This is a genomic window from Methylobacterium sp. A49B, from assembly GCF_053346215.1.
The window spans coordinates 74,289-188,548 of the sequence record NZ_JBKFBO010000096.1; the positions used below are offsets into that span (position 1 = coordinate 74,289).

Genomic DNA, 114,260 nt, shown 5'->3' on the forward strand with positions numbered 1-114,260 from the left:
CGTCCGGGTCCTCAGTTCGAGGACTTCTCCTTCAGGCGAACGACGCCGGCGTTCTTGGCGTCTTCGGCCTTGTCGTAGACGATCTTGCCGTCCTGCACCTTCCCGAACACGACCATGTTGCGCGAGATCGCGTTGTGGTCCTTGGCGGTGAAGGGCTTGTCGTAGGTGGTGACCACGCCCTCGACCTTCTCGTTCAAGTTCTCGAGGGCGGCGCGGATCTTCGGGCCGTCGGTGCCGCCCGCCTGCTTGATCGCCGCGGCCAGCAGGTAGATCGAGTCGTACGCCTGCGCACCCGCCACGGGGGTCGGGATCTTCGTGACGCCGTAGGTCTTGTAATAATTCTCCAGGAACGCCTTGCGCTTCGGCAGTGTCTGATCCTCGATGAAGGTCTGCGGCATGATCACGCCGTTGCCGTTCGCGCCGGCGATGTCGATGAAGCTCTGCATCGAGGACGGCCAGCTGGTGATCATCGGGACCTTCCAGCCGAGCTTGGCCATGCCGTTGGCGATCTGGGCCAGCTCCGGTCCGATCCCGTAGGCGAGGATCACGTCGGCGCCGGCCTGCTGCGCCTTGAGCAGCTGGGCCGTCATGTCGACGTCCTTGATGTTGAACTTCTCGACGGCGACGGGCTTCACGTTCTTGGTGGCGAGGTACTTCTCGATGTCCTCGCGCCCGAGCTGGCCGTAATTGGTGGAATCGGCGAGGACCGCGATCTTCTTGTGGTTCTGCGCCAGGGCCTCGTCGACCATAAGGCCCGCCTGGAGCACGTCGTAGGCGGAGTTCCGGAAGACGTAGTTGGAGTCGTAATCCGGCTCCTTGAACTGGTTCGTGATGATCGTCCCGGTGGCGACGTTGTTGAAGACCGGAATCTCGGCCTCCTGGTAGAAGCGCTGGGCGGCCAGCGCGACACCGGTGTTGATGAACCCGACGGTGGCGACCACCTTCTCCTTGTTGATCAGCTCCTGTGCGACCTGCGCGCCGACCTCGTTCTTGGCCTCGTCGTCGCGCTCGATGAGCTGGATGGGGCGGCCGAGCACGCCGCCGGCCTTGTTGATCTCGGCGGCTGCGAGCTTGGCGCCGTCGCGCATCGAGACGCCCATCGAAGACGAGCCGCCGGTATAGGGGCCACTCAGCCCGATCTTGATCGGGTCTGCAGCGTGTGCCGGCACCGCTGCGAGCGTGAACAAGAGCACGGCAGCAGCCGTGCGACCTGCGAAGACCATCATTTCCTCTCCAGACGAGCGTTTGCGTCGCGTGCCCTTCGTCGTGGCACTCTGGACGCAGGATCTCTTCGAATCAGGACGGGCCGTCAAGCTGCAAAGCCAACAAGCCCAAGATGATCAATACGGATTGTTCAAGGTCTTCGTTCGAGACCGCAACATGCGGCCGAAATTTCTGCGGCGCGGGGATCGCGTGGATTAAGAGCCGCGCCTGCACGTACAATCCGCCTTGCTGCGTTGTATCGGACTGACACCGCTGTCGCCCTGTCTCGCGCCGTGACCGATTGGCGCTCCGGGCATTTCCGGGGCGACCGAGAATGTCTCCGTCCTGAAGGTGAGGTCCGATCGTCTCGTCCCCGACCGGAGATGGGGCGGTCCGATGTAAGGACGGGTGGCCCGATCGCGCCGGATTCCGCAGGTCCGCTCCAAAACGTCGGCCAGAGCGGTCAGGCCGCTTCCGGCCAGACGCCATCGCAGCATGTTGCGGTCGCTTTCGAAACCAAGCCTTCGGCTTTGCGCGTTGCAGCGGCGCGGCTGCACTGACCTGTAACCCGAAGCGGAACCGTGCCGGAACGAGCGGCTCCGATGTCGAAGAGTACCGCGAGGCATATTTGACATGATTCAATCGGGCGACAGCCTCCAGATCCTCCGGGTGGCCATCGCCGCTGTCCTATCACGCCACAGCCGGCCCCACGGTCAGTGGGGCCGGCGCGGAAGTCAGAGCGATCCCAGGCGCGTGGTGATTGCCTTGGTCTCAAGGTAGTTTGACAGCACAGCCTGCCCCATCTCGCGCCCCCAGCCGGACTGCTTGTAGCCGCCGAACGGGAGCGCTGCGTCGAAGACGTGGTAGCAGTTGATCCACACCGTCCCGGCCCGGAGCCGGTGCGCGACCTGCTGGGCCCGGCCCGTGTCCTTACCCCAGACGCCGGCCGCGAGCCCGTAGACCGTATTGTTGGCCTCCGCGATCAGCGCGCCGTCCACCTCGTCGAAGGGCGTGGCGACCAGCACGGGCCCAAAGATCTCCTCGCGCACCACCTTCATGCCGGGGTTGGTGTCGGTGAGGATCGTCGGCGGCACGAAGTAGCCCTTCCCTGAGGGCACGGCATTGCCGCAGCCGATCGCCCTGGCGCCCTCGCTCTTTCCGGCCTCCAAGTAGCCGGTCACGCGCTCGTACTGGACCGCGGAGACGAGCGGACCCATCTCGGTGCCCGCGTCGAGCCCGTGGCCGAGCTTGATCTTGCCGGCCTCGGCCGCGATGCCCTCAACCACCTTGTCGAAGATCGAGCGGTGTACGAACAGGCGCGATCCGGCGTTGCAGCACTGGCCATGGTTGAAGAAGATCGCCGCGTTGGCGCCTGGGATGGCCAGCGACAGGTCGGCGTCGGGCAGGATGATGTTGGGGGATTTGCCGCCGAGTTCCAGCGACACGCGCTTCAGGTCGCCGGCCGCGGCCTTGACGATCAGCTTCCCGACTTCTGTGGACCCGGTGAAGGCGACCTTGTTCACGTCCGGATGCGCCGCGAGGGCCGCGCCCGCGGTCTCGCCGAAGCCGGCGATGATGTTGACCACGCCGCCGGGCAGGCCGGCCTCCAGCAGGAGTTCGCCGAGGCGCAGCGCGGACAGTGGCGTCTCCTCGGCGATCTTGAGCACCACGGTGCATCCGGTGGTTAGCGCCGGAGCGAGCTTCCAGGCTGCCATAAGCAGGGGGAAGTTCCACGGGATGATCTGCCCGACCACGCCGATCGGCTCGGGCCGCGTCACCGAGAAGAAGTCCGAGCCCGGGGCGGCGAGCGCCGAGATCGGGATCGACTTGCCTTCGATCTTGGTGGCCCAACCGGACATGTAGTGGAACATGTCGGCCGAGAGGGTGACGTCGGCGGCCTTGGCGACCGCGATGGGCTTGCCGTTGTCGATGGCCTCCAGGGCGGCCAGTTCGTCGGCATGCTCCAGGATCAAGTCTCCGATCCGATGCAGCAGGCGGCCGCGGGCCGAGGGCGTCATCCTGGGCCAGGGGCCGCTCTCGAAGGCCCGGCGGGCCGCCTTCACGGCGGCGTCGACGTCGGCCTTGTCGCCCTCGGCGACCTTGGCGATGACCTCGCCGGTGGCGGGATCGGTGACGTCGAAGGTCTTGCCGGATTGGGCGGGCACCCACTTTCCGTCGATGAGGAGCGTGCGGTCCTTGGACAGCCAGTCGCGGATCGCGGGCGGGATGGTCGGCGAGAGGGCCGGAATGTCGGCACGGACGTTCATGGCGCGTTGTCTCCCTGTTTTCATCGTCGACCGGAGCAATGTCCTGGCGGCGAGGGCCAGTCAGCTGCATCCGCGCGATGTACGCAGAAGGATATGGCGGTCCCGCGGGGGAGCAACCGCCTTGGCGCAAGGGTGTGGCGAACGGGAGTGATACACGCGTGGTGGGATCGAGGAAGGACGTGATGGCCCGGCTCAGTATTCGAATCGACTTGGAACCCGGCAACCGCGTCGGTCCGGGCAAGGTCCAGCTCCTGGAAATGATTGCGCAGCACGGCTCGATCAGCGCTGCCGGGCGGGCACTCGGCATGTCGTATCGCCGCGCTTGGCTGCTGATCGAAGACCTCAACAAGGGGTTCGGTCAACTCGTGGTCGAGGCGCAGATCGGCGGCAAGGCAGGAGGCGGCGCGCGGCTGTCGGCGTTCGGAGCTGATCTGGTCGCCCATTATCGCGCGATCGAGCGGGCGGCGGAGCTTGCGGCGGCGCCGTTCCTGGCGCGGATCTCGCCCTCCGCTCAGGGCAGCAGCTGAACGCCCGCCTTCTGGCGGACGGTGTCGCGACATCACGGTCTTCATTTGCATTGGGTCTGGCGGCAAGCGGCGCTGCGGAAGGCAGCGGTTCGGCCGTCTCACGGTTCACAGGGATCGACGTCCGTCGTGGCGGCTTTCTGCGCGGGTCTGGCAAGCATGTCCGAAGAGGGTAGCCGCGTTAGCAGGCTGACCGCACACGCGGATGGGCACAGCATCGGTCCCGGACCGGGGCCGGGCTTTCCATGGCGACGCGGCAGTCCAACGATCCAGCGGTGCGGATGGGTGTGATTGTCGGCCATCCAGCAGAGCTCAGCTGGGATAGGCCCGTCCGGAACGTGGATCGGCTGAGACCGCTCCTGATCGATGACCGTCCAAATTTTGCATCCTCCATATAGATGATGCCGGAGCCGCTTTTGGACTGATATTGGTCCTATCTGTGAGAGGACGCTCTTCCAGTGACGAGGCCGAACTGTGCTCGAAGCGCTCATCGATCGAATTTATGAGGCTGCGGGCTCACCCAAGCTCTGGGCCGAAGCCATACGGTGGTTCAACAATTATGCCGAGGCGGACCGAAGCTCGCTGATCGTCGTCCCACAGTCCGGGTCCGCGCGCTGGATCGCCTCCTCCTCCCCCGAATGCAGATCCACCTCCGTTGTTGCCTCGCCCGCCCTTCGCAATACGGGCCGCAACACGCAATGGCAGACGCTCGCGCATAGCCGGTTCGTTCAGGACGTCGAGGGCGCATTCGTCTGCTGCGGCAGCGAGCTGTGCCGCAGCAACGAACTCGCGTGGCGGGCCGGAACGGCGATCCAACTTCCCGCCGGCGATCTCGCGATCGTCACCGCTGAGCGGCGCGCCGAAAGCGGCCCCTTCGAGACAGGCGCTCTCTCCCGCCTCGACGCCCTGAGGCCGCACTTGGTCCGCGCGTGCCACCTGAGTGCGCAGTTCGGCTACGAGCGCGCGCGGGTCACCGCGGCGGCACTGGACCATATCGGACTTCCGGCCGCCATCCTGACCGCGTCCGGCCGAATCCTGGCCACCAACACATGCTTGCAGGGAAGCCACGAACGAATAGCGTCAGGCCAGCACAGCGAAGTGTTATTCAGGCATTTCTCAAGCAGCAAGTCACTGCACGACGCGATCAGCTTGGTCGCGGACGGCCGCCGCCTCTCGTCGACCCTACCGGTGCGCGCTGTCTCCGATCATCGTGCCTTCATCGCCCACATCCATCGCATCGCGAGGCCGGAGAACGACATCTTCGATGCGTCCGCGATGCAGTTGATCCTGAGGAAGATCGGCGTCCCGCCCGCGCCCGACAACGATCTGCTGCATCTCCTGTTCGACCTGACTCCCGCGGAGGCCCGGCTTCTGCGAGCGCTCGCCGGTGGACTGCGCTTACAGCTTTACGCTGAGAATACAGGTGTCCAAGCCAGTACCGTGCGAAGCCAACTCAGATCGATTTTCATCAAGACGGGAACGAATCGCCAATCGGAACTGCTCAGCATTGTCGCGTCGATCTCGACATTCAGCGGCGCTTCGGCGAGCCTCTGACAGCGGGCTGGCGCCGCGCCGCGTCAAGTCTCCGTAGCGTTCCGCTCCACGAAGGCCGCGAGCGTGCGCGCGGACGGAAAGCTCCCGAAGGCGCCGAAGTGCAGCGTGGTAAGCGCGCCGCACGCGGCAGCGCTCTGCAAGGCGTCTTCCAACGGTTTGTCAGCGAGCAGGCCGGCAATGAGCCCGGCCGAGAAGGCGTCGCCTGCGCCGACCGTGTCGACGGCAGCCACCTCGAAAGCCGATTGATGAAATGGCCGAGCCTGCTTTCTGAAGGCGACCGCACCGCGCGATCCCAGCGTGACGATCAACAGTTCCAAGCCGCCGCCGAGAAGCCTCTCGATCTCGGGTGTGGCCTGCAGCGCCCCGTCACTCTGGCTGGCTGCGCCGAGCCCGAGCGCGTTGGCTTCCACCGCGTTGACGACGAGAATCGATGTCTGGGCAAGAATCGATGGCGCGATCGGGCGAAAGGGCGATGGATTGAGCAGGGTCTTGATTTCTCGCGCCCGAGCTAGCGCAAAAGCTGCTTCGATGGGCGCGTCCGGGCTCTCGAATGTCGCAGCCACGAGATCCGAACGATGCAGGCGCGGAGCGAAGGCGCGGACATCCGCGGCCGTGAGCGCGTTGTTGGCGCCGAGGCACACGGCGAGACAGTTTTCCCCGGCGGGATCGACGAAGGCGACGCCTGCGCCCGTCGAGCCCTCGCGATGCACCAGCATCTCCGACGTGAAGCCGACCTGCGCGAAGGTCGATGAGATGAGGGAGGAAAACATGTCCTCTCCGACGGAGAAGATGCCGTCCACGCCGATGCCCAGGCGGCTCAGCGCGAGGGCAAGGTTGAAGCCTTTCCCGCCAGGCTCCGCCAGGAAGGCCGATCCGCTGAGAGACTCACCCGCAAGCGGCAGCCGTGTTACTTTGACAGAACAGGCGACAACGACGCTGCCAACGACGAAGACCTGCATGTCGCGCTCGGATCCCGATCAGCCTAGGATATAGTACCGGAGCGCGGCAGGAAGTGCGATTCGGAATCCAGATGACAGACGGCGACGCCGGAACTCTCGCTGCGACAGGCAATCGTCCTTCCGTTCTGTCGCTCGTGCGTCTGCGCGACGATACCGCCATGCCGCTCTATCGGCAGATCGAAGAGCAACTGCGCGACCTGATCCTGTCGGGCTCACTGCCGCCTGGCGTCATTTTGCCGGCCGAGCGACAACTCGCCGATCGTCTCGGTGTCAGCCGCATCACGGTTCAGCGCGCCTATGCGGAATTGCGCGACGACGAGCTACTCGTGCCGCGCGGACGCTCAGGCTTCGTCGTGCGGCATCGGCCTGAGCCAGTCCGGCCCGGGATGGACCGCCTCAAGGGGTTCACGGAAGAGATGCGCGAGTTGGGCAAAATCCCCTCCTCGCGCGTTCTGGAGCGGGTGATCACGGAAGATCGTTCCATCGCGTCCATCTTCGGTTTGCCGTCAACATCACCCTTCCTGAGACTCATCCGGGTTCGGTCCGGCGACGGCGTACCGATGTCGCGCGAGATCGCCTGGTACAACGTCAGGGCCGTGCCGGGTCTTGAGACCGGCGACTTGTCGGGTTCGGTCTACGCGTTCCTGGCACAACATGAGGGCGGCCGTCTTGTACGCTGCGACCAGACGGTCGAAGCCACAATGCCAACCCCTGCAGAGTGCGAGATCTTCGGTTTCGACACGCCGATGCCATGCCTGTTGATCAAGCGGCACAGCTACAATCAGCATTCCGTCATGATCGAATATGTTGAAGGTCTATTCCGGGGCGATGTTTATCGATACCGATTGAGTCTCAGTAATTAGAAATCTTGGTGCTTTTTAATTCATCGATCGATATGACCTCCTGCGGAAGCAGGTTGCGAATATGCCGACAATCGAGTCGTCCGCGTTCGCAGCCAAATATGCGCCTGCATCCCAATGAGCCGCATTGCCGTCGCGGGTCGAGGTATCGCGTGGGGACTTCGGCGCGAGGTTGGCCGGCTGCTCCTTCGGGATGCCGTGGAACGGCTTCGCGCCGAACCGGCGCATCGGCATCGTCCGGCTCTGATCGACGGACGCCAACCTCAGACCGAGGACAGGCCGGGGAGCAGCATCATTCGCCGAACCGCCCCCGTGGCGCCATCATCGGCTTCCAAGCCGTCGCCGGTCCAACAAACGGGCCGCTCTCCACATTCGGTCGCGCCACTTGCCCTCTCCCAAACCGCCGCCAAGCCTTGTCGAGCGCCCGCCATCGACGAGATCCCGGGCGACGAAGACGGCCCGCTGGATTCCGCCTGCAATCCTGGCCGCAGGCCTGATCGCGACCGGGTTGAGCACCGCCCTGATCTGGCGGGCGGCGAAGCTGCGGGACCGCCTGACCTTCGAGCACGCCACCGAGATCGAGTTGCGCACGATCGAAGACCAATTCCGCACCTACACGGCCCTTCTGCGCGGCGGCGCCGCCCTGTTCGCTGCGAAGAACGACAGCGTCACGCTGACCGAGTTCCGGGCGTACGTGCAACGGATTGAATTCCAGGGCCTGTATCCGGGTTTCCTGGGGATCGGCTTCACGCCGACCATACCGGCCTCCGAGCGGGAGCGCTTCGCCGCGCGGGCCGATGCGTTGGGCGTTGCCGACTTCCGCGTGCGCCCAATCACCGACAACACGATGATCAGCCCGGTCCTGTTCGCCGAGCCGCCCAACCCGCGCAACCAGGCCGCAATCGGCTTCGACGTGATGTCTGACCCCGTCCGGCGCGACATGGTCGAGCGTGCGCGCGACACCGGCCATCCGGCGGCCTCGGCTCGCATCCAGCTCGTGCAGGAGATCGACGCGAACAAGCAGGCCGGCTTCCTGGTAGCCATGCCGGTCTATGCAGGGGGGATAGTGCCCCCGAACCTCGACGAGCGGCGGCGAAAATTCCTCGGCTTCGTCTTCGGCGCGTTCCGTGCCGACGACCTGTTCGGAAGCATCGTGGCGGCCGAGGCCGGTGAGGACGCCGCCTTCGCGATCTACGATGGTGCGCCGGAAGAGGCGACGCTGCTGCACCGCTCGCGCGGATCGTCCGCCGGAACATCCGGCCGACTGAGGCGAGCGGCAAGCCTCGAACTCGGCGGCCGCACTTGGACGGTCCTCTTCCAGCAACGGGTTTCGCCTCGGCAATCCTCGGCGCTTCCGGAGATCTGGCTCGTGTGCGGCGGCGGCTTGTTCGCGACGACGCTGCTGGGGTTGGCAGCCTATCGGCAGCGTCGCACTCAGGACGAGATCCGTCGGTTCAACGCGTCTTTGGAAGCGCGGGTCGAGGAGCGGACGCGTGATCTCCGAGCCGCGGCCGACCGCCTCCGGGAGGCCGGCGAGGAGCGGGCGCGGATGGAGGACGTGCTGCGTCAGTCGCAGAAGATGGAGGCGGTCGGCCAACTCACCGGCGGCCTGGCCCACGATTTCAACAACCTGCTGGCGGGCATCTCAGGTTCGCTGGAGTTGATCGAGACCCGCATCGGCCAGGGCCGGTCCAAGGATGTGGGCAAATACATCGCCGCCGCCCAGGGCGCCTCAAAGCGGGCCGCGGCGCTGACACACCGGCTGCTCGCGTTCTCGCGGCGTCAGACGCTGGCGCCCAGGACGATCGACGCGAACGCGCTGGTGGATGGGATGCTCGACTTGATCCAGCGGACGGTCGGGCCGAGCGTGGAGGTCCGGCGCGTGAGTGTTGACAGCCTCTGGCCCGCGCTGGCGGACCCTTCCCAGCTCGAAAGCGCCCTTCTGAACCTGTGCATCAACGCGCGGGACGCCATGCCGGATGGCGGCAAGATCATCATCGAGACGGACAATCGCTTGATCGATCGCCACCAAGCGGCCGTGCTGGACATCCCGGACGGTGAGTACCTTTCCCTGTGCGTGACCGATACCGGCACCGGAATGCCGCCGGAAATCGTGGCTCGGGCGTTCGACCCATTCTTCACGACCAAGCCGATCGGCGAAGGCACGGGCTTGGGCCTCTCGATGATCTACGGGTTCGCCATGCAGTCCGGCGGTCAGGCTCGGATCAACTCGACCGTTGGCGCCGGCACCACGGTGTGCATCTACCTCCCCCGGCACCACGGCGTGGCACAGGTGGACGGGTCCGATCCCGTGAAGCGCCCGATCGCCCAGGCCGAGACCGGCGAGGCCGTGCTGGTGGTGGACGATGAACCGACCGTGCGTATGCTCATCACCGACGTGCTGAGCGACCTCGGCTACACGGCTGTCGAGGCTGCGGATGGATCGAGTGGCCTTCGGGTGCTGCAATCGGACGCGCGGGTCGACCTGCTGGTCACCGATGTCGGCCTGCCAGGCGGCATGAATGGGCGCCAGCTGGCCGACGCCGCGCGAGTTGGCCGCCCGCACCTGAAGGTGCTGTTCATCACCGGCTACGCGGAAGCTGCGGTGCTCGGCGACGGTGATCTGGAACCCGGCATGGAGGTGCTGACCAAGCCTTTCGCGGTCGACGTTCTGGCCGCCCGCATCCGCGAGATGCTCGCTCGTCGAACCGCGTGACCCGGCGACACGGCGACACGGCGATGACATCCGCGATGACCGGAGCGGGTCGCCTCATGAAGGTCCGGGAATGCGCCGGGTCGATGCCGTGCCGGGTTCGGAGACGCCGACAGGTCGCTCAGCGCTGGCCAGCCGACGCAGGCGTTCGTGCGGGGTTGAGTGCTTCACCTCGTTCGGCCGCCGGCCCCTTCAAGGCTGCCTCGACGGCCGTCCGGAAGCTGCTGACCGGTACCGCGATCGAGGTGCCGGTCGTCGCACTGGCCACGAGGATGCCGACGATCGCAGGCTCGTCGTCGCGCAGGATCAAGGCCGAGCCGGACTCACCGGGCGCGACACGACAGTAATGCTGGAGCAGCGGCAGGGCGGCGGGTTCGTAACGCGCTTGGCAGCCGCGCTCGACGCTGACGATCTGGTTTGCGTAGGATTTGTAGCCGGCGTGGACGATGCCGATCAGCATCGTGGCTCGGGCGTCCGGGCCGATGGCCCGGCTCAGGCCCAGCGGTTTCAGCGATATCGGTTCGGCGAGTTCCACAATGGCCCAGTCGCGGCCGAGATCCTCGCGGCTGGTACCGAAGCGATAGGCGTCGGGCTTGATGTAGGCCTTGGCGATGGAGTGCGCCGTGTAGCGGCCCTGCTCGTAGCCGGCCACGAAGTGCACACCGGCAGGGTCGGCCCAGCGCTCCCGCGCGCGGTCCCACAGGCAGTGCGCGGCCGTGAGTGCGTGACGCGGCCCGACCAGCGTCGCCGTGCAGTACTGCCGACTTCCCGGCCCGGTCACGACGTTCAGCTTGCCCACTGCACTCAACGGCCAAGTGCGGGGGTCGAGATCGGGCGTGGGTGCCTGCGGCAGCGGCTGCACCATCGACTGCGCTTGCGCGACCGGAGCCGCCGCAAGACAGAGCATCGCATAGAAGACGCCTTGCCAGATGGGTCCCGTGAACGAACGGCGTGGTCGACCTGAACCGGAGACGCAGCACAGGTTCGAACGCAGGGCGTGCCGCCAATATTGCAGCCAGATCATGTCAGCTCCAGCGTGATCAAAGGGCGATCGAAATCGCTCCGGTAGTTCCCCTAGGCTTCGCTTCGTGGGTGTCGGGTCATCGTCGCACATGCCTGTGGCCCGGGCGTCGCGGACGCTTCAGTAGCCGTCCTTGAATCCGAGACTGAGACCGAGTGTAGTGAAGATGCGGCCGCCTCCCAGGGCGGCGTCCAACGTGCCGCATCTGCATCGTGGCGCGGCCGGACTTCATCTCAGAGCCGAACGGCGAGGCCGACGCTTCGTTTGTCGCGCGTAGCCGCTCCGTCGGCGACGCGCATCTCCGCACGTGCCGGGACTGGCGTGGCGATTTCGGCCGAAAGCGGCATGGCTGTCTCTGCGCCGGCCCGCTCAAGATCGATCGCGCTCCCGCCGAGCCGGCAATGTGGCACGGCTTGGTAAAGCGTCCGGTTACAGCCATTCTGCTCGCCGTCGGGACCGCCGTCCCGGTTCGAGGGCTGCATGAAGCGACTGGACGTAGCCGTGATCGGCGGTTCGATTGCCGGACTGACCGCGGCATGCCTGCTCGCACGGGGCGGCCATACCGTGTCGGTGTTCGAGCGCTCGGCGGGACCGCTTACCGGCCGTGGGGCGGGGATCGTCACGCATCCAGGGCTTCGGACGGTGCTGGCGCGCTGCGGCACCCCGGCCGGCGTGGAGGATCTCGGCGTGACGGTGGAAGGCCGCAGGGTCCTTGATCAAAAGGGTCGTGTGATCGCTGAAGGCAGCCTGCCGCAGATCCTCGCGGGCTGGGGCCGACTCTACCGCCGTCTGCTGGATGCTTTGCCTCCGGACACAATCCGCTTCGGCGCGACGCTCACCACGGTCGCGCACGAGGGAAACCACGTCGTAGCGCGTTTCGAGGACGGACATCGGATCGCGACGGATCTCCTGATCGGAGCCGACGGGCAGTTCTCGACGGTGCGGGCCGGATTCCTGGGCGGCGTCGTGCCGACCTATGCGGGCTACGTGGCGTGGCGCGCGGTCGTGGACGCCGCGGTCCTCTCGCGTGCGACCCAAGAGGCGATCTGCGGCCACTTTGCATTCTGCCTGCCGCCGGGCGAGCAGATCCTCGGCTATCCTGTCTCCGGCCTTGAAGACGGTGACGGGGCCAAGCGGTGCTTCAACGCAGTCTGGTACAGGCCGACCCCGGAGACCGCGCTCAACGCGCTGCTGACAGATGCGGGCGGGATCCGCCACGCCCTTTCCATTCCGCCGGGCCGGATCAAGACCGAAGTGCTTGCGGCGATGCGCGCCGACGCGGAGAGGATCCTCGCGCCGCCGTTCACCGAGGTCATGCTGCGCGCCAATGGGCCGTTCCTGCAGGCGATCCTGGACATCGAGACGCCGACCATGGTCCCGGCCCCCGGCGTCGCGCTCATCGGGGATGCCGCTTTCGTGGCCCGGCCCCATGTCGGGATGGGCGTAACCAAAGCCATGGAGGACGCGGCCGCCCTGGCCGACGCCCTCGACGCAGCGGCCGGAGACGTCGAAGCAGGACTCGCCGCCTTCGATGGCCGGCGATGTGGATACGGCGCCGCGATCGTGGCGCGGGGCCGGGAGTTGGGCGCCTACCTGCAGGCGCAGCAGAGGGGCGCAGCCGAGCGGTCAGCGGCGGAACGGTTCCGCAGCCCTGAGGCGGTCATGGCCGGAACGGCGGTCCCACCGGACCTAGCCCCCGGTTAAGGCGCTGCGGATCGGGGCGCGACACGCGCCACGACAGGCGATCCGGAAGCTTTAGCCCATCAAGCTGCGCTTTATCCTGAGGCGCCGGAGCGCGGCGGAGGAGGAGGCGACGGAGCCGCCAGAGGTCGCGCGACTGGAGTAGCCTTCCTTCGAGGCCCGCTGACACCGGCACCTCGGGACGCGGGCTGGACGGTATCACTCCCATTTGGGCGCTGCGCGGATCAGTCCGCAGTGTCGTCGAGTCAGGCTGCGCGACGGGTCACCTCCGCGCGCACCGCGGCTGGAAGGGCGAGGGGCGCGTTGGCGCTGTCCAAGAACTCGACGGTGGTGAAGATCAAATCCGTGTCGCCGATGTTGGCGAGGTCGTGGGTCATCGACTCGCCCAGCCCGAACGACAGGTGCTGGATGTCGCCTGACCGGTAATCGACCTCCGCGACGCGCCCGTCGCCGTAGTGCGAGCGGGCCCGCCCCGCCGTGACAGCGGTCCAGAAGTAATCGAGCACGTGCGTGTGGAACCCGATTCGCTCCCCGGGCGCCAGGACGATGGTCCAGACCCGGCAGCGGGCGTCCTCCGAGAGAAGCCGGGTGCCGACACAGCCGTTGTCCCGCGCCGCAGCGAACTCCTGAGCCAGCTCCGGCGGCAGCGCCGCCGAGCTCGGTTCTATTCCTTGGGTCATGACGTTCCTCCGGCCCGCGAGGCTAATGCAGTTCCCGCGAAAGTCATCGGTGCGGCGGCCCGTTTCGGTAACGCCGCGGGTCGGACCGGGCATCCTGTGATCCGGGGATCCCGGGACGGACCTAGATCGAGTCGTCAGATCGCGCGGCGGTCACAACCCGGCGGTGTGTCGCGAGCAGCCCCGGCAGGGCGGCGTCAAGCATCGCGGCTCGGACCGCGTCGCGGTCCGCCGTTCCGTCCATGCCGTAGACCCGCGAGCGCAGGCCGACATAGACCAGGGCACCGTGGATACCGAACAGGAGCTCGAATTCGTCGGCGGCAAGCGGCTGCACCTCCGGGTCCGGCAGGTTCGACTCGGCGCGCATCCCGGCGAGCAGCGGCGCGAAGATGCGCGCGCGGACCATGCCGAGGTAGCGGCTCGGCAAATCGAACCCCTTGAGACCGGCCGACACGAAGATCCGGAGCCACGCGTAGTCGTCGATCCGGCGCTGGTAGTCGATCTCGAAGCGCCGGAAGCGCTCGAGGACGGGGAGCGCGGGGTCGCGCACCGTCGCCTCCCAGCCGGGATCCCAACGCCTGAGATAGACCTCCTCGTAGATGCGCTCGATCAGCGCCGCCTTGGTCGGGAAGTAGCGGAAGAGCAGCGGCTGCGTGATGCCCAGCCGGCGGGCGAGCTCCCGGGTGTGCCCGTCGAGGCCGACCTCGGCGAAGTAGGCGACCGCGCCCTCGACGATCTGGCGCTCGCGGGCCTCCGGATTCAGCCGCCGGCCGGTCGGCACGCGACCGTCGCTGTCCGCCGGCCTGCTTGACGCCATCTCGGTTTCGCCTTCTATTGAGCGAACGATCAATAAGGGCCACCAGCCTGTCCCATCGGGGCGGTCATGGGCAAGCCCATCGGGAGGAGGACCAGGGCTTGAAGGCGCCCGACTTCGCCTACGCGCGTCCGGCCTCGCTCGACGCGGCCCTCGCCCTGCTCGCCGAGCACGGGGAGGACGCCCTTCCGCTGGCGGGCGGCCAGAGCCTCGTCACGGCCCTCAACATGCGGCTCTCGGCGCCCGGCCTGCTGGTCGACCTCAACGCGATCCCCGAACTCACCGGCATCTCGGAGGCCGGCGGCACCGTGCGGATCGGTGCCATGACGCGCCACCGCGACGTCGGGACCGCGGCGCTCGTGCGCGACCGCCTGCCGCTGCTCGCCGCCGCCCTCCCGCACATCGCCCATCCGGCGATCCGCAACCGCGGCACAATCGGCGGCTCGGTGGCGCTGGCCGATCCCGCCACTGAATGGCCCGCCTGCTGCCTCGCCGCCGGCGCTTCGATCGTGGTGCGCGGCCACGGGGCCGAGCGGCGCGTCCCGGCGGACGATTTCTTCCAGGGCCTCTACACGACGGCCCTGAAGCCCGGCGAGATCGTCACGGCGATCGAGTTCCCGGTTCCGGGGACCGACGCGGTCTGGGGCTTCGAGGAATTGTCGCGCCGCCACGGCGACTACGCCCTCGTGGGCCTCGCGGCGACCGGGCGGCGGTCCGCGGGCGGCGTGTCGGACCTGCGCCTCGCCTTCTTCGGCGTGGCCGACCGGCCGGTGCTCGCCCGCGCCGCCGCGGCGGCCCTGGAGGCCGGCGATCTCGCGGGCGCTCAGGCGGCACTCGCCGGTGAGCTCGACCCGCCGGACGACCCGACGACCAAGGCCGCGACGCGGCTCCACCTCGCCCGCGTGATCCTCGGCCGCGTGGCGGCGAGGATGCGCGGCGGCAGCGCGCAGGAGGGCGGTCCCGATGGCGCCTGAGAGTCCAGACCGCGCGCACGCGGTCGCCTTCACACTGAACGGCGAGGCCGTGCGAGCGCACGTCCCGGCCCGGATGCATCTCGGAGACCTCCTGCGCCAGTCCTTCGGCCTCACCGGCGTGCATCTCGGCTGCGAGCATGGCGTGTGCGGCGCCTGCACGATCCTGGTCGACGGCCGGGCTGTCCGCGCCTGCCTGATGCTCGGCGTCCAGGCCGACGGCGCCACCGTCGAGACCGTGGAGGGGCTGACCGAGAGCGGCCGCATCCGCGACCTGCAGGACGCCTTCCACGCCCGCAACGCCCTGCAATGCGGCTACTGTACCCCCGGCATGCTGGTGACGGCCGCCGAGTTCCTGGACGACGCGGACGCGGCGGCGTCGCGGGAAGAAATCCGCGCGGCGATCGCGGGCAATTACTGCCGCTGCACCGGCTACCACGCCATCGTCGACGCAATCGCGGCGACCGCCGAGGCGCGCCAGCAAGGTCGCAGGAATGCCGGCCGGGAAGCTGCCGAATGAGCGCGGATCCCGCCGGCCTCACCTTCCTCGACCGGCCGAACAGCTATATCGGCCGCTCGGTCCCGCGGCCGAACGCGCGGCGGCTCCTCGAGGGCCGGGGCGTCTACGTGGACGACGTGGCCGTCGCCCGCCTCGGCCACGTCGCCTTCCTGCGCAGCCCCCACGCCCACGCCCGCATCGTCGCCCTGGACACCGCGGACGCCAAAACGATGCCCGGCGTGATCGCCGTGGTGACGGGGCCCGAACTGGCGGCCGTGTGCACGCCGTGGGTCGGCGTGCTCGGCCACTTCAAGGGCCTGCGCTCGGCGCCCCAGCACGCCCTGGCCCTCGACCGGGTGACCTGGGTCGGCGAGCCGTTCTGCGCGGTCGTCGCCCGCAGCCGGGCCGAGGCCGAGGACGCGCTGGCGGCGATCCTGGTCGAGTTCGACCCGCTCCCCGCCGTGGTCGACATGGAGACGGCGCTCGATCCCGCGACGCCGCCGATCCACGCCGAGCTCGGCGACAACCTCGCCTTCGAGCGCGTCCTCGACGTCGGCGACGTCGACGCGGCCTTCCGCGACGCGGCCCTGGTGGTCGAGGAGACGTTCCAGTTCGGCCGGCACACGGGCGTGTGCCTGGAGCCGCGGGCGATCCTGGCCGACTGGGCGGCGGCGGACGGGATGCTCACCGTCCACCACTCCTTCCAGGCGCCGCACATGATGCAGGACATCCTGTGCAAGCACCTCTCGCTGGCGGAAGGCGCCGTGCGGGTGATCTGCAAGGATGTCGGCGGCTCCTTCGGGATCAAAGTCCACATCTACCCCGACGAGATGGCGACCTGCGCGCTGGCGCTGATGCTGAAGCGCCCAGTCAAGTTCGTCGCCGACCGGCTGGAGAGCTTCCAGAGCGACATCCACGCCCGCGACCACCGGGTCACGGCGCGGATGGCCTTCTCGGCCGCGGGCGACATCCTCGCCCTCGACATGGACGACCTCACGGGCATCGGGCCCTACTCGGTCTACCCGCGCACCAGCGCGGTCGAGGCCAACCAGGTCGTCAACCTGACCGGCGGCCCCTACCGACATCAGCACTACCGGGCCCGGGCCCGCGTCGTGCTCCAGAACAAGGCGCCGACCTGCCAGTACCGGGCGGTGGGCCACCCGATCGCTACGATGGTCGCCGAGGGGCTCGTGGACATGGGCGCCGCCCGGCTCGGCCTCGACCCCCTGGCCGTGCGCGAGCGGAACGTCATCCCCGACGACGCCTACCCGTGCGCGGGCGTCTCGGGGATCAAGCTGGAGAAGCTGTCCCACCAAGCGGCGCTCGCCAAGCTCAAGGCGATGATGGATTACGACGGCATCAGGGCCGAGCAGGCCCGTCTGCGCGATAAGGGGATCCACCGGGGCATCGGGCTCGCGGCCTTCATCGAGATCACCAACCCGTCGGCGGCCTTCTACGGGGTCGGCGGCGCGCGCATCTCCTCCCAGGACGGCTGCACGATCCGGCTCGATCCGCAGGGCGGCGTCGTCGCGTCGGTCAGCGTCACCGAGCAGGGCCAGGGCACCGAGGGCATCATCGCGCAGATCGTGGCCACCGCCACGGGCGTGCCGATGGACAAGGTCCGGGTGATCTCGGGCGACACGCAGACGACCCCCTACGGCGGCGGCACCTGGGCCTCGCGCGGGGCCGGCATCGGCGGCGAGGCCGCGTGGCAGGCCGGCAAGGCCCTGCGCGGCAACGTCCTGGCAGTGGCGGGGGCGATCCTGCAGGCCGATCCCGGGAGCCTCGACGTCCGCGACGGCGCCGTGGTGGATGCCGCCACCGGGACCGAGCGCATGTCCCTCGCGGAACTCGGCCGCATCGTCTATTTCCGCCCCGACACGCTGCCGCCGGGGGTGCAGCCCGAATTCATGGCGACCCGGCACTACGTGCCGAAGGACTATCCCTTCGCGTTCACCAACGGCGTGCAGGCCTCCTACGTCGAGGTCGACACCGAGACGGGCTTCGTGCGGCTGCTCAAGCACTGGTGCGTGGAGGATTGCGGTACCGTGCTCAACCCGCTCCTCGTCGACGAGCAGATCCGCGGCGGCATCGTCCAGGGGATCGGCGGGGCCCTGTTCGAGCACTGCCTCTACGACGGCGAGGGCCAGCTGCTGAACGGGTCGATGGCCGACTACCTCGTGCCGATGGCCGGCGAGATGCCTGACATCGAAGTCGCCCACGTGGTCTCGGCCACCGCGTCGTCCGAGATCGGCGCCAAGGGCGCGGGCGAGGCCGGCACCGCCGGCGCGCCGGCGGCGATCGTCAACGCCATCAACGACGCGCTCGCGCCGCTGAACGCCCGTGTCGCGCGCCAGCCGGTGACACCCGAGGTGGTACTGGAGGCGCTGGGTTTGATCTGACATCGCGCACGGGACAAGCTCCCGTCCAATCCATCCCCCTGATCCTGAGGTGACCGCGGAGCGGGCCTCGACGGAGGGCTTCAGGGATCGCGGCGCTGTCTGGAGGACTCCTTCGAGGCCTCCGCTGCGCTCCGGCACCTCAGGATGAGGTCGAGGGTGGGATGGAGGCGAGCACAGGCATCGACGAGGGAGGGGGCACGGTCCAACGAAGAGACCGGTCCCGATGAGGAAACGCCGACGGAGGAACGCAGGAATGGGAACGGGCTTCGACAGGCGCCGGCTGCTTCAGGGCAGCGCTGCCGCATCCGCGCTGGCGCTCGCCGCACCGGCGCTCCTGCGCTCCGCGATCGCGCAGGGAGGCCCAATCCGCATCGGCTTCCCAGTCCCGCTCACTGGCGCCTTCGGCGCCGAGGCGAACGACCAGGTGCGCGCCGCCCAGCTCGCCATCAAGGAGTTCAACGAGGCCGGTGGCTTCCAGGGCCGGAACGCCGAACTCCTCGTGCGCGACGACAAGCTCAACCCCGGCGAGGCAGCGACCCGGACTCTCGAACTCATCGAGAAGGACAAGGTCAACTTCCTGGTCGGCGGCCTCTCGGCGGCCGTGACCCTGTCGACCAACAACGTCGCCCGCGAGCGCGGCGTGATCTACAACTCGATCAGCCAGTCCGACGCGATCAACGAGGCCAAGGATTTCGGCCGCACCACCTTCCACGAGGCCCTGAACCCGCACATGACCGCGGGCGCGGTCGGCCGCTACGTCTTCCCGAAGTCGGGCAAACGGGTCGCCTTCCTCAGCGCCGACTACGCCTACGGCCACGAGATGATGCGCGGCTTCAAGCGCGCCGGCGAGGCCTCAGGCATCGAGGTTGTGGCCGACATCCGCCACCCGATCGGCGCCTCCGACTACTCGGCCTTCCTGCCGCGGATCGCCGCCCTCAAGCCCGACGTGCTGTGCCTGTGCAATTTCGGCCGGGACCAGGTCGTCTCAATCCAGCAGGCCACCGAGTTCGGCCTGAAGCGCAATACCAAGCTGGTGGCGCCCGTCCTTCTCTTTACCGCCCGCAAGGCCGGCGGCGACGCCTTCGACGGCGTGATCGGCGGCACCTCCTACTACTGGCGCCTGGAGGACAGCGTGCCCTCCGCCAAGGCGTTCAATGATCGGTTCCGCGCTGCCTATAACGGTGCCGTGCCGTCCGATTACGGCGCGCTGGGCTATGCCGGCGTCCGCTCGGTGCTGGAGGGGGTCAAGGCCGCCGGGTCGGTCGAGACCGACAAGGTCGTGGCCGCCATGGAAAACCTGAAGGCCGATTTCTACAAGGGGCCGCAGAGCTTCCGGAAATGCGACCATCAGTCGGTGCAGTCGGTCCTGATCGTCGAGTCGAAGTCGAAGGACATGAAGACCCCGGACGACGTCTTCACGATCCTCGGCACCGAGGGACCCGACGAGCGCTTCCTGCGCGGATGCGACGAACTCGGCCACAAGGCGTGAGGCGCGTCCTGCGAACCTGCGGGAGGGCGCGGCCTTGAGCGACATCACGATCGGAGGCTTCCCCCTCGATCTCCTCGCCCTTCAGGTCGTGACCGGCATCGCGCTGGGGGCGATCTACGTCCTCGTGGGCATCGGCCTGTCGCTGATCTTCGGGCTGATGAACGTGGTCAACTTCGCCCACGGCGCCTTCTTCATGGCTGGCGCCTATGTCGGGGTCTTCCTTTACGGCTACACCGGCAACTTCTGGCTGAGCCTCGTCGCGGCGCCGCTGGCGATGGGGATCCTCGGGCTCGCCGTGGAGCGGGTGCTCGTGCGCCCCCTATACGGACGTGGCATCGACGACCCTCTGCTCCTCACCTTCGGCCTGTCCTACGTCATGATCGAGGGTGTGCGCATCGCCTTCGGGCTGACCGGGCTGCCTTTCGGGGCGCCGCCCGAGCTGCGCGGCGCGGTCGATATCGGCATCGGCTACTTCCCTCTCTACCGCCTGTTCCTGATCGGCTTCGCGCTGGCCGTGGTGAGCGCGCTCTGGCTGTTCATCGAGCGCACGCCGTTCGGCCTCGTGATCCGGGCCGGCGCCCGCGACCCGCAGATCGTGCAGGTGCTCGGCATCGAGATCGCGAAGGTCTGGCTTGCGGTCTTCGCCCTCGGCTGCGCGCTCGCCGGGCTCGCCGGCATCCTCGCGGCGCCCCTCCAGGGCGTCACGCCCGAGATGGGGATCCCGGTGCTGGCCGAGGCCTTCGTTGTCACGGTGGTCGGCGGCATGGGCTCTCTGGGGGGCGCCGTGCTCGCCGGGCTGCTCGTCGGCATCGTCGTGGCGTTGACGTCGCTCATCGCCCCCGACATGACCAAGATGGCGATCTTCGCCCTCATGGCCCTGGTGCTGCTGGTGCGCCCCCGAGGCCTCCTTGGACGGGCTGGAGCCCTCGGATGAGCGCCCGCGTCCCTGCTCCCGCCGTCACGGAGGAAAGCGCCTTGCCGGCGACCTTGCCGGCGGCCCGGCCGGGCTCCGGCCGGACCGGCCGCCGGCTGGCATGGTGTAGCCGGCACCGCGTCGCCCTGACGCTCGTCTTCCTTGTCTTGTTTCCCTGGATCGCGCCCTACCAGGCGCTCGCCGTGAACATCCTGGTGCTCGGGCTCTACGCCCTCGGGTTCAACCTGCTGTTCGGCTATACCGGGCTCCTGTCCTTCGGCCACGCTGCCTTCCTGGGCGGCGGCGCTTACGGCTGCGGCATCGCCATCGTCCATTACGGGCTGCACCCGGCCATGGCCCTCGTCGCCGGCACGCTGCTCGCCACCGGGATCGCTGCCGTCATGGGCGTGCTGGCGATCCGTACCCGCGGCATCTACTTCGCCATGACGACGCTGGCGCTGTCCATGTGTGTCTACTACGCCTTCTACCAAGCGGAGGCGTTCACCGGCGGCGAGAACGGCCTGCGCGGCATCAACGTGCCGGCGCTCATCCTGCCGGGCCTGCGCCTCGACCTCCACGACCCGGTCGTGAAGTACTACGCCGTTCTGGCGGTGGTCGGGGTTGCGGTCTGGCTGTTCTCGCGCCTCCTGTCCTCGCCGTTTGGGGCCGCCCTTGAGGCGATCCGCGAGAACGAGGGCCGGGCGCAGGCCTGCGGCTACGACGTGCGCCGCATGAAGCTCGCGGCGTTCGTGATCTCCGGAGCCCTATGCGGGCTGGCAGGCGGGATTCAGGCGATCCACCTCTCGATCGTACCGATCGAGACGATGCACTATTCGACCTCCGGCCAGGCCGTGATGATGGCGCTTCTCGGCGGCATGGGCACCTTCTTCGGGCCCTTCGTCGGAGCCGCAACCTTCGCGCTCCTGCAGGACGGGCTCGCCACCATAACGAGCCACTGGCAGCTCTTTGTAGGCGCCATCTTCATCGGTTTCGTACTCTTCCTGCCGCTCGGCATCTGGGGCGAGGTGCTGGCACGCCTCAGAAGGGCCGGATGGTGAGCGCCGCCCCAGTCATCACCGCAACCGCCATGGCGCCCCATGTGGCACCCCCGATTCTCGCCACGGAGGGGCTCGGCAAGCGGTTCGGGCATTTCCGCGCCCTGTCCGACGTGACGGTCGCGTTCCCTGAGGGCGGCATCACCGCCATCATCGGGCCGAACGGGGCGGGCAAATCGACCTTCTTCAACCTGATCTCGGGCGCCTTCCCGCCGAGCGAGGGCCGCGTGCTGTTCCGCGGGCGCGACATCACCGGCGCGGCCCCGCACGCCTTCGCCCGGATGGGCATCGCCAAGTCGTTCCAGATCACCAACGTGTTCCCGCACCTGACGGTGCGCGAGAACGTGCGGGTGGCCGCCCAAGCGCGACGGGTCCGCTTCGCCTTCTTCCGGAACCGCGGAGCCTATCCCGAGCTCACACAGCGCGCTGAAGAGCTGCTGGGCGAGGTCGGGCTCGGCGCCCGGATGGACCGCCTCGCCCGTGAACTCGCCCACGGCGAGCAGCGCGCCCTGGAGATCGCCGTGGCCCTCGCCGCCGAGCCGAGCCTCCTCCTCCTCGACGAGCCGACCGCCGGGATGAGCCCCGAGGAGACGCGCGAGATGATGGATCTCGTGCAGCGCCTCGCCGAGACGCGGACGCTGATCCTCGTCGAGCACAAGATGAAGCTCGTCATGGGCCTGTGCCGCCGCCTCGTGGTCCTGCACCAGGGCCAGCTCCTGGCCGAGGGCAGCCCCGACGATATCCGCGCCCATCCCGAGGTGCGCCGCGTCTACCTGGGCAACTCGACGGGCAGAACGACGGGCACGACCGCATGAGCGCCGCCCCGCAGTACGACGCCACGCAGCCGCTCCTGGCGGTCGAGAACCTGCGGGCGTGGTACGGCCATTCCCACATCCTCCAGGACCTCTCGCTGGAGGTGCGCCCCGGCGAGATCGTTACGCTGGTCGGCCGCAACGGCGCCGGCAAGACGACGACGCTGAAGGCGATCATGGGCCTGGTGGCCAAGCGGGACGGACGCGTGACCTTTGCGGGGGCCGACATCCTCCACCGGCCACCCCACGAGCGCTTCCACCGGGGCCTCGCCTACGTGCCGGAGGAGCGGCGCATCGTGCCGGGGCTGACCGTGGAGGAGAACCTGCGCCTCGGCATCCTGGCCGCCAGAGGAAAGCGGGCGACGCGCCGCGACGAGGCGCGGCGGATCGAGGTGATCGCCGAGACCTTCCCACGGCTGAAGCAGCGGCTGAAGCAGGAGGCGATCACCATGTCGGGCGGCGAGCAGCAGATGCTCGCCATTGCCCGCGCGCTCATGGCCGAGCCCGTGATGGTGCTCCTCGACGAGCCCTCCGAGGGGATCATGCCGATCCTCGTCGAGGAGATGTTCGCGCAGTTCGTCGCGATGAAACGGGCGGGCACCACGATCCTGCTCGTGGAGCAGAACGTGGAACTCGGTCTCGAAGTCTCCGACCGCGTCTACATCGTTGACGGCGGCGCCGTCGTCTATCACGCCCCCGCGGCCGCTCTGCGGGGCGATCCCGAGATCCAGGCACGCTACTGCGCGGTCTGAACGCCCGCCCCGGCCTTCCGGCGGCGCGGCTTCCCGAGAGGAGACGAACATGGACATCGCCGGCGAGTACCGGATCCCCGCCGCCCGGGAGGCCGTCTGGGCGGCGTTGAACGATCCGGACGTGCTTGCCCGCTGCATTCCCGGCTGCAGGGAGCTGGTGCAGGTCTCGCCGGAGGAGATGAAGGCCAAGGTCGCGCTGAAGATCGGGCCTGTCTCGGCGGCCTTCATGGGCACGGTTCGCCTGGAGGACGTGCGTCCCCCGGAAGGCTATAGCCTTATCGGGCAGGGCAACGGCGGCATGGCCGGCTTCGCCAAGGGCCGCGCCGCGGTGACCCTCGCGGCCGAGGGTGGCGAGACGGTCCTGGCCTACACCGCCAAGGCCGAGGTCGGCGGCAAGATCGCCACCCTCGGCGGCCGCCTCATGCAGGCGACGTCGCGCAAGCTCGCCGACGAGTTCTTCAGCAAGTTCGCCGCCGAATTTGGTGCGAGCGGAGACCCTGCCGGGTCCATGCCGGCCCCAGCCTGAGAACCGCCTGGTCGCACCACCGCGCCTTTCTGGGGGCGGCAGAGGCGCCCGTTTTCATCCGGAACGACGGATGACGGACCTGAGGGCCGAATCCAGGCCCCCTCGCCCTCGTACGACCTCGCTCGCCGTTCCAAGGAAGCGCGGTCGAGCAAGCGGCTGACGGTCAACGTCGCGTCAGCCCCCATCGCAGCCAGATGGCCCCGACTAGGTGGGCGGCTGGATCTCGGCCCTCTGACACCTTCATCGACGGCCGCCGCCCGCTACATTGGCGGCGTGACACCGTCCTTGCCCACAGAGGCCCGTAGCGCCGTGAGCTTGTCGCCGTCACGCGCGGCGATGACAAAGATCTTGGAACCGGCGCGAATGACCGAACGATCGGCCGGCTCATAGGCCACGATCGGAGTTTGGGGCATTACCGCCACCGTCTTCGACTCGCCGTTACCGTAGGTCAGCGTGAGCATCTGCGCGCCATCGGCTGCGCTGCTCCTCGAGACTGTGCCGTTGGTCATCGCACTTTTCACCCTCGGCACTGAACCCGGGGCGGCTTTCACGGTGCCGTTCGTCATCGCGCTCTTCACCCGTTCGCCACCGGTAAGGGTGTCGGGGATCGTGTCCCAGTCGCGGTGCCCCTCCCCGGTCCCTCGCATGGCCTCTGGGAAGATGTGAATTTCCAGAGCCGTCGGCGGGTTGTCGCCTTTCGTGGCGGTACCGACGAACGAGCCGTCCGTAATGGCATCGAGGCTGGATTTCACCAGGGATACGACTTTCGTGTCCGTGGTCAGAGCGATTTTCGCCGTGTCGCCGTCGATGGTGCGGACAGTCATCGCGGTTGCATCGACCGCATCCACCGTGCCTCGGATGCGCTCAGGCGCCGGTGCGGCCAGCGCCGGGACAGGGAGTGCGAGCAGGCTCACGACGGCCGGGACGATGAACAGTCTCACGCGATCCTCCTGAATTGGGTCAGGGGCATGTAGTGCAGCGTCGCATCCATGGTGAGAACGACCGCGCACGCCGTGACGCAGACCACCTCCGGACAGGAAAACGGCGGGGCTCGCACCCCGCCGCTCACCGGCTCGTGGATCGCGGCCGTCCAAGAAGCCGCGTTCCAGCCTCGGTCCTCAGAGCCCCATCAGCACACCGGCTGAACCGGCGATCGTCATGGCGATACCACTCAGGAAGGCACCGATCATCGCGTAGGAGAAGCCTTTCAGGACCATGTCGTGCACTCCTTTCATCGAGCGACAGGCTCTCAGCGGAGCCCAGCAAAACCAACTGCAATGAAGATGCCGAATGGGACCGGCGCGTGCGGTGCGGTACGTCACGCCGCACTGCGGAACCAATTTTGAGATCCCGAAAGGTGACTGGCGGCGAAGAAGCTATGCACGAGGAGTGGGGAATCTGCCCCAGAGGACGCACGCACGTCCCCGATTGGCTGTATTGACTCGGTAGTTCCCCAAAGGCGGCCTCCTGCGGCTTGCGTTCGGACGCATCGGCCGATGGTCCCGGCCGCCATCCGGTCGAATGCCGAGATCCCAAGTCCCGCACGGTTATTTGCACGCTGTCGACGTTGGCGACCTGTTCCGGCCTGCATAAACGTGGAGAGGAATGCGACGCCGCCTTTGCCGGCGTGGACGATGGCGAGGCGCGGCATCCCATCGTGTCCGCCTCACCCGCTCGCTTGAAGTAGGATCCGCGGGCTGCAACCAATCGGCTCGGAACAAGGTTTCTCGAAGCTCAAGCGTAAGCTGGACACGGGATAGTCCGGTCCATCGATGCGATAAGCTCAACTCGACCGCTCTGATTCGACGGTCGGCGCATCTTCTGAGGTGTCCGCTTGGTCCACCGTTTGTCACTGTCCGCAGCGGGTGCCTGTCTCGCGCTCCTCGTCGCCACACCGTCGCGCGCGGCATCGGATATCACTGCGGCGGCGATTGCCGTAGGGCGCCTGTATGTCGTCGGCACCACGGATCAGCCCCACACGAAGGTGAAGCTCGACGGCAAGTTCGAGACCGAATCGGACGATAAGTCTCAATTTCAGTTCGAACTCGTCTACCATCCGGCCGGCTGCATCGTCAGAGCGGCGATCGGCGACAAGATCGTCGAGGCTGTCGTCGGACAGTGCGGCGATGTCTGCCAGCCGAGCGGGTGGCCCGCGAAGGGATCTCCCACGTCCCAGCAGGGACGAAACGCGCTCGTCGACGCTCAAGCTCCGCCGACAACCAGCGCGCTGGTGGCGCCGCCAACATCGAACGGTGAGACCAGATCGATACCGAATCCGCCCCTCCCACCGGTGCGCCCCGACGAGGCGGCCCTGTTTGCGATGGGTTATGATCCGCGTCCGGCCGCGGTACCGAGTATCAGACCGATGCTCGAACGGGCGCCTCGGGAGAGGCCGAAAGCCCCACCCGGCCCGGCTGAGCGTAGTTCAGACTGGCCCGACGACTGACGCCATGGGCCGGGTCTCGGCGCGGATCGGCACGTTTCCTGAAGGCAATACTGGATCGTCATGGCGCTCGTCCCGAGCGAGCGGCCGGTGAACTCGAAACAGGCGGCGATCTCGACGGGCAAAGCGGGCGCGAAAAAGCCCGCCGCGGCGAACCGGGCGGGCTGAAGGAGTCCTTGGGAGGAAGCTGAAGTGTAGGGCGGTGAAGACTGGCATGCCAGCGCTTCCAGCGCATGCCAGGGATGCCGGAACGCCGTCGCATTGCCGGGATGAATGCACGATTGGCTTCCGCTCTGGCCTCTTCAGTGGAAATTATCGAGGATGCGGCCCTTTCCCTCGGCCCGAGCGAGTTCGACGCCGACAGCGTGCAGAATATCTTCCATCAGGGGTCGGAGGCGATCCGCATCCGTGTGCGCGATGAGCGTGTGAGCCGTGAGCAGGTGGTCGGCGATCGCCTCGAGCGCGGAGGCTTGCTTCGTCGTGGATTGGGGCCGCGGCGGTGCGAAGCTCCCGATCGAGCCTTGAGCGCGCAGATCCGTTGTCCGATCCTCTGCGATCGGAGTGATCGAGCCGAGAAAGCCGAGAAAGGTCTGATCCGGGGGCCCGAAGGATGGGACTGCCCCGGCCGCCACCCAGACGGCCTGACCATCGGGGGTCATTATCCGGTAGCGCAGGCTGAAGGCGCATTGTGCCTGGATGGCATCGGCAACGGTCTTGCGGGCGACCTCGCGATCCTCCGGGTGCACAACAGTGGTCCAGCCGAAGTTCACAGCCTCCTCGAGGGCTTGGCCGGTGAACTCCGTCCATTCGCGGCCGACGAAGGTCGCCTGACCCTGCGCATTCGTGACGAAGATCATGGCTGCGCCGAATGGAGGTAGCCCGAAACGGTCCCGTTCAAATACGGCGGCGTCTTCCAGGCCTTGGCGAGGCCAAATCGGGTCGCCCACATCCGTAGCCATCTGACTTGTTCGGGAAGGTCAGACGGGTAGACGGCCGTGTTGTCGAGCAAAGCTTCCGGCCAGCCAAGCGCGCGGGCAGCGCCTCGGATCGCACCGTGCTGCGCTGTTGGAGGTCTGACGAGTGGCTTCATGACACCGTCCGACAAGGCGCGCCTCCTCGCATCCCGCAGCTTCTTCATGATGCGACTTTGCTACACCTCAAGCTGCAGCCATGGACGCGCTCAACCTGTGGGCGACGTGCTGTATGTTGGATATGAGCCATAAGTGCAATTGGTGTCGCCGTGCGTGCATGACGCTCCAGCCATCCGGTCTGAAAAGTCTGGAGCGACGTGGCAGGAACACGGTCGCCATTCTGACAGCGGAGGCCAAGCGATTTTCACGGATCCGTGCGACGGCGCGTCAAGCGACTTGCACACAGCCCCGTCGTCGAGCACGCGTCGACCTGGGTATCTGTTCTCAAACGGCGACGCTGATCGGCACGATTTACACAATCATTCTACGGCACCGCGGGCGTGCCTGGACCCCGAGAGTCACGCCGCAGCCGTACGGTCCGGAACCGCTTACGGTGCAAGGCTTGGGCACGCCGCTTTGGTTCGCAGCGGCCGCAGCGGTCGGCCTGTCCTCCGATTGCCGGCGGACATCCTCCGGAGAGGTTGCGACACGCCCGGCAACCACGGCATCCGCCGGGCGGCCCCGTCTGCCGCACCGACCGGTCCCTAGACGCCACCGACAGTGATCGATGCGCCGCCACTCGCGCGCGAGGCGCCACCCTCCTGGGTCAGGCCGTCTCCGGCGTTCCGACGGGCGTGACGCTGCCGTTCGACGTACAGCCTCTGACCGACGGACATGGTCGCGTCGGTCAGCAGCAGCCGAAGCCCGTCGCGCCCGGACCGGCGCAGGGACCGGATGACGACAACGCGACCCTCAGTGAATGCGATGCAATTTTGGTGTTCTCGCGCACCAAACCATCCAATCTTAGTACCCGCTGGCGCAACCGGCAACGAATTCTCCGTACCGGCGTGCGGAGCCGCACGGTTCCACTTTCTGACAGTTCTAAAACTCTTTCGGGCGCCAAACTGCAGGCGCCGTGGGAGGGCAATACCATGCGATATGAAATCAAGATGCCCGCTTGGTTAAAGCGTCGAGGCTATTCTTCACCGGTAAAGGCTCGCATAGGACGCTCGAAGGCCGGGCGACCGGATCTCGTACAAATCGATCCGGATCGCAGGACTGAACTGGCCTGCGATGGGAAGGCCATCCAACTTCAGCAATACCTGATCTGGCGGATGACCCGGATAGATTGAACTGGAGCGAGTCGCTGCTCCGATAGGGTCCGGCAGATCGCCCGGCGCGCGGCTGCGCAGGACACGTCCGGTCTCGGCGCCGGTCGAACCGAGCAGCGTCTCATCCGTTTCCGAGCCACGGAAGCACGGATAAACGCATGTTCCGCATCACGATGACGATGGCCGGCGCGTTGACCATCGCCTTGGCTAACCCCGCCGAAGCTCAGGTGGTCACCGGAGGCGCAGGCAACACAGGTGTAGCGCCACCGGCTACGGTCGGGGGCGTCACTCGCGGAGCCCGGAACCTGAGCTCCAGCTCGACGGCGCCCGGCAACATGGCAAACCCCAGCAACGCGCCCGTGCCCGGCACGACGCCGGGCGTCAGCATCGGCGGCACCCCCACTAGTGGGCCGCCCGGGAGCGGTGGAACGTCGGGCGGTCCGTCGCTCGATCGCTGACGGCAGGTTCCAGGGCCCCTGCTTACCTGCAGACATGCGGGCTGGCGATGGATGAGGCGCTTTAGTCCGGCCCCGTCCGAGTTTGAGGTCGAAACACCCTCACCGCACCCTCAGGCGCGAACTTGAGGATCGACACGCTTCGCGCCGCAGGAGTGGCCCCCACTCCAACTGCCGCAATACTGCGTACGCACCTCGATCGGGCGACAAGCGCTCCTATTTCAGATGCATCGAGCTTGTGCGGTTAAGACCATGTCGCACGGTCAAGCGCATATTCAGCATGGATCGGCCCGGGGCGAAGCGCTCGTCCAGGCGTGGAACCGCTCGGACCGGGCCTACGTGGTCGCGCAGCTAGCCGACACCGTGCGGCTGGAGGCCGGGCGCCCCAAGATGCCAGGGTCGGCCTCGGTCTTCCGGCTGACGACCAAGGCGGCGTTCGAAGCGGAACTGGCGGCGTTTCCTGGCGCCTTGCCAATGTTCAGGATCGTCGGCCTGTTCGAGGGCCTCAACACCATCTGCCTGGTTCTCGAGGATACGGACGGCGACGCTCTGGCCGTGACGATCGAGATGGACGAGGACGGCAAGATCGCCTGCATCGTCAGCTACAGGGAGGGTGCCACGGAGGCGTGACGCGTGGTGGACTGGGAGCGGGATATGAGCTTCGCACGGAGACGCGATGCTCTACTTGGATCTCAGAGCTTGATGCCTTCAAGATAGCCGCGGTTCCAGGTGGGACTGATCAGAATCTCGTTGACACACACGGTCGTCGGCATGCGGGCGACGAATAGAATCGTGTCCGCGAGATCGTCCGCCTGCAGCATTCGGCTCTTGTCATCCGCCGTGACGGGCACCGGCCGTTTGTCAAGGAGAGGCGTCGCGACCTCACCGGGGCAAATGCAGCAGGAGCGGATGCCGTGCCCGCATTCCTCCTGGTTCAGGCTCTCCGAGAGCGCCACCAGCCCGTGCTTGGCCGCGGAATAGGCGGGCCCCGTCAGCTTGGAGACGTAGCGGCCGGCCCACGAAGAAATATGGATGATCAGGCCGCTCCGCTGGGCGCGCATCGTCGGCAGCACCGCCCGCGACGCGTAGAAGGGCCCATTGAGGTTAACCCCGACCACGGCGTCGATGCCTGCCGGCGTGATCTCGCTCCAGCCCCGCTGAGGCACGTTCAGACCCGCTGAGTTCACCAGCAGATCGCAGCCCCCCCAGGCCGCGTGAACCACGTTCCAGGCTCGCTCCACCTCGGCGGCCACGCCCATGTCGGCGGGCACGACCAGGGCTTGGCCGCCCGCCGCACCGACGAGGTCCGCGGTGCGCTCCAAAGACTCCCGCGCCCGGCCCGTGAGCGCGACACGCATCCCGGCCTTTGCCAGCGCCAGGGCGGCGGCCTGCCCGATGCCGGACCCGGCCCCCGTCACCCATGCGATCTGCCCGTCAAGCGTGCGCATCATCCCGGTTAACCCTGTCCTCAAGGCTTGCCGACGAAGGGGCAGCCACCCTCGGCCAGGGGGCGGAAGGCTTGGTCGGCCGGTATGGTGTCGAGAAGCTTGTAGAGGTCCCAAGGACCCTTCGACTCGGACGGCGCCTTGACCTCGAAGAGGTACATCGGGTGGATCTTGCGCCCATCCGGCCGGATCGTGCCCTGGCCGAACAGCGGGTCATCCGTCGGGTTGGCCTTCATCCAGGCCATCGTCGCCTGAGGGTCGGTCGACTTCGTGGCCGACACCGCCTTCAGGTAGTGCAGGAGCCCGGCATACACGCCCGCTTGGTTCATGGTCGGCATGCTGTCGCCATTGCGCTTGTAGAAGCGCTCGGAGAAGGCGCGGGTCCCGGGGTTGAGATCCCAGTAGAATGATTCCGTGAGCACCAGTCCCTGTGCGGTCTGCAGACCGATCGCGTGGACGTCGACGGCGTAGATCAGCAGAGCGGCGAGCTTCTGACCCCCATCCGTCAGACCGAACTCGTGCGCCTGCTTGACCGCGTTGATCGTGTCGCCGCCTGCATTGGCCAAGCCGACGACCTTCGCCCCCGAGGCCTGCGCCTGCAGCAAAAACGAGGAGAAATCGGTAGCCGGGAACGGCACGCGGGCGGCCCCCAGGACCCGGCCACCACCTTTGTCGATGACGGCTGTGGCCTCGTTCTGCAGCGAGAGTCCGAAGGCGTAGTCGGCGGTGAGGAAGTACCACGTGTCGCCGCCACGCTTCAGCATGGCGCCCGCCGTACCGTGGGCCAGGGCGTAGGTGTCGTAAGTCCACTGGATCGTGTTTGGCGAACATTGCTTGCCGGTCAGTTCCGTCGTCCCGGCGCCGGAGTCGATGAAGATCTTGTTCTTCTCGCGCGTGACTTGGCTTACCGCCAGCGCGACCGAAGAGGTCGGAACATCGAGGATGGCGTCGACGCCGTCGCGATCGTACCACTGACGGGCAACGGCCGCGCCGACATCGGGCTTGTTCTGGTGGTCGGCCGCGACGATCTCGACCTGCACATCCGGGTTTGACTTGGCGAAATCCTCAACCGCCATCCGCGCCGCGACGACGGAGCCTTTGCCGCCGGTATCCGCGTAGACGCCCGACATGTCGTTGAGGACGCCGACCTTGACGCGGATCGGCTCGGCAGACGCTGTGCCGACCATGGCAGCGAGGCTGATCGCAGCTGTGAGCATGCAGCGTCTGATCAACGCCATGACGGACCGTCCTCCCAAATAGATTATTGTTCCGAACAGGAGGGCACGCTTGGCATCCCAGCGTCAAGCGCCCTGCCGCAGTACGGTGCGGGCACTCCGCGACCGCGCGGCGCCGACGCACCCGGCCGCTGACGAAACGAATATCTTCGATCAATCGCCCAGATCTCCAAATTTCTACTGCTGCTTCTTTTACGCGCGGAGACCAGCTCGATGATCTATTTTCGGCCAATGCTGCGCAACCGTTGCCTGCTATAATAGGCTCACAAATCGAATCATGGGTACACCATGATTTCGCCGACTTAGTGATGATTGCCGATTCCCGTCCGGCAATTATCGAGAACTGTATTTATCTCGCTTGCTAGCGCGACAACAGCTATGCCAATCGAGGGTGTGTGCTTCCGCAGGCTGCGCGCGTGAGCTGCCTTGAGGCTGCACGGCGGTCGCGCAAGCCGCGAAAACGGTGTTGTGTCATCGAGCTGCGGAATTGGCGCAGGGACAGTTGTACATGGCGGCGACCTCCCCGAGGCTCGGTGGACTAACGGCAACGGTCCTGCGACGACGGTTCGTCGGGATGGCGCGTGCCGTCGGCTTCGGCCGCGCGCTGGGCGTCCTGGTGCTGGCGGTCCTCGTTCTCGTGCGCATCTGGGATCCCTTCCCTGTGGAGACTGCGCGCCTGCGCACATTCGACGCGCTCCAGACGCTGAAGCCGCGCTCCGTGGCCGAGGCTCCGGTTACCATCGTGGACATCGACGAGGCGAGCTTGCGGGCGCTCGGGCAGTGGCCGTGGCCGCGCACGGTGATCGCGCGCCTGGTGGACCGCCTGACAGCGATGGGTGCGGCAGCCATCGCCTTCGACATTGTCTTCTCCGAGCCGGACCGGACCTCGCCCGCCGCGGTGGCGGCGAGCCTGCCCGATCTCGACCCGCTTCTGCGAACCCGCCTTGCAGCTCTGCCGGGTAACGACGAGCGCTTGGCTGAGGCTATCGCCCGGTCACGGGTCATCCTCGGACAGACGGCGCTGGGCACGCCGACGCCGGAGGCCGCCACCGCTGTCCCGTCCAGCATCGCCGTGCTCGGCCCGGATGCCGCGCCATTCCTGACCGCGTTCCCAGGCCTTCAGCGCAACCTTTCGGTCCTGGAGCAGGCTGCGGCTGGGCGTGGGCTGTTCACGATCGTGCCCGAGCGGGACGGGATCGTCCGCCGTGTCCCGGTGGTGCTGCGCGTGCGCGACACGATCGTCCCGACGCTTACCCTGGAGGTCCTGCGCGTGCTGGCGGGTGGCAACGCCATTCTGATACGCACCGACGCTGTCGGGCTTCAGAGCGTCCGCGTTCCCGGCTTCACGCTGCCGACGGACGCGCACGGGCAGGTCTGGCTCCACTTCGCGGCGCACGACCCCGCACGCTTCGTCCCGGCGAAAGACGTTCTCGACGGGACCGTCGACCCCGAGCGGGTGCGGGACCGCATCATCCTCGTGGGCACCTCCGCGATCGGGCTCCTCGATAGCAAGACGACCCCCATCGACCGCGCGATACCCGGCGTCGAGATCCACGCGCAGCTCCTGGAAAGCGCGCTGTCGGGCGGCCTGCTCGCGGTGCCGAACTACGCGCTCACAGTCGAACTTCTCATCATGGTCCTCGTGAGCGCCGCGATGATCTGGCTTGCGCCAATCCTTGGTCCGGTCGCGCTCCTCAACGTCGGCGCGGTGATTGCGGCGATCCTCGCTGCCCTGTCATGGTACCGCTTCGCCTATACCGGGGTACTGTTCGATGCGACGTACCCGCTCGGCGGAAGCTTCCTAGTCTACGCTGTCCTGGTCTTCACCAACTTCGCGCGGGAACAGTTCGCCCGCGACCGTATCCGGGCGGCCTTCAGCCAGTATCTCTCACCGGCCCTCGTGGACGAACTGGCCCGCTCGCCCGATCGGCTGCGCCTGGGGGGCGAGCAGCGGATGATGACCGTGATGTTCAGCGACGTGCGCAGCTTCACGACCATCGCCGAATTCTACCGGGATGATCCAGCCGGGCTCACGGAGCTGATGAACCGCTTCCTCTCGCCCCTGACGGACGCGATCATCGAGACGCGGGGCACCATCGACAAGTACATGGGCGATGCCATCATGGCATTCTGGAATGCCCCGCTCGACGATGCCGAGCAGGAGCGCAATGCCTGCTTCGCGGCGCTCGAGATGGAACGCCGCATGGCCGAGCTGAACGAGCGGCGCGCTCTGGAGGCGAAATCCGGCCGCCATCCCGTCCTGCCCATCGACATCGGCATCGGCATCAACACCGGACCCTGCGTGGTCGGAAACATGGGGTCGAATCTGCGCTTCGACTATTCGGTGCTCGGCGACGCAGTGAATCTTGCCTCCCGGCTCGAGGGGCAATCGAAGATCTACGGCACCCGCATCCTGTTGGGGACCCGCACTGCGCTGGCGGTCGTCGACAGCTTGGCGATCCTCGAAATCGACCTCGTTCGCGTGAAGGGCAAGCAAGAGCCAGAACGCGTCTTCGCGCTCATCGGCGACTCCGACCTGCGCCGCACGGAACCGTTTCGCGCGCTGGTCGAAGCGCATACGACGCTGCTCGCCGGGTACCGCGCCCAGGATTGGAACGCGGCTGAGCAGGCGATGGAGGCAGCCCGCACCGCCGGGCGCGCCTTCGCCCTCGATACGCTCTACACTCTCTACGCCGACCGTATCGAAGAATTCCGCCTTCGACCGCCCGGCCCCTGCTGGGATGCGGTGTATGAAGCACTGACAAAATGAGAAGCACACGCGGGCAACCGACGCAATTGATAGATCGGGGCACGCAATACTATTTGTGTGTCAGGCGAATCAGACAGCACGCCGCGTATCCGTCCCAGGAAACCGGAGTACGCGGCCTCGATTACGGTCGATACATCGGATGATCCCGTCAAAGCTTATCATTCTGAACCGACTGGGATGCGGCCTTCGTAGTAGGCTTCTGCGGATAGCAGTGCCGTCCAGAAGGTCGCTTCGAGGGCGTCGCGAAGCTCCAGCACGTCAGGATACGGTGGAGGAGCGACGTTGCGCCCGGTCAGCCTGAGTTCGACCGTCGTAGCCCCAACTGTCCTTCGGGACCTCGTGGATCACCACATAGGACACTTCGGCAAGGGCAGTCCCGAGAACATCCTTCAGGAGCTGGCTCGTCTCGGCGATGAACCGCGCTTTCTCCTCGGCCGTGTTTGTCTCCGCACTGATGATCGCATCCACCTGCGCGGCACATGCGACCGGGTGGCGGCCGACGCTCCATCCCGCAAGCGGCACCTCCTCCACCAGCACGCCGGCCAGAGGACCCACCTTATGGAGGATTTGGGACATCTGGGAGGTGATGCCCGCCTGAGGCCGCTCGACTTGGCTCTTCGCAAGCGTCCGGCCTGCCACCTTGACGTTGATGAAGGGCATGTTCGCCTCTCCTACGGTTCGCTACCGCGAATGCGGCACCTCGAGAGAAGCTGCTACAGATGGCCCGAAGTTCGGTAAATTTGAAAAATCGGGATTAAAACTTCCGGATAATCGAACTATGCCCCTGCGGCGAGAATAGGGTCGCCGCCAATCATGTCACGCGACATGCTCCCGGATCGTCTCAAGAAGAATGTCCGTGAGCCGGGCGACGGCCGGCGACAGTTCGGCTTCGGCTTGATGAAGGGTCAACGGAGCATTCGGAAGGGATGGAAGCCCAGTCGCGACCGGATCGAGCACGCTCAGCGTCTTCGGCAGGCTGACCACCGTCCGCGCGGTGATACCGAGCCCGCCCTCGGCGGCGGCCCAGAGACCCGAGAGGCTGGGGCTCGTGAAGACCAGTCGCCAGGGCAGGCCGCCGTCGTTCAGGGCGGTCACCGCCGCGGATCGGAACGTGCATGGCGGCGCGAAGGCCGCGAACGGCAAGGGCTCGTTGCCGAGGCTCGCGAGGCCTGGCCAGTCGGGCTGGCCGATCCAGTGGATCGGCAATTCGGCGACCCGTTGCGCGTGGGGCGCATCGCCGCCGTCACCCCAGACCAGGGCGATGTCGAGATCGCCCTTCAGCGTCTTCTCGACCAGCTGCGCGCCGAGGCCGACCTGGACCTCGATACGCACCCGCGGATAGGCCCGGGAGAACCGCTTGAGCACCGCCGGGAGCCAGTTCTCGGCAAAATCCTGTGCAAGGCCGAGCCGCGCCCAGCCTTCCAGTTCCGTGCCGCGCAGACGGTCGACTGCCTCATCGTTGAGATCCAGCAGCCTCTTCGCGTAGCCCAGCATGCTCTCGCCAGCCGCCGTCAGGGCAAGGCCGCGCCCCGCCTTCTGCACCAGAGGCTGGCCGACCTGCTCCTCCAGCTTCCGGAGTTGCGTGCTGACGGCGGATTGCGAACGACCCAGTCGCTCGGCCGCTCGCGCGAAGCTGCCGAGCTCGAACCCCGTGACGAAGGTCCGGAGCACGTCCATGTCGAGGTTGGTGCGGGTCGCCATCGTTCGATCTGATAGATGAAAGACTTGAAGAGTTTCAAATTTTCAGAACGATGCTGGTGCCGTAAAAAGAGTCCGTCAAGCCCGCTGCAGTGGGGTTTGCACGTCAGAGGAGAAGTTTCATGCCCCTCGTCCGCATCTCGCTGATCAAGGGCAAGTCGCCCGAGCACATCCGCGCCATCTCCGATGGGGTCCATCGCGGCCTGATGGAGGCCTACAGCGCACCGGCCGACGATCGCTTCCAGCTCATCCACCAGCACGCTCGAGACGAGCTGATCTACGATGCCGAGTATCTCGGGCTGCACCGCACCGACGACATCGCGATCATCAACATCATCGCCGGGAACTGGCGGGACACGTCGCAGAAGAAGGCGCTCTACCGGGCAATCACCGATAACCTCGTGGCGAACCCTGGCCTACGCCCTGAGGATGTCCTGATCGTCCTCTCGCCGAACGCCCGCGACGAGTGGTCCTTCGGCAATGGCCTTGCGTCCTACGTCAAGGACGACGCAGCCTGACGGTCTACGGGCACACCGTGGGACATCCGGGGCGCACGCAGGAGACCGGCGGGAGCATTTTCGTTACCGGCGCGACGTCGGGTTTCGGCCTCCCGATCGCGCGCCGCTTCGCGCAGGCCAGCGACCCAGTTGCGACCGCCGAACGCCGCCGCGAGCGGCTCCAAACGCTGTTCGATGAGCTGGGGCCCCACACGATTCACGCCCTCGGACTCGACGTCCGGGACAGGCGGCCGGTCAAGGACGCGACGTCCGCCCTCCCCGCGGCTTTCGCCGCCATCGACGTGCTCGTCAACAATGCCGGCCTTGCAGTCGGGCTCGAACCCGCGCAGGCGGCCGACCTCGACGGCTGGGAGGCGATGGTCGACACCAACATCTTGGGCTCGATCTACGTGACCCACGCGGTGCTGCCGCGGATGGTCGCGCGCAACGCCTGCCACGTCGTCAACGTCGGATCGACGGCGGCGAGCTACCCCTATCCCGGCGGCAACGTCTACGGGGCCACGAAGGCGTTCGTCCGGCCGTTCTCCCTCAACTCGCGCGCCAATTTCATGGGCAGGCGGGCGCGCGTCACCGAGATCGACCCGGGCCTCGTCGGTGGCACCGCGTTCTCCAGCGTGCGTTTCCGCGACTACGACGCCCGGGCGGCGGGCGTCTGCCACGGCGCCGACGCGCTCACGCCCGAGGACGTCGCCGACACGGTATACTCGGCCGCCACCCGACCCGCCCGCGTGAACATCAACGTCATCGAGCTCATGCCAGTGACACAGGCCTTCGGCCCGCTGGTCGTGCACCGCGGCGGGCGGGATAGCCGCTGAGCCCGGTACCGGCGCTCGCGGAACGCGGAGGCGAGCGATCCGCGGCAGGACCGTCGCGATGGGACTGACCGACCGGCCGAGCGGGCGTAGGAAGGACCGAGCACGCGCCACCGACAACCGCCTACGAGGATGCCATGGACGTCACAGCCCTGCCACGCGAAACCCTTGGCAACGGCGTCATCCCCGGACCCGTGCGACAGGCCGAACCAGTCGTCTGGCGCAATCCGCACCGGCGGGACGCCGCGTCCGTGCTGGCCGCCTCGGCGTTCTCGGAGGCCGACATGCGCGGTGCGGAGGCACGCTGGCGACGCTTCGATCCGCTCCTGGCACGACTGTTCGACGGTACGGAGGATGGGCGGATCGACTCGCCCCTGTTGTCCATCGGGCCAGATCTCGCCCGGACCCTACTCGGGGGTGGGGCCGGTTCCGTCTGGGTCAAGGCCGACCACGATCTGCCGGTCACCGGCTGCATCAAGGCGCGGGGCGGCGTCTACGAGGTCCTGACCTATGCCGAGACGCTGGCCGCAGCGGCGGGGCTCCTGCGGCCGGGCCTGTCCTACGCGGCGTTCGCGTCGGGCGCGTTCCGCGATCTCTTCGCCCAGCATACAGTCGCGGTCGGCAGCACCGGCAATCTGGGCTTCAGCGTCGGCGTGATGGGCCGCGCCCTCGGCTTCCAAGTCGAGGTGCACATGTCTCACGACGCCAAGGCCTGGAAGAAGGAGCGCCTCCGCCAACTCGGGGCGCGCGTCGTCGAGCATCCGGGGGATTACGGGCTCGCCGTGGCCGCGGCGCGCGACGCCTTCCGGGATCGCGACGACGCCCATTTCGTCGACGACGAGGATTCCGTCGACCTGTTCCTCGGCTACGCCGCGGCGGCGCTCGACTTGCAGCGCCAACTCGCTTCGGCCGGGATCGCCGTCGACGCGGCACACCCGCTCTACGTCTATCTCCCCTGCGGCGTCGGCGGCGCGCCGGGGGGCGTGAGCTTCGGCCTGGCGCTGATCTTCGGCGACGCAGTGCGGCCGGTCTTCGTGGAACCTGTGGCGTCGCCCTGCATGCTCGTGCAGCTCGCGGCCGGCCTCGACCGTCCGGTCAGCGTCTATGAAGCCGGGCTCGATAATCGGACGGCGGCCGATGGCCTCGCCGTCGCGAGCGCCTCCATGCTGGTCGCCCGGACCGTCGGCGGTCTCATCGACGCGGTGGTGACCGTGCCCGACGCGGACCTCTTCGTCTGGCTGAAGGCGCTCTGGACCGGCGCGGGCATGCGGCTTGAGCCGTCCGCGGCCTCCGGCTTCGCCGCCCTCGCCAGGTTCCTCACGACGGTGACGCTGCCAGACGACGTGTCTGCCACCCACGTAGTCTGGACCACGGGGGGCGCGCATCTGCCGGACGCGGAATTCAACGCCGCCCTGGCCCGCGCCTGATACGGCTGGAGAACGCGTCCCGTCTCCTTCGCCATGGTGTCGGAACGAGCCGAGATCGAGCATTTCGAGAGGTTGGCTAATCGCCGGCATGCCGGGCAACCGAGCCGCAAGCTTTGCCTTTCGGTCATGGCCCGGTCCATGTAGCCGCCCATGATCCGCCTGATCCCCAGCGTGCCCGCCCTCTACGTCATCGCGCGGGTGGTGTGGCCCCTGCCGTGGCCGCCCGCGCTCAAGCTCGGCATGGCCGCCCTGCTGCTGGTCGCGTCGCAATACCATCTCTGGAGCCGCCTCTCTTCAGGATCGGTCTTCGCGCCCGAGTTCCCGCGACCGGTCGTGATCCTGTTCAATGGCGCGTTCGGTGCGATTGTCTTTGCGGCGGCCATGCAGCTCGCCCTCGATTTCGCAGTCCTGATCTTCCTGGCGATTCCCGGAGGCGGTTGGGCGATCCCGTCCGCTTGGCGCCTCGCGGTCGTTCTGGCGGCCGCGTGCCTCGCGACCGTCGCCGTGCGGCAGGCCATGCGCGTGCCGCCGTTGAAAGACGTGCCCGTCGCGATGGCGGACCTCCCTCCCGGCTTCGACGGCTACACGATCCTCCACCTCACGGACCTGCACATCAGCCGCCTGTTTCCCGCGGCCTGGGCGCGGGCCGTCGTGGCGCGCGCCAACGACCTGAAGGTCGACCTGATCGTCGTGACGGGCGACTTCATCGACGGCTCGCTGGAAGCCCGGCGCAACGACGTCGAGCCGTTGCGGACCCTCCGCGCGCGCGATGGTGTCTGGGCTGTGCCCGGCAACCACGAATATTTCTTCGATCACGACGCCTGGATGCGCCACCTCGAGGGTTTGGGAATCCGCGTTCTGGCCAATGCCCACACGGTCCTGAGGCGCGACGACTCCGCATTGGTGCTGGCCGGCGTCACCGACCGGTCGGCGCCCGCCACGGGACACCCGGGACCCGACATCGATGCCGCCCTGTCGCGTGCCCCTGCGGAGGCGCGGATCGTGCTGCTGGATCATCAGCCGGCCAATGCTGCGTGGGCTGCGGCCCGCGGCGTGGCGCTGCAGCTTTCCGGCCATACCCACGGCGGCATGATCCGCGGCTTGGACCGTTTGGTGGCGCGCGGCAACGCCGGCTTCGTCTCGGGTGCATACCAAGTCGGAAGCATGCTGCTCTACGTCAGCAACGGCACCGGGCTCTGGCCCGGCTTCGCCCTCCGGCTCGGGCGCCCGTACGAACTGACGCGGATCACCCTGCGGGCAGCCTCCTGACGCCGACGCGATCTCGCCACCCCGCCCGATCGCCGGTTCGTCGGAAGGCCGAACTGCGAGCCGGCCAAGGGCTGACCGGCGCTTCCGACGTCCTGCCGATACGCCGAACCTGGAGCCGCGGCTCAGCTCTCGGCCTCCGCCAGTAGTGCGATCGCCTCCGTGAAAGTGCGCTCAAGGCGTTCGGTGAGGGTCGGCGCCGGATCGTCGAGCCAGCAGATGACCGCGTGCACGAAGGCCGCCATACCTATCCGGGCCGCCAGCGCCGCCCGCAGTTCCGCGACGCCGCGCTCCCGCAGCGCCTCGGCGAGCGCGGCCGTCAACGCGGCCGTCTTGGCCAGCTCGCGCTCGTAGAGGGCGGGCGTGCGAGCGATGATCTCATGCCGCGGCTTGGAATAGGGCCGGTTGCCCTCAAGCAGCGGTTCGATCGACCGGAATGACCAGAACAGCGCCGCCAGGGGCCCAAGCGAAACGGGGGCCTTGGCGATGGCGGCCGTCAGGGCAGTCCGCAACACGGCCTCGCCGTCGAACAGCACCTCCCGCTTGTCAGGAAAATACCGGAAGAAGGTCCGCTCCGTCACGCCGACGCGGGCGGCGATCTCGGCGGCCGTGGTCCGCTCGTACCCGCGCTCCGTGAAGAGATCCATGGCCGCCCGCCGGAGACGGGCCCGTACATCATCATCCGAGCGATCCACGACCCTGCACTCCTGTTGTCAGTCACTGACACATCGGCTATGTCAGTGACTGACGCGGGCACCCGGAGGGTGCGCCGTCGGCCACGACGAGGACCTAGCATGCGCGTGTTTCTGACAGGAGCGAATGGCTGGGTCGGCTCGGCCGTCACCCGAGACTTGCTGGCGGCGGGCCATTCCGTCATCGGTCTCGTGCGCTCGCAGGAGAAGGCCGAGGCTTACGCTGCTTCGGGCGGCAGACCGCTGATTGGCGCAATCGAGGATCTGGCCGTGCTCCGGGCGGGGGCCGAAACGGCCGACGGCGTCATCCACCTAGCCTTCGGCCTCGGCCTCGCGCAGATCGACACGATGGCCGAGGCCGATCGTCGGGCGATCGAGACCTTCGGGGAAACCTTCGCGGGTACGGACCGGCCCATCGTTTCGGTCAGCGGTTTCCTGCTTCTGCCCCGCGGGGAGATCTTCCTGGAGGACGCGCGGCCGCCGGTCGACGCCGCCTTTCCCCGCGCGACGGAGCAGACCACCTTCGCGCTTGCCGAACGCGACTTGCGCGCCTCCGTCGTCCGTCTGCCGCGCTCCGTACACGGGCTCGGGGAGCGGCACGGGTTCATCCCGATGCTTGCGGCCGTGGCGCGCGCGACGGGCTGTTCCGCCTATGTTGGCGACGGGCAGAACCTGTGGCCATCCGTGCATCGTCTGGACGCAGCACGCGTTTTCCGCCTCGCCCTCGAACGCGGCGCGCGGGGCGAGGCCTACCACGCGGTCGCGGACGACGGCGTGCCCTATCGGTTGATTGCCGAGGCGATCGGCCGGCAGGTCGGCGTTCGGGCGGTGTCTCTCACGCCAGAGGCGGCGGAGGCGCAGTTCGGCGGCTTGTCGATGTGGGTGGCCGGCAACGGGCCGGTCTCAGCCGCGCGGACGCGCGCCGCGCTCGACTGGCAACCGCGGGAAAGAGACCTCCTCTCGGATATCGATCGGCCGGATTACTACACCTGACCGCCGCGCTCGCGGGGCGGTCAGGTGGCTCGAACGCGACCGGACCTGTCCGCCGGTCATCGCTCGGCGAAAACCTCCAGATAGACCACGTTGCCGGGCTGATCGCGGAAGATGCGGATCGGCGCCTTCGGGCACGCGGCATCTGCGAGCGCTCGAAGATCGTTCTCGTCGCGGTAGATCAGGCACCAATCGAGGAAGCCGGCCATGAAGCCGCGGCCGTGGCTGTCGCGCGAGAAATTGCCGATCGACACGATGCCGCCGGGCTTCAGCCGCTTCACCATCGCGGCGATGATCTTGATGGCGGTCGCGTCCTGCAGGTAATCAAATAATCCTGCGGAGTATATGAGGTCGTACTGGCTTCGAATACGCTTCAGGCGCGGCAGAGAAAGGCAATTCCCCACGCAAGTCGCGATGTTGTATTCGGGATAGGCGGATTTCACCTCGGAGAGGGAGGCCGCGTCGGTGTCGAGCGCAGTGAACGATGCGTTCGTCTGGTTGGTCAAGGCGCGCAGCCGATCAAGTTCGCGCATATGGCCCGATGCCACCGACAGGATCTCCGGATTGTCGCACCGGCGCATGCTGTTCTCGATGAGCGTCGCCAGGTAATCCTGACGCCACAGGATGCTCTTCGCGTTGGGCAGGGTCGTCGTCGCCGCGTGAAGGATCCCGGCGAGGCCGTCGAGGGACGATTGGTCGGGCCGGTAGATGTAATCCAGCATGACCGCGTCGCCGGCATAGCCGCGCGGCTTCTCGAAGGCGCGCCGGGCGTAGGGATCGAGCAGGAACGTCTCGGCCAAGGGGTGCGAGCGGCAGAGCTTCTGGAAATCCGGCAACTGCCCCTCGACGACGGCCTCGTCGAAGGTCGCGCCCAGTTCCAGCGCGAGCCAGTCCACGGTCCGCGTGCTGGGATCGACGGCAAGTCGCGTCTGCGCTTCAGCCAAGATGGCCTTCAACCGATCCATGTGGTCCTCGGCCGCGTCCACGACGCGTTAACCCTACCAATTTATTAACAAGCACATCGGCAGTTAAGAAGCCATTTTGTAGAAAAATCCCCAGAATTCTCGAAGCTCAATGCCAACACTCAAGCTACACTGACCCGCGTATCTGGCGCGGTCGAACGTGATATTCCTTAGAAATTTCTGGCACCACGACGCGCAGAGGAATGTTATATTCCATCGAGACGACGATATGTTTCGCCTAACAACGACACCGATCGTCAGGAAATTAAAGACTTCAAATTTCTAGTACGGCCAATACGGATCGTCTGATCGGAGGCAGCCTAGGTAGAATTTCGGAAAACTGCTTAGACCCGGCGAGTCCGACATTTGCCGGGATGCAATCAGTAATTTTCGACCGGCGGATCCGCGACATGCTTCCGATCTGCCTCCGGAGGCAGGACCTGGGCCCGGACACATCTCGTGAGAATACGGTCCGGGTCGTCCCTGATCGGTCTTGTCGGACGACCGGCCCGTGTCCGACGCCCCGACTTAATCGAAGCTTGCGACCGGGCTACGCGGGCAATGATCCGGAAGCCATAGCCCGCAAAGAATGTGTGAAGCGCAACGTCCGATTATTCCGCTGACGTTACTCTACATTCAGTCGGGTTCGGCCGGGGGGTTCTGCGGTCCAGGACAGGATGATTGCAGCCGAGGGACGGATAGAAACGACGATGGTGCCGGGTCTTAGCGAATTGCTCGACAAGGAGCTGAGCCGGCCGTGGTACGCGCGCACGGGCTCGACGGTGCGGCAGCTCTACGAGGCCGATCGGGAGAGCTGGCGCCGCCGCAGCGCGCGCATCGCCGCGCATGTCGCCGGGCTGGTCTACGTCATCTTCGCGGTGACCGACTTCGTGCTCGTCCGCGACGTCTTCGTGCCCAACCTCATCGCGCGGCTGGCCATCGCCTTGCTGTTCGTGCTGGGGACGGAGGGCCTGTTCAGGCGCGGCGCCCGGTCCCTCCTCATCGAGGCGCATTGCGCGTCCGCGACGGTGCTGGCCTACGTCGCATGGCTTCAGATCTCCGATCTGAGCGTGCATCAGGTCAACATGTCGTATTACGCCGCCTACGGCGTGATCTTCATGACCGGCCAGAACGTGTTCTTCAAGTTCCGCTTCACGGTCGCGGCCGTATCATCCGGCGCGATCCTGCTCGTCTCACAGGTCGATCTGCTGCAGCACCGTTACGTCAGCCTGGAATATGTGGTTGCCTACTCTTCCTTGTTCCTGTCGATGTACACGCTGACCCTTTACGTCAACTGGAGGCTCAACCAGGAGCGCTACCTGGTCTTCATCAACTCGGCGCGGGCGGAGATCCGGCAGAACGAGGCGGTCGAGCGCGGCGCGGCCCTGCTCCGCCTGTCCACGACCGACGCGCTGACCGGGCTCGCGAACCGCCGCGCCGTGGACGAGGAGCTGCGGGCCTATTGGCGGGACTGGCAGATGCAACAGACCAGCTTCGCCGTGATCCTCGTCGATGTCGATTATTTCAAGATCTACAACGACTTCTACGGGCACCAGGAGGGCGATCTGTGCCTTGTGGCGGTGGCGGAAGCCATGGCGCAGGTCAGTGCCCCGGACGGCCACATGGTCGGTCGGTTCGGCGGCGAGGAGTTCATCGTCGTCGCGCCGGCGCGCGACCGCGAGCAGGTGCGCCAGATTTCCGAGCACCTCCGGCGCGCGGTGGAGGACCTGAAGATCGCGCACGAGCAGCGGCCGGATCAGTTCTGCGTCGTCACCGTCAGCGTGGGGGCCGCCTTCTCGCAGGATATACCGGGAACCCGGGTCGAGAGCCTGATCACCGGCGCCGACCGCGCCCTCTACGAAGCGAAGAGGAGCGACCGCAACTGCGTCCGGGTGTTCGACCAGGACGAAGCGGACCGGCTGGACAGCGACGAGAGCCTCGCGGACCTGCTCCGGACCGCGCAGAGCCGCGACCTGGTGTCCTTGGTCTATCAGCCGGTGATCGAGGCCGTGTCCGGCACCATTGTCGGCGCCGAGGCGCTGATGCGACTGGCGACCCCGGGGGGCAAGGTGGTCTCGCCCGCGGTCTTCATCCCGCTGGCCGAGCGGATGGGCATCATCGGGAAGCTCGGCTTCTGGGCGATCCGGACAGCGTGCCGGGACCTCCTCGCCGAAAACGTGGTCCCGCTCGTCAGCGTCAACGTCTCGCCGATTCAGCTGAAGGCGCCGGGCTTCGCCCTGATGGTCGCGCAGATCCTGGGCGAGGTCGGCGTGGCCCCGTCGCGGCTCGCCATCGAGATCACGGAGAGCAGCCAGATCGAGAACGAGCCCGAGGTCCTCCGGACGATCCGGGAACTCCGAGCCCTCGGCGTCGAGCTGTGGCTCGACGACTTCGGCACCGGCTTCGCCGGATTGTCCTGCCTCAGAGAGATCGAATTCGACTTCGTGAAGATCGATCGGTCCTTCCTTCACGCTGCCATCACCCCGCGAGGCGCCGAGATCTTCAGGAGCATCATCGAGCTGGTGCGCAGCACCGGATGCTCGATCATCGTGGAGGGCATCGAGAACGATAAGCAGCGGGACATCTGCATCGAGCAGGATGTCGACCTGCTGCAGGGCTATCACCTCGGTCGGCCGGCGCCCGTGCAGGTCCTGAAGCGCGCGATGTCCTCGCCCACGAACGTCCTCCGCCTCCAGCGCTGACGCGGACAAGTCGCGCGCCGAGCCACGCACGATTGCGGCTTGGCCGACGCGCGGCCGATCCATCAGGTTTCCGTCGCGCCGGCCTTCCACCAATGTCCGGGCGCGCGGATGCATCGAACTCGATTGAGGACAAGGCGCTTGCGCACTACCTTGTTGATCCGGCCGCCGTGCGGGCGGCCGGCCCTGCACGCCATGCACGGGTCAGCACAGGAGGAATGCGCATGACAGCCCATGCGACCGGTGATCCAGGAGGCGGGCCGCCCTGGGGATCCCACAACACGGTGACGGTGGTCGATCCGTCGCCGGTGAACTGGCTCTCCATCACGTGGAATACCATGGAGGAGGCCAATCGCGTCGACCATGACGGCCTCGGTCAGCCGAGCCTCGCGGAATCCTGGCGCTGGCTCGACGGCGAGACGCTCGAGCTGAAGATGCGCGCCGCCGTCTATCAGGACGGCGAGCCGTTCAACGCCGCCATGTTCAAGCTCGGCTTCGACAAGGTCCAGGAATGGACCAACCCGCATCCGCCGGGCGCCTTCCTGAACTTCGCCCGGGACGTCACCTGCGAGGCGGTGGACGACCGAACCGTCCGCATGCGCTTCCCCGGAGGCGATTCAGCGGCGCTCATGAAGCTGCGGGGCATGCATCTGCCTTCGACCCGCTTCTGGAACGAGTGGGGCTTCATCGACCCCAAGACGGGATCGGCCGAAGGCCATTGGTGAGTGATCGACGCGCCTGGTCCGTGGGGGACTGGCCCGTTCGTGCTTACCGAAGGCGTATCGCTGATCGACTCGCGCTCCGACCGCGTGGTCATGGAGCCCAACGCGACCTACTGGAATCCCGATCGAAAGCCGACGGTCCGGATCGTCTACGACAACGTGATCGGCAAGGACGAGGGCATCAGGTCGGTGGCCGCCGGCGACGGCCGCGTCGACGTGGTGTTCGACCTGACACCGGACGAGGCCAGGGCCTTTCCGGCGAGCGCACATGGCAGGATCCAGACGAAGAAGGCGAAGACGATCCTCACGGGCGTCTTCAACGAGAACCGTCCGGACTCGCCCTGGCGCAACCCGGAGGCGCGCAGAGCCCTCAACCTCGCCATCGACCGGCAGTTCGTGCTCGAACAGGGTGCGCACGGCTACGGCACGATCATCCCGGCCTTCATCCAGCCCGGCCGCTACGGCGCGGACCCGACGCTGGCGCCCTTCCCGCATGATCCCGAGGCCGCCAAGCGGGCGCTCGCGGCGGCGGGGATCGGCGGGCGGGAACTCGTGTTCGTCGCCTCGCCGGCCTGGAAGGGCGTGATCCAGGCGATCGGCCAGTGCCTCGCGAAGGTCGGCCTCGGCTGCCGGTTCGTCAGCGCCAAGGAGGAGCCGCCGGAGGATTTCGACGTCAAGCTCGAATGGTACTTCGACTGGACGCCGCAATACCCGGTGGCCTGTGTGCACCGCGAGTTCTTCGGAAAGGACGCGACCCTGCGCCAGGGTCCGGAGGATCCGGAGTTCGATGCCCTCTACGAGAAGCTCCTGCACACGCCGGAGGCCGAGACGGAGGGCGTGGTGCTCGAGGTCGAGCGCTACCTGCAGGAAAAGGCCAAGGCCCTGTTCCTGTATTCGCCCTACACGCTGTTCGCCGTGTCGGACCGGGTCGCGTTCACACCTTACGACACCTGCATGTCGGAACTCGCCGAGACCCGGATCAGGGGTTGAGGCGGCAAGCGGCGCGGGGCATCCCCCGCGCCGCCAACCCCGTGAGAGCGAAAACGACCGGAATGCGCTTCGCGTGATCGTCGCCACAGCCGGCCATATCGATCACGGCAAGACCGCTCTGGTGAAGGCGCTCACCGGGATCGACGCCGACCGCCTGCCGGAGGAGAAGGCGCGCGGCATCACCGTCGATCTGGGCTTCGCCTACACGCGTCTCGGCACCAGCACGGTCGGCTTCGTGGACGTGCCGGGCCACGAGCGCCTGGTGCGCACCATGGTGGCCGGCGCCACGGGCGTGGACTTCGCCCTGATCGTCGTCGCGGCCGACGACGGCGTGATGCCCCAGACCCGCGAGCACATCGCGATCCTCGACCTGCTCGGCCTGCGCCGGAGCCTCGTGGCCATCACCAAGAGCGACCGGGTCGATGCGCGCCGCCTGTCCGAGGTTGAAGCGCAGGTCCGCGCGGCGCTCGCCGACACCGGTCTCGCCGCGACGCCCGTCCCAACCCCCGTTCTGGCCTGCTCGGCTTTGAGCGGCGCCGGTCTCGCCGAGGTGACCCGGGAACTGGGGGCGGCGGCGGCCATGCCGTCCGATGCGGTCGCTGCCGGAGACTTCCGGCTCGCAGTCGACCGCTGCTTCACCATCGTCGGCGCCGGCCTCGTCGTCACCGGAGCGATCCACTCCGGCGCTGTCCGGCCGGGCGATCACCTTGTCGTCTGTCCGAGCGGGTTCGAGGCGCGGGTGCGGGGCGTGCGTGCCGGTGACGAACCCTGTGACGTCGCGCGGGCCGGTCAGCGCTGTGCCCTCAATCTCACCGGTCCGCGGTTGTCGCGGTCGGGCATCCATCGGGGCGACTGGATCCTGGCGCCGCACCTCCACGGGCCCACCAGCCGGCTCGACGTGTCGCTGCGCGTCCTCCCCGGCGAGGCGCGGCCGCTCCGGCACCGCACGCCCGTCCACATCCATCTCGGCGCGGCCTCCCTGACCGGACGTGTGCTGCTGCCACCCGAGACCACGGTCGAGCCCGGCGCGGCGGCACACGCGCAGATCGCCCTCGACGGCAGTCTCGGCGCGCTGCACGGGGACCGCTTCGTGCTGCGGGACGCATCCGCCGCCCGCACGCTCGGCGGCGGCCGGGTCATCGACGTCGACGGGCCGCGCCGGGGCGCCTGGGCGCCGGTCCGGCGCGCTGCGGTCGCGGCCTTGGACACGACGGACCACGGCGCCGCGCTCGCCGCTCTTCTCGACCTCAGCGAGGTGGGAGCCGACCTCGACCGCTTCGCCCGCACCCGCAACATCCCGAGAGCGGAGATGAGCGCCCTCTCGGGCACGCTCGACCTCGTCACGGAGGCGGGGGGCCGCCGGGGCTTCGCCGGCGCGCGGATCGTCGCGCTCGGCGCGTCGGTCGCGGCGATCCTCGACGCCACGCACCGCTCGGAACCGGACAACCCGGGCCTGACGGTCGAGGAGATCGGCGAGCGCCTGGCCCCGGCGGAACGCCCGGCCCTGCGCGTGGCCCTCGACCGGTCGCTCGGGGGGCAGCACATCGCCCGGACCGGCCCCCACTTCCACCGTCCCGACCACGTCGTCCGCCTCGCGCCGCGCGAGGCCGCCCTCTACGACGTCGTCCGGACCGTGCTGGAGGAGGCCGGTCTCGATCAGCCCCGGCTGGCCGATCTCGCGGCGCGCGTCGACCGCGCGCCGGAGGCGCTGCGCCCCTCCCTCGACAAGTTCGGTCGACTCGGCTGGCTGCGGCGCGTGTCCGGACATTACTACGTCCTGCCGGCAGTCCTTGCGGAATTGGCCGACAGGGCGCGCACGGTCGCGGCCGCGCATCCGCAGGCACTGCTCACGGTCGGCCGCTTCCGCGAGGCAACCGGGATCAGCCGGAACATGACGCTGCCGCTGCTGACGTATTTCGACGCGCGCGGGTTCACGACGCGCGTCACGGACGGACGGCTGGTGCGGCCGGGCGGCTGCGACCTGTGACGATCGTCCCGGCCGCGCGCTTCCACCTCCGCCGCAGCATCCGGTCCGCGGCCCCTCCCCGCGTCACGCGGGCCGGACGCCGTCGTGAGCGAAGGCGGACCGGGCGGAGCACGCTGTCTGGACATCCGGCAGGCCGTCCGGACCCTGCGGTTCAGGAGCCGAGGCGCGGGGAACGGAATGCGCCGCCCACGCCCGATCGGCACGCGCATGGGAACCCGACGGCCCCCGACGAAGCCTGTCGGCTGGGCGCCCCGCACGCGATCAGATGCTCCAGCAACTGCTTCATTTGCACGTGCTGATAGGGCTTCTGCAGCACGGGAACGCCGCGATAGGTCGGCTCGAGACCCTCCAGGCCGTAGCCGGTCGCGAACACGAACGGCACGGCCAGCGCGAACAGCGCGTCGGCCACGGGGTAGCTGCGCGCAGCGCCGAGATTCACGTCGAGAATGGCCAGATCGAAGGCGCTGGAATCCAGGTAGGCCAGCGCCTGATCGAGGCGCATGGCGACGACGACATCGCAGCCGAGATCGATCAGCATGTCCTCGGCCATCATGGCCACCAAGCTTTCGTCCTCGACGAGGAGCACCCGCCGACCGTCAAGCACGCTCATCGCACCGACCCGGTTTCGACCGTCTCCTGGCCGTGCCAGCCAAGAGCTGTCAGCGGAATGTGCAGACGGCACACGACGCCCTCGGGTTCGTAGGTGATGGTGGCCTGCCCATCGAACTCCATCGGCAATTGCCGCTCGATCAGGCGTGAGCCGAACCCCTTGCGCGTCGGCGGCGCGACCCTGGGTCCGCCGCGTTCCTCCCAGACCATCTCCAGCCGCTGCAGTCCGGTCTTGTCCGGTTGCAGCGCCCAGGCCACGCCGACCTGCCCGTCGGGGCTGGAGAGCGCGCCGTACTTCGTCGCGTTGGTCATCAGCTCGTGAAGGGCCATCGCCAGCGTCACGGCGACCTTTGGATGCAAACGCCCGTCCGGCCCGTCCAACCGGAACCGATGGCCGTCGGCCGTCGTCTGCAGGTGCGGCGCGAGGGCCCGCTCCACGACGCCCCGCAGGCTGGCGCTCTGCCAGTTGTCCTCGGTGAGCAGGTTGTGGGCGTTCGACAGGGCCCCCATGCGGGCGTTGAAGATGCCCAGGCGCGCGGCGTCGGCCCCCTTGAAGCTCTGGCCTGCGAGCGCCTGGACCGTGGCGAGGGTGTTCTTCACCCGGTGGTTCAACTCATTGATCAGCAGGCGCTGCCGCTCGGCCGCCGCCTTCTCGGCGCTGATATCGCGAACCTCGATGATCGTCCCGATGATGTTGGCGGCATCGTCGCGGATCGGGCTGGCGGTGAACGCCACGGGGAAGAAGTGCCCGTCCTTGTGGACGAACACCTCTTCGCCGCGCTCCTGGTTGTTCTCCGGGAACGCGCGATCGATGGCGCATTCCTCCAGCGGGAACGGCCGCCCGTCCGGATAGGTGTGGTGGACGATGTCGTGCAGCGGGCAGGCGCGCGCCAGCACCTCCTGCAAAGTCCAGCCCGTCAGCTGCTCGGCGGCGCGGTTCATGTAGATGCAATGCTGGCGGTCATCCATCAGGAAGATGGACACCGACGCGTTGTTCAGAACCGCGTTGAGCCGCCGCTCGGTCTCGAACAGCTGATCGCCGCGGCGCAGGCTCTGGAGCGGCTGCCGCGCCTCGGGAGTCGATTGCAGGGGTTGCCGGGGGTGCGGCACAGGTCACGTGTCCTTCGGCGGTGGCGGGCCCCGGGGATGGCTCGCGCCGTCGACGGCGCCGGACGGATCCGGGCCAACGGCGAAGCCTGCGGAACGGAACAGCAGCGGCGGGCCATTGTTCCGGGACGGCTGCGCCGCGCGCCTGAGCCGGACGCCACGGGCGTGGTCCGCGCTGCCGGGGCAGGCGCGCTACTCCTGTATCCAGGCCAGAGGCGCTTCGAGCCGGCAGACCAGTCCCGTCGGCGCATAGGTCATCGCGACCTCGCCCTGCACCTCGGCGGCGAAGCTGCGCTCGATGAGGCGCGAGCCGAAACCGCGCCGGGTCGGCGGAGTCAGGATCGGCGGCCCTCCGTGCTCGGACCAGGTCAGGCAGAACCGGGGCACCGTGTCCTCGTCCGTCACGCGCCAGCGGAGATCGATGAAGCCGCCCTCCGTCGACAGGGCTCCGTACTTGGCCGCGTTGGTCGCCAGCTCATGCAGCGCGAGGGCCAGCGACAGGGCGGGCTTGGCCGCCAACAGCACATTCGGGCCGCCGGTGCGGATACGCGCGCCGCTCGCGTCCCAGTGCGCCATCAGCGCGCCGGCCACGAGGTCGGCGATGGGCGCCTCGGTCCAGCTCGCCTGAGTCAGGATGTCGTGCGCACGCCCCAGCGAGATCAGCCGGGCGGCGAAGGCTTCCCGGGCCTCGTCGAGGTCGGCGGCGCCGCGCAGCGTCTGGCTGGCGATCGCCTGGACCATCGCCAGGGTGTTCTTGACCCGGTGCTGCAATTCGGCCGTCAGCAGCCGCTGGTGCTCCTCGGCGCGCTTGCGCGCGGTGATGTCGTGCACGGTCCCGATGAAGCGCACGGCGCGCCCCTCCGCGAAGAACACCTGTCCCTTGGCCGCCACCCAGCGCTCGACGCCGTCCTCCAGCCCGACGGTGCGGTAGGCGATGTCGTAGGTGCCGTTACCGCGCGGATCGAGCACGGCCTTCACCGCCTCGTCGACCCAGGCGCGGTCGTCCGGGTGCAGGCCGGCCAGGAAGGTCTCGTAATCGACCGTCGCATCCGGCGGCAGACCGAACAGGGCGCACATCCGCGAGTCCCAGCCGAGATGGCCGGTGACGAGGTCATAGTCGAAGATCCCGACATCGGTGGCCGCCACGGCCAGGCGCAGCTGGTCCTGAACCTTGTGCAAGGCCGCCTCGTCGGCACGCTGCTGGCTGCGGTCACGCAAGATCTTGAGGAAGCCCAGTACGGCGCCGGCCTCATCCGTCAGCGGCGTCGTCTCGCTGCTGGCGAAGAAGCGCTCGCCCGTCTTGCGCAGATACCACCGCTCGTCGGTCGCGCGGCCGGTCTTCAGCGCCAGCGCCATCTCGATCTCCGGCCGGCCGCCGGCTCGATCCTCGGGCGTGAAGAGCACGTGCGCGGACTGGCCCAGCATCGCCTTCTCGCGCCAGCCCAGAATCCGCTCGGCGCCGATGTTCCAGCGGGTCACCCGGCCCTGCCGGTCTACCGCGATGATGGCGGAGTCGGTCACGCTGTCGAGAATCCGCTGATGCAGGATCTGCTGGCTCCGCTGTTCCTGCGCGGCATGCCGGCTCTCGAGAGTGCGCACCCCCTGCCGCGCAAGGCCGCGGAGGCAGGCCTGCTCCGCCTCGGTAAGGCCGCCAGGGCGCGGAGCATCGTCCAGCAGGATGATCACGCCCAGAGCGTGACCCGGACCCGCATGCAGCGGCACCGCCACGCAGAACCGCTCGGGTCCGTCGAGCACGACCGGCAGCCGGTCCCGTTCCGGCGCTGTCCGCAGGTCGGCCACGACCGTCAGATCCAACGGAACGCCCGCCCCGTCGCGGATGGACGGCACCGGCGCGGCACTGCCCGCGGCCGCACTGTAGCTGGCGCGGAGGAGCAGGCGCTCGCCGGCCTGCAGGCAGATGAGGGCGCGCGCGACCTTGCACAGTCCGGCCGCCAGACGGAGGAGATCGTCAAAGTCCTGTCCGGTCCCGTCGGACCACATGTCAGAGTCTTCGACCATTCCGGCAAGCAAGCATGAGGAGGTGTTCGTCGCGCCGCGCGTGTTCAGACTGCCTGATACATCGGACCGTCATCGTTTGGCACCTTGCGGAGGGACACGAGCGCCCCGCTCGGGCTGTAGACCGCGCCCAGAACGACTTCGAAATGCCGCTTGACCGCACCGTGGCACTCGCAGGCGGCCTCTTCCACAGCGCGCCGGCCGACGATGATGATCCGCCCACGCCGCACTTGGATCAGTCCCTGCTGCTGAAGGGTCCGCAGCGCGCGCGACAGGTAGGAGCGCTGCACACCCAGCAACTCTGCCAGCACCTCGTGGGTGATCGGGAGCACATCGGTGTCCAGGCGGTCCTGCAGGCTCAGCAGCCAACGCGCGCAGCGGGCCTCGATGGTGTGGCTGGCATTGCAGGCAACCGACTGAAGAACCTGGGCGAGCAGGCAGTCGGAGTAGCGGGTCATCAGGTTGCGCAGCCCCGGCGAGGTCTGCTTGATCTGCTGCAGCACGGCGGCCTCGATGCGCAGCACGGAGCCGGGCACCTGCACGACAGCCCGGCTGAAAGCCGGCAGCGATCCCTGACTCACCACGCCGCCGATCGCGCCCTCGCGCCCCACCGTGGCAGTCTCCACCGCGCGGCCATCCTGCAGTCCGATCACCAGGGCGGCGACACACTGTCCGAGCGGGAAGGAGATGAAGCCGACGTCCTCACCGGCCTCGAACAGCGCTTCACCGCGGGCGTAGTCCCGCAGTTCGAGGTGAGGCTTGAGCAGGGCGAGATCGGGTATGCGCAGGGCGCTGAGGAGCAGATTGCCGCTGAGGAGCGAATCGACGTCGGGGATCATGGGGCGTTGGCGGGTCGGTCCTGTTCGGCCTGAGAACGACCATACCGCAACGCTTGCGCCGCTGTCTGGTCAATACTGCCCCGAAGCCGGAAAGGTCCGTGACTTTCATCAGCTTGGCCGCGCACGCATTCTGCGCGCCTTAATCCATGCAACTTTTTGCGTTCGCACGGTTTCTCCGTGCGGAACCGTCAGCGTCAACCAGCCCGCGCACCGTGATGCCTCGCTATTTTATCGACTACGAGGATGGTCAGGTGTGCCTGCGGGACGACGAGGGAGCCCACTATCAGGATCTCCTGGCCGCACGGAACGCGGCGATCGCGGCCCTTCCGGACATCGGCCGCGAACCGCCGCCCGAAGATGGCCAGCGCGCCTTCACGGCATACGTCCGCGACGAGCGCGGGACGCTCCTCTGCACCGTGACCCTCAATCTCGCCACCGACTGCGATCCTCAGCGTCGCGGATGATGTGCCGGCTCGCGGCCGCTCGCGGGCGGCACGGCCACGTGCACGGTCGCGCGGGGCGTCGGCGCCAGGATCACCGCTTGAATACACATAGCGATGATTGCATTTGCAATGTAAATCCATTGTTTAAGCTATAAATTGCCAATCATGGCCGCGAATTGACGCCATGATTGTTAGCGGTACAGAGTATCAAATCGACTCGCAGAGCAGTGAAGTGTGCGATCCGGACGCTCGGGTCCAGGCGGTGAGGCGGCCAGCCTATCCGAGTTCCTCGATGAAGGGGCCGCGCTCGTCCCGCTCCGCGCGGCGTCGTGGACGCCGGTGCTGAGGGACACCCTCGCAGATCGTGATCGAGAGGCTTTCCACCTGCGTCCCGGATGGGAGGACTTGGCAGATGGCACGGACGGTCACGGTCTACTTTGCGACGAACCGCGTGCCGTTGACCGATCCGAGCGGCACGCAGATCACGGATTTCGGCTCGGAGCTCGGCCCGATCGACGGCACCGCGGTGCGGTTCGGCAGCGCACAGGCGCGCATCGTCGGCACCGGCGCCACTTTCGTCCCCGGTTCGCTTCAGGTCGCGCCCGAGCAGCTCATCGGACCGAATATCCAACGCGGCAGCCGTACGATTTTCGACCAGCTGCGCGACGATATGAAGACCGGTGGCCGCGCGACCCTCATCCACATCCACGGCTTCTCGAACACGTTCAGGGATGCCATCGAGCGAGCCGCCTGGATCGTGGACTTCTACGGCATCGACGCGAACGTGTTCTCGTTCACGTGGCCGTCGATCGGGTCGGCCCTGCCGACCCCGTTGCCCTACCGGGACTATTTCCACGACCGCGCCACGGCCCGCGCCTCCGGCGTGGCGATCGCGCGGACGCTGCGGATCCTCTACGATTTCCTGGATGGGCTCGGACCCGACGACCTGTGCCGACAGCCGCTCCATCTCCTCTGCCACAGCATGGGCGTCTTCGCCTTGCGGCATGCCGTGCAGGCTCTCCTCGAAGCCCCGCAGGGCGAACCGCGCGAATTCGCGCGAAGCCTGGAGGGCCCTGGTCCGGCAGCGTCGGAGCCGGCCTTTCCGGCGCTCATCGCGCTCCCCACGGAAGGACCGGACCCGAATCGTCTGCGACGCACCTTCGATCAGATCATTCTCGCCGCCGGAGACGAGGACGAGGACGCCTTCGAGGATCCGCGCGAGCTGCGCTACCTTCCCAGGCTGGGTAACCGCGTCACCGTCTATCACACGCCGCGCGACTGGATCCTGTCGACGTTGAGTGACAAGACCAAGTTCAACGGACCGCGGCTCGGCGTGAATGGCCCGGAAAACATGGGGCCGATCAGCGACAAGGTGACCGCCGTCGACGTCAGCGACGTCATCGACACGCAGCAGGATTTCCAGGGCCACCAATACTACCGTCTCTTCCCGCCGGTCCGCGACGACATCGTGGCCGTTCTGCGGGGCGAGCGGCAGGACACGATCGCGAACCGCCTGCCCTCGGGCTCGCAGCGCTACCGGATCCGACCGGCTCCGAGGCGTCGGAACAGGACCGCTTGAGGAACGCGGAAGCAGGAACAGCCTCGGCGCTCCCTGTCGGGGAGCCGCGATCCCGCAGGGCGGCACAGCACATGGGTGTCCTGAGCGTGGCGATCCGCCGGTAGGCCGCGAAGGCTCCGGTCGGCGGCACGGCGTCGATGGCGGCGACGTGGGTCGTCCCGTCGCTCTCGGTCATCTCGCTCTTCGCCGTCGTGACGGTGCAGGACTGGACAGGGGGTAACTCGCGCTGCCGTGTCGGCATGGGGAGCGGGCAGATTTACCGGCTGGCCACGGCAGTGCATCTTCGGTCGGGACAGGCCGGTCGGCGCGTCGGCCGAGGCCTTGTGGTTCGCGCCGACGACGCCGAGCCGGCCAGCGGGAGATCGCGCGTGTTGAAGGTCCTGCGGTTCCTGAGGAACTGGACGCTGCTCTCGCTTCCGCTCGGCATCGCTGTCGGCAAGTTCCTCAAGGGACGCGCGCGCGAGCCGCACCGCGGGGAGCGCGGCTGACCCAGGTCGGCGCCGAACCGCCCGCCGCAGGCGCACGAACGGGCAGATTTTGCGATCCGTGGCGCTTGGTATACCTAAAGCTTGGCCGCTGATTCGGCCTATGCTCGAGGAGTTTGGATGACGTTAGACACGCAGCCCGAACGCTTAGTCGCGTCGCTCGCCTCTGTCTCAGACCAGACACAATCAGATCAACGAGAGCCGTCACCCGGAAAGACGTCGGAGGGTGACACCAAGACTTCAGAACAATCGACACCGGTCGCGAAGCCAACCAATACCTTCGAGGGTTTTGGGTCGTTCTCTGGCTGACCGTCGAACAGGCCTGCTGCAGCGGCGTCTCGCGCTGCGGTAGGCCACCGACCACAACCGCCACCCCAAGCGCCACCCCACGGCGCCGCCCCATGCGGCGGTCAGGGCTGCGGTTTCGCGGGCGTTTGGAGGCCGAGGCGGCCGGCGCGGATCCTCACATCCCCGTTCAAGGAGACGCGACCGCCCCGTAGGCGATCCGGAAGGATGTCGGGAACGGCGTGCCGCCATCCTCCACCGGTCCGAGGGCGCGAAGGCCGTCACGGAGCAGGATCCGGCGCACGATCTCGGGGATCATGGCACCGGCCACGTAGCGGCCCAGGCACTCGTGGTGGCCGAGCCCGAAATGCAGGTAGGCGTGGTCCGGCCGCGCCGCGTCGAACCGCTCGGGTTCCGGCACCCAATCGGCGTCGAACATCGCCGAGAGGCTGAGCGGCAGCACGACCTGGCCCCTCCGGATCTGGGCTTCCTGCGGGCCGCCGCGACAGAGAACGTGGTCTGACTCGGCCTGCCGGAACATGAAGGCCACGATCGGCGCGAAGCGCAGCGCCTCCCAGACGTAGCCGTCGAAGGCAGCGGGGCCCTCCGCGGCCGCGGCGCGCGCCGACGCGTACACGTCCGCCCGCCCGAGGATCTCCGCGAGGGCATTCACCGCCGCCTCCGAGGTCGTCTCGATGGCGCCGATGAGCAGCCCGCCGACGTTGATGACGACGCGGTCCATGCCGAAGCCCGCGGCGGACGGCAGGCGCAGCCGCAGGAGCCGCGTGAGGCTGTCGTCCGGCACCTCGGCCCCGGCCTCAAGGGCCGCCAAGCGCGCCGGTATGAGCGACGCGAAGGCGGCCCGCATCTCCTCGCGGGCCTGGGCCGCCGCGGCCTGGACCGCGTCGGCGTCGGGGCGCCCGTCGAAAGGGAGGTTGTTGAACTGGTCGAGCTGGTTCGCGTACGACCAGCGCAGCATGTCGCCGTCCGGCGCGGCGATGCCGAAGGCGCGCTGAACGATCCGCAGCGGCACCATGCGCGAGATCGCCGCGACGACATCGACCGCTCCCGCGCCGGCGTCGAGGGCCGCGTCGGTGAGGGATCCGGCGAGGTCGCGGATCGCCGGAAGGTCGCCCCAGGACAGCACGGCCCGCATCACAGCCTTGTCGCGGTAATTCACCTCGGTGTTGTCGAGGGCCAGCATGAAGGTGCCCATCTTGGGCTTGTAGAGCGCGACCGAGAAGACGCTCGGTAATGACAGGATCTCGGCGACCGCGGCGCGCTTGGCGACGAGGACGACCGCACCGCAATCCAGCACCGGCCGCCGCTCGCGCAGCTGCGCGAAGAACGGCCGCGGTGCACGCTCGATCCAGTCTCGGGCGACCGGCCAGCGCGCGTCCGCCGGCAGGTCGAGCAGGGTCTCGAGACAGGGGGCGTCTGGCGTGTCACTCCGCATGCGCATCGCTCGCTCCTCGCCAAATTTTTGGACGCGCCCGCGGCCTCAGTGAAGGGAAATGTCCAGGCCCTCCCGCAGGCGCGCGACGAGCTCGCCCTGCCGGTGCGTCTCCGTCTTGGCGAAGAGCGCCCGGAGCTGTGTCCGGACGGTCGAGATCGCGATCCCGCGATCCTGGGCGTGGGCATTGAGGGAGCGCCCGGAGGCGACCGCGTTGGCGAGGATCGCCTCGGCGGTGGTCAGGCCGAAGAGGCGCTGCAGGCGAACCGCGGAACTCTCCTGCGTCTTCGGCGATCCACTGCGGATCACCACCGCGAGCTCCGCCTTGACCCGTGACCCGGTTCCCGCAGGCCGCTTCGAGAGCGGGTGCAGCGAGACCCGGTACGGCGTGCCGCTCTCGCTGCAGGTGATCGCGATATGGTCGGCCTGCGTGATCGTGGCATCGCCGCTGGCCGCGGCGAGCGCCTCGCTGGCGGCGCGCGCGATCCGGCGGGAGCAGTGGCCGTCCTTCAGGGCGAGGCTGCCCTTGTCGAGGGACAGGCCTGTGCGGGACTTCGCCAGCTCCTCGGCGGCGCGGTTGGCGTGCGCGACCCGCAAGCGGGAATCCGTCAGGATCACCGCGGCGTCCAGCAGGTCGAGGGCGGAGGCGAGGTCCGAGGACCGTTCCGAGGCCTGTCGCATCAGCGCGTAGAACTCGAAGGCGCGCCGGAGATGTGGCACGAGCATCGCGAGGCGGCGCACCTCGGCGGACTGGAACGGCCCGGCCTCCTCGTCGCGCATGGCGGCGAGCGTCGCCATGACGTCGGCCTCCTTGGCGAAGTAGGTCACGAGGCTGTGCTCGATCCCGAACGGCCGCACGACTTCCTTGAACAGGGCGGTCTCGCGGAACTGGGCCGGGTCCACGCCCTCCTCGGCGCGGATCACCTTGCCCTGGTTCGACAGGATGTAGGGAAGGCGCGGGTCCTCCGTGGCGTGACGGTAGAGGAAGGTGCGGTACTGCGTCCGGTCGAAGCCCGAGACCGCCCACATGGGCTTGCGGGTCCCGTCGAGGCTGAAGACCGCCAGCTGGCCGACCCGGCCGCCGACGAAGCCGGTCAGATCTTCGAGGAGCTCCGGCCACTCGTCCGGTTGCCCGACCCGGTCGTAGATCGACCCGATCAGGCGGGAATAGACCTCAAGTTCCTCCATCGCCACACTCCACGGTGAGTAACAGGTTGCCAGAACCGAACGATACCTTCCCCCGATCAGAATCAGCGATCCGCGACGAGCCAATACTGTTGTACAGGAAAACCGCACGCAATATCGAGGGCTCAGAGCGTGCGTAAATATTCCAGAAGCTGGCGTCTTTGCCCATCGTCGAGTTGCTCGGTGCCGTAGGCGGCACCCTCGTGGCCCCGGTTGGCGTTCCCGGGCCTCGTCGTGTCGAACAGAAACGGGCCGATGTCCGATCGGAAGCCGATGCGGTCCTCGTCCAGCTCGCGGCTCCCGACGCGGAACGTCTTGGATCGGCGCTCGGCGGGGAGCAGGAGTTCGTACAGGTTGGGCACGGAGCCGTTGTGCAGGAACGGGCCTGTCGCCCAGATCCCGTCGAGGGGCCGGGCCTTGTAGACCCGGAGATCGCGATCCGCCCGGCGCTCGACGTATCCGGCGACCAGATCCTTGCCGCCGGAGGGCGACACATCGTTGAGCAGCGTGTTCTCGTTTGCGGCCGCGGCGGCGCCCCGCGGGAGGAGGCGATCGATGATCGCGGTCTGGTCGGCGCGGACCTGGGAGAGGTCCGGCGCCCGGTCGATGGGCGCCAGGATAGCACCGGCGACGATCGTCGACACGAGATCGAGGCTGAGGGTTTCCGCCGGCAGCGGCGGGGTCGTCGCCAGGAAGGGCATCCGGACACCTTCGAGGATGCCGGTGCGCGCGCGGCGGGTCGCGGCGTTCTCGGCCATCTTCGGGTCGGTCCCGATCGCGGCGAGCGGCGTCAGGACGACCGTCTGGCTGCGATCGGATCCCGTCCTGGCGATCGCGTGGCAGGAGAGGCAATACTGATCGTAGAGAACTTTGCCGGCCACGGCATCCTGCTTCTGCGCCGCGGTGCGCGGCGCGAGCGCGTCGGGCCAGGCCGGCGCCGTGAGCGTGCCCAGGCGCGCCTCGATCCGCAGGAGGTTGAGGCGGTCCGCCGAGGTCGCGAACCACAGGGGCGGCAAGGTCGGCTCACGGATGTCGGCGTTGGCGAAGACGCCGAGCACCTCGCCCACGTTGCGGCCGAGGCGCTCGACGGGGAGGCCGTTCGGCGCCGAGCCGTTCCACTGCACCCGGTCGTGCCAGGAAGTGTCCCAGAGGAACGGGTAGCTGACGGGGGCGTCGGGCTCGGCGATGTTGCGGGGGTCGTGCAGGTCGAGCCCCGTCGCCCGGTTGAAGATCATGCCGAACGCGTCGAGGCGCGCGGGGCCCCAGGGCACCACCGCGCGGCTCGTCTCGACGAAACTGGAAAAGTCCCGCGCGAAGGTTTCGAGGCTCGTTTGGAGCCGGCGGCGGTCGATCTCCGACGTCCCGGGGAGCGGCGCGGACAGTTCGGGCGGGATCACCCGGTCGGCAAACCGCGCGAACCGCTCCGGGTCACCCGTGGTCTGCGAGAGCGCGCGGCCGAGTTCCTCGATGAAGGCGAACATGTCCGCATCCGCGGGACCGCCATCGATCTGGATCGTCCGCCCGCGGAGCGCGAGCCGATTCACGTGGCAGGCCGCGCAGGTCATGCCGATCCACTCGCCGCGGTCGTCGACATCCTTCGCGAAGCCGATGGGGAGGCCGGTGCGGGGCCCTCCCCCCGCCCCGTCATAGGGGTTCGGGAGGTAGCCGAAGCGCGCCAGCCCGTCCGACACGAAGAGGTCGCGGCTGTCCGGCCGCTCCAGCGACATGAACCACGCGTAGGGCATGATCTGCGAGCCCTGGCTCGCGCCGTAGAACCAAGCCCTGTCCGCCGGGCTCCAGGATTGTTGCAGGAAGAGCGGAGTCGGGTCCGGCTCCTCCGCTTCGGCTCCCAGGCCCGCAGCCGTCGCGAGGACGATCGATGCCGCGGCGACGGCAACGCTTGCAACCTGCGCCGGGGTCACGATCGCACCTCAGGCATGGACCAACCTTGCGCCGACGGGATTGGAGCGGCCGATCAATAAGCATCGGCCGTAATGACCGCCTCACCCAAATGGATGACGCTCACTCGCCGACTATTCGGCAGTCCATGTCTTTGCGAAAACTGGTTACTCGTTTCGGTCAGAGACGCGCGCAGGCCTTCCGCTCGCGCGCGGGCGGTCCGTGCGTCAGCGGATACCGCCGCCGACGTTGATCTCCTCGCCGGTCACCCAGCGGGCGCCGTCCGAGGCGAGGAAGGTGACGACCCCGGCGATGTCGTCGGGCTGGCCGGCGCGGCCGAGGGGCGTCTGGGCGACCAACCCCGCTTCCATCTCGGAGCCGGTGACGCCGGCGGTGCGCGTCCCTTCGGTCACCACGTAGCCCGGGCTCACCGCGTTGACGCGGATCTTGCGCGGCGCCAGCTCGTTGGCCAGGACACCGGTGATCGCGTTCAGGGCGCCTTTCGTGCCGCTGTAGACGGCCGTGGTCGCAGGCTGGAGGCTGGCGGCCACCGAGGAGATGTTGATGATACTGCCCCCCGCGCCGAGATGCGTCGCGGCGGCCTGGGTGGCGAGGAGCACACCGAGCACGTTGACGTCGAATTGCCTGCGGTAGTGCTCCTCGGTGACCTCCGCGATCGCGGCGAATTCATAGACACCGGAATTGTTGACGAGGATGTCGAGCCGGCCGAAGGCGGTCACGGCGGCGTCGATCAGACCCTGCGCCTCGGCGCGCTTGGAGACATCACCTTGGACCGCGATCGCCTTCCCTCCGGCTCCGGTGATCGCCGCCACCACCGTGTCGGCGCCCGACTTGCTGGACACGTAATTGACCACCGACCGCGGCCCCTTCCTGCGCGAGGGCCTTGGCGATGGCGGCACCGATGCCCTTCGAGGCGCCTGTGACCACGGCGACCTTGCCAACCAGCTTTGACATGTGCGCGTACCTTCGACATGGGCCGGCTCCGGGATGGTCGCCTCGGTCCCATAGTTCGGGATTTCGGAACTAACGGTCACGCGCGCAAGACCCCATATGGTTGAAAGATGAGGCCGCTTCTTCACCCCGCGATCGACGACGTACAGCCGGAGGCGATCCTGCACGCGCTCTCCGACCCCGACCGGGCGACGATCTTCGCCCGGATCGCGCAGGCCGGCTGCGTCGAGACCTGCGCGACGGTCTCCGCCATGGGCGACCGGGTGATCCCGAAATCGTCCCTGTCCAGCCACTTCAAGGTGCTGCGCGAGGCCGGTCTGATCCGGTGCGAACGCCACGGCGTCGAGATGCGCAACCACGCGCGCTGCGCCGAGATCGACGCCCGCTTCCCGGGGCTCCTGGCGGCGATCCTGACGGCCTACGCGGCAAAGCGTTCAGAGCGCTGAGGCAAGCGCCGGACGGCATCCGCCGGGAGAGGTCTCCGCCGCGCTCAGTGCGCCTCCGCCGGCGGCTTGGCAGGCAGCTTGGCAGGCGCCGCGGGCGGCCGGGACCCGATATTCCCCCGCAGCGTCCGGCTCTCGTACTCCGTGCGGAACAGGCCGCGGCGGCGCAGTTCCGGCAGCACCAGTTCGATGAAGTCGTCGAGGCCACCGGGCAGGGTCGGCGGCATGATGTTGAAGCCGTCCGCGCCGCCGGCCCGGAACCGCTCTTCCATCTCGTCGACGATCTGGGCGGCCGTGCCGACGATCTGCGAGTGGCCGCGGGCACCGGCGATGCGCAGGTAGAGCTGGCGGAGAGTCAGCCCCTCACGGCGGGCGAGGTCGAACATCAGTTGCTGGCGGGACTTGATGCCCTCGGTCTCGGGCAGATCGGGAACAGGGCCGTCGGGATCGTAGCCCGAAAGATCGTGGCCGCCGATCATGCGCCCGAGTAACGCGAGCCCGACGACAGGGTCGATGAGATCCTGCAGCGCCTCGAACTTGGATCGCGCCTCCGACTCGCTGCGACCGACGACGGGGAAGAGGCCCGGCATGATCTTCAGATCGTCCGGCGACCGGCCGAAATGCGCCATGCGCGCCTTCAGGTCGCCGTAGAACGCCACAGCCTCCTCAAGGGTCTGGTTTGCCGTGAAGACGATCTCCGCGGTCCGCGCCGCGAGGTCCTTGCCGGGGCCCGAGGCGCCGGCCTGCACCAGAACCGGCTGCCCCTGCGGCGTACGCGAGATGTTGAGCGGTCCGCGGACTTCGAAATGTTTGCCGCTGTGGTTGAGCGGCCGGAAGCCGTCCGGCTTCGAGAACTGCCCGCGTTCCCGGTCGATGAGGACCGCGCCGTCGTCCCAGGTGTTCCACAGGCCGAGGACGACGTCGACGAACTCCTCGGCCCGCTCGTACCGGTCGGCGTGACGGGCGATCCGGTCGCCGCCAAAATTGGCGGCTTCGGCATCCGTGGCGGAGGTGACGAGGTTCCAGCCGGCGCGGCCGCCGCTGAGGTGATCGAGCGACGCGAAGCGGCGCGCGACGTTGTAGGGTTCGTGGAAGGTCGTGGAGGTCGTGGCCACCAACCCGATGCGGCTCGTGACCGCCGCCAGGGCCGAGAGCAGCGTCACCGGCTCGAAATGGGTCGAGCGTGCCGTGCGCTCGCTCGACCGCAGGTCGAGGTCGCGGATCCCCGAACCGTCCTCCAGGAAGATCAGGTCGAATTTCGCGGCCTCGGCGCGGCGTGCCCAGCCCACGTATCGCTCTAGGATGAGGCCGCCGTCAGCCTCGCTGGAGGGATCGCGCCAGCCCGCCACGTGGTGGCCGGTCGCGTAGAAGAATGCGCCGAGGCGCAGGGAGTCCTGTCTCATCGATCCGACCGATTCCGGGGGCGGCCAGCTCCGAGCCGCGCGAGGAGGCAGGATTTTAGCGAACCAGACCGCGGCGGCGAAACGTTCGTTGCGCGCGGCTGCCCTGTCCGAAACGGCGCCGTGTCCGCCGCCCGATCGTCGACCGCTCAGAGATACGAGAGCCGCAGTCGCCACTCGCCGTCATCGACCGGCTTCTCGGCGATCGCCTCCGATGCGGCCGGCTCCGCCCGGGTGATCTGATTGGCGAAGCTCCGGTCGACGGGATGGTCCATCGTCGAGACGCAGCCGCCGAGCAGCGGCGCGACCAGTCCCGCCAGGACAAGCATCCGCTTGGACGCGTGAGGGGCACCGATCGCGCTCACGGCCTCATCCGATCATGGTCGCCGCGACGGCATTCAGGCAGCGACCCGTTCGGCGGCCGGCATCAGGTCGCGGCTCGCCTGCTCGATCCGTTGCAGCCAGTCCTCGGCGGCCTCCGCGCGGAGTTCGGCGGCCTGTGCCCGGGCCTCCATGGCCTGCAGCTGCGCCGAAGCTTCCCCCTGGAGTTTCTGCAGCCGCGCCTCGGCCTGCGCCTCGCAATCCCTGAGCTTCGCCTCGCCCTGGGTCTTGCACTCGCGCAGCAGCACTTCGAAGGCGCGCAGCTCCTGCTGGGACCGTTTCAGGTCCCGCAGCAACGCCTCCTGCTCGGCCGCCTGCTCACGCAGGCGCAGCTCCTGCTGCTGGGCGGCGCTCTTGGCGGCGGTCAGCGTATCGAGCACGCCGGTCCAATCCGAGGCCAACCGGCGCGGTGCGACGGGGACGGCGGCAGCAGGGTTCTCGGTGGCGCCTCCCTGGACAGTCGGGCTCTGCGGCGCCGGCGCAGCCGGCACGCGCGCCGGGCCTTCCGGTCGCTGCGCGATGATCTGCGCATCGAGGTTGGCCCAGAAAGCCTCGTCCATCGCGGGCATCGCACGTCCCTTTTCCTGTCACTGATCGAAGGACTGATCGGAAGCTTGTCCGGCCGCGACGCCGGCGGCGTCAGACGTCCAGCGTCCCGGTCTTGCGCGGCGCGGGCTCGACGACGAACTCGGATTCGATCGCTTCGGAGATCCGGCGCAGCCAGTCCTCGGCCGAAGCGGCGCGCTCTTCGGCGGCGCGGGCTCGCTCCTCGGCTGCGCCGATCAGGGAATCCGCGCGGTTCTGGATCTCGCGGGTGCGCTGCTCGGCGGCACGGACCTTTGAGTCGGCTTCGCGCATGTCGGCGCGGACCTGCTCCAGGAGTTCCTGAACGCGCACCTCGTAATCCTGCGCGCGATCCTCGACCTGCCGGATATACTGGGCCGCGCCGCGGACCCGCTCCAGCACGCTCGGCCACTTGCCGACGACGGCCTCGGACGACGGAGCGCGGGCCGGCGGCGGGCTGGTGGGCATCGCGGCCAGCACGACGACGTTGGCGGGCGCGGCGGAGGTGTCACTTCCGGAAGCCGGCGCGCTTGAATCCTGGCGCTCGGTCGGCTCCTCAGCCGTGTTCCATCTCGAGTGTTCCATCGTCAATCCCGGAGCCCGTGTCTGGAAAATCGGGGCGACGCCCTCTCGTCTCAGGCGTCGGCTTGGCTCATGTGGCCACCCAGAAGAAGGTTCTTCGCCGCAGCATCGATGCGGGACAGCCACTTCTCCGCGGTGTCCGCCCGCATCTCGGCGACACGAACCTGCTCCTCGGCCGCGCGCACCCAGGCTGCCGCCTCGGCCTGGATCGTCCGCACCCGGGCCTCGGCCTCGGCGCGGATCTCCTCGACCTGGGCATCCGCATCGGCCTGGATGCGCTGGAGCCGGATGTCGGCATGGGCCTCGATCTCGTGGGCCCGCATCTCGGAGAGCTGAAGTCGCTGCTGCGTCTCCTTCAGCTCACGCTTGAGCATCTCGATCGCGCTGTCGTGCGTCTCGCTCTGGTTACGCAGACGCCGCTTCTGCTCGTCGGCGAGGCCGACCATGCCGTTGATGATGTCGAGGGTACTCATCCAGTCCGACACCGACTCGTCCTCGGCATCGCCCTCCTGCGAGGCCGCGACGGGCTTGGCATCGTTGACGGCCGGCTCCGGCAGGACCGGCGCAGCCGGCTCCTCGCCCTCGTGCCGCAGGCGCAGCGCCGGCGCGTCCGCACCGGAGAACGTGGGTTTGAGCCGCAGGATTTCGGCGGACGGTTTCTCGACGATGCGGTCGAGACTTTCCGCGACCTGCGTCAGGATATGAGACCAGGAGGCTGTCGGTGCCGCGACCATGTCGTTATCTGCCCTTCCTCGAGCCGGACGTGGCATGATCCAGACACAGCTATGGTTAATGACGTGTTAATCGGGACGGCGGCCGATAGCTTTTCGTAAGCTCTGCCTAACCAGAATTAATTTTCGGCCGTCGCAACGGGCGCCATCGACTGTCGAAGCGAACCTGAATTCATCGAGCAGGCCGGGCTTCCGACAAACGCCGCGGTGGTCTCGCAAGCCCGCAGCCCGCTCGGCGGCAAGATCTGCGCGCTGGATCCGGAAGATCAAGACGTTCAAACGGCACTGGAATTTCGGCCTGACCGCCGCAGGCGACGCCGCATATCCTGCCGCGACGCGCGCAATACGAAACGCGGGGGCGTGATCAGCGACAAAGCACGCTGGACACGACATGACGGCCCCGTCGGGCGAAGCTTGCGTCGTGCGCGGGCGACGCCGTCAGCCGCGGCGTCCGGCCGTCGGAAATCCGTGATCGGCCTCACCCGCGACTGGCCGCGCCCTGCGTCGCCGGCGGCGGCTGGAGGATCGGTGCGGCGGCCGCCCGGATGCGCGCCGGGTCGCGGTCCAGGGGCGGGTAGATGCGGCTGCCGTTGATCAGCCGCTTGGTCGCCTTGGCGGCCGCACCGGAGGCGACCAGCGCGCCCCGATCCCACCCGGCGGTGTAGACGGCGCCCCAATCGCCGAGGTCGAGCACCGTGACGTAGTCCGGGGCCGAGAAGCGCAGGCGACGCTCCGGAAGGCCGGCGAGATCGCAGACCGCGTTGTGGCCTGCGAACCGCCCCATCGGTCGCGCGTGCTGGCAGGACATCACCGTCCGATGGCCCGCCGCATCGGCGACGGCAGCGGCGATGTCGCCGGCCGCGTACAGATCCGGGCAGCCGGTGACCTGCAGGTACGGGTCCACCGGCACGCGCCCGAGCGGATCGAGGGGCAGGCCGAGCCGGGCGGCGAGCGGGCTGGCCTCCATGCCGGTCGCGCAGACGATCGTCCGCGCCGGGATGCGCGTCCCATCGGCCAGTGTCAGTCCGTCGGGATCGAGCGCGGCGATGCGCGCCTCGGGGAGGCCGACGACCCCGGCGGCCGTCAGCGCTGCCTGGATCGCGGGCTGTGCGGCCTCTCCCATGGCACTGCCGATCTGCGCCGCGTGGTCGATCAGGATCGTCCGCACCGGACCGGCGCCCCCCGCCCGGTCCCGGGCCGCCGTGAGCCGGGCGGGGAGCTCGCAGGCGAGTTCGAGCCCGACGAGCCCGGCACCGATGACGACCGCCGTCCAGAGGCCCGGCTCGTCCGGTCCCGGACCGGTGCTGCCGAGCCGATCGATATGGGCCGTCAGGGCCTGCGCGCCCTCGTAGGTGTCGACATCGAAGGCGCTCGCGATGCCCGGCACCGCCGGCCGGCGCAGGGTGCTTCCGGCCGCCAGGATCAGGCGGGCGTAGGGCAGCGCGGAGGGCCCGGCAGACTGCTCGTCCACGACCGTCACGCTGTGCGCCGCCGGATCGATCTCCGTGACGCGGGCCTGGAGGCGGCGCACGCCGATCGGCGTGAGGACGTCGTCGAGGGGCACGCGCAGCGGGGTCAGATCGGCCTCGTAACAGCGCACGCGGATGACGTGGAAGGGACTGGGCGCGATCAGGGTGACGCCGCAGGCATCGCCCAGGCCGAACGCGTCCCGCGCCCGGGCTGCGGATGCCGCGGCCCAGAGACCGGCAAAGCCGCCACCCACCACGACGATCTGCTGCGCCATCGCCCGTCTCGCTCATCGACCACGCGGTGAACTCTGGCCGCCCTCGCGAGATGTACAGCGCGTGCAGGACCTCGCCAATCTTCAGCGCCCGCGAAGAGCGGCCCGTCCAGTTGAAGGCCTTCGGACGACGTTCCGCACCATCATCCCGCGCGCCGCAGGGAGATCCGGAATACAAGAACACCGGAGGTTTTGAGAGTTGGCGCGTCGGCGGATGTGGATCCCGGGTGCCGCGACGTGGCCCCGGGATGACACGGGGTGACAAGGACGGAGCGGTCACCGGCGCGTCGCTCCTGAGAACGTAACGACGGCTGATCGTCCGGTGGCGATGAGAATGTCCACCCATACCGCGCCGGGGCCGGAGACTAAACGCAGATCGGTCGATGACCATGGTCTGGAACCCGGGAGGACGATCCACGTCCCGCCTCGCCGCCACGGCGCAGAAGCGTCTCCCAGATCGGCGCGAGGCCGAAGAATCTTGTCCGCAGAGGCGGAAGTAGAGAAAGCGCTTTCGTTGACTCTCTGGCTTGAGACCAGGATGTTGTATTCAGTGTCTGCGACGGGGATCCCAAGGCCGAGAATGACGACGCGAGAGCCGTTTGGCGGTGACCCCAATGGGTCCCTCTGCGCCGCCGTTTGCCGGCCGCATCGCTGATTGCACCCTCCGGCCAATCCCGACTCGATCCGGCCCGACACGGTGCCGCGCATCCGCCCCTGGGAACGGTCGCCCATCCCATCCCGCACCTTGAGGTCCCCTCCATGCTCTCGACCCGCCGATCCCTGCTGGCCGCCGGTCTCGCCCTGGCCTGTCTCGGCAGTGCGTTGGTGCGAGAGGCGCGCGCCGACGATCCCAAGGAAGTCCGCCTCGATTGGGCAACCTACAATCCGGTGGGCCTGCTCCTGAAGGAAAAGGGTTTCCTGGAGGAGGCCCTGGCGCCGCGCGGCATCAAGGTGCGCTGGGTCCAGTCGCTCGGCTCCAACAAGGCGCTCGAATTCCTGAACGCCGGCGCCATCGATTTCGGTTCGGCGGCAGGCGCCGCGGCCCTCGTGGCGCGGATCAACGGCAACCCGATCAAGGCCATCTACGCCTACTCGCGCCCCGAATGGACCGCGCTGGTCACCCGCAAAGACACCGGCATCACCAAGCCGGCCGATCTCAAGGGCAAGCGCGTCGCGGTCACCCGGGGCACCGACCCGCACATCTTCCTGATCCGCGCGCTCCAGGCCGCCGGGCTCACCGAGCGCGACGCCAAGCTCGTCCTGCTCCAGCACCCGGACGGGCGCACCGCCCTCGATCGCGGCGACGTCGATGCCTGGGCCGGCCTCGACCCGATGATGGCGGCCGCCGAGATCGAGAACGGCGACGTCCTGTTCTACCGGGATGCCGCCGCGAACACCTGGGGCCTGCTCGACGTCCGGGAGGAGTTTGCCAAGGCGAATCCCGACCTCGTCCGGACCGTGATCGCCGCCTACGAGAAGGCGCGGGCCTACGCGCTCGCCAATCCGCAGGCGCTGACTGCGGCCCTCGTGGCGGCCACCAAGCTGCCGGAGCCGGTGATCGCCCGCCAGATCGAGCGCACGGACCTGTCGCAGCCGGCGATCGGGCCGGCCCAGGCCGAGTCGATCAAGGCGGCCGGCCTCGCCTTGCAGCAGGCCGGCGTGATCCCGGCCGGGACCGACGTGCCGGCGGCGGTCGACGGCCTGCTCGACCCGGGCTTCAACCCCGCCCCCGGGCGGTGATGCCTGGAGTGCCGCTCCTGCGGCGGAGCGGTCGTGCCGGGCTCGGCCTGCTCCTGCCGCTCCTGCTGGCGCTCAGCTGGGAGGTCGCGGTCGATACGGGCCTCGCATCCGGGCGCCTGCTCCCGCCGCCGAGCCGGATCGGTGCCACCCTGTGGGCGCTCGCCGCCTCGGGCGACCTGCAGATGCATGTCGAGGCCACCCTCCTCCGGGTCGGGCTCGGCTTCCTCTGCGGGGCGGCGGCCGGGATCCTGGCCGGCGCCCTGGTGGCCACGGTGCCGGTGCTGCGCTGGCTGATCGACCCGACCCTGCAGGCACTGCGCGCGGTTCCATCCCTCGCCTGGGTGCCCCTGTTCATCCTGTGGTTCGGCATCCTCGAGACGCCGAAGGTGCTGCTGATCGCTGTGGGCGTGTTCTTCCCGGTTTATGTCGGGGTCTCGGGAGCGATCGCCTCGGTGGACCGGAAGCTCGTCGAGGTCGGGCGGATCTTCCGGCTGTCACGCCTCGCGCTGGCCCGGCGCATCCTGCTGCCGGCGGTCCTGCCGGCGACCCTCGTGGGCCTGCGCACCGGTCTCGGCCTCGGCTTCCTGTTCGTCGTGGCGGCGGAGCTGATGGGCGCATCCGAAGGCCTCGGCTACCTGCTGGTCGATGGTCAGCAGTTCAGCAAGCCCGATCAGATCGTGGCGGCGATCATCGCCTTCGCGCTGGTGGGCAAGCTGGCCGACATGGCCCTCGTCTCGCTGACATCGCCCTTGACGCGGTGGCAGGATACGGCGCGAGAGAGCCTGTGACCGCCGGCGCCGATCTCGCCGCGACCACCGGCTCAGTCGTCACACCAGCAGCCACGCCCGGACCAGAGACGCCCGTGCTCATCGTCGACGACCTCTCGAAGACCTACGCCGACGGCACGCGCGCGCTGGAGGGGATCGGCCTGTCGGTGCAGCAGGGGGAGGTCGTCGCGTTGATCGGCGGCTCTGGCTGCGGGAAGACGACGCTGCTCCGGCTGATCGCGGGACTCGACCAAGCCAGCCGCGGCCGCGTTCAAGTCGACGGCGAGACCATCCGCGAGCCGCACCCGAGCGTCGGCGTCGTCTTCCAGGAGCCGCGGCTCCTGCCCTGGCTCGACGTGGCGGGCAATGTCGGCTTCGGGCTCACCGGCCTGTCCCGCTCCGAGCGGCGCGCGCGCGTGACTCGCGCTCTCGAGCGGATCGGCTTGGCCGAGCACGGCGGCCGGTGGCCGCGCGAGCTGTCGGGCGGGCAGCAGCAGCGCGTCGCGATCGCCCGAGCCTTCGTGGCCGAGCCCCGGGTCCTGCTCCTGGACGAGCCGTTCTCGGCGCTCGACGCCTTCACCCGGAAGGGCCTCCACGAGCAGCTCTTGGACCTCTGGTCCGAGTCGAAGCCGACGATCCTGATCGTCACCCACGATGTCGGCGAGGCGGTGACGCTGGCCGACCGCGTGGTTGTGATGCGCCCACGGCCGGGACGCCTCGACGAGACGGTGCCGGTCAGGCTCGCGCGTCCCCGCGACCCGGTGGCGGCGACCTACGAGGAGGCGGTGCGCAGGGTACTGGCGGCCCTGGATCGCTCGCTGAGGCCGGCCGCGGCCAGCCGCCAACCCGTGCCCGAGACCCGCGCCAGCTGGTGGTAACCGGCATACGGCATCTCAAACCGTTGCCGATCGATGCCTTCCACCCCCGTCTTGGCGAGCGGAGCGAAGCGATCCAGACGGCGCCACCTCCATCCAGATCGCGCCGCCCTGGGCCCCTTCACACTGCTCGTGATGACGGTGAGGATGCGTCAACCGAAGTGTCCCGTCGGAAATCGTATCAGGGCCGGGCTGGCGTGAACGCCCGATCTTCGGGCTCCTCCGAGCGGAACCGGGCGAAGCGCAGGGCGAGCACAGGCAGGATCAAGAGGTTCAGCACGGTCGAGGTGACGAGGCCGCCCAGGATGATCAAAGCCATCGGGCCCTCGATCTCGCGGCCGGGCTCGCCCGCGCCGAGCGCCAGCGGCAGCAGCCCAAGTCCGGTGACCAGCGACGTCATCAGGATCGGCACCATCCGGTCGGCCGCGCCCTCCGCGGCGGTGGCGGCGTTCCATGGGAGACCGTCGCGGATCACCATCTGCTCGTAATGGGCGATCATCATCACGCTGTTGCGCAGCGAGATGCCCGCCAGGGTGACGAAGCCGACGATCGAGCCCAGCGACAGCACGCCCCCGGTGAGCGCCGCCGCCGCGACCCCGCCCACGAAGGCGAAGGGCAGGTTGACGAGGACGAGCATCAGGTTCGCCGCCGAGCCGGTGACGATGGCGAGCAGCACCACGATGCCGAAGCCGGCGAGCCCCGCGTGGATCAGCAGGTCGCGTCGGGCCGCTTCCTGCGCCTCCGCCGCCCCCGAGAAGGTGACATAGACCCCCTCGGGCAGCCGCACCTCCTTGGCGATCTTGCGCTTGGCCGCCGCCACGAAGCCCGCCATGTCGCGCCCGGCGACGTTGGCGGTAACGGCCTGGACCCGCTGCGCGCCCAGATGCTGCACCTGATAGCGGCCCGCGCTCTCGTAGACGTCAGCGATCTGCGACAGGCGGACATAGCGGCCGCCAGGTGCCCGCAGGGGCAGGTCGCCCACCGCGCTGAGACGGCTTCGCACACCCGCGTCGAGGATCACCAGCACGTTGAAGACGGCGTTGCCGCGGTAGGCCTGACCGACCACGTCGCCTTGGTAGGCGGTACGGACCGCCTCCAGAACCTCCACCGGATCGAGGCCCCAGTGCCGCAGATCGACCGGGCGCAGCGCCACGGTGACCTGCGGCAGGCCCGCCGGGGAGGCTTGCTGTACGTCGCGGGCGCCCTTCACCTCGGCAAGTTCCCGCGCGACCGAGCGGGCGGCCGCCTCGATCCGGTCGAGGTCGCTGCCCACGACGTTGACCACGACGGGGGCGGTGAAACCCGACACCGTCTCCTCGATCCGCTCGGTCAGGAAGGTCTTGAGCGAGAAGGCCGCGCCGGGGAATCCGGCGATCAGGTCGCGGATCGCGGACTCCACGGAGCGCTGGGCCGCCCCGTCGAGGCCCGGCTGAAGATCGATGTGGATCTCGCTGTAGTGGGGTCCCGCCGTATCCTCGCCGGCCTCGGCGCGTCCGATCTGCGCGGCCACGGCGCGCACGCCCGTGATCCCCTTCAGATCCCCGGTGAGAAGCGCGCTGAGCCGCTGCGATTCCTGCAGGGAAGTGCCGGGCACGGCGACCATGTGCAGGATCATGTGGCCCTCCCGCAGATCGGGGAGGAACACCGCCCCGAGGGTTGGCAGGATGGCAGCGCCCGCGAGCGTCACCAGCAGGCTCCCCAGCATCGCGAGGCGCGGGACCCGGCTGATCCCGGCGAGCAGCCGGAGATAGGCCGCCCGGCTCCAGCGCACCACCGGGGGCTCACGCGGCGGCGCGGCCTCGCCCCGCGCCATCCGGCCGCCCAGGAGCAGGAGCGCCAGCGCCGGCGTGACGGTGAGCGCGACGAGCAGCGAGGCGACGACCGCGGCGATGTAGGCCAACGCCAAGGGTCCGAACAGGCGACCGGCCACCCCGGTCAGCGAGAGGACCGGCAGGAACATCAGCAGCACGGCGAGCGTCGCGTAGGCGACCGACGTGCGCACCTCCAGCATGGCGGCCAGCACGACCCGGGCCGGCCGCTCGCCTCTGGCCGCCCTCAGACGGCGCGCCACGTTCTCGACGCCGATCACCGCGTCGTCGACCACCTCGCCGATGGCCAGCGCCAGGCCACCGAGCGTCATGGTGTTGAGGCTCTCGCCCCAGGCCTGGAGCGCCAGCGCGGCGGCGATCAGCGACAGCGGGATCGCCGCCGCGCTGATCAGCGCGGCCCGCCAATCCGCCAGGAAAACGAGGAGGACGATCACCACCAGCACCCCGCCGAAGGCGAGGGCCTGGATGACGTTGCCGGTCGCGACATCCACGAAGCTCGCCGGGCGGAACAGGTCGGCGCGGAGGGTTATTCCCTCCCGGTCGAGGACCGGACGCAATTCGGCCAGGGCGGTTTCCAGCCGCGCGGTGACCGCACGGGTGTCGACCCCGACCTGGGCACCGACCATCAGCAGGACGCCGGGCTTTCCATCCACCAGGGCCGCGCTGATCGCCGGCTCGGGGGCGGCCGTGACGGTCGCCACGTCGGAGAGAACCACGCTCGCCCCGCCATCGTTGTGGAGAACCGTCCGGCCCAAAGCCTCCGGCGTGAGCGACTGGCCCTCGCTCCGCAGCAGGACACGCTGGTTCGGCGTGTCGACGAAACCCGCACCGCGCACGCCGGTGGCCTTCCGGGCCGCCGTCAGCACGTCGTTGAGGCCGATCTGGAAGCGGATCAGGTCGTCCGGCCGGACCTGCACCTGCAGCGCGCGCACGGCCCCGCCGTAGATCGACACCTGGGCGATGCCCGGCACCGCCTGGAGGCGGCGGCGCACGGTCCATTCGGCCACGTGGCGCAAGTCCATGGCGTCCCGGGCCTCGGCGGTGAGCCCGACGAGGAGCACCGTGAGGGTCGAGGAGGTGAGCGGCGTCATCGCCGGCGTGGCGACGCCGTCGGGCATGCGCCCCGCCAGGGCCGCCAGCCGCTCATTGACGCGCTGGCGGATGCGATCGACGTCGCTGCCGGGCTTGAACGCGGCATTGATCACCGAGAGGCCCTGGATAGAGGTGGAGCGCAGGGTCTCCAGCCCCGGCAGGCCGCCGATCGCGACCTCCACCGGCTGGGTGACCAGCACCTCGACCTGCTCCGAATCGAGGCCCGGCGCCTCGGTCTGGATGGTCACGATCGGCGGTGCGAATTCCGGGAACACGTCGTAGCGCGCGCCCGCCAGCACGTAGAGGCCGAAGGCGAGCACCGCGCAGGCGAGCGCGAGCACCACCCGCGGCAGCCGCACGGCGAATCCGACGAGAAACGCCTGGGGGCCGCCGCGACCGGCCGCGCCCGGCGGCTCAGTCATCGTCATCCCCCACCACCCGGATCCGGCTCTTCATCTCTTCCGAGAGGAGCGCCTGACCGCCGCGCAGAACGATCTCGCCGCCGTCCGGCAGATCGGTGACCACGTAGGCATCGGCCGACATCGGCGCGTCGGGCCGCACCGGATGCCGGACGAAGGCGCCGTCGCCGGTGCCGCGATAGACCCAGGTGCTCCCCTCGCCGTGCACGACGGCATCCTCGGGCACCAGGACCCCGCGGACCGCGCGCGCGGCCGGCAGGAATGCCATGGTGCTGGTGCCGGGCAGGAGGCCGCTGTCGCCGGAGACCAGGTAGAAGAAGCTCTGGCCCTGGATGCGCGGATCCGTCCGGGTCGCCGCCGAGACCAGCCGCAGCGCGACCCGCTCGCTCTGTGGCGGAACCTCGGCGAAGGCGGCCTGCGGCGGCTGCGGAAGCGTCTCGCCCGGCGGCAGCGTCACCTGAACCAGGAATTCGGCCCGCTCGATGAGGCGCGTGACCAGGGGCGAGCGCTCGACGATCGCCTTGCCGAGCACCGATCCCCATTCCTGCCGAGCGGTAGCGGCGAGCGTCCGCACCTGGGACTCGGCCGCCGTCACGGCAGCCCGATCGGTGAGCAGGGTGCCCTCGGCGGTCTCGATCTGCGCCACCGCCACGACGCCCGCGCCGAGGCTTCGCGCGCGCCGGGCGGCGCTGCCGGAGACCTCGACCCGCGCCTGGGCGGTTTGAAGCGCCGCGACGGCGCCCGCGTAGCTGTTGGCGAGTTCCGTCACGCGGGCGATGTCGAGCACGCTTCCGTACGCGGTCAATTCCTGCCGGTGCAGCACGGCCGGGCGGACCTCGGCGACGAGGCCGATCCGCTCGCGCTCGGCCGCCGACAGCCGCACGAAGGTGCGCCCGTCCTCGACGGCGGTGCGAGGGGCCGGAAGGTGCGCCTCGGCGACGCGCTCGGTGCGGAGGTTCGGGATCAGCGGTTCGAGTCGCTCGCGCAGATCGGACAGCAGCGGGCCGGCCCTGGCGCGCAGGTCGGCGCCGGCTTGCGTGAAAGCGCCGCCGACGACGAGCAGCAATCCCCCGATGAGCAGGAAAGCTCGCCCCCGACCCACGACATGTCCTCCCCAGCGCAATTGCCGAATCTACCCGACTTTGACGCCAGATACACCGGCTGAGCCGATCTCAAACCGGGCCCAGCGCGAGAATTCGGTGCAGGGGAACGTGCCTGTTGCGGATATGTCGAACCGGCCTCGCCGTGCGGCGCGCGGGTTTTCGCGGGGGTCCAGATACAGGCAAGCCCGCCGCGGCTAGGCCGGGCGGGCTTGCACAGGTGCTTCGACGATCAGATGCGGATCAGCAATCGTCTTTCGAGGCCGGTGCGGTCTGGCTGTCTGCGGCGGCCTTGTTCATCGCGCCCACGGTGCCGGGAGAGGCCGGCTGGTTGCCGCCCGCGAGGTTGGCGGCCGCCGGATCCTTCGCGTTGGACTTGGCGTTGGCGTCGGTCGGCGCCTGACGCTCGGCGGTCTGCGTGGCGCCGGCGTTGTTCATGGCGCCCACGGTGCCGGGCGAAGCGGGCTGGTTGCCGCCGGCGAGGTTCTTGCTCGACTTGTCGACGTCGGAGCTGTTGGGGTTGGACGCCTGCTGGTCCGGGGACTTGGCCTTCGTCGTGCCGGTGCTGCACGGCGCGGCAAGGGCGGGGCTGGCAGCCAAGGCAAACAGCGCGAACGCACCGGCCAGGTGTGAAACCTTCATGTAACGCTCCTCCAGAGTTTTCAGAGGGCTCAAGTGCCGGATCGACCCGGTAGTTCCGTGGAAAAACAGGAACTTCGGATCGTTCGACCGGCGCCACGGGTTCTGGACTGTCCATTGGCACCATCTGGACACAGCGACGCCCCTTATCGTCGGTGTCCAAGCTGCGCTGCCGCTTCCCGATGCCGCAGATCAGCCGGGCGGCCTGCCGCGGCGGTGACGCGTCGGAGGCCGGCCGGGCCGGGCCGGCGGATTCAAAACGGCGAGGCGGCATCGGGCATCGGCCTTGCACCCGTGGAGGCGCCCGCGCGACTTCTGATAAGGAACCGCGTTGGATGAACGCGGGCGCGGCGGGGGCGCCTCGGCAAGGGAGCGGGACCGTTGATCAGCGTGGACCTCAACTCCGATCTCGGCGAGGGCTACGGCGCCTACGCCTGCGGCGGCGACGCGGCCATCCTCGGGATCGTGACCTCCGCCAATGTCGCCTGCGGTCTCCACGCGGGGGATCCCGAGATCATGGCCAGCACCTTCGCGCTGGCGAAGGAACGCGGCGTCGCGGTCGGCGCCCATCCGGGCTTCCCGGACCTCTGGGGTTTCGGCCGACGCCGGATGCCGTTCAGCGCCCCCGAGATCGAGCGCCTCGTCGCCTACCAAGTCGGCGCCGCGCAGGCGCTCGCCGCCTATGCCGGCCACCGCATCACCTACGTGAAGGCTCACGGGGCGCTGGCCAACGTCGCCGCCGAGGAGCGGCCGGTGGCCGACGCCATCGCCCGCGCGGTCCGCGCGGTGGACCGCGATCTGGCGCTGCTGGCCATCGCGCTCACCGCCCAGGTGCAGGCGGCCGAGGCCTGCGGCCTCGAGGTTCACCAAGAGATCTTCGCAGACCGTGGCTACACCGAAGCCGGGCTCCTGATCCCGCGCAGCCAGCCGGGTGCCCTGATCACCGATGCCGGCGAGGCTGCGGATCGGGTCCTGCGCATGGTCGAGACAGGGGCGATCCTGACGGCGGGGGGCACGGCGCTGCCAACGCCGATCCGCTCCATCTGCGTGCATGGGGACTCGTCCCACGCGGTCGCCACGGCCCGCGCGGTCCGGACCCGGCTCGAAGGCGCGGGCGTCGCGCTGGCGCCGTTCCGGCCGTGAGCGGCGGGGCCGACGAACCCCGGCTCCTCGACGCCGGCGAAGCCGCACTCGTGGTCGAGTTCGGCACCACCGTCGATCCCGCGATTAGCGATCGGGTTCTCGCGCTGGACGATGCCCTCGGCGGAGATCCGCCGCGGGGCCTGCGGGAGCGTGTTCCGACCTACCGCTCGCTGATGCTGCACTACGATCCCCTGGTGCTCGACCGCGAGGCGCTCGTCGCCCGGGTGCGGTCCCTGACGGCGGGCGCCGCCCGCGCGGCCACGCCCACCGTATGGACGCTGCCCTGTTGCTACGACGCCCCGCACGGGGAGGACATCGCCCAGGTGGCCGAGCGCTCCGGCCTGACACCGGACGCGGTGGTCTCGACCCATGCCGGGGTGACCTACCGGGTCTACATGTACGGCTTCGCCCCGGGTTTCGCGTATCTCGGCGGCCTGCCGGAGGTCCTGGCGGTCCCGCGCCGGGCCAGCCCACGGCCGCCCCACCCGAGGAACGCCGTCATGATCGGCGGCGGTCTCGCGGCGGTCGCCACCGTGCCGATGCCGACCGGCTGGTACGTGATCGGCGCCACGCCGGCGCGTCTCTACGCGCCGGAGCGCGACCCGAGCTTCTTCGTCGGCGCGGGCGACCTGCTCCGCTTCGAGCCCGTGGACGCCGCAGCCTTCGACGCGCTGTCGGCCCGCGAGGCGGCGGGCGAGCCGGTCGCCCGCCGCGGGGAGGCCCGCTGATGGGTGCGCTCGTGATCGAGGCCGCGGGCCCCGGCGTGACCCTCCAGGATAGCGGCCGTCACGGCTACCTGCGCTACGGCATCACGGCCGCCGGGCCGATGGATCCGCTGATGCACGCCACCGCCAACCGCGCGGCCGGCAATCCCCTCGATGCCACCGCCATCGAGATCTCCACCGGCGGCGTGACGGTCGCCGCCGAGGACGGCCCGCTCGGGATCGCGCTGGTCGCCCCCGGCTTCCGGATCGCCCTCGACGGCGCGACGCTGCCCGGCGCCGTCGCGCTGACGCTGGCCCCCGGACAAACGCTCGCCGTGCGGGCGGGCGATGCGGGATCGTGGGGCTATCTCGCGGTCTGCGGCCGGCTCGACGTGACCCCGGTCCTCGGCTCCACCGCCACCCATACCCGCTCGGCGCTCGGCGGCCTCGACGGTCGCGGCCTCGCCGCCGGGGGTCGCCTGCCGGTGGCCGATGATCGGCCGGCCGACGGGGCGCCGCACAGGCTCGTCATCCCCTGGCTTCAGCGGGACGCGCGACCGATCCGTGTCGTGCTCGGCCCGCAGGACGATTATTTCGCGCCCGACCAGATCGCGGCCTTCCTCGATGGGCCTTGGACCGTCTCGCCGCGGGGCGACCGCATGGCGTGCTTCCTGGACGGGACCCCGCTGGCGCACGCCCGCGGCCACGACATCGTTTCCGACGGCGTCGCCATGGGGGCGATCCAGGTGCCGGGGAACGGCCTGCCGATCGTGCTGATGGCGGACCGGCAATCCACCGGCGGCTACCCGAAGATCGCCACCGTGATCGGCGCCGATCTGGGACGCCTTGCTCAGGTTCGGGGCGGGACGCACCTGCGCTTCCGAAGCGTCACCGTCGCCGAGGCGGTCGACGCCCGCCGTGCCGAGCGCGACGCGCTTCGCGAGCCCGTAGCCCGCGAGCCGGTGGTGCGCACCGATTTCGCGTCGGACTTCCTGCTCGGGCTCAACCTCGTCGGCGGCGTGACGGACGCTCATGCCTGGCCGTCCGAATCCGCGCCCGGGGCGCCTCCGCAAGACCGCGCCGGCGGGTAAGATGCGCGTCAGGCCGGGGATCCCGGCCGCCCCTTCGCACGAGAACAGGAAGGCCTTCACGCATGGCTCACGCCGTCACCGCCCCGGGCACGCCGCCCGTGCGCAGCAACGAGCCCCTGAACGCCGACAGCGTGCGCCGGGCGCGCGTCGATCTCGCCGCCTGCCTGCGCTGGGCCGCCCGCCACGGCCTGGAGGAAGGCATCTGCAATCACTTCTCGGCGGTGCTGCCCGAGCGGCCGGACCTGTTCCTGGTCAATCCCTACGGCCTCGCCTTCGCCGAGGTGACGGCGTCGAGCCTGCTGCTCTGCGACTTCCACGGCAACGTCGTGGAGGGCGACGGCCAGCCCGAGGCCACCGCCTTCCACATTCACGCCGAGCTGCACCGGTTGAAGCCCCGGGCCCGGGCCGCCTTCCACACGCATATGCCCTACGCGACGGCGCTCGCCATGCTGGAGGGGCAACCTCTGATGTGGGCGGGCCAGACCGCGCTCCGCTTCTACGGGCGCATTGCGGTGGACGAGGACTACAACGGTCTGGCCCTGGACGCGCAGGAAGGCCAACGGATCGCCAGCGCCGCCGGCGAGGCCGACGTGGTGTTCCTGAAGAACCACGGCGTGATGGTGCTGGGCGAGACCATCGCGGAGGCCTGGGACGACCTCTACTACCTGGAGCGGGCCGCGCAGGCGCAGGTGCTCGCCTTCAGCACCGGCCGGACCCTCAAGGTCGTGCCCGAGGCGATCGTGAAGCGCGTGGCGGCCCAGGAGGCCGCCGGGCGCGCCGAGAGCGCGCGGCTGCACCTGGAGAGCGTCAAGCGCGTCCTCGCCTGGGACGAGCCGGCCTTCCTGGCCTGATCGCCGAGTTCAAGGCGTCGCCCGAATCCGCTCCAGCACGGGGGCGTCGGCGTAGCCGTCCGCCGGCAGGCCGACCGAGACCTGGAAGGCCCGGAGTGCCGCCCGGGTCTTCGGCCCGATCTTGCCGTCCACGATCCCGGGGGCGAAGCCGCGCTCGGCGAGACGGTTCTGCAGGTCGCGCCGCTCGTCCGAGGTCAGCGGCCGGTCGCCCCGCGGCCAGTCGCGCGCGAAGCCCGGGTCGCCGCGCAGGCGGTCCGACAGATGCGCCACCGTGAGTGCGTAGGCCAAGGCCGTGTTGTAGCGCAGGATCACCGCGAAGTTCGGCCTGAGCAGGAAGGCCGGGCCCCGGATGCCGGCGGGCAGGATCAGGGTCGCCTCCGCGGCTCCGTCCGTCCACGCGCGATCGGCGACCGGACGGACCCCCAGCGCCCGCCACGCGTCGAGGCTGCGGGAGGTGGTCTCGTCGGCCAGGGCGGCGTCGAAGCCCGGGGGCAGGTTCACCTCCGAACCCCAACCCTCATCCGGGCGCCAGCCGTGGGCGCGCAGGTAATTCGCCGTCGAGGCGAGTGCGTCGGGGACCGAAGTCCAGATATCGCGCCGGCCGTCACCGTCGAAATCGACGGCGAAGCGCTGGTAGACCGTCGGCATGAACTGGGTGTGGCCCATGGCGCCGGCCCAGGATCCGGTGAGACCACCGGGCATCCGGTCCAGCGGCGCCGCATTCCATGCCAGGATCTGGAGGGCGGAGGTCAGCTCGTCGCGCCAGTAGCCGGATCGGGCGGGATCGCCGCAGGCGAGCGTCGCGAGCGAGCGCACGACCGGCTTCACCACCGCCGGATTGTCGAGCACGGCGCCGTAGCTCGACTCGACGCCCCAGAAGGCCACGAGGATGTGCCGGTCGACGCCGTACTGGGCCTCGATGGCCGCCAGGTTGTCGGCGTGCTCGGCCAGCTTACGCTGGCCAGCCTCGATGCGGGCCGGGGTGACGCTGGCCTCGATATAGTCCCAGATCGGCCGGACGAACTCGCCCTGGCTCCCTGTCGCGGCGATCACCTCCGGATCCGGCGTGAGGCCGGCGAGCTGCGCCTCCGCGACGCCCGTCGGCACCGCCCGCGCCTGCGCGGTGGCGACGAGGTCGGCGCGGCAGGTCTCGAAGGGCGGAGCGGCCTCCGGAGCCGCTTGCGCCACCGCGGGCGCGAGGCCGCAGACGATTGCGGCCGCGCGGACCGCCTGGGACATGCGCGCCGTGATGCTCATCGCGGGCTCCGGTGGTCGAGATCGAGCGGGGCGCGGGATTCGGGCCGGCCGTGCCGAGCGCCTTCTAGGGGCAGATCGATCGCGTGTCGCCTCCGGGGCGGGGCGGCCTGATCACGAGCCTCTCGGCGGCGCTCCCAATCTTCGCGTCGCCCCGCTCCGGCGACGGATCATACGTCGCGCCCTACATCCCCCGCGATACCGCGAGGGAGCCCGATCGCGTGAACCGCATTGCCCTCGCCGGAAGCCTGGTGGCGATGGTCGCGGCCGGACCGGCCTGCGCCCTCGAAGTCACCCGCAGCCGCGATCTTCCCGCGCCGCCCGCCGCCGTGTGGGCGCTCATCGGCGACTTCTGCGCGATCCAGTTCTGGCATCCGCAGGTCGCGCGCTGCATCCTGTCGGCCGACGATGACGACGACGGCATCCGCGCGCAGATCCGCGGCCTCGTCGTGAAGGGCGGCCTCGGCACCGTCGTCGAGGTGGAGACCGCCCGGGACGAGGCCGGCATGAGCTACAGCTACAGCTTCATCCAGGGTCCGCTGCCCGTGCGCGCCTACAATGCGACCCTCGCGGTCCGGCCGAACGGGCCCGGATCCACGGTGGTCTGGAGCGCGACCTTCGACGCCGAGGGCATGAGCGACGCCGATGCCGTCGCCGACATCGCGGGCGTCTTCGACGCGGGACTGGCCGGGATCGCCCGCGAGGCAGCCAGATAACGGGTGGCCGAGTCTCCGGCGCCCGCTGAAAATGCACTCGTCCGGCACTGCCCCCCTCGCCGCGGACGGTCCCGGGCCCGATGTGAGCGGCGTCGGCGTGCAATCGCCCGCCGATCCCGGAGTCAGCCTCAGGAGCCCGAGACCCTCATGCGCCGACACCGCCATGCCAAGATCGTCGCCACCGTAGGACCCGCCAGCTCGACGCCGGAGCAGCTGCATGCCCTGTTCCTTGCCGGGGTCGACACCTTCCGGCTGAATTTCAGCCACGGCGTCCAGGCCGACCACGCCAAGGTCCACGCCGCGATCCGCAACCTCGAGAAGGAGGTCGGCCGGCCGATCGGCATCCTTCAGGACCTGCAGGGACCGAAGATCCGGATCGGCACGCTGCAGGGCGGACGCCTGGACCTCCAGGCCGGCGAGATGGTGCGCTTCGTCCTGGAAGGCGACGAGGGCGACAAGCAGGCGATCCCGCTGCATCATCCGGAGATCTTCGACGCCGTGGTTCCCGGCCAGGAGCTCCTGATCGACGACGGCCGGGTGCGGGTGCGGGTCACCGGCCCGGAGCGGACCGCCATCACCGCCGAGGTGGTCACCGGCGGCCCGATCTCGAACCGCAAGGGCGTGAACCTGCCGGGCACGTTGCTGGATCTCTCGCCGCTGACCGAGAAGGACCGTGCCGACCTCGCCTTCGGCCTCGACCTGGGGGTCGACTGGGTGGCCCTGTCCTTCGTTCAGAAGCCCTCCGACGTCATCGAGGCGCGCGGCCTCATCGGCGAGCGCGCCGGCATCATGTCGAAGATCGAGAAGCCGCAGGCGCTGGAGCGGATCGACGACATCATCCAGCTCTCCGACGCCGTGATGGTGGCCCGCGGGGATCTCGGCGTCGAGATCCCGCACGAGGACGTCCCGGGGCGGCAGAAGGAGCTGATCCGCGCCTGTCGGCGCGCCGTGAAGCCGGTGGTGGTGGCCACCCAGATGCTCGACTCCATGGTGAACGCCCCGGCGCCGACCCGGGCCGAGGCCTCGGACGTCGCCACCGCCATCTATGACGGCGCCGATGCCGTGATGCTCTCGGCGGAATCGGCCACGGGCCGCTACCCGGTGGAGGCCGTGGCCATGATGGACCGGATCATCCGGAGCGTGGAGGGGCACAAGCTCTACCACTCCATCGTGGCCGCCCTTGAGCCCGGCGAGGAGGAGACCCCACCCCACGCGGTGGCGACCGCCACGGCCGATCTCGCCGAGGCTGTGCATGCCGCCGCGATCGTCGCCTACACGGCCAGCGGGACGACGGCGGCCCGGGTCGCGCGCAAGCGCCCGGCTTCCCCGATCCTGGCGCTCACCCCGAACATCGGGACCTCACGCCGGCTCAGCCTGCTCTGGGGGGCGCACAGCGTCCTGACGGAGGATGTCGACAGCTACGAGGAGATGACCTCGAAGGCCTGCCACCACGCACAGGACGAGGGCTTCGCGAAGCCCCACGACATCATCGTGGTCGCCGCCGGGATCCCGTTCCACACCGCCGGCAACACCAACAACATCCGGCTCATGCAGGTCTGAGGCGGTCGCGGGTCGCGGGTCGGTTGGAACGCGGCCCGCGCCTCACCCGTTGAACCGAAAGCTGCGCCGTTGTGGCGTTCTACCGGAGGGCCGACCCATGAACCTGATCGGACGCATCGTCACCAAGCTCCTCGGCAACGAGAACCGCCCCGTCGACCGCGACGACCGGAACGCCAGCTCGGCGACGCCGATCGGCCGCCTCGTCACGAAGATCCTGGGCAAGTAACCGTCACGGTCGCCGCGCCCACCCCAGGGCGCGGCGCCAGTCCGAGGAGCCCGGCGCCCGAGCGCGCCGATCAGCGACCGGTTTCCCAGACGCGCCCTCATCCTGAGGCGCCGAAGCGGAGCGGAGGCCTCGAAGGAGCCCTCCCGCTAGCACCGCGATCCCTGGAGCTCTCCTTCGAGGCCCGCTGACGCGGGCACCTCAGGATGAGGACGTGGGATGGGATATCGCGCCGTACAGGCGCTCAGTTCGCCACCGCGCTCGCGGTCTCCTTCAGCGTCGGCGCCGCCGGGACCGTGTGCTGCCAGAACGTGCCGGTCCGGCCCTTCTCCAGACCCTCCTCGTACAAGGCCCGCATGTAGGCGGTGTCGAATCCCTTGGAGGCCGGTACCTTCGGGCCGCCCTCATCGATGTAGGTGAGATTGAATCCAATCCCGTTGTTGCGCGCCAGGGCGTAGGTCGCCGTGAGCGTCGCCCGCGAGCGGGCCCGGCTGGCCGTGGTGAAGGAGCGCTCCACGATGGAGAGGGTGTTGTCCTTCGTGACCTCGAAATCGGGCTCCAGGCGCCCGTTGATCACCACGTAGATCTCGGCCTTGCCACCCGTGCGGATGCGGCGGTCGCGCAGGAGCAGGGTCTGTGGGAGGGTGAAGACCGGCGTCACCACCGAGCCGTCGACGTGCATCTCCTGGAAGCGCGCGTCGCCGGCCGAGACGTCGATGAATTGCGGCGGGAAGACCGCCGGGATGCTGGCGGAGGCGGCCAGCACGTCGCGGAACAGCTCCCGGGTGTTGGGCGCGCCGCTCGCCGCGATGGCACCCATGTTCCAGATCACCGCGCGCTGGGAATCCAGGTTGGTGGTCACCACGAGCAGGCGCCGGCCCTTGGCGTGCTCCTCGGCCACCGCCCGGATCAGGTCCGGGGTGACGTAGCGGTCGATCAGGTTGCGCAGGCGCCCGTCGCCGAACAGGCCGGACCCGAACAGCACGTTCGCGATGTTCGGCGAGGCCACCAGTTCGCCGGCGACGCCGCTGGTGTAGAACTCGGTGAGGTACGCGTCGTAGGCGGAGCCCAGGAACGCGAAGGGCGCGATCAGCGCGCCTGTCGAGACACCCGACACCAGGGTGAATTCGGGGCGCTTGCCCGAGGCCGTCCAGCCGTTGAGCACGCCCGCCCCGTACGCGCCGTCGCCGCCGCCGCCGGAGAGCGCCAGATAGGAAAAGCCCGAAGATCGGCGTTGCGGGTTGGCCGCCAGCTCCGCGATCGTCTCCACAGACGCGTCCGCGAAGACCCGGGCGCCGGGAATGCCCGGCACGGTGGCGAAGGTCGCCTGCTCGGCCGTGTAGGGTGCGCGCGGAACGCTTCCGCAGGCCGCGACCTGACCCGCCAGCCCGAGCACGGCCAGCGCGCGCAGGCCCATCTGACGGAAACCCATCGTCCTCACCCCGATCCGTGGTCCGCGACCACTGTGCCATACGGAACGAGCTTGGCCGTATCGCCCGTTCCCGCTTTGCCGGCAACGGGGGTGCGATATGGCCGCGCTGTTGCGCTGCGGTCACGATCCCATCGGATCACGGCGCGAGCGAGGCCGTTGCGGAATGCGGGTCGGCGCCGGGCCGCAGCCTTTGCCGGTGGACAGGGGAGGCTGTGCCCCCCCGGCCGCCCTTGCAACGCTCGGGAACGCCGCGCTAGGGTTCCCCGTGGCTCGACGGACAGGGTGTCGCACGCGGTGCGGCAGCCTTGGCGCGGGTACGCAGTCTGCATGGCAGCTTGGCCAGCCGGATGATGGGTCGTTCGGCCCACGGGGCGGACGGCAGACCCGGGCGGCACCGGAGCCGCAGGGGGCGGAGGGGGAATATGGAACCGGGCCTGGGCTGGACGGATGATCGCGTCGCACTCTTGCGGCGGCTGTGGGAGGATGGGCAGAGCGCCAGCAAGATCGCTGCGCAGCTCGGCGGCGTGACCCGTAATGCCGTGATCGGCAAGGTGCACCGGCTCGGCCTCGCCGGCCGCGCCCGGGGTGGCGAGGAGATCCAGGCCGCTGCGCCGCCGTCGAAGACCGTGGAGATCGAGACCGCCATCGCGGTGGTCGAGACGCAGGCGCCCGAGCCTGTGGCGATCCTCTCGCATCGGCCCGCGCCCGAATTCCCGGCGCCCGCCCCGGCTCCGGAGCCGGTCGCCCTGGCGGTGTCTCAGCGGGTCACCATCATGGACCTGCGCGAATCGATGTGCCGGTGGCCGCTCGGCGACCCGACCACGCCGGAGTTCCGGTTCTGCGGCGCCCGCTCGATCACCGGGCTGCCCTACTGCACCCACCACGCCGAGATCGCCTACCAGCCGGCCACGGAACGGAAGCGGGACCGCCGCGTCGCGTCGTTCCGCTGACGGAAATGCTCAGCGCGGGACGGTCCGGCCGTCCCGCATGAAGCGCAACGTCGCCGGATTGATGGCGGTCTCGGGCACGATCCCGGCCAGATTTCTGGGGGCGGTCGCGCCGAGATCGGCCTGAGCGATCGCCCGGACGAGCCGGTGGGCCGTCCCGTCATCGAGGGCCGGCCGCGCCAGCACGAAACTCCAAGAGCCCACGGTCTCGATCGGCGTGTCCTGTCCCGGGAAGCTGCCGGCCGGAACGGTGAGCCGCCGCATTGCGCTTCCCGGCTGTGCCAGTTGCGCGATGCCCGCCGCCGACGGGCCGAAGAAGCGCGCGCCGCCGGGCTCGCGGGCCAGGGCCAGGAAGCCCGGCCAGTCGAGACCGCCCCCCCAGAGCGCGTCCGCCCGCCCCTCGCGAACCAGGGACGGCCCATCACCGGCACGATCGACCAGGACCGGCTGGATGTCCCGCTCCGGATCGAGCCCGGAGGCCCGCAGCGCGTCGCGGCCCATCACGGTGAGCCCCGAATTATGGGTGCCCAGCACCACCGTGCGCCCTCGCAGGTCGTCCACCGACCGGATCGGGCTGCCGGCCGGGACTGCGAACAGGCCCGGGGTCGCGTACATAGGCGCCAGGACGGTGAGCCCGCCGCCCTCGGCCAAGGCCGGATAGGCGTACGCACCCTGGACCAGGGCCAGGTCGACGCGGCCGGACCGCAGCAGACCGATATTCTCGGCCGAGCCGCCCGTGGCGCGGGTCTCCAGCGCCAACGTCGGATCGGCCGCGTGAACCGCCGTCACGAAGCTCTCCCCGAAGGCCGGGAAGCCGCCTCCGGGCGTCGCGGTCGCCAGGATCAGGCGCACCGGCTCTGCCGCACGCGCCTGGTCCACAATGATGAGCCCGAAGGCCGCCAGCACAGCCGCCCGCCGGGTCCAGGTCGCGGCACTGCCGGCCAGTTCGATGGTCGCCATTATCGCTCGCTCCGCCGCGGAACGGATGCATGCCGACATCCGGAAGAGAAAGTTCTTCTATCAGGCTGGCGTTTGCCGACAACGCCATTCCACCCCTAGGTCGTGCCGTCGCGAAAACCGGAAAGAACTTTCGGTAAGGGCACTTAGCCCGATTGCTCCGGAGACGCCAACGCGATATCGCAGCCTCCCGTCGGGCCGCGACACGCGCGACCCGGCGGATCCGACAGCAGTCCAACGCTTACACGAGCAGGAGCTCCGCGATGGCCGACACCCTCAACGCGCCGGCGAAGGTCGGCCACGGCCGTGTCTACGGCTCGATCACCGAGACGATCGGCAACACCCCGCTGGTGCGCCTGAACCGCCTTCCCAAGGAGCACGGCGTCGATGCCGAGATCCTGCTGAAGCTCGAGTTCTTCAACCCGATCGCCAGCGTGAAGGACCGCATCGGCGTCAACATGATCGACGCGCTTGAGGCGTCCGGCAAGCTGCAGCCCGGCGGCACGCTGGTCGAGCCGACCTCGGGCAACACCGGCATCGCGCTGGCGTTCACGGCCGCGGCCCGGGGCTACCGGCTGATCCTGGTGATGCCGGAGACCATGTCGCTGGAGCGGCGCAAGATGCTGGCCTTCCTGGGTGCCGAGCTGGCGCTCACACCCGGAGCACAGGGCATGAAGGGTGCGATTGCCAAGGCCGAGGAACTCCTGAAGGAGATCCCCGGCTCGGTCATGCCGCAGCAATTCTCGAATCCGGCCAACCCCGAGATCCACCGGAAGACCACCGCCGAGGAGATCTGGAGCGACACAGGCGGCCAGCTCGACGCCTTCGTGGCTGGCGTCGGCACCGGCGGCACCGTGACCGGCGTCGGGGAGGTGCTGAAGCCGCGCCTGCCGAACCTGAAGGTGTTCGCGGTGGAGCCGGAGGATTCGCCGGTGATCTCCGGCGGTCAGCCCGGCCCGCACAAGATCCAGGGCATCGGCGCAGGCTTCATCCCGGACAACCTCCACACCACCATCCTGGACGGCGTGCTGAAGGTGTCCAACCAGACCGCCTTCGATACCGCCCGGGCGCTGGCCCGGCTGGAGGGCATCCCGGGTGGCATCTCGACGGGCGGCAACGTCGCCGCGGCGCTTGAGCTGGCCAAGCGGCCGGAGTTCCAGGGCAAGCGGATCGTCACCGTCGCCTGCTCCTTCGCCGAGCGCTACATCTCGTCGGCCCTGTTCGAGGGGATCGGCTGAGCGGGATCCGCATAGGACCAGCCGTCCCCTCTCCGGATCGAACGGAGCAGGGGTACGGTTTCGCTCCCAGAGAGGCCGCGCCATCCGGTGCGGCCTTACTTATATCCGCGATGCTTTCCGATTATCGACCAGGTCTCAGAAATAAAAAAATGCCAATTTGAGAGATAAAAATCGATTTCACGGCGCGATAGACGCAGCGTTGCGGCACCGGTTTACCCGCTTCTGGGTCGAAGATCTTGACGGATCCGCTGGATCTTCGACACTTGTTTCGCTACCGCCGATCGAGCCATCGGTCCGAGAGTCTCACATGCGCCGCTTCCTCGTGATTCTGTGCTGTCTCTGGCCGGAGATCGTGCTGGCGCAGGGATTCGCAGTCCACGATCTGACCGCCCTGGCCGAGGAGGGCCGGACCGCGCTCGGCGACGGCACCACCGCGCAGGCGCAGCCGCTCCAGCTCGTCCTCAGCTGCGCGGCCTGCGACAGCGCCCCCGCAGCCGAGATGCAGCTCGGGCGCCTGACGGACGGGACCGAAGGCCGGGTCCGATCCGGCAAGACTACCCTGGCGGCCCTGGAGGCGCTCTGCGTCAAGCAGAACCCGGATTGCCGCCTCACCAGCCTGCCGGCCGGCCCGGCGATCGGGTGGATCAGCGTCTACGCCCTCGAACGCGGCGCGGGCGCCACCGCCGTCATCCTGCGCGACGGCGATCTCCTGACGATCGCCGCCAAAGCGGCCACCCGCGGGGCGGCGGCGGATGCGGTGCAGCGGCTCGCCCGGAAGCTCCTGCCCCAAATCGTCGGGCGCTGAGCCCTGGGTCGACCGCGATCGTTCGACCCAGTCCGCGCAACCCTCCCGCGCTGCCTCCGTTGTCCCGCGAAGACGCAGTGAGGCAAGCCATGACTGGGCAGACAGGACGACCGTCTCTGAAGGCGTTCGACGCGAACGCCGACCGCAACGGCCAGGATCTCGGACAGGATTCACCGCTGGACGTCGGGTTGGCGGCTCGAACGCAGGCCGACCTGCAGCGGGATCCGGCGGGCGACGCCCAGGCGGCGCGGATCGCCTCCGGTACCCCCGGCTCCGATGCCACGGACGCCACCGAGGCCGAGACGCCGCGCGAGAATCTCGACAAACTGAAAGGCGCGACCGGCCTGAGCCCGGCCGCGAAGGAATCGATCGATCGCGCCACCGCGTCGGTCGGCGAGGACGACGGGAAGCGGTGATGCCCAGGCCAACGAGCGAATCCGGGACCGTCACCCGCAAGCCCGACGACGTGGTCGGCTCGCGCGGGGATGCACCCGCCGGTGGCGGCCGGCAGACCGCCGATCAGGCGGCCATCACTGAAATGGGGTCCGGCGGAAGCCCCCGCCCTGAACCCAAGGACGGTTGGGGAAAGGCGGGCGAACCGGGTCGCTCACCACCCGCCGTCGGGGGTTCGTCCGGCGGCCATTCCGACCAGAAGGCGTCGCGCGGCCCGGCCGAGGACGAGAAGGTCGCGGGCGGCCTCTACCGGGCCGAGCGGGAGGATCAGGGATGAGCGAGCGGGATGACACCGGCGCGAAGCCGGACAAGCCGAAGAACGTCGCGCCCGACGCGGTGAAGGACCCGAACGAGAAGACGGAGGGCAAACCCGGCATGGGTCCGCCGGCCGGCGGGACACAGCGCGACGAGACCGATCCCGGCAGCAGCTGAGCGGGCCGCGCCCGTGAGAGGCGCGCCGCCCGCGCGTTGCGCTCAGACGAGCCGGAACGGGATGGGATCGACGGCGAGCCGCACATCGTCCGGCCGGCAGCCGCTCTCGACGCAGGCGTACCGGATCGCGTCCTGACGGGAGCGGAAGATGCCTCCGGCCCGTCCGCCGGTCTCTACGGCCACCCAATGGCCGTCGCCGTCCTGGCCGACGAGATAGGAAGCCGGGGCCGCGGTAGCGGGCGAGCGGACGGGTTGGAGTGGGTTCAACGCGACGGGCATGGAAGTCACAGGGTTGACGCGGGCCTCTCGGGTCCGCCCGACCGAGCTAAGCCGCCCGGCATAAGGGTTCGATGGGCCCGAGAGCCGACAGGAATAAGGGCCGCATCAGCAACCGGGCCTGAGCGCCCGGTTGCCGGCCGTTCACGTCCGGTGCCGGCCGTTCACGTCCGGTGCCGGCCGTTGATAGCTGGAGACAGCGGCCTCAGGCCGCGTTCTCCTTCGAGCGCTCGGCGCGTTTGCGGTCGTTCGGGTCGAGGATCGCCTTGCGCAGTCGGATCGACTTCGGCGTCACCTCGACGAGCTCGTCGTCCTGGATCCAGGCCAGCGAGCGCTCCAGGGTCATCCGGATCGGCGGGGTGAGGCGGACGGCCTCGTCCTTCGACGTGGTGCGGATGTTGGTGAGCTTCTTGCCCTTGAGCACGTTCACCTCGAGATCGTTCTCACGGTTGTGCTCGCCGACGATCATGCCCTGGTACACCTTCCAGCCGGGCTCGATCATCATCGGGCCGCGATCCTCCAGGTTCCACATGGCGTAGGCCACGGCCTCGCCCTGGTCGTTGGAGATCAGCACGCCGTTGCGCCGGCCCGGCATCTCGCCCTTGTAGGGCTCGTAGGCCTTGAACAGCCGGTTCATGATCGCGGTGCCGCGGGTGTCGGTGAGCAGCTCGCCCTGGTAGCCGATCAGGCCGCGGGTCGGAGCGTGGAACACGAGGCGCAGGCGGTTGCCGCCCGACGGCCGCATCTCCAGCATCTCGGCCTTCCGCTCGGACATCTTCTGCACGACGACGCCGGAATGCTCCTCGTCGACGTCGATCACGACCTCCTCGATCGGCTCCAGCAGCCCGCCGGCCTCGTCGCGCTCGTACACGACCCGAGGCCGCGACACGGCGATCTCGAAACCTTCGCGGCGCATGGTCTCGATCAGGATCGAGAGCTGAAGCTCGCCGCGGCCCGAGACGTAGAACGAGTCCTTGTCGGCCGCTTCCTCGATCTTGAGCGTGACGTTGCCCTCGGCCTCCTTGAACAGGCGGTCGCGGATCATGCGGCTCGTGACCTTGTCGCCCTCGGTGCCGGCGAGCGGGCTGTCGTTGACGATGAACGACATGGTCACGGTCGGCGGGTCGATCGGCTGCGCCTGGATCGGCGTCTCGACCTGCGGATCGCAGAACGTGTCGGCCACGGTGCCCTTCACGAGGCCGGCGATCGAGACGATGTCGCCCGCCTCGCCCACCTCGATCGGCGCGCGCTCCAGGCCGCGGAAGGCGAGGATCTTCGAGACGCGCCCGGTCTCCACGACCTTGCCGGTCCGGTCGAGCACCTTGATCGACTGGTTCGGCTTCACCGAGCCCGACGCGATGCGGCCGGTGATGATGCGGCCGAGGAACGGATTGGCCTCCAGCAGGGTGCCGAGCATCCGGAACGGCCCCTCCTCGGTCTTGGCCGGCGGCACATGCTTGAGCACGAGGTCGAACAGCGGCTCCAGACCCACCGACGGGTCGGCCTCCGGGCTCTCGGCCATCCAGCCGTTACGGCCCGAGCCGTAGAGGATCGGGAAGTCGAGCTGCTCGTCGGTGGCGTCGAGGGCGGCGAACAGGTCGAAGACCTCGTTGACGACTTCGTTGATGCGCGCGTCCGGCCGGTCGACCTTGTTGATCGCCACGATCGGACGCAGGCCGATCTTCAGCGCCTTGCCGACCACGAACTTGGTCTGCGGCATCGGCCCCTCGGCGGCATCCACCAGCACGATCACGCCGTCGACCATCGACAGGATGCGCTCGACCTCGCCGCCGAAATCGGCGTGGCCGGGGGTGTCGACGATGTTGACACGGGTGTCCTTCCAGACGACCGAGGTCGCCTTGGCGAGGATCGTGATGCCGCGCTCCTTCTCGAGGTCGTTCGAGTCCATCGCCCGCTCCTCGACCCGCTGGTTCTCGCGGAAGGTGCCGGATTGGGCCAGCAGCTTGTCGACGAGGGTCGTCTTGCCGTGGTCGACGTGAGCGATGATGGCGATGTTGCGCAGATTCATGGCGGCCCGAAACGGGTTGTGCCGGCTCCCTGGCGGCCGCGCGACGCGGCCGTCCGCGCCGGTTCAGGTACGGAGTCGTGGTGGTTGCGTCGCAATATAAGGACGCGCGTCTCGGAGCAAGGCCGGCACACGCATGACGGATGCATCTCTCCGGGATGATCGCGTCTGCGGGAGGGCCGCCGGCCGGCGGCGGCACGGCGCTGTGCAGAGCAGCCCTGCATGCCCTTCGGACGGCCGCCGACGCGCTATATGACGGTGCGATGAACCCGTCGGTCGTCCTTGGGAGCCCGGCAGCCGGCGGAACTTACTGGGCGTGAACGGATACCGTCTTGATCGTATGTTCGCGGGATCGCGCACCGATTCGGCACTGCTCACGCCAGGACGGGCTTTCACCGGAAGGACACGATGCGCGCGCTTGAGCCGCGGCTCTTCCCGTATATTTGGCGCTACTCCAAGGGCGACCAGCTCAAGATCTGCGCCGTGGTCCTGGCCTCGCTGCCGTTCTACTTCGCCTCGCTCGACCTGCCGAAGCGCATCGTCAACGACGCGATCACCGGCAAGGCCTTCGCCCACGGCGAGGCGACGGCCTCGTTCCTCGACATCACCGTCCATTGGCCGGACGCCCTCGGCGGCGGAGCGACCCGGCTGTTCGAGGGGTTCCAGCTCGACCGGTTCGAGCTTCTGCTCGGGCTCTCAACCCTCTTCCTGGCGCTGGTGCTGATCAACGGCGCGTTCAAGTTCTGGATCAACCTGCAGAAGGGCATCCTCGGCGAGCGGATGCTGCGCCGGCTGCGCTTCCAGCTCTTCTCCCTGATGCTGCGGTTCTCGCCGGAGGCCCAGCGGGAGGTGAAATCCTCCGAGACGGCGACGATCATCCGCGACGAGGTCGAGCCGATCGGCTCCTTCATCGGCGACGCGATCGTGGTGCCGGTGTTCCTCGGCACCCAGGCCGCCACGGCGCTCGCCTTCATCATGATGCAGAACCTGTGGCTCGGCCTCGCGGCGGGCGGCATGGTCGGCGTTCAGATGACGGTGATCCCGCGGCTGCGCCGCGAGATCATCCGCCTCAGCCGGAAGCGGCAGATCGCCTCGCGCAACCTCGCCGGCCGTGTCGCCGAGGTGCTCGACGGGCTGCCGGCGGTCCTGCTCAACGATACCGGGCGCTGGGAACGGGCGGAGATCGGCGGCCGGCTCTACAGCCTCTACGACCTGCGCCTGCGGATCTATCGCCGCAAGTTCGCGGTCAAATACCTCAACAACCTGCTCGCGCAGGTCACGCCGTTCCTGTTCTACGCGATCGGCGGCGTCTTCGCCCTCAAGGGTCAGCTCGATATCGGCCAGCTGGTCGCCGTCCTCGCCGCCTATCGCGACCTGCCGCCACCGCTGAAGGAGCTGATCGACTGGGATCAGCAGCGCCTCGACGTCGAGGTGAAGTACGAGACCGTGGCGGCGCATTTCGGCCCGCAGCGCCTGCGCCCGGCCGAGCCCGAGACGGAGGCGCCGCCGCCGCTCCTGGGGACGCCGCTGCGCTTCGAGGGGCTGGCCCTGCGCGACCCGCAGGGCGGCGCTCCGGTGGAGGTCGGGGACGCCGAGGTGCCCCTGCCGACCCGCCTCGCACTGGTCCCGTCCGGCTCCGTCGCGCAGGAATTCACGCGCGTCCTCGCGGGCCTGCAGACGGCGCCGAACGGAGCGATCCGGATCGGCGATCACGACCTGGCCACCCTGCCGCGGCCAGCCCATGCGCGCCGCATCGCCTATGCGGGGGTCGAGCCGGTGCTGTTCCCCGGGACGGTGCGCGACAACATCCTGTACGGACTGCGGATCTGTCCGCTGCGGACCGGCCATCTCGACCTGAGCCGGGCGCAGATCAACGAGGCGGTGAAGACCGGCAACCCGTGCGACACGGTCGACGATCCCTGGATCGACTATCGGCAGCTCGGCGTCCGGGATGCGGAGGAGCTCGACGAGCGGCTCGTCGGCCTGCTGAGCCGGCTCGATCTCGGCGACGACCTGTACCGGTTCGGCCTCGGCGCCCTCAGCTCGGTCGCGCACGATACGCCGGTGGGCCAGCGCATGATCGCGGCCCGGGAGCACCTGCGCGAGCACTTCGCCCAGAAGGGCCTCGCCGACCTCGTCATTCCGTTCGCCCGCGGCCGCTACAACGATCAGGCGACGGTGGCGGAGAACCTGCTGTTCGGCGTGCCGCGCGATCCGACGCTGACGGATCCGCGGCGTCTGGCGGGCACCGCCCTCTTCCGCGAGGCGCTGGAGAAGGTCCAGCTCCTCGAAGCGCTGGACCGGATGGGTGTCGCCATCGCCAGCAACCTGAAGGACATTTTCGCCGACGTGCCGCCCGGCCATCCGCTGTTCCGGCGCTTCTCGCTGATCACGCCGGACGCGTTGCCGGACTACCTGCTCCGGCTGTCCCGCCTGCCGGCGGAGGGTCGCCTCAGCGACGACGACAGCGTGGCCTTCCTGGCCCTGGCCCTGGCCTATGTCGAGCCGCGGATGCGTTTCGGCCTCCTCGACGAGGATCTCGCCACGCGCATCGTCGGGGCGCGGGCCGTCGTGCAGGGGCGGATGCACGGCCAGGACGGGTGCGACATCGAATCCTACGATCCCACCCGGATCAACCCGCGCAGCACCGTGCTCGACAACCTCCTGTTCGGCCGCATCGACACGGCCCGGATGCACGGCGAGACGCTGATCCAGCGGGAAGCGCGGGCGGTGTTCCGGGAGTTCGATCTGGAGGGGCCGATCCAGCGGCGCGGGCTGGAGAAGGCGGTCGGCAACCGGGGGCAGCTGCTTGCGGAGCGCGTCCGCGTGCGGATCGGCCTCGCCCGCGCGATCTTACGGGACCCGGAAATTCTGGTCGTCGACCGCGTGGACGAGCACCTCGATGGCGGCGTCGACACGCTGCTCGATGTCGCGGGCGCCACCCTTCCCAGGGCGAGCCTCGTGGCGAGCCTCTCGGCGGAGGCGGACCCTGCACGGTTCCCCGCGCGGCTGCCGCTCCGGAGCAGCGAGGCGCGGCTGCGCTCCGCGGCCGAGTGATCGCATCGGGACACGGGCGCGGCGGTTTACAGCCTCCCCGTCTCCGGTCCAGGGTACCGTATGCCCACGCTGTCGGACGCGATCGAGAACCCGGCCCGGACGACCGGGAGCCTCGCCGGCCTGCCCCGCGTGGTGCCGCCCCGCCGCGCGCCGCCGGAGCGCGAGCTGCCGATCCCCGCCTACCTGCGCTCGATCCGCGACAACAGCCTGGCGGGCTTCCCCCGGCGCGCCTTCGAGGAGCCGGTGACCCGCCGCGGCCTCCTCGGGCGGTCGAGCTATGTCCTGAACGATCCGGAAGCGATCCGACGCGTGCTGGTGGAGAACCAGACGAATTACGCGCGCACCACCGGGACGATCCGCATCCTGCGCCCGATCCTGGGCGACGGGCTCCTGATCAGCGAGGGATCGGCGTGGCGTCATCAACGCCGGACCCTGGCGCCGGCCTTCACGCCGCGGGCGATCGACGGGCTGGTGCCGCACATCGCCGCCGCCGTCGAGGACGGTCTGAGCGACATCGCCGCCGAAGCCGCGGCGGGTCCGGTCGACCTGTTCACGTCCTTCTACCGGCTCGCCCTGGAGATCGCCGGCCGCGCCATGTTCTCGGTGGGCATGGACGAGCACGGTGCGGAGCTGCGCGCCTTCATCGCCGAGTACGCCGAACGGATGGGCCGGCCCCACCTCCTCGACATCGTGACGCCGCCGGGCTGGCCGGTCCCCCTCGACTGGTCGCGGTCGCGGTTCCGCCGCCGCTGGATCCCGTTCCTCGACCGCATCATCGCGGCGCGCCGCGCCTCGGATCAGCCCCATGCCCGCTCGGGTGACCTGCTGGACCTGCTCGCGGCCGCGCGCAACCCCGACACGGGCGCCGCGTTCACGCCCGACGCGTTGCGCGACCAGGTCGCCACCATGATCCTCGCCGGCCACGAGACCACGGCCGGCACGTTGTTCTGGGCCGCCTACCTGCTGGCACTGGCGCCCGAGATTCAGGAGCGCGTCGCCGCCGAGGCGCGCGACGCCGACCTCGCGGATCCCACCGGCTGCCAGAGCGACGGCCGGCTCCCCCTCGCCCGCGCGGTGATCGACGAGACCCTGCGGCTCTACCCGGCGGCCTTCGTGGTGGTGCGCCGCGCCCTCGGCCCGGACCAAGTGGTCGGTCACGCGGTGAAGAAGAACGACATCGTGATGGTGAGCCCCTGGGTGCTCCATCGCCACAGGCAGCTCTGGTCGGACCCGGACGCGTTCGATCCCGGCCGCTTCCTGCCGGGGGCGGCGCCCCCGCCGCGCTTCGCCTATCTGCCGTTCGGGGCCGGGCCGCGGGTCTGCATCGGCGCGCAATTCGCGCTGAGCGAGGCGGTCCTCACGCTGGCGCGGCTGCTGGCACGGTTCCGCGTGGTCCTGGAGGGGTCCGAGCCAGTCCTGCCGCAGGCCGTCGTCACGACGCAGCCGGACCGGAACGCCCGATTCCGGCTGATCCCGCGAGATCCGGTCAGCCCCTGATCCCCGTGATCGTCGCCGAGATCGCGCGCGGGTCGCGCATCGGCCAGCGGCCGGTCTCGACCTGGGCCAGGAAGTCGTCGAGGAGCCGGTTGTAGGCCTCCGGCTCCTCGACCGAGAGGGCGTGGCCGGTATTCGGCACGACCGCGAGCCCGGCGGACGGGATCGCGCGCTTCAGCATCAGGCTGGGGGCGAGGCAGGGCCAATCCTCGTCGCCGGCGACGATCAGGGTCGGCACGGCGAGCCGGCCCAGAGCCTCCGTCAGGTCGTATAGGGAGGGACGCTCCTTCTGAACGCCGGCCTGCGTGTTGGCCGAGCCCAGCGCCGAGTGCTCGGCCAGCATCCGCTTGAACTCGGCGTGCCCGCGCGGGTCCTTGGTCTCGAACTGCACCCGGGTCGGCCCGACGGCGTAGCGTTCGGCGAAGGCCGCCATGCCGTCACGCCGCAGCACCTCCGCGGTGGCCTCCGCCTCGGCGCGGAACTGGGCCTGCCGTTCGGGCTCGGCGCCGTAGCCGCAGCCGCCGAGGCAGAGCGACAGGGCGCGGTCGGGGTGGCGCAGTCCGAAATGGAGGGTCGCGAAGGCCCCCATCGAGATCCCCGCGACATGGGCCTTCGGGGCGCCGATATGATCGAGGATGGCGAGGATGTCGTCGGCGGCGCGGGCCTGGGAATAGGCCGAGACGGATTCCGGCACGTCGGAGGGCGGATAGCCCCGCGCGTTGAACGCGACGGCGTGGTAGCGGCGGCCGAAATGGCGGAGCTGCGCCTCGTAGCTGCGGTGATCGCCGGCGAATTCGTGCACGAAGATCAGCGGCGTTCCCTGCCCGCTCTCTTCGTAGTGGAGGCGGACCCCGTCATCCGTGGTGGCAATTGGCATGGCGGTCCCGGAGTGCTTCAATCTGCTTCACGCCACCCCGTCATCCCGGGGCCGCGCAACGGCGCCCGGGATCCAGACCCTTATCGCGTGCCACGAATGGCTCCGTCGGAGGGTCTGGATTCCGGGCTCGCCTTCGGCAACCCGGAATGACGGTGCGGCGATCCTCGCTGACGCCGAAGGTGCTCCCGGCGTTTCGGGTCTAACGTCGTCGAACCTTCGGCGGTTCGGCCGCAACCGTGCGGCCTGGCAGATGGCGACCGCTTTCAGACAGCAAAGCCGCGCCCGGCTGCCCGGACGCGGCTTACGTCGATCGATGCCGGCGGGAGCGGTCCCGCCCGGCTCAAGCGGCCTTCTTGGACGCCGCCTTCGCACCGCCCTTGTTGGCGGCGACCTCGGCGAGCTTCGCCGCGAGCTTCGCGTCGAGCTTGCCGGCGGCACCGAGCGGAAGCTCGATGTCGAGACCCAGCGTCGAGACGCCCTCGCCACGCTCCAGGGTGACCTTCACCTTGTCGGGCTCGACCGCGACGTGGTTGGCGATCACCGCCAGGATCTCCTCGCGGAGCTGGAGCACGAGGTCGGGGCGACCCGACTCGGCCCGCTCGTGGGCGAGGATCAGCTGCAGACGGTCGCGGGCGACCGAGCCGGAGTTGCGCTTCTGGAAGATGCCCAGGATGCTCATGCCGCCCTCCGCATGAACAGCTTGTCGAGGAACGACTTGCGCTCGACCGGCAGGCTCATCGGGATGTCCTCGCCCTTCAGCCGGCGCGCCGCGTCGGCATAGGCCCGCGCCGGGGCGCAGAGGGGATTGTTGAGGGTCACCGGGCAGCCGAGGTTCGAGGCGCGCAGCACCTCCTGGCTCTCCGGGATGATGGCGAGCAGCGGGATCGACAGGATGTCGAGCACGTCCTCGGTCTTGAGCATGTCGCCGCGGTCGGCCCGGGACGGGTCGTAGCGGGTGAGGATGAGGTGCTTGTCCATCTCCTCGCCCTTCTCCGCCTTGGCGGTCTTGGAATCGAGGAGGCCGATGATCCGGTCGGAGTCGCGCACCGAGGAGACCTCGGGGTTGGTCACGACGACGGCGATGTCGGCGTGGTGCATGGCCAGCTGGGCGCCGCGCTCGATGCCGGCGGGGGAGTCGCAGATGACCCAGTCGAACTTCTCGCGCAGCTCCTCCATGACCCGGGCGACGCCGGCATCGGTGAGCGCGTCCTTGTCGCGGGTCTGCGAGGCCGGCAGCAGGTGCAGGGTCTCGACCCGCTTGTCCTTGATGAGCGCCTGCGGGAGCTTCGCGTCGCCGTTGACCACGTTGATCAGGTCGTAGACGACCCGGCGCTCGGCGCCCATGATCAGGTCGAGGTTGCGCAGGCCGACGTCGAAGTCGACGACGCACACGCTCTGACCACCCTGGGCCAGGGCCGCTCCGAGGGCCGCGGTCGTCGTCGTCTTGCCGACGCCGCCCTTGCCCGATGTGACGACGAGAACCTTTGCCACGCGTCGATCTCCCTTAATCCAGGCTTGCCATTCGGATGTTGCCGCCATCGAGCCAGACCTGGGCGGCCTTGCCGCGCAGGGCCGTGCCCATGTCCTCCGCCGTCCGCACGAGGCGGTCGATCCCCAGCAACTCGGGCTCGAATTTGCGGCAGTAGATTCGTGCGCGCGGGTTGCGCGCGGCTCCGGCGATCGCGCGACCGCGCAGGGCGCCGTAGACGTGGATGGAGCCGCCGGCCAGGATCTCGGCCCCCGAGGACACCGAACCCATCACGGTGACGTCGCCGGTCGGGTTGATGACGCTCTGGCCGGAGCGGACCGAGCCCTCGACGGTGATCGAGGTGACCACATGCGGCTCCGGCTCGGCCGGAATGCTCGGGATCTCGACCGTCTCGGACGGGTGTCCCTTCACCAGAAGCGGCGGCAGGCCTTCCGCCACCGCGTCGGCGCCCTCGATGCCCAGGACCGCGATGCCGCGGGCCTTGAGCTCGTTCATCAGCGTCTCGAGGGTGTCCGGCTCGGGCTTGAGCCGGGCGCAGTCGAGGATCACGGCCCGGCCTTTCAGCAGGGTCGGCGAGCGCTTCAGCGCCGCGTCGAGACCCGCGAGCCACTCGGGAAGCGGCGGTTCGGGGGCGAGGGCCAGGGCCTTGAAGGCCCGTCCGCGCAGGCTGAGCGGCCGGGGCGCGGAAGGAGCCGCCGTCTGGGCGGTCTCCGGGTCGATCGGCTCGGGGAGGGTGTCGCTCATGTCCGCCCGTTAAGAGTCCTTACCGGACCATTGACGGCGGGTATGGTTACCGAAGGGTTAAGTTTCTGATCCGGTCGGCAAATTCTGCCGGGATCCTGGTATCGGGGCGGCGCAGGACGACAGCTCTATGGTCGTCAGACCGTTCCGGTCGATGCCGTGGCACCACCGACTTTGCGAGCGGAGCGAAGCAATCCAGTGGAGCTTTGCCCATTCTGGGTGGCGCTGCCCTGGGTCACTTCGCGTCGCTCGTGAGTCGTGCGAGACCCGCCACCACAGGCATTCGAACGGGAGCCGCAAAGGCGTCTCCGTGCCGCTGGCGCGGCGCCTTCTCTGCTGGATCCGGATCAGATTTCGCCTCGCTCCACCCGCCCGGTAAGAACCGCCCGAACGATCACCCCCGATCGAACAAGGTCAGCTTGATCGCATCATCCGTGAGCCGCACCTCCGTGGCCTGTCCCCGGAAGGACGGGTCGAGGTCGTCCGCGGCGCGGTAGAGGCCGTCGATCGCCACCAGCTCCGGCTCGAACTTGCGGCACCAGATCCGCGCCGCCGGATTGCCCGCGGCGCCGGCGATCGCGCGGCCGCGCAGCGCGCCGTAGACGTGGATCGAGCCTCCCGCGATCACCTCGGCGCCCGAGGCAACGGCGCCCAGGACGGTCACGTCGCCCTCGAGATGGAGCACCGTCTGGCCCGATCGCACCGGCGCGTCGAGGATCAGCGAGCGGACGGCCTCCTTCGGTTGCGGCTCGGCCGGCGCGGGCTCGCCGGAGACCGCGACCTCGCCGGCCGGGCGTCCGCCCGACAGGGCCGGCGGCAGGCCGTCGCCCAGGAGCGCGGGCGGCGCGCCCTCGATGCCCAGGATGGCGATGTTGCGGGCCGTCAGTTCCACGAGCAGCCCGTCGAGATCCTCGCGGCCGAGCCGGAGGCCCGCGAGGTCGAGGATCACCGGCCGTCCGGCGAAGAAATTGGGCGCGCGCCGGTTCAGCGCATCGAGGTCGCCCAGCCAGTCCGCCACCGGTGGCACGGGGGCGAGGACGGTGGCCATGAAGGAGCGGCCGCGGAAGCGGATCGGCGGGCGCACCGGCTCGGATGTCGGCTGGGTCACGGGCGTGTTCGATGTCGCGGAAATGATCGCCACCATCCATGCGGTGCCGCCGCGCGCGGGGCAATCCCGCAACGCCCGGTGTGACGCCTTGGCGGCCCCGGGCGCGCGTTTCTGTTGTAGAGAGATGCGCCAGCCGAGCCGGACCGGACCGTTGAGCAGCGCCAGCACGCACGCCGTCAAACCCTTCGTCGTCGACAACCTCACCCGGGCGAACCAGCGCCGGGCGGCCGATCCGCGGGCCTCGGCCTGGGTCTCCGCCAATGCCGGCGCGGGCAAGACCAAGGTGCTCACCGACCGGGTGGTGCGGCTGCTCCTCGACGGCGCCCCGCCCGGCCGGATCCTCTGCCTGACCTTCACCAAGGCGGCGGCCGCCAACATGGCGATCCGCGTGTTCCGCCTGCTCGGGCGCTGGGTGACGCTGGACGACGAAGCCCTGGCGGCCGAACTTGCCGAACTCACCGGCGAGCAGGCGGGGCCGGAGCGCCTGCGGATGGCCCGGCGCCTCTTCGCTCGGGCGGTGGAGACGCCGGGCGGCCTCAAGATCGAAACCCTGCACGCCCTGTGCGAGCGGCTGCTCCACATGTTCCCGTTCGAGGCGAACGTCCCGGCCCGATTCGTGGTGCTGGACGAGGCGAAGGCCCGGGAGATCTTCGACATCGAGATGGCCAACGTGCTGGCCGACGCGGTCTCGAACGGCGACACGCCGCTGAGCGCGGCCCTCGCCCGCGTCGCCCCCGAGGCGACGGGCGACACGCTCCGGGCGGCGATCCGCTCGGCGATGCGGGCGCGCAGCCTCATCGGCGATACGGCAGGCCTGGAGCGCGCCTTCGCGCGCCTGCACGGCGCGCTGGGGCTCGCCGCCGAGGAGAGCGCCGAGCGGATCGAGGCGGCGATCCTGGAGGGCGGCCCCGGCCTCGCACCGGAGGATCGGGCCGCCGTGGTCCAGGCCCTGCGCACCGGCAAGGCCAACGACGAGAAGCTCGCCGACGCGCTGGCGGCCGCCGAGGCCGAGCGGGCCCGCTCCGAGGACCAGCCGGACCGGGCGGAGGCGCTGGCGCTCTACCGCGCCGTGTTCTTCACCCTCAAGGACGAGCCCAAAGCCGATTCCAGCCTCGGCACCAAGAGCGTCCCGGCCGCGGCGAAGGACGCCCTGATCGCCGAGCGCGACCGCCTGGAGCCGCTCTTCGACCGCCTGCGCGCCGCCCGCGCCCACGCCCGCACGCAGGCCCTGTTCCAGATCGCCGCCGAGATCCATCGCCGGGTCGAGGCGCAGAAGGCGCGGCTCGGCGCCCTCGACTTCGACGACCTGATCCACAAGGCGCTGGACCTGCTCGGCCGGGTCGGCGCCGGCTGGGTCCTGTACAAGCTCGACCGCGGCATCGATCACGTCTTGGTGGACGAGGCGCAGGACACCAACCCGGAGCAATGGGCGATCCTGCGGGCGATCACCCAGGAATTCGCCGCCGGCGAGGGCGCGCGCACCGGCCACCGCACGCGCTTCGCCGTGGGTGATCCGAAGCAGTCGATCTACGGCTTCCAGGGCGCCGAGCCGCGGGAATTCGCCCTGACGCGGGCTTCCTGGATCAAGGAATCGCGGGCGGCGGGCCTCACCTTCGAGGACGTGCCGCTCACCCTGTCGTTCCGCTCGACCAGCCTGGTGCTGCGCGCCGTCGATGCCGTGTTCGCCCTCGACGCGCACAACGAGGGCCTGTCCTTCGAGGACACGGTGCGCCGGACCGTCCACGCGAGCGCGCGGCCGGACGTGCCCGGCGCGGTGGAGCTGTGGCCGATCACCGAGCCCGAGCCGGCGGCCGAGCCCGATGCCTGGACGGTACCGGTCGACGCGCCCGAGACCAGCGCTCCCGCGATCGTGACCGCCCGCCGCGTCGCGCAGGCGGTGCGGAGCTGGACCACACGGGGCGACGCGGCGGGCCGGATCTGGCGCCCCGGGGACGTGCTGATCCTGGTCCGCAAGCGCGGCCCGGCCTTCGAGGAGGTGATCCGCGCCCTCAAGAGCCTCGGGGTGCCGGTGGCCGGCCAGGACCGGCTGGAGGTCTCGGCCCATATCGCGGTGGCCGATCTCGTGGCGGCCGGGCGGGCCGGGCTCCTCCCGGCCGACGACCTGACCCTTGCCACGGCGCTCAAGACGCCCCTGGTCGGGTTCACCGACGAGGATCTGGTGCGGATCGCCGCCCGTCGGGACCTGTCGGAGACGCTGGAGGACGCCCTGCACCGCCACGCCGCGGCGGGCGATGCGACGGCGATCCGCGGCCTCGCGGCACTCGCGGGATGGATCGCGCTCGCGGGCCGCCACGGCCCGTTCGGGTTCTACGCCCGGCTCCTCGGCCCGCAGGAGGGCCGCGCCAAGCTGGTCGCGCGGCTCGGCGGCGAGGCGGGCGACGCGATCGACGTCTTCCTCGCCGCCGCCGCGCAGGCCGAATCGGCCGAGGACGCCCCGTCGCTGGGCGGATTCCTGGCCCGCTATGTCGGCGCCGAGGCCGGGCACACGGTCAAGCGCGACCTCGAATCGGGCCGCGACGAGGTCCGGGTCATGACGGTGCACGGCGCCAAGGGCCTGGAGGCGCCGGTGGTGGTGATTCTCGACGGCTGCGAACCGCTCGGCCGCAACGATCCGCCCCTGCTGCCGCTGGCGGCGACCGGAGGCGCCCTGCCCCCCGTCTGGTCGAGCGGGAAGACGCAGGATTGCGCGGCCACGGAGACCGCCCGCGCGGCCCTGCTCGCCCAGGCGCGGCAGGAGCACAACCGCCTCCTCTACGTGGCCATGACCCGGGCCGCCGACCGGCTGATCGTCGCGCCCTTCCGCGGGCATGAACGCGAGACCGAGGCGGCATGGTGCCGGATGGTGCGGGCCGGCCTCGAAGCCGTGCTGGGCGCGGGCGAGACGATCGAGCTGTCCTACGGGACGGCCACCGTCTGGCAGGACGGCTCCGAGACTCGCCGCGCGCCGGAGACACCGAGGCCCGCGGATCCGCCGGCGCCGGAGCCTGACTGGCTGCGCGACCCGGTCCCGGCCGAGCCGCAGGTGCAGGCGCTCAATCCATCCAGCGCTCTCCAGGCGGCGGATGGCGCACGGGTGCCGCCGCCGCGCCTCGCGGATGCCCAGGCCCGGCGCCGCGGTATCCTGATCCACGCCCTTCTCCAGCACCTGCCGCGGGTCGAGCCGGCGCGCCGCGAGGCCGCGGGACTGGCCTTCGTGCAGGCTCGGGCGCCCGGCCTGCCCCGCCCGGCCTTCTACGGGCTCGTGCGATCGGTCCTGCGCATCATCGACGATCCGGACCTCGCACCCCTCTTCGCGCCGGATGCCCGGGCGGAGGTGAACCTGTCGGGGCGCGTGCAGGTCGGCGGCGCGGAGAGGGCTGTCCAGGGTCGCGTCGACCGGCTGGCCGTGACGACCGACACCGTGCGGATCGCCGACTTCAAGACGGGGCGGCCGCCGGCTCCGGACGCGCCCCTGCCCCCCGCCGAGGCCGGCCAGATTGCCGTCTATGCCCGGCTGCTCGGCCAGATCTACCCCGGCCGGACGATTCGGCCGATGCTCATCTGGACCTCGGGCCCGGTGATCCGCGCCTTGAGCGCCGAGGACATCGCGACCGCCCTGGACCAAGCCGGGATCGCGGCCTGAGGCCTCGGCGACGGGTCGGGTTGCCGGATCGGAGCGCCCGGGTATGCGCCAGCGCACATGCGCGGGGCACATCCCCACCACAGCGCCCGCTGGGGTGTCGCGACTTCTTGACCCCACGCGGACCCGTCGCCAATTCTGACCGGACCGCGCGGGCCCCTGCCCGCTCGACGCCGCCCGATGGGTGGCGCAGACCGAAAGGTGACGTGATGGCGACGGTGAAAGTGACCGACGCGAGCTTCGAGCAGGACGTTCTCAAGTCCGCCGAGCCCGTCGTGGTGGATTTCTGGGCGGAGTGGTGCGGCCCCTGTCGCCAGATCGGCCCGGCGCTCGAGGAGATCGCCACGGATCTTCAAGGCAAGGTGAAGATCGCCAAGGTGAATGTCGACGAGAACCCGCAGATCGCCGCCCAGTACGGCATCCGCTCGATTCCGACGCTGCTGCTGTTCAAGAACGGCGAGCGGGTCGATCAGAAGGTCGGTGCCGCCCCGAAGGGTGACCTGTCCCGCTGGATCGGTGCGCAGACGGCCTGATCCCGGAGATCGGTTGACAAAAGGAAAGCCCGGCCGCGAGGCCGGGCTTTCTCGGTTTCAAGACCCTGTTGTTATCAAGTCCCGGGCTTATGCCCGGGACCTTCCGTCCGGTCTCAGTACGAGCCGAACTTGTAGTTCAGGCCGGCGCGGACGACGGCGAACTCGGCGTTGTTGCGCACCGGCACGTTGTTGAACACCGGCACCAGCCCGGCGGGGGTGATGTAGCCACCCACCAGCGGGAGACCCGTGTTGCGGCCCTGATCGAGGTTCACGTACAGGCCTTCCACCTTCAGCGTCACGGCCGAGGAGCGGAAGAAGTTCAGGAACGAGTCGGTGGGCAGGGCGTACTCGATACCGCCGCCGACCGTCCAGCCGGTGACGAAGTCGCTGCGGCTGCCGGCGAAGTTCTGGAACGCGACGCGCGCGCCCTGATCGCCGGTGGCGTAGGCGAAGCCGCCGGTGCCGTAGAACAGCACGCGGTCGAAGGCGTAGCCGAGGCGGCCGCGGACCGTGCCGAAGAAGTCGAGCGTGCTGAGCAGGCCGTTGGCCGGCACGAAGTTGCCGAAGCCAGCGCCGGGCGCGCCCGCCAGGACATAGCTGCCGCGACGGTTGCCGAAGTCGAGGTACTGAGCGTCGGCCTCGACGCCGAACACCACGCCCTGACCCGGGGTCAGCTGCCAGTTGTAGCCGATCTGGCCACCGCCGGTGAAGCCTTCGTTCTGGTTACGACCGTAGGTCAGCGAGGAGCCGGGGGTCAGGATCGGCGGGACGAACAGCGCGCCACCGGGCGTGATCGCGACCGGGTTGGCACCCGGGATCTGCGTGAAGCCGTTGGCCGTGTTGTTGCTGGCATCGAAGCCGTAACCAGCGTTGATACCGAAGTAGGCGCCCGTCCAGGTGAACACCGGAACCGGGGTGAACACCGGCGGCGGAGCGGCGCGGCGCGGCAGGTCGGCGGCCGAAGCGGCGGCCGTCAGCGCCGTGAACGCCGCGAGAGAGGTGATAAGCTTCTTCATTACTGTGATCCCCAGCATTAGCCCGATCGCCATGGACGTTAGGCGATCGGGCCCGCGATGGATGTAGCTTAGCTGCCACAGCCGAGGGAAAGCGTAGCCGTGACGGGACGTCGATCCGGTCGAATGCGGCGAATCGACGACTTTCCGCGCCTGACGATCAAAGCTTGCGGGATGTCCAGAGACATTCCATGCGATTGCGGCCGCCGTTTCCGGCACAGCCGGACCGCGACGACTCAGACGGGCGGTGTGTCGTTGGCCGCCAGGACTAGCCCGGCCAAGTAGAGCGACCCGCAGATCAGGATCCGCGGCGGCCGCTCGAAGGCGATGTCTTTAACCATTGCTAGCGCCGCCTCGATGCTCGGGGCCGCGTAGGTGGAGAGGCCGACGCTCTCGCCGATCCGCGCGACCTCGTCGGCCGGGCGCGCCGCCATCGTCCCGGTGATCGGGACGGCGACGAGGGCCCGGGCGAGCCCGACGAAATTGCGCAGGAAGCCGTCGGCGTCCTTGGTGCCGAGCAGGCCGACGATCAGAACCAGCGGCACGTCGCTCTTCTCGCCGAGATCCGCCATCGCGGCGGCCAGGATCCGGCCCCCGTCGATGTTATGGCCGCCGTCGAGCCACAGCTCGGCGCCGGGATCGATCTGCGCGGCGAGGCGCCCCCGGCCCAGGCGCTGCAGCCGTCCCGGCCAATCGACCTCCGTCAGACCCTTCTCCAGGGCCGTCGTGCCGATGTCGCCGAAGCCCGCGGCGCGCAGCGCGGTGATCGCCGTCCCGGCATTGACCAGCTGGTGCCGGCCCGCCAGCTTGGGACGCGGCAGGTCGAAGAGATCGGTCTCGTCTTGGTAGACGAGCCGGCCGCGCTCCTCGTAGACGGAGAAATCCTGGTTGCCCACCAGGATCGGACCGGCCCCGACCGCCTCGGCGCGCCGGCACAGCACGGCGTCGGCCTCGGCGTAGTCCTGGGCGGCGATCACGGCGGGACAGCCGCGCTTGAAGATGCCGGCCTTCTCGGTCGCCACCGATTCGACCGTGTCGCCGAGATACTCGGCGTGGTCGCGCCCGATCGGCGTCACCACCGAGCAGGCGGGCTGCGCGATCACGTTGGTGGCGTCGAGCCGGCCGCCGAGGCCGACTTCGAGCAGCAGCACGTCGGCCGGGCTCTCCGAGAACAGCAGCAGGGCCGCCGCCGTGGTGATCTCGAACATCGTGATCGGCTGGCCGTCGTTGGCCGTCTCGCAGCGCGAGAACGCGTCGGCCAGCCGGTCCTCGTCGACGAAATGGCCGCCGCCGATCCCGCCGATCCGGATCCGCTCATGGAATCGGACGAGGTGGGGCGACGTGTAGACGTGCGCCGCGAGCCCTCCCGCTTCGAGGATCGCCCGCATGAACGCGATGGTCGAGCCCTTGCCGTTGGTGCCGGCGACATGGATCACCGGCGGCAGGCGCCGCTCAGGATTGTTGAGGCGCGCGAGGAGCCGCTCGATCCGACCCAGCGACAGGTCGATGGTGCGGGGATGCAGCGCGAGGAATCGCGCCATCAGGGCGTCGGACGAGGCCATCGCGCGGCTTAAGCCGCCTCGGAGGCGGTGAGCGGGGCGCTCGCCTCGGCGGCGTTGGTGAGGAGCTTGCAGAGGCGCGTGATCGTCTCCTTGAGCTGGTGGCGATGGACGACTTGGTCGACCATGCCGTGCTCGCGCAGGTACTCCGCCCGCTGGAAGCCGTCCGGCAGCTTCTCCCGGATGGTCTGCTCGATCACCCGGGGACCGGCGAAGCAGATCAGGGCCCCGGGCTCGGCGAGGTGGACGTCGCCCAGCATCGCGTAGGAGGCGGTGACGCCGCCGGTGGTCGGGTTCGTCAGCACGACGATGTAGGGCAGCCGGGCCGCGTTGAGGCGGCGCACCGCCACGGTCGTGCGCGGCATCTGCATCAGCGACAGGATGCCCTCCTGCATCCGGGCGCCGCCCGAGGCCGCGAACAGCACGTAGGGCGTGCGCTTCTCCAGGGCCGTCTCGGCGCCGCGCACGAAGGCCTCGCCCGCCGCCATGCCGAGCGAACCGGCCATGAAGCCGAATTCCTGCGCGGCCAGCACCATCGGCAGCCCGCCGACCCGGCCGAAGCCGATCTTGAATGCGTCCTGCAGCCCGGTCTTGGCGCGCGCTTCCTTGAGGCGGTCGGCGTAGCGCTTCTCGTCGCGGAACTTCAGCGGGTCCGGAGCGACCTCGGGCAGCGCCACGTCGATCCACGTGCCCTCGTCGAACATCATCTTCAGGCGCGCCTGGGCGCCCATCTTCAGATGGTGCTCGGAGCCGGGGATGACCCAGTGATTGGCCTCCACCTCCTTGTGGAACACCATCTGACCGGTATCGGGGCACTTGACCCAGAGGTTCTCCGGCGTCTCGCGCTTGAACAGGGTCTTGATCCGGGGGCGCACAACCTCCGAGATCCAGTTCATCGGTTCGACCATCGCCTCGCGTCCGTCCGCTTCAAGCCCGCGCCAATATCAGGATGGCGGCGCTCCGCCGCCAGGGGCGATCGCCAGGGATCGCCGATCAGGCGGCCTGCCCGACCCGCGCCGAGCGCACCCCCTCGGCCAGTTCGCGCACGAGTTGCACGACCGCCGGGACGCTGCCGGGCTGGGCCCGGCCGTCGGCATCGAGTGAACGCACGAGCGTGTCCACCAGCGCCGAGCCGACCACGACCCCGTCCGCGCCCCGGGCGATGGCCGCCGCGTGGGCGCCGGTCTTCACGCCGAAGCCGACCACCACCGGTAGCTCGGTGTGCCGCCGGATCCGCGCCACCGCCTCAGAGACCTTGCCGAAATCGGGCGTCGCCGTTCCGGTCACGCCGGTGATCGACACGTAGTAGACGAAGCCTGCCGTATTCGCGAGCACGGCCGGCAGCCGCTTCTCGTCGGTGGTGGGGGTGGCGAGCCGGATGAAGGCGAGGCCCTTGCCCAGCGCCGGCAGGCACAGCTCGGCATCCTCCTCGGGCGGCAGGTCGACTACGATCAGCCCGTCGACGCCGGCGGCCACCGCGTCCTCCAGGAACCGGTCGACGCCGTAGGTGTGGATCGGGTTGTAGTAGCCCATCAGCACGATCGGCGTGGAGTCGTTCTCCGCGCGGAAGCGGCGCACGAGATCGAGGGTGCCGGGCACGGTCTGCCTGGCCTTCAGCGCCCGCAGGCCCGCCGCCTGGATCGCCGGGCCGTCCGCCATCGGGTCGGTGAAGGGCAGGCCGAATTCCAGGATGTCGGCGCCGGCGCCCGGAAGGGCCTTCAGCACCTCCAGGGAGGCCTTGGGGTCGGGGTCGCCCGCCATCACGTAGGTGACGAGGACGGCCCGGTTCTCCGCGCGGGCGCGGGCGAAGGTGGCGTCAATGCGGCTCGGCATGGGTCTGGGGTATTTCGCAGTGTCAGGGCGCGGGGGCCCGGGATTGCCCTCCGCGCTACACCAAAGGCGCGGGCCCGTGAAGCGGGCGCCTCCGGCATCGGCCGGCATCGCGGATCGGGCCGCGGCCGGATGGGGGGTCCGGCCATGCGCGCGGGCCCGTTGCCCGCCGAGCGTCCCCCGCGTAGCGCTCGGCCATGACCGAGGATGCCTTTCCCGCCCGCCGCTTCGCCGCGCTCCTGTTCGACATGGACGGCACGCTGATCAGCTCCCTCGCCTCGGCGGAGCGGATCTGGTCGCGCTGGGCGCGGGCCCACGGCCTCGACGTGGCGGCGTTCCTGCCGACGATCCACGGCGTGCGCTCGGTCGAGACGATCCGGCGCCTCGACCTGCCCGGCGTCGATCCCGAGGCGGAGGCCGCAGCGATCACCCGGGCCGAGATGGACGACGTGGCTGACATCACCGAGATCCCCGGCGCCCGCGCCTTCGTGGAGGCGCTGCCGCCCGGCCGCTGGGCGATCGTGACCTCGGCCCCCCGGGCGCTCGCGGAGCGCCGCCTCGCCGCCGCCGGGATGCCGCGTCCCCGACTGATGATCGCCGCCGAGGACGTGGCGCGGGGCAAGCCGGCGCCGGACTGCGTCCTGGCGGCCGCGGGCCGGCTCGGCGTCGCGGCGGCGGATTGCCTGATGTTCGAGGACGCGCCGGCCGGCATCCAGGCCGCCGAGGCGGCGGGGGCGTCCGTCACGGTCGTCACCGCCACGCATCACGCGCCGGTGCGGACGTCCCACGCGCGGATCCCGGATTACCGCCGCCTGCGCACCGAGGCCGGTCCGGACGGGATCCGCGTGAGCCTGACGGATTGAGCGTCGCGCTGACGTTGACTTTTACCGGACGGACCGGGGCAGTATCGGCGCTTCGAATGCCGGATCCGGGACATGCCAGCCCATGACCAAGCCCGAGGGCGCACCGCGGAGCATCTTCGAGACCGCCGAGGGCCGGCGGCTCGTCGCGGCGCGCTCCGACCCGGCCTGGCGCCAGTGGGGCCCCTATCTAAGCGACCGGCAATGGGGCACCGTCCGGGAGGATTACAGCCCCGGCGGTGACGCCTGGGACTACCTGCCCCACGACCACGCGCGGTCGCGCGCCTATCGGTGGGGCGAGGACGGGATCGGCGGCTTCGGGGACCGCCACCTCAACTGGTGCCTGGCGCTGGCCCTCTGGAACGGCCGCGACCCGATCCTGAAGGAGCGCCTGTTCGGCCTGACCAACCAGGAGGGCAACCACGGCGAGGACGTCAAGGAACTCTACTACTACCTCGACGGCGTCCCGACCCACACGTTCATGCGGATGCTCTACAAGTACCCGCAAGCCGCCTTCCCCTACGGAGAGCTGGTCGCGGAGAACGCGCGGCGCGGGCTCGACGACCCGGAATACGAGCTGCTCGACACCGGCCTGTTCGACGAGGGCCGCTACTTCGACGTCGCGATCGCCTACGCCAAGGCGACCCCCGACGACGTCCTGATGCGCGTCACCGTCACGAACCGCGGGCCGGAGGCGGCCGACCTGACGCTGCTGCCGCAGCTCTGGGCGCGCAACACCTGGTCGTGGAAGCAGGGCGCGCCGAAGCCGGAGCTGATGGCCGGGTCCGACGGCTCGGTCTGGGCGCGCCACCCCACCATGCCGCCGATGCGCTTCTTCGCCGAGGGCGCGGCCGAGGTCCTGTTCACCGAGAACGACACCAACACGCACCGCCTGTTCGGCAGCGGTCCCGCCGACGGCTTCTACAAGGACGGGATCGATCGCTGCGTCGTCGGCGGCGAGGCGAACGCGGTCAACCGACTCTCCGGCACCAAGTGCGCCGCGCGCTACGACCTGCATCTCGGCCCCGGCGAGACCCGCACCCTGCGCCTGCGCCTGCGCGCCGAGACCGCGCCGGGGGCGCCCTTCGCGGACTACGACGCCGTCTTCGCCGAGCGCGCGGCGGAGGCCGACGCCTTCTACGCCGCCCTGCAGGCGCCGATCGCCGATCCCGAGATGCGGCTCGTCCAGCGGCAGGCGCTGGCCGGCATGCTCTGGTCGAAGCAGCTCTACCATTACGACGTGCGCGAATGGCTCGGGGGCGATCCGGCCCAGCCCGCCCCCGCCCCCGAGAGGCGGCGCGGACGCAACAGCGACTGGGCGCATCTGCGCGCCAACGACATCATCTCGATGCCGGACGCCTGGGAGTATCCCTGGTTCGCCTCCTGGGATCTCGCGCTGCAGGCCATCGTCTTCGCGCTGTTCGATCCGGACTTCGCCAAGAACCAGCTCCTGCTCCTCGTGGACGAGGCCTACGCCCATCCGAACGCCGCCCTGCCGGCCTACGAGTGGGGGTTCGGGGACGCCAACCCGCCGGTCCACGCGCTGGCCGCCTGGCGGGTGTTCGAACTGGATCGCCAGCATACCGGCACGCCCGACCATGCCTTTCTCAAGCGCATCTTCAACAAGCTGACCCTGAACTTCACGTGGTGGGTCAACCGCAAGGATTCGGACGACCGCAACCTGTTCCAGGGCGGATTCCTGGGCCTCGACAACATCGGCATCTTCGACCGGTCGAAGCCGGTGGGCGACGGCGCGACCCTGACCCAGTCGGACGCGACCGCCTGGATGGCGACCTATGCCCTCAACCTGATGCGCATCGCGATCGAGCTGGCGCTGCAGGACCCGACCTACGAGGACATGGCGGAGAAGTTCTTCGAGCACTTCCTCCTCATCGCGGCCGCCACCGGCGAGGGCGTGTGGGACGAAGGCGAAGGCTTCTTCTACGACGTGATCGAGACCCGCGACGGACGCCGGCTGCCGATCCGGGCACGCACCATGGTCGGGCTGGTCCCGATCTTCGCGGTGGCGACCATCAACGAGTGTGACCTCGAACGGCTTCCGTCCCTGCGTGACCGCATGGTGTTCTTCCTCAGGAACCGTCCCGATCTCGCGACTCTGGTCTCGCGCTGGAACGAGCCCGGCCAGGCCCGGAGCGCCCTGCTGTCGCTGCTGCGCGGCCACCGGCTCAAGGCGCTCCTGCACCGCGCCCTCGACCCGGCCGAATTCCTGTCGGACCACGGCTTGCGCGCCGTGTCCCGCGCGTACGCGGATCAACCCTTCTGCTTCGCCTGGGACGGCCGGGATCTCGGCCTCGCCTACGAGCCCGCGGAGTCGCGCTCGCGGCTCTTCGGCGGCAACTCGAACTGGCGCGGCCCGGTGTGGATGCCGGTCAACTACCTGCTCATCGCCGGCCTGAACCGCTTCCACGACTATTACGGACCGGATTTTCGGGTCGAGGCGCCCACGGGCTCGGGGCAGACCTCGTCGCTGCGCGAGATCGCCCAGGCGCTCGCCCGCCGGTTGATCGGCCTCTCCGTGCGCGGGGCGGACGGCCGCCGGCCGGTCTACGGCCACAGCCGGATCGAACAGGAGGATCCGCATTTTCGCGATCTCGTCCTGTTCTACGAATATTATGACGGCGACACCGGCCGCGGCGTCGGCGCCTCCCACCAGACCGGATGGTCGGGCCTCGTGGCCCTGCTCATCCAGGACATCTCGGAATCCGTCGCGCAGACACCGGCCCCGCCGCGCCTCTGACGCCGGAGACCCGGCGGCACGCGGGACCGGTTCTAGCCCACGGCCTGCTTCATCCGCAGCCGCTGGCTCTGTCCGATCTGACGCGAGATGCTCGACCGGTGGGCACTGTAGGTGGCCGAGACGAGGGGATAATCCACCGGCAGGCCCCACTTGGCCTTGTAGGCCTCGGGCGTGAGGCCGCGGATCGTCAGGTGACGCCGCAACGCCTTGTAGGGCTTCCCGTCCTCGAAGCTGATGAGCGCGTCGGGCCGGATGGAGGCCCGGATCTGCGCCTCGGTCAGACGGCTGATCTGCGAAGCCCTTCCGCGATCGAGCGCTGCGATCGAGCGATGAACCTCGGACAGAAGATCCGGCAAGGCACCAGCGGGAACGGTGTTTCGCGTGACGTAGGCGCTCAGTATCTTCGCGGCAAGTTCAATACTCGGCGAGGCATTTGGCATGGGCATCTCCTCCTTCCTCGTGTATCGATGCAGTGTTGGTCAGTGTTGGATACCGCCTCTTTCACGCCTGCGCGCTCAAGCCCGGCTTACGTCGCTGCAACCAAGATACGCAGCTTTGACCCTGATTCTCTACTTATGATAGTAGCAGCAAGGTGTGGTCAATATCGTTAACGGTGGCCCGGGACAGGTCCGGCCGGATGCGTCAGCAAGGTCAGCGGGGTTCGCTTCGCGGGTCGCGCTGACGCTTTCGGCTAGCTCGCCAGACGCGAATCGAGATCACCCGGGACAGCGCGGCGTCGACGCGTGCGGCGCTGTGGAATGACGTCGCCCGCGAGGTGACGGCGTTCCGGAAGCGGCAAGCGGCGAGGATTTCAGCCGCTTTCGGCCGCCTCGTGATGCCGGATCATGCGGACTTGGAAACCTGCCGTCGGCGGCTCGGCGCGATGGTGCCGACGGAACGCCGGCGCCGGTCGGCCGCCCCTCGGGTCAGAACAGCAGATGCAGCGCCAGTGG

The 114,260-nt window shown here is 69.2% G+C and carries 97 protein-coding genes and 2 pseudogenes (1 of these 99 only partly in view); 52 read left to right on the forward strand and 47 right to left on the reverse strand.

The genetic code is table 11. The features are described from left to right. Positions 1-11: 11 nt before the first annotated feature. On the reverse strand, positions 12-1,223 hold the full coding sequence (locus ACLBX9_RS14540) for an ABC transporter substrate-binding protein (protein WP_010682996.1): 1,212 nt from the start codon (positions 1,221-1,223) through the stop codon (positions 12-14). Positions 1,224-1,937: 714 nt separating this feature from the next. After that, a complete protein-coding gene (locus tag ACLBX9_RS14545) occupies positions 1,938-3,470 on the reverse strand; it encodes an aldehyde dehydrogenase family protein (protein ID WP_447719427.1) in 1,533 nt (510 codons plus the stop codon). A gap of 182 nt (positions 3,471-3,652) precedes the next feature. On the opposite strand from ACLBX9_RS14545, the gene ACLBX9_RS14550 reads away from it, so the two are divergent. Together ACLBX9_RS14550 and ACLBX9_RS14555 are read left to right on the forward strand one after the other, a co-directional pair. Then, entirely contained in the window at positions 3,653-3,997 is a 345-nt protein-coding gene (locus ACLBX9_RS14550) for a winged helix-turn-helix domain-containing protein (RefSeq protein ID WP_447719428.1), read from the forward strand. A gap of 471 nt (positions 3,998-4,468) precedes the next feature. After that, positions 4,469-5,548, forward strand: coding sequence for a helix-turn-helix transcriptional regulator (locus ACLBX9_RS14555; protein ID WP_447719429.1), 1,080 nt, complete (start codon positions 4,469-4,471; stop codon positions 5,546-5,548). Between the two features lie 23 nt (positions 5,549-5,571). On the opposite strand, the gene ACLBX9_RS14560 is transcribed toward ACLBX9_RS14555, so the two are convergent. Next, entirely contained in the window at positions 5,572-6,507 is a 936-nt protein-coding gene (locus tag ACLBX9_RS14560) for a ribokinase (protein WP_447719430.1), read from the reverse strand. Positions 6,508-6,578: 71 nt separating this feature from the next. Between ACLBX9_RS14560 and ACLBX9_RS14565 the strand changes: the two genes are divergently transcribed. Together ACLBX9_RS14565 and ACLBX9_RS14570 are read left to right on the forward strand one after the other, a co-directional pair. Further along, positions 6,579-7,370, forward strand: coding sequence for a GntR family transcriptional regulator (locus ACLBX9_RS14565; RefSeq protein WP_010682990.1), 792 nt, complete (start codon positions 6,579-6,581; stop codon positions 7,368-7,370). Between the two features lie 505 nt (positions 7,371-7,875). Further along, a complete protein-coding gene (locus tag ACLBX9_RS14570; RefSeq protein ID WP_447719431.1) occupies positions 7,876-10,083 on the forward strand; it encodes a CHASE domain-containing protein in 2,208 nt (735 codons plus the stop codon). A gap of 118 nt (positions 10,084-10,201) precedes the next feature. Here ACLBX9_RS14570 and ACLBX9_RS14575 read toward each other — a convergent pair whose 3' ends face one another. Continuing rightward, positions 10,202-11,104: a trypsin-like serine peptidase gene (locus ACLBX9_RS14575; RefSeq protein ID WP_447719432.1), complete on the reverse strand. Its 903-nt coding sequence runs from the start codon at positions 11,102-11,104 to the stop codon at positions 10,202-10,204. Positions 11,105-11,581: 477 nt separating this feature from the next. Between ACLBX9_RS14575 and ACLBX9_RS14580 the strand changes: the two genes are divergently transcribed. Next, the gene (locus tag ACLBX9_RS14580) at positions 11,582-12,805 is read left to right on the forward strand and encodes an FAD binding domain-containing protein (protein WP_447719433.1); all 1,224 of its coding nucleotides are present in this window, start codon (positions 11,582-11,584) and stop codon (positions 12,803-12,805) included. 242 nt (positions 12,806-13,047) lie between these two features. Here ACLBX9_RS14580 and ACLBX9_RS14585 read toward each other — a convergent pair whose 3' ends face one another. Together ACLBX9_RS14585 and ACLBX9_RS14590 are read right to left on the reverse strand one after the other, a co-directional pair. Beyond that, positions 13,048-13,482 carry a hypothetical protein gene (locus ACLBX9_RS14585; protein WP_010682986.1) on the reverse strand — a complete coding sequence of 145 codons (435 nt, stop codon included), beginning with the start codon at positions 13,480-13,482 and terminating at the stop codon, positions 13,048-13,050. A gap of 121 nt (positions 13,483-13,603) precedes the next feature. After that, positions 13,604-14,296, reverse strand: a complete 693-nt coding sequence (locus tag ACLBX9_RS14590; protein ID WP_447719434.1) for a TetR/AcrR family transcriptional regulator — start codon at positions 14,294-14,296, stop codon at positions 13,604-13,606. Positions 14,297-14,394: 98 nt separating this feature from the next. Between ACLBX9_RS14590 and ACLBX9_RS14595 the strand changes: the two genes are divergently transcribed. From ACLBX9_RS14595 to ACLBX9_RS14635, 9 genes are all read left to right on the forward strand, one after another. Beyond that, on the forward strand, positions 14,395-15,267 hold the full coding sequence (locus ACLBX9_RS14595) for an FAD binding domain-containing protein (protein ID WP_447719435.1): 873 nt from the start codon (positions 14,395-14,397) through the stop codon (positions 15,265-15,267). Then, entirely contained in the window at positions 15,257-15,784 is a 528-nt protein-coding gene (locus ACLBX9_RS14600; protein WP_447719436.1) for a (2Fe-2S)-binding protein, read from the forward strand. Before ACLBX9_RS14595 ends, ACLBX9_RS14600 begins: the two co-directional genes overlap by 11 nt. Then, positions 15,781-18,165 (forward strand): xanthine dehydrogenase family protein molybdopterin-binding subunit, encoded by a 2,385-nt coding sequence (locus tag ACLBX9_RS14605; RefSeq protein WP_447719437.1) that lies wholly within the window; start codon positions 15,781-15,783, stop codon positions 18,163-18,165. The genes ACLBX9_RS14600 and ACLBX9_RS14605 overlap by 4 nt, the downstream gene beginning before the upstream one ends. A 253-nt stretch (positions 18,166-18,418) precedes the next feature. Then, positions 18,419-19,654, forward strand: a complete 1,236-nt coding sequence (locus tag ACLBX9_RS14610; protein WP_447719438.1) for an ABC transporter substrate-binding protein — start codon at positions 18,419-18,421, stop codon at positions 19,652-19,654. 34 nt (positions 19,655-19,688) lie between these two features. After that, on the forward strand, positions 19,689-20,588 hold the full coding sequence (locus ACLBX9_RS14615; protein ID WP_447719439.1) for a branched-chain amino acid ABC transporter permease: 900 nt from the start codon (positions 19,689-19,691) through the stop codon (positions 20,586-20,588). Next, the gene (locus ACLBX9_RS14620) at positions 20,585-21,625 is read left to right on the forward strand and encodes a branched-chain amino acid ABC transporter permease (RefSeq protein WP_447719440.1); all 1,041 of its coding nucleotides are present in this window, start codon (positions 20,585-20,587) and stop codon (positions 21,623-21,625) included. The genes ACLBX9_RS14615 and ACLBX9_RS14620 overlap by 4 nt, the downstream gene beginning before the upstream one ends. After that, complete coding sequence (locus ACLBX9_RS14625) at positions 21,619-22,437, forward strand: ABC transporter ATP-binding protein (RefSeq protein ID WP_447719441.1); 819 nt, start codon at positions 21,619-21,621, stop codon at positions 22,435-22,437. The genes ACLBX9_RS14620 and ACLBX9_RS14625 overlap by 7 nt, the downstream gene beginning before the upstream one ends. Beyond that, positions 22,434-23,186, forward strand: a complete 753-nt coding sequence (locus ACLBX9_RS14630) for an ABC transporter ATP-binding protein (RefSeq protein WP_010682978.1) — start codon at positions 22,434-22,436, stop codon at positions 23,184-23,186. The genes ACLBX9_RS14625 and ACLBX9_RS14630 overlap by 4 nt, the downstream gene beginning before the upstream one ends. 49 nt (positions 23,187-23,235) lie before the next feature. After that, entirely contained in the window at positions 23,236-23,712 is a 477-nt protein-coding gene (locus tag ACLBX9_RS14635; protein WP_447719442.1) for an SRPBCC family protein, read from the forward strand. A 260-nt stretch (positions 23,713-23,972) separates the two neighbouring features. Here ACLBX9_RS14635 and ACLBX9_RS14640 read toward each other — a convergent pair whose 3' ends face one another. Next, positions 23,973-24,653: a metal ABC transporter permease gene (locus ACLBX9_RS14640; protein ID WP_447719443.1), complete on the reverse strand. Its 681-nt coding sequence runs from the start codon at positions 24,651-24,653 to the stop codon at positions 23,973-23,975. Between the two features lie 893 nt (positions 24,654-25,546). On the opposite strand from ACLBX9_RS14640, the gene ACLBX9_RS14645 reads away from it, so the two are divergent. Further along, positions 25,547-26,158 (forward strand): hypothetical protein, encoded by a 612-nt coding sequence (locus tag ACLBX9_RS14645; protein WP_447719444.1) that lies wholly within the window; start codon positions 25,547-25,549, stop codon positions 26,156-26,158. A gap of 299 nt (positions 26,159-26,457) precedes the next feature. Here ACLBX9_RS14645 and ACLBX9_RS14650 read toward each other — a convergent pair whose 3' ends face one another. Then, positions 26,458-27,012 carry a PAS domain-containing protein gene (locus tag ACLBX9_RS14650; protein WP_010682973.1) on the reverse strand — a complete coding sequence of 185 codons (555 nt, stop codon included), beginning with the start codon at positions 27,010-27,012 and terminating at the stop codon, positions 26,458-26,460. Positions 27,013-27,920: 908 nt separating this feature from the next. Between ACLBX9_RS14650 and ACLBX9_RS14655 the strand changes: the two genes are divergently transcribed. Next, complete coding sequence (locus tag ACLBX9_RS14655; protein ID WP_447719445.1) at positions 27,921-28,418, forward strand: hypothetical protein; 498 nt, start codon at positions 27,921-27,923, stop codon at positions 28,416-28,418. 686 nt (positions 28,419-29,104) lie between these two features. After that, positions 29,105-29,482, forward strand: coding sequence for a hypothetical protein (locus ACLBX9_RS14660; RefSeq protein WP_447719446.1), 378 nt, complete (start codon positions 29,105-29,107; stop codon positions 29,480-29,482). Between the two features lie 62 nt (positions 29,483-29,544). Here the strand turns inward: ACLBX9_RS14660 and ACLBX9_RS14665 are convergent, their stop codons facing one another. Both ACLBX9_RS14665 and ACLBX9_RS14670 read right to left on the reverse strand, forming a co-directional pair. Next, positions 29,545-30,303, reverse strand: coding sequence for an SDR family oxidoreductase (locus ACLBX9_RS14665; RefSeq protein WP_447719447.1), 759 nt, complete (start codon positions 30,301-30,303; stop codon positions 29,545-29,547). Between the two features lie 17 nt (positions 30,304-30,320). After that, entirely contained in the window at positions 30,321-31,535 is a 1,215-nt protein-coding gene (locus ACLBX9_RS14670; RefSeq protein WP_447719448.1) for an ABC transporter substrate-binding protein, read from the reverse strand. Between the two features lie 571 nt (positions 31,536-32,106). Between ACLBX9_RS14670 and ACLBX9_RS14675 the strand changes: the two genes are divergently transcribed. Continuing rightward, on the forward strand, positions 32,107-34,302 hold the full coding sequence (locus ACLBX9_RS14675; protein WP_447719449.1) for a CHASE2 domain-containing protein: 2,196 nt from the start codon (positions 32,107-32,109) through the stop codon (positions 34,300-34,302). 258 nt (positions 34,303-34,560) lie between these two features. Here the strand turns inward: ACLBX9_RS14675 and ACLBX9_RS14680 are convergent, their stop codons facing one another. Both ACLBX9_RS14680 and ACLBX9_RS14685 read right to left on the reverse strand, forming a co-directional pair. Continuing rightward, entirely contained in the window at positions 34,561-34,962 is a 402-nt protein-coding gene (locus ACLBX9_RS14680) for a tautomerase family protein (protein WP_447719450.1), read from the reverse strand. A 156-nt stretch (positions 34,963-35,118) separates the two neighbouring features. Continuing rightward, on the reverse strand, positions 35,119-36,003 hold the full coding sequence (locus ACLBX9_RS14685) for a LysR substrate-binding domain-containing protein (RefSeq protein ID WP_447719451.1): 885 nt from the start codon (positions 36,001-36,003) through the stop codon (positions 35,119-35,121). A 119-nt stretch (positions 36,004-36,122) separates the two neighbouring features. Between ACLBX9_RS14685 and ACLBX9_RS14690 the strand changes: the two genes are divergently transcribed. From ACLBX9_RS14690 to ACLBX9_RS14705, 4 genes are all read left to right on the forward strand, one after another. Beyond that, positions 36,123-36,518: a tautomerase family protein gene (locus tag ACLBX9_RS14690; RefSeq protein ID WP_010682963.1), complete on the forward strand. Its 396-nt coding sequence runs from the start codon at positions 36,123-36,125 to the stop codon at positions 36,516-36,518. 17 nt (positions 36,519-36,535) lie between these two features. Beyond that, positions 36,536-37,333 carry an SDR family NAD(P)-dependent oxidoreductase gene (locus ACLBX9_RS14695; protein WP_447719452.1) on the forward strand — a complete coding sequence of 266 codons (798 nt, stop codon included), beginning with the start codon at positions 36,536-36,538 and terminating at the stop codon, positions 37,331-37,333. Positions 37,334-37,467: 134 nt separating this feature from the next. Further along, positions 37,468-38,757 carry a D-serine ammonia-lyase gene (locus tag ACLBX9_RS14700; protein WP_447719453.1) on the forward strand — a complete coding sequence of 430 codons (1,290 nt, stop codon included), beginning with the start codon at positions 37,468-37,470 and terminating at the stop codon, positions 38,755-38,757. 150 nt (positions 38,758-38,907) lie between these two features. Then, a complete protein-coding gene (locus ACLBX9_RS14705; RefSeq protein WP_447719454.1) occupies positions 38,908-40,026 on the forward strand; it encodes a metallophosphoesterase in 1,119 nt (372 codons plus the stop codon). Between the two features lie 122 nt (positions 40,027-40,148). Here the strand turns inward: ACLBX9_RS14705 and ACLBX9_RS14710 are convergent, their stop codons facing one another. Continuing rightward, complete coding sequence (locus ACLBX9_RS14710) at positions 40,149-40,670, reverse strand: TetR family transcriptional regulator (protein ID WP_447719455.1); 522 nt, start codon at positions 40,668-40,670, stop codon at positions 40,149-40,151. 147 nt (positions 40,671-40,817) lie between these two features. On the opposite strand from ACLBX9_RS14710, the gene ACLBX9_RS14715 reads away from it, so the two are divergent. After that, a complete protein-coding gene (locus ACLBX9_RS14715; protein ID WP_447719531.1) occupies positions 40,818-41,708 on the forward strand; it encodes an SDR family oxidoreductase in 891 nt (296 codons plus the stop codon). Between the two features lie 56 nt (positions 41,709-41,764). Here ACLBX9_RS14715 and ACLBX9_RS14720 read toward each other — a convergent pair whose 3' ends face one another. Next, positions 41,765-42,691 carry a methyltransferase domain-containing protein gene (locus ACLBX9_RS14720; protein ID WP_010682957.1) on the reverse strand — a complete coding sequence of 309 codons (927 nt, stop codon included), beginning with the start codon at positions 42,689-42,691 and terminating at the stop codon, positions 41,765-41,767. A gap of 686 nt (positions 42,692-43,377) precedes the next feature. On the opposite strand from ACLBX9_RS14720, the gene ACLBX9_RS14725 reads away from it, so the two are divergent. The 3 genes and pseudogenes from ACLBX9_RS14725 (at position 43,378) to selB (ending at position 49,065) form a co-directional block, all read left to right on the forward strand. Next, positions 43,378-45,369 (forward strand): putative bifunctional diguanylate cyclase/phosphodiesterase, encoded by a 1,992-nt coding sequence (locus ACLBX9_RS14725; RefSeq protein ID WP_010682956.1) that lies wholly within the window; start codon positions 43,378-43,380, stop codon positions 45,367-45,369. A gap of 335 nt (positions 45,370-45,704) precedes the next feature. Beyond that, positions 45,705-47,078: pseudogene (locus ACLBX9_RS14730) on the forward strand (ABC transporter substrate-binding protein). Between the two features lie 73 nt (positions 47,079-47,151). Beyond that, on the forward strand, positions 47,152-49,065 hold the full coding sequence (gene selB, locus ACLBX9_RS14735; protein ID WP_010682953.1) for a selenocysteine-specific translation elongation factor: 1,914 nt from the start codon (positions 47,152-47,154) through the stop codon (positions 49,063-49,065). Between the two features lie 151 nt (positions 49,066-49,216). Here the strand turns inward: selB and ACLBX9_RS14740 are convergent, their stop codons facing one another. From ACLBX9_RS14740 to ACLBX9_RS14755, 4 genes are all read right to left on the reverse strand, one after another. Next, positions 49,217-49,675 (reverse strand): response regulator, encoded by a 459-nt coding sequence (locus ACLBX9_RS14740; protein WP_051072126.1) that lies wholly within the window; start codon positions 49,673-49,675, stop codon positions 49,217-49,219. After that, complete coding sequence (locus ACLBX9_RS14745; protein ID WP_010682951.1) at positions 49,672-50,784, reverse strand: sensor histidine kinase; 1,113 nt, start codon at positions 50,782-50,784, stop codon at positions 49,672-49,674. The genes ACLBX9_RS14740 and ACLBX9_RS14745 overlap by 4 nt, the downstream gene beginning before the upstream one ends. Positions 50,785-50,973: 189 nt before the next feature. After that, positions 50,974-52,782, reverse strand: a complete 1,809-nt coding sequence (locus tag ACLBX9_RS14750; protein WP_447719456.1) for a sensor histidine kinase — start codon at positions 52,780-52,782, stop codon at positions 50,974-50,976. A gap of 62 nt (positions 52,783-52,844) precedes the next feature. Further along, positions 52,845-53,636: a Crp/Fnr family transcriptional regulator gene (locus ACLBX9_RS14755; protein WP_010682949.1), complete on the reverse strand. Its 792-nt coding sequence runs from the start codon at positions 53,634-53,636 to the stop codon at positions 52,845-52,847. Positions 53,637-53,851: 215 nt separating this feature from the next. Between ACLBX9_RS14755 and ACLBX9_RS14760 the strand changes: the two genes are divergently transcribed. The 3 genes from ACLBX9_RS14760 to ACLBX9_RS14770 all read left to right on the forward strand — a co-directional run bounded on the left by ACLBX9_RS14760 (position 53,852) and on the right by ACLBX9_RS14770 (position 56,146). Continuing rightward, positions 53,852-54,100 carry a DUF6894 family protein gene (locus tag ACLBX9_RS14760; RefSeq protein WP_447719457.1) on the forward strand — a complete coding sequence of 83 codons (249 nt, stop codon included), beginning with the start codon at positions 53,852-53,854 and terminating at the stop codon, positions 54,098-54,100. 391 nt (positions 54,101-54,491) lie between these two features. Then, on the forward strand, positions 54,492-55,658 hold the full coding sequence (locus tag ACLBX9_RS14765; RefSeq protein ID WP_447719458.1) for an alpha/beta fold hydrolase: 1,167 nt from the start codon (positions 54,492-54,494) through the stop codon (positions 55,656-55,658). A 137-nt stretch (positions 55,659-55,795) separates the two neighbouring features. Beyond that, positions 55,796-56,146 carry a hypothetical protein gene (locus ACLBX9_RS14770; protein WP_447719459.1) on the forward strand — a complete coding sequence of 117 codons (351 nt, stop codon included), beginning with the start codon at positions 55,796-55,798 and terminating at the stop codon, positions 56,144-56,146. A 472-nt stretch (positions 56,147-56,618) separates the two neighbouring features. On the opposite strand, the gene ACLBX9_RS14775 is transcribed toward ACLBX9_RS14770, so the two are convergent. The 4 genes and pseudogenes from ACLBX9_RS14775 to ACLBX9_RS14790 form a co-directional block, all read right to left on the reverse strand. Beyond that, positions 56,619-57,890, reverse strand: a complete 1,272-nt coding sequence (locus ACLBX9_RS14775; protein WP_447719460.1) for a cytochrome P450 — start codon at positions 57,888-57,890, stop codon at positions 56,619-56,621. 39 nt (positions 57,891-57,929) lie between these two features. Next, positions 57,930-59,069 (reverse strand): helix-turn-helix transcriptional regulator, encoded by a 1,140-nt coding sequence (locus ACLBX9_RS14780; protein ID WP_010682943.1) that lies wholly within the window; start codon positions 59,067-59,069, stop codon positions 57,930-57,932. Positions 59,070-59,191: 122 nt separating this feature from the next. After that, entirely contained in the window at positions 59,192-60,988 is a 1,797-nt protein-coding gene (locus ACLBX9_RS14785) for a di-heme-cytochrome C peroxidase (RefSeq protein ID WP_447719461.1), read from the reverse strand. 204 nt (positions 60,989-61,192) lie between these two features. After that, positions 61,193-61,940: pseudogene (locus ACLBX9_RS14790) on the reverse strand (glucose 1-dehydrogenase). 107 nt (positions 61,941-62,047) lie between these two features. Here ACLBX9_RS14790 and ACLBX9_RS14795 point away from each other — a divergent pair. Continuing rightward, a complete protein-coding gene (locus ACLBX9_RS14795; protein WP_010682940.1) occupies positions 62,048-62,383 on the forward strand; it encodes an ArsR/SmtB family transcription factor in 336 nt (111 codons plus the stop codon). Positions 62,384-62,427: 44 nt separating this feature from the next. Here ACLBX9_RS14795 and ACLBX9_RS14800 read toward each other — a convergent pair whose 3' ends face one another. From ACLBX9_RS14800 to ACLBX9_RS14825, 6 genes are all read right to left on the reverse strand, one after another. Then, positions 62,428-63,783 (reverse strand): LLM class flavin-dependent oxidoreductase, encoded by a 1,356-nt coding sequence (locus ACLBX9_RS14800; RefSeq protein WP_447719462.1) that lies wholly within the window; start codon positions 63,781-63,783, stop codon positions 62,428-62,430. 146 nt (positions 63,784-63,929) lie between these two features. Then, positions 63,930-64,145: a hypothetical protein gene (locus ACLBX9_RS14805; protein WP_447719463.1), complete on the reverse strand. Its 216-nt coding sequence runs from the start codon at positions 64,143-64,145 to the stop codon at positions 63,930-63,932. 33 nt (positions 64,146-64,178) lie between these two features. Then, the gene (locus ACLBX9_RS14810; protein ID WP_447719464.1) at positions 64,179-64,721 is read right to left on the reverse strand and encodes a hypothetical protein; all 543 of its coding nucleotides are present in this window, start codon (positions 64,719-64,721) and stop codon (positions 64,179-64,181) included. Positions 64,722-64,800: 79 nt separating this feature from the next. Beyond that, entirely contained in the window at positions 64,801-65,310 is a 510-nt protein-coding gene (locus tag ACLBX9_RS14815) for a hypothetical protein (RefSeq protein ID WP_447719465.1), read from the reverse strand. A 50-nt stretch (positions 65,311-65,360) separates the two neighbouring features. Next, positions 65,361-66,041 (reverse strand): divIVA protein, encoded by a 681-nt coding sequence (locus ACLBX9_RS14820; RefSeq protein ID WP_010682935.1) that lies wholly within the window; start codon positions 66,039-66,041, stop codon positions 65,361-65,363. Between the two features lie 475 nt (positions 66,042-66,516). Then, positions 66,517-67,782: an NAD(P)/FAD-dependent oxidoreductase gene (locus ACLBX9_RS14825; RefSeq protein ID WP_447719466.1), complete on the reverse strand. Its 1,266-nt coding sequence runs from the start codon at positions 67,780-67,782 to the stop codon at positions 66,517-66,519. A gap of 756 nt (positions 67,783-68,538) precedes the next feature. Here ACLBX9_RS14825 and ACLBX9_RS14830 point away from each other — a divergent pair. The 3 genes from ACLBX9_RS14830 (at position 68,539) to ACLBX9_RS14840 (ending at position 71,164) form a co-directional block, all read left to right on the forward strand. Then, positions 68,539-69,519, forward strand: coding sequence for an aliphatic sulfonate ABC transporter substrate-binding protein (locus tag ACLBX9_RS14830; RefSeq protein WP_447719467.1), 981 nt, complete (start codon positions 68,539-68,541; stop codon positions 69,517-69,519). Next, positions 69,519-70,307 carry an ABC transporter permease gene (locus ACLBX9_RS14835; RefSeq protein ID WP_010682932.1) on the forward strand — a complete coding sequence of 263 codons (789 nt, stop codon included), beginning with the start codon at positions 69,519-69,521 and terminating at the stop codon, positions 70,305-70,307. The genes ACLBX9_RS14830 and ACLBX9_RS14835 overlap by 1 nt, the downstream gene beginning before the upstream one ends. Positions 70,308-70,381: 74 nt before the next feature. Then, complete coding sequence (locus tag ACLBX9_RS14840) at positions 70,382-71,164, forward strand: ABC transporter ATP-binding protein (RefSeq protein ID WP_039892668.1); 783 nt, start codon at positions 70,382-70,384, stop codon at positions 71,162-71,164. 178 nt (positions 71,165-71,342) lie between these two features. Here ACLBX9_RS14840 and ACLBX9_RS14845 read toward each other — a convergent pair whose 3' ends face one another. From ACLBX9_RS14845 to ACLBX9_RS14855, 3 genes are all read right to left on the reverse strand, one after another. Beyond that, positions 71,343-74,504 (reverse strand): efflux RND transporter permease subunit, encoded by a 3,162-nt coding sequence (locus ACLBX9_RS14845; protein WP_447719532.1) that lies wholly within the window; start codon positions 74,502-74,504, stop codon positions 71,343-71,345. Then, positions 74,497-75,603: an efflux RND transporter periplasmic adaptor subunit gene (locus ACLBX9_RS14850; protein WP_447719468.1), complete on the reverse strand. Its 1,107-nt coding sequence runs from the start codon at positions 75,601-75,603 to the stop codon at positions 74,497-74,499. The genes ACLBX9_RS14845 and ACLBX9_RS14850 overlap by 8 nt, the downstream gene beginning before the upstream one ends. A 241-nt stretch (positions 75,604-75,844) precedes the next feature. After that, positions 75,845-76,243 carry a hypothetical protein gene (locus tag ACLBX9_RS14855; protein WP_010682928.1) on the reverse strand — a complete coding sequence of 133 codons (399 nt, stop codon included), beginning with the start codon at positions 76,241-76,243 and terminating at the stop codon, positions 75,845-75,847. 378 nt (positions 76,244-76,621) lie between these two features. On the opposite strand from ACLBX9_RS14855, the gene ACLBX9_RS14860 reads away from it, so the two are divergent. The 4 genes from ACLBX9_RS14860 (at position 76,622) to ACLBX9_RS14875 (ending at position 80,029) form a co-directional block, all read left to right on the forward strand. Beyond that, positions 76,622-77,383 carry a 5-oxoprolinase subunit PxpA gene (locus ACLBX9_RS14860; RefSeq protein WP_447719469.1) on the forward strand — a complete coding sequence of 254 codons (762 nt, stop codon included), beginning with the start codon at positions 76,622-76,624 and terminating at the stop codon, positions 77,381-77,383. After that, on the forward strand, positions 77,380-78,111 hold the full coding sequence (locus tag ACLBX9_RS14865) for a 5-oxoprolinase subunit B family protein (protein WP_010682926.1): 732 nt from the start codon (positions 77,380-77,382) through the stop codon (positions 78,109-78,111). The genes ACLBX9_RS14860 and ACLBX9_RS14865 overlap by 4 nt, the downstream gene beginning before the upstream one ends. Further along, positions 78,111-79,178, forward strand: coding sequence for a 5-oxoprolinase subunit C family protein (locus ACLBX9_RS14870; RefSeq protein WP_447719470.1), 1,068 nt, complete (start codon positions 78,111-78,113; stop codon positions 79,176-79,178). Before ACLBX9_RS14865 ends, ACLBX9_RS14870 begins: the two co-directional genes overlap by 1 nt. A gap of 62 nt (positions 79,179-79,240) precedes the next feature. Beyond that, positions 79,241-80,029, forward strand: coding sequence for an aldolase (locus ACLBX9_RS14875; RefSeq protein WP_447719471.1), 789 nt, complete (start codon positions 79,241-79,243; stop codon positions 80,027-80,029). A gap of 9 nt (positions 80,030-80,038) precedes the next feature. On the opposite strand, the gene ACLBX9_RS14880 is transcribed toward ACLBX9_RS14875, so the two are convergent. Then, a complete protein-coding gene (locus tag ACLBX9_RS14880) occupies positions 80,039-81,286 on the reverse strand; it encodes a lytic murein transglycosylase (RefSeq protein ID WP_010682923.1) in 1,248 nt (415 codons plus the stop codon). A 218-nt stretch (positions 81,287-81,504) separates the two neighbouring features. Here ACLBX9_RS14880 and ACLBX9_RS14885 point away from each other — a divergent pair, with 218 nt between their 5' ends. From ACLBX9_RS14885 to ACLBX9_RS14895, 3 genes are all read left to right on the forward strand, one after another. Beyond that, positions 81,505-81,999: an SRPBCC family protein gene (locus tag ACLBX9_RS14885; protein ID WP_447719472.1), complete on the forward strand. Its 495-nt coding sequence runs from the start codon at positions 81,505-81,507 to the stop codon at positions 81,997-81,999. A gap of 147 nt (positions 82,000-82,146) precedes the next feature. Beyond that, positions 82,147-83,559, forward strand: coding sequence for a pyruvate kinase (gene pyk / locus ACLBX9_RS14890; protein ID WP_010682921.1), 1,413 nt, complete (start codon positions 82,147-82,149; stop codon positions 83,557-83,559). 97 nt (positions 83,560-83,656) lie between these two features. Then, positions 83,657-83,785, forward strand: coding sequence for a hypothetical protein (locus ACLBX9_RS14895; protein ID WP_010682920.1), 129 nt, complete (start codon positions 83,657-83,659; stop codon positions 83,783-83,785). Positions 83,786-84,026: 241 nt separating this feature from the next. Here the strand turns inward: ACLBX9_RS14895 and ACLBX9_RS14900 are convergent, their stop codons facing one another. Next, positions 84,027-85,214, reverse strand: coding sequence for a patatin-like phospholipase family protein (locus ACLBX9_RS14900; RefSeq protein WP_010682919.1), 1,188 nt, complete (start codon positions 85,212-85,214; stop codon positions 84,027-84,029). Between the two features lie 422 nt (positions 85,215-85,636). Here ACLBX9_RS14900 and ACLBX9_RS14905 point away from each other — a divergent pair, with 422 nt between their 5' ends. Further along, positions 85,637-86,164 (forward strand): GcrA family cell cycle regulator, encoded by a 528-nt coding sequence (locus ACLBX9_RS14905; RefSeq protein ID WP_010682918.1) that lies wholly within the window; start codon positions 85,637-85,639, stop codon positions 86,162-86,164. Between the two features lie 9 nt (positions 86,165-86,173). Here the strand turns inward: ACLBX9_RS14905 and ACLBX9_RS14910 are convergent, their stop codons facing one another. After that, a complete protein-coding gene (locus ACLBX9_RS14910; protein WP_447719473.1) occupies positions 86,174-87,121 on the reverse strand; it encodes a TAXI family TRAP transporter solute-binding subunit in 948 nt (315 codons plus the stop codon). 260 nt (positions 87,122-87,381) lie between these two features. Here ACLBX9_RS14910 and cysK point away from each other — a divergent pair, with 260 nt between their 5' ends. From cysK to ACLBX9_RS14935, 5 genes are all read left to right on the forward strand, one after another. Next, the gene (gene cysK / locus ACLBX9_RS14915) at positions 87,382-88,356 is read left to right on the forward strand and encodes a cysteine synthase A (RefSeq protein ID WP_010682916.1); all 975 of its coding nucleotides are present in this window, start codon (positions 87,382-87,384) and stop codon (positions 88,354-88,356) included. A gap of 307 nt (positions 88,357-88,663) precedes the next feature. Continuing rightward, a complete protein-coding gene (locus ACLBX9_RS14920; protein WP_447719474.1) occupies positions 88,664-89,161 on the forward strand; it encodes a hypothetical protein in 498 nt (165 codons plus the stop codon). A gap of 89 nt (positions 89,162-89,250) precedes the next feature. After that, positions 89,251-89,577: a hypothetical protein gene (locus ACLBX9_RS14925; protein WP_447719475.1), complete on the forward strand. Its 327-nt coding sequence runs from the start codon at positions 89,251-89,253 to the stop codon at positions 89,575-89,577. Further along, complete coding sequence (locus ACLBX9_RS14930; RefSeq protein WP_447719476.1) at positions 89,577-89,891, forward strand: hypothetical protein; 315 nt, start codon at positions 89,577-89,579, stop codon at positions 89,889-89,891. Before ACLBX9_RS14925 ends, ACLBX9_RS14930 begins: the two co-directional genes overlap by 1 nt. Continuing rightward, on the forward strand, positions 89,888-90,046 hold the full coding sequence (locus ACLBX9_RS14935) for a hypothetical protein (protein ID WP_010682912.1): 159 nt from the start codon (positions 89,888-89,890) through the stop codon (positions 90,044-90,046). Before ACLBX9_RS14930 ends, ACLBX9_RS14935 begins: the two co-directional genes overlap by 4 nt. A gap of 42 nt (positions 90,047-90,088) precedes the next feature. Here ACLBX9_RS14935 and ACLBX9_RS14940 read toward each other — a convergent pair whose 3' ends face one another. Together ACLBX9_RS14940 and typA are read right to left on the reverse strand one after the other, a co-directional pair. Next, on the reverse strand, positions 90,089-90,325 hold the full coding sequence (locus ACLBX9_RS14940; RefSeq protein WP_447719477.1) for an RAG2 PHD domain containing protein: 237 nt from the start codon (positions 90,323-90,325) through the stop codon (positions 90,089-90,091). A 202-nt stretch (positions 90,326-90,527) separates the two neighbouring features. Further along, positions 90,528-92,351 (reverse strand): translational GTPase TypA, encoded by a 1,824-nt coding sequence (gene typA / locus ACLBX9_RS14945; protein WP_010682910.1) that lies wholly within the window; start codon positions 92,349-92,351, stop codon positions 90,528-90,530. 405 nt (positions 92,352-92,756) lie between these two features. Here typA and ACLBX9_RS14950 point away from each other — a divergent pair, with 405 nt between their 5' ends. Then, positions 92,757-95,405, forward strand: coding sequence for an ABC transporter ATP-binding protein (locus tag ACLBX9_RS14950; protein WP_010682909.1), 2,649 nt, complete (start codon positions 92,757-92,759; stop codon positions 95,403-95,405). A gap of 60 nt (positions 95,406-95,465) precedes the next feature. Next, complete coding sequence (locus ACLBX9_RS14955; RefSeq protein WP_447719478.1) at positions 95,466-96,902, forward strand: cytochrome P450; 1,437 nt, start codon at positions 95,466-95,468, stop codon at positions 96,900-96,902. On the opposite strand, the gene ACLBX9_RS14960 is transcribed toward ACLBX9_RS14955, so the two are convergent. The 5 genes from ACLBX9_RS14960 to minC (ACLBX9_RS14980) all read right to left on the reverse strand — a co-directional run bounded on the left by ACLBX9_RS14960 (position 96,892) and on the right by minC (ACLBX9_RS14980) (position 101,150). Further along, the gene (locus ACLBX9_RS14960) at positions 96,892-97,776 is read right to left on the reverse strand and encodes an alpha/beta fold hydrolase (RefSeq protein ID WP_447719479.1); all 885 of its coding nucleotides are present in this window, start codon (positions 97,774-97,776) and stop codon (positions 96,892-96,894) included. The two genes, ACLBX9_RS14955 and ACLBX9_RS14960, sit on opposite strands and share 11 nt — an antisense overlap. Positions 97,777-98,116: 340 nt before the next feature. After that, on the reverse strand, positions 98,117-98,455 hold the full coding sequence (gene minE, locus ACLBX9_RS14965) for a cell division topological specificity factor MinE (protein ID WP_010682906.1): 339 nt from the start codon (positions 98,453-98,455) through the stop codon (positions 98,117-98,119). Then, a complete protein-coding gene (minD, locus tag ACLBX9_RS14970; protein ID WP_010682905.1) occupies positions 98,452-99,267 on the reverse strand; it encodes a septum site-determining protein MinD in 816 nt (271 codons plus the stop codon). Before minD ends, minE begins: the two co-directional genes overlap by 4 nt. A 13-nt stretch (positions 99,268-99,280) precedes the next feature. Continuing rightward, positions 99,281-100,009: a septum site-determining protein MinC gene (gene minC / locus ACLBX9_RS14975; RefSeq protein WP_010682904.1), complete on the reverse strand. Its 729-nt coding sequence runs from the start codon at positions 100,007-100,009 to the stop codon at positions 99,281-99,283. Between the two features lie 391 nt (positions 100,010-100,400). Continuing rightward, positions 100,401-101,150, reverse strand: coding sequence for a septum site-determining protein MinC (gene minC / locus ACLBX9_RS14980; RefSeq protein ID WP_447719480.1), 750 nt, complete (start codon positions 101,148-101,150; stop codon positions 100,401-100,403). An 88-nt stretch (positions 101,151-101,238) separates the two neighbouring features. On the opposite strand from minC (ACLBX9_RS14980), the gene addA reads away from it, so the two are divergent. Both addA and trxA read left to right on the forward strand, forming a co-directional pair. Continuing rightward, entirely contained in the window at positions 101,239-104,757 is a 3,519-nt protein-coding gene (gene addA / locus ACLBX9_RS14985; RefSeq protein WP_447719481.1) for a double-strand break repair helicase AddA, read from the forward strand. A gap of 206 nt (positions 104,758-104,963) precedes the next feature. After that, complete coding sequence (gene trxA / locus ACLBX9_RS14990; RefSeq protein WP_010682902.1) at positions 104,964-105,287, forward strand: thioredoxin; 324 nt, start codon at positions 104,964-104,966, stop codon at positions 105,285-105,287. Positions 105,288-105,400: 113 nt separating this feature from the next. On the opposite strand, the gene ACLBX9_RS14995 is transcribed toward trxA, so the two are convergent. The 4 genes from ACLBX9_RS14995 to trpA all read right to left on the reverse strand — a co-directional run bounded on the left by ACLBX9_RS14995 (position 105,401) and on the right by trpA (position 109,692). Further along, a complete protein-coding gene (locus ACLBX9_RS14995; protein ID WP_010682901.1) occupies positions 105,401-106,303 on the reverse strand; it encodes an outer membrane protein in 903 nt (300 codons plus the stop codon). Positions 106,304-106,536: 233 nt separating this feature from the next. Then, positions 106,537-107,862 carry a bifunctional folylpolyglutamate synthase/dihydrofolate synthase gene (locus tag ACLBX9_RS15000; RefSeq protein WP_010682900.1) on the reverse strand — a complete coding sequence of 442 codons (1,326 nt, stop codon included), beginning with the start codon at positions 107,860-107,862 and terminating at the stop codon, positions 106,537-106,539. Positions 107,863-107,870: 8 nt separating this feature from the next. Beyond that, positions 107,871-108,767 carry an acetyl-CoA carboxylase, carboxyltransferase subunit beta gene (gene accD / locus ACLBX9_RS15005; RefSeq protein ID WP_010682899.1) on the reverse strand — a complete coding sequence of 299 codons (897 nt, stop codon included), beginning with the start codon at positions 108,765-108,767 and terminating at the stop codon, positions 107,871-107,873. An 85-nt stretch (positions 108,768-108,852) separates the two neighbouring features. Next, positions 108,853-109,692, reverse strand: a complete 840-nt coding sequence (gene trpA, locus ACLBX9_RS15010; RefSeq protein WP_447719482.1) for a tryptophan synthase subunit alpha — start codon at positions 109,690-109,692, stop codon at positions 108,853-108,855. 194 nt (positions 109,693-109,886) lie between these two features. On the opposite strand from trpA, the gene ACLBX9_RS15015 reads away from it, so the two are divergent. After that, the gene (locus ACLBX9_RS15015; RefSeq protein ID WP_447719483.1) at positions 109,887-110,552 is read left to right on the forward strand and encodes an HAD-IA family hydrolase; all 666 of its coding nucleotides are present in this window, start codon (positions 109,887-109,889) and stop codon (positions 110,550-110,552) included. 82 nt (positions 110,553-110,634) lie between these two features. After that, entirely contained in the window at positions 110,635-113,307 is a 2,673-nt protein-coding gene (locus ACLBX9_RS15020) for an MGH1-like glycoside hydrolase domain-containing protein (protein ID WP_447719484.1), read from the forward strand. Between the two features lie 32 nt (positions 113,308-113,339). Here the strand turns inward: ACLBX9_RS15020 and ACLBX9_RS15025 are convergent, their stop codons facing one another. Beyond that, on the reverse strand, positions 113,340-113,747 hold the full coding sequence (locus ACLBX9_RS15025; RefSeq protein WP_447719485.1) for a MucR family transcriptional regulator: 408 nt from the start codon (positions 113,745-113,747) through the stop codon (positions 113,340-113,342). Between the two features lie 486 nt (positions 113,748-114,233). Continuing rightward, a protein-coding gene (locus ACLBX9_RS15030) for an LrgB family protein (protein ID WP_010682894.1) crosses the window boundary here: on the reverse strand, positions 114,234-114,260 show its 3' portion. The gene runs 690 nt beyond the window's last position; only the last 27 of its 717 coding nucleotides appear in the window; its start codon lies off the right edge, out of view; its stop codon occupies positions 114,234-114,236.

Coding starts and splice junctions, on each gene's coding strand:
- typA (WP_010682910.1), bottom strand. CDS start 92,351: ATGAATCTGCGCAACATCGCCATCATCGCTCACGTCGACCACGGCAAG.
- minE (WP_010682906.1), bottom strand. CDS start 98,455: ATGAGCATCCTGGGCATCTTCCAGAAGCGCAACTCCGGCTCGGTCGCC.
- ACLBX9_RS14895 (WP_010682920.1), top strand. CDS start 83,657: ATGAACCTGATCGGACGCATCGTCACCAAGCTCCTCGGCAACGAGAAC.
- ACLBX9_RS14705 (WP_447719454.1), top strand. CDS start 38,908: ATGATCCGCCTGATCCCCAGCGTGCCCGCCCTCTACGTCATCGCGCGG.
- ACLBX9_RS14610 (WP_447719438.1), top strand. CDS start 18,419: ATGGGAACGGGCTTCGACAGGCGCCGGCTGCTTCAGGGCAGCGCTGCC.
- ACLBX9_RS15025 (WP_447719485.1), bottom strand. CDS start 113,747: ATGCCAAATGCCTCGCCGAGTATTGAACTTGCCGCGAAGATACTGAGC.
- ACLBX9_RS14920 (WP_447719474.1), top strand. CDS start 88,664: ATGCGCCGCTTCCTCGTGATTCTGTGCTGTCTCTGGCCGGAGATCGTG.
- ACLBX9_RS14835 (WP_010682932.1), top strand. CDS start 69,519: ATGCCTGGAGTGCCGCTCCTGCGGCGGAGCGGTCGTGCCGGGCTCGGC.
- ACLBX9_RS14550 (WP_447719428.1), top strand. CDS start 3,653: ATGGCCCGGCTCAGTATTCGAATCGACTTGGAACCCGGCAACCGCGTC.
- ACLBX9_RS14585 (WP_010682986.1), bottom strand. CDS start 13,482: ATGACCCAAGGAATAGAACCGAGCTCGGCGGCGCTGCCGCCGGAGCTG.
- ACLBX9_RS14740 (WP_051072126.1), bottom strand. CDS start 49,675: ATGAGCGTGCTTGACGGTCGGCGGGTGCTCCTCGTCGAGGACGAAAGC.
- ACLBX9_RS14580 (WP_447719433.1), top strand. CDS start 11,582: ATGAAGCGACTGGACGTAGCCGTGATCGGCGGTTCGATTGCCGGACTG.
- ACLBX9_RS14670 (WP_447719448.1), bottom strand. CDS start 31,535: ATGGCGTTGATCAGACGCTGCATGCTCACAGCTGCGATCAGCCTCGCT.
- ACLBX9_RS14800 (WP_447719462.1), bottom strand. CDS start 63,783: ATGAGACAGGACTCCCTGCGCCTCGGCGCATTCTTCTACGCGACCGGC.
- ACLBX9_RS14940 (WP_447719477.1), bottom strand. CDS start 90,325: ATGCCCGTCGCGTTGAACCCACTCCAACCCGTCCGCTCGCCCGCTACC.
- ACLBX9_RS14750 (WP_447719456.1), bottom strand. CDS start 52,782: ATGTGGTCCGACGGGACCGGACAGGACTTTGACGATCTCCTCCGTCTG.
- minC (WP_447719480.1), bottom strand. CDS start 101,150: ATGGTGGCGATCATTTCCGCGACATCGAACACGCCCGTGACCCAGCCG.
- ACLBX9_RS14680 (WP_447719450.1), bottom strand. CDS start 34,962: ATGCCCTTCATCAACGTCAAGGTGGCAGGCCGGACGCTTGCGAAGAGC.
- ACLBX9_RS14825 (WP_447719466.1), bottom strand. CDS start 67,782: ATGGCGCAGCAGATCGTCGTGGTGGGTGGCGGCTTTGCCGGTCTCTGG.
- ACLBX9_RS14950 (WP_010682909.1), top strand. CDS start 92,757: ATGCGCGCGCTTGAGCCGCGGCTCTTCCCGTATATTTGGCGCTACTCC.
- trpA (WP_447719482.1), bottom strand. CDS start 109,692: ATGCCGAGCCGCATTGACGCCACCTTCGCCCGCGCCCGCGCGGAGAAC.
- ACLBX9_RS14870 (WP_447719470.1), top strand. CDS start 78,111: ATGGGTGCGCTCGTGATCGAGGCCGCGGGCCCCGGCGTGACCCTCCAG.
- ACLBX9_RS14765 (WP_447719458.1), top strand. CDS start 54,492: ATGGCACGGACGGTCACGGTCTACTTTGCGACGAACCGCGTGCCGTTG.
- ACLBX9_RS14700 (WP_447719453.1), top strand. CDS start 37,468: ATGGACGTCACAGCCCTGCCACGCGAAACCCTTGGCAACGGCGTCATC.
- ACLBX9_RS14690 (WP_010682963.1), top strand. CDS start 36,123: ATGCCCCTCGTCCGCATCTCGCTGATCAAGGGCAAGTCGCCCGAGCAC.
- ACLBX9_RS14565 (WP_010682990.1), top strand. CDS start 6,579: ATGACAGACGGCGACGCCGGAACTCTCGCTGCGACAGGCAATCGTCCT.
- ACLBX9_RS14770 (WP_447719459.1), top strand. CDS start 55,796: ATGGCGGCGACGTGGGTCGTCCCGTCGCTCTCGGTCATCTCGCTCTTC.
- ACLBX9_RS14955 (WP_447719478.1), top strand. CDS start 95,466: ATGCCCACGCTGTCGGACGCGATCGAGAACCCGGCCCGGACGACCGGG.
- ACLBX9_RS14935 (WP_010682912.1), top strand. CDS start 89,888: ATGAGCGAGCGGGATGACACCGGCGCGAAGCCGGACAAGCCGAAGAAC.
- ACLBX9_RS14925 (WP_447719475.1), top strand. CDS start 89,251: ATGACTGGGCAGACAGGACGACCGTCTCTGAAGGCGTTCGACGCGAAC.
- cysK (WP_010682916.1), top strand. CDS start 87,382: ATGGCCGACACCCTCAACGCGCCGGCGAAGGTCGGCCACGGCCGTGTC.
- minC (WP_010682904.1), bottom strand. CDS start 100,009: ATGAGCGACACCCTCCCCGAGCCGATCGACCCGGAGACCGCCCAGACG.
- ACLBX9_RS14545 (WP_447719427.1), bottom strand. CDS start 3,470: ATGAACGTCCGTGCCGACATTCCGGCCCTCTCGCCGACCATCCCGCCC.
- ACLBX9_RS14780 (WP_010682943.1), bottom strand. CDS start 59,069: ATGGAGGAACTTGAGGTCTATTCCCGCCTGATCGGGTCGATCTACGAC.
- ACLBX9_RS14650 (WP_010682973.1), bottom strand. CDS start 27,012: ATGATCTTCGTCACGAATGCGCAGGGTCAGGCGACCTTCGTCGGCCGC.
- trxA (WP_010682902.1), top strand. CDS start 104,964: ATGGCGACGGTGAAAGTGACCGACGCGAGCTTCGAGCAGGACGTTCTC.
- ACLBX9_RS14855 (WP_010682928.1), bottom strand. CDS start 76,243: ATGAAGGTTTCACACCTGGCCGGTGCGTTCGCGCTGTTTGCCTTGGCT.
- ACLBX9_RS14560 (WP_447719430.1), bottom strand. CDS start 6,507: ATGCAGGTCTTCGTCGTTGGCAGCGTCGTTGTCGCCTGTTCTGTCAAA.
- ACLBX9_RS15015 (WP_447719483.1), top strand. CDS start 109,887: ATGACCGAGGATGCCTTTCCCGCCCGCCGCTTCGCCGCGCTCCTGTTC.
- ACLBX9_RS14810 (WP_447719464.1), bottom strand. CDS start 64,721: ATGGACGAGGCTTTCTGGGCCAACCTCGATGCGCAGATCATCGCGCAG.
- ACLBX9_RS14845 (WP_447719532.1), bottom strand. CDS start 74,504: ATGACTGAGCCGCCGGGCGCGGCCGGTCGCGGCGGCCCCCAGGCGTTT.
- ACLBX9_RS14775 (WP_447719460.1), bottom strand. CDS start 57,890: ATGCGCATGCGGAGTGACACGCCAGACGCCCCCTGTCTCGAGACCCTG.
- ACLBX9_RS14605 (WP_447719437.1), top strand. CDS start 15,781: ATGAGCGCGGATCCCGCCGGCCTCACCTTCCTCGACCGGCCGAACAGC.
- ACLBX9_RS14685 (WP_447719451.1), bottom strand. CDS start 36,003: ATGGCGACCCGCACCAACCTCGACATGGACGTGCTCCGGACCTTCGTC.
- ACLBX9_RS14660 (WP_447719446.1), top strand. CDS start 29,105: ATGTCGCACGGTCAAGCGCATATTCAGCATGGATCGGCCCGGGGCGAA.
- ACLBX9_RS14905 (WP_010682918.1), top strand. CDS start 85,637: ATGGAACCGGGCCTGGGCTGGACGGATGATCGCGTCGCACTCTTGCGG.
- ACLBX9_RS14900 (WP_010682919.1), bottom strand. CDS start 85,214: ATGGGTTTCCGTCAGATGGGCCTGCGCGCGCTGGCCGTGCTCGGGCTG.
- ACLBX9_RS14960 (WP_447719479.1), bottom strand. CDS start 97,776: ATGCCAATTGCCACCACGGATGACGGGGTCCGCCTCCACTACGAAGAG.
- pyk (WP_010682921.1), top strand. CDS start 82,147: ATGCGCCGACACCGCCATGCCAAGATCGTCGCCACCGTAGGACCCGCC.
- ACLBX9_RS14815 (WP_447719465.1), bottom strand. CDS start 65,310: ATGGAACACTCGAGATGGAACACGGCTGAGGAGCCGACCGAGCGCCAG.
- ACLBX9_RS14710 (WP_447719455.1), bottom strand. CDS start 40,670: ATGGATCTCTTCACGGAGCGCGGGTACGAGCGGACCACGGCCGCCGAG.
- ACLBX9_RS14995 (WP_010682901.1), bottom strand. CDS start 106,303: ATGAAGAAGCTTATCACCTCTCTCGCGGCGTTCACGGCGCTGACGGCC.
- ACLBX9_RS14635 (WP_447719442.1), top strand. CDS start 23,236: ATGGACATCGCCGGCGAGTACCGGATCCCCGCCGCCCGGGAGGCCGTC.
- ACLBX9_RS14665 (WP_447719447.1), bottom strand. CDS start 30,303: ATGATGCGCACGCTTGACGGGCAGATCGCATGGGTGACGGGGGCCGGG.
- ACLBX9_RS15000 (WP_010682900.1), bottom strand. CDS start 107,862: ATGGCCTCGTCCGACGCCCTGATGGCGCGATTCCTCGCGCTGCATCCC.
- addA (WP_447719481.1), top strand. CDS start 101,239: ATGCGCCAGCCGAGCCGGACCGGACCGTTGAGCAGCGCCAGCACGCAC.
- ACLBX9_RS14630 (WP_010682978.1), top strand. CDS start 22,434: ATGAGCGCCGCCCCGCAGTACGACGCCACGCAGCCGCTCCTGGCGGTC.
- ACLBX9_RS14820 (WP_010682935.1), bottom strand. CDS start 66,041: ATGGTCGCGGCACCGACAGCCTCCTGGTCTCATATCCTGACGCAGGTC.
- ACLBX9_RS14755 (WP_010682949.1), bottom strand. CDS start 53,636: ATGATCCCCGACGTCGATTCGCTCCTCAGCGGCAATCTGCTCCTCAGC.
- ACLBX9_RS14590 (WP_447719434.1), bottom strand. CDS start 14,296: ATGGCGTCAAGCAGGCCGGCGGACAGCGACGGTCGCGTGCCGACCGGC.
- ACLBX9_RS15020 (WP_447719484.1), top strand. CDS start 110,635: ATGACCAAGCCCGAGGGCGCACCGCGGAGCATCTTCGAGACCGCCGAG.
- ACLBX9_RS14715 (WP_447719531.1), top strand. CDS start 40,818: ATGCGCGTGTTTCTGACAGGAGCGAATGGCTGGGTCGGCTCGGCCGTC.
- ACLBX9_RS14600 (WP_447719436.1), top strand. CDS start 15,257: ATGGCGCCTGAGAGTCCAGACCGCGCGCACGCGGTCGCCTTCACACTG.
- ACLBX9_RS14930 (WP_447719476.1), top strand. CDS start 89,577: ATGCCCAGGCCAACGAGCGAATCCGGGACCGTCACCCGCAAGCCCGAC.
- ACLBX9_RS14620 (WP_447719440.1), top strand. CDS start 20,585: ATGAGCGCCCGCGTCCCTGCTCCCGCCGTCACGGAGGAAAGCGCCTTG.
- ACLBX9_RS14675 (WP_447719449.1), top strand. CDS start 32,107: ATGGCGCGTGCCGTCGGCTTCGGCCGCGCGCTGGGCGTCCTGGTGCTG.
- ACLBX9_RS14625 (WP_447719441.1), top strand. CDS start 21,619: ATGGTGAGCGCCGCCCCAGTCATCACCGCAACCGCCATGGCGCCCCAT.
- ACLBX9_RS14830 (WP_447719467.1), top strand. CDS start 68,539: ATGCTCTCGACCCGCCGATCCCTGCTGGCCGCCGGTCTCGCCCTGGCC.
- ACLBX9_RS14540 (WP_010682996.1), bottom strand. CDS start 1,223: ATGGTCTTCGCAGGTCGCACGGCTGCTGCCGTGCTCTTGTTCACGCTC.
- ACLBX9_RS14575 (WP_447719432.1), bottom strand. CDS start 11,104: ATGATCTGGCTGCAATATTGGCGGCACGCCCTGCGTTCGAACCTGTGC.
- ACLBX9_RS14880 (WP_010682923.1), bottom strand. CDS start 81,286: ATGAGCATCACGGCGCGCATGTCCCAGGCGGTCCGCGCGGCCGCAATC.
- accD (WP_010682899.1), bottom strand. CDS start 108,767: ATGGTCGAACCGATGAACTGGATCTCGGAGGTTGTGCGCCCCCGGATC.
- ACLBX9_RS14795 (WP_010682940.1), top strand. CDS start 62,048: ATGAGGCCGCTTCTTCACCCCGCGATCGACGACGTACAGCCGGAGGCG.
- ACLBX9_RS14910 (WP_447719473.1), bottom strand. CDS start 87,121: ATGGCGACCATCGAACTGGCCGGCAGTGCCGCGACCTGGACCCGGCGG.
- ACLBX9_RS14725 (WP_010682956.1), top strand. CDS start 43,378: ATGGTGCCGGGTCTTAGCGAATTGCTCGACAAGGAGCTGAGCCGGCCG.
- ACLBX9_RS14875 (WP_447719471.1), top strand. CDS start 79,241: ATGGCTCACGCCGTCACCGCCCCGGGCACGCCGCCCGTGCGCAGCAAC.
- ACLBX9_RS14760 (WP_447719457.1), top strand. CDS start 53,852: ATGCCTCGCTATTTTATCGACTACGAGGATGGTCAGGTGTGCCTGCGG.